Raw genomic sequence first — 114981 nt, 5'->3', positions numbered from 1 at the left:
AGGATTTGCAGTTACAGCCAATGCCTACAGAAAATTTATTGAGGAAACAAGCATATCCGAAAAAGTTTACAAAATAATTGAGGAGATTGTTAAAGATCCTAACGACGTTAAACAGTATGAAAAGGCCTCAAAAGAAATTCGCGCCCTAATTGAGTCTGCATCAATGCCAAAGGACATTGAGAATGCTATAAGAAGGGCGTATCGTGAACTTTGCAAAAGACTTAATGTAGACAAAGTTCCAGTAGCAGTTAGGTCAAGCGCCACTGCTGAGGATCTACCGGATGCATCTTTTGCTGGACAGCAAGAAACGTACTTGAACGTTATAGGCGAGGATGAGGTTGTTAAAAAAACTGTTAAATGTTGGTCAAGCCTTTTCACGCCCCGCGCCATATTTTACCGGACGCAAAAGGGTTTCGCCCACGAAAAGGTTCTCATAAGTGTTGGAATCCAAAAAATGGTTGACGCTAAAGCCGCTGGTGTAATGTTTTCCATAAATCCCGTAACCGGAGATCCAAACCAGATAGTCATTGAGGGCAACTTCGGCTTGGGTGAATCTGTAGTTTCAGGAGCTGTTATCCCAGACGAATTCATTGTTGATAAACAAACAATGAAGATTATTGAGAAACGGGTTGCCGCCAAAAAGGTTATGTATACCCGAGATTCAGCCACGGGCAAGACCATTCACATTGAGGTTCCAATCGAAAAACAGAACCAACCGTGCTTGACCGACGAAGAGGTTTTAAAGCTTGCAGAATTAGCCATAAAAATTGAACAGTACTATGGTAAGCCTCAAGATATAGAATGGGCTGTTGACAACCACCTGACTTTTCCAGAAAACATATTCATTCTGCAATCCAGACCCGAAACCGTCTGGAGCACTAAAGCAACCGAGCTTTCGGAGAAGAAGGTTGAAACTGGTATGGCTAAACTCGCTGAAGGGTTTAAGGTTGTTGTTAAGGGGATTCCCGCCGGCAAAAGAGCAGTAAGTGTGGGTGTGGCGAGAGTGGTCTTAAATCCGGAAGACGCTGAGAAAGTTATGCGAAAAGGCGACATCCTAGTGACTGACATGACAAATCCTGATTACGTGCCGTTTATGAGGCTTGCGGGTGCAATAGTAACAGACAAAGGCGGTATAACTTGTCATGCTGCTATTGTAAGTCGTGAACTTGGCATACCATGTGTAGTCGGAACTGAAAATGCAACAAAAATCATGGTTAACGGCAAAGAATACACCGTCGATGCCAGAACCGGCGTCGTTTATGAAGGTGTATTGCCGGCGTCAACGGAGCCAGCCTCTCCAACAGCCGCTGGCGGAGTTGCTGCAGGAACTGGGAGTGTTCTCTTTCAGTATATGCCGGTGACAGCTACAAAAATTTACATGAACTTAGGAGTTCCGGAGAAGATTGAGGAATATAAGCATCTGCCTTTTGAAGGCATAGGCCTTATGCGTGTGGAGTTCATAATTTCCAGTCACATCGGGGAGCATCCGCTTTATCTTATAGAAATTGGGCAGAGCCAAAAGTTTGTTGATAAACTTGCTGAGGGTATTGCCACCGTTGCAAGAGCCATACAGCCTCGTCCAGTTGTTGTGCGGTTCAGCGACTTCAAAACAAACGAATATCGTAAATTGAAGGGTGGGGAGAAATATGAAATCATCGAGGCCAATCCCATGTTGGGTTGGCGAGGTTGCAGTCGCTACATAAGCCCATGGTATGAGAAAGCTTTCCGTCTAGAATGTCAGGCAATAAGGAAATGTCGAGAAGAATGGGGATTAAAGAATGTCTGGGTTATGCTTCCAATGGTGCGCACGGTGTGGGAAGCAAAAAAGGTCTTAGAAATTATGCGTGAAGAAGGTTTAGAACGGTCAAAAGACTTCAAAGTTTGGTTCATGGCTGAAACACCTTCTATTGCCCTGTTGGCTGACGAGTTTTCAAAGCTTTGCGATGGTTTCTCTATAGGCTCAAACGACATGACCCAAAGCGTATTAATGGTTGACAGAGACTCTGAGCGTCTTGGACAGATGGGATACTTTGATGAACGGGACCCTGCTGTTAAACGCATTATTGCTCACCTTATACGCGTGGCGCATGAAAATGGCTGCACGGTCTCCATATGTGGTGAAGGCCCCTCAAACCTTCCAGACTTTACAGAGTTTCTCGTTAGAGTTGGCATAGACAGCATTTCGGTGAATCCCGAAGTCATTGTAGCGACGAAACAGCTCGTGGCAAGCATAGAACAGAAATTAATCCTTGAAAAACTCTCTGAAAGACATGAGAAGGTTTCTGGCGATTTATCTAAACGACCTAAAAGTGACTGGGAATGGGCGCCGAAATGGAGTGAAACTTAAATCAAGTTGTATGTTAAGTTCCACTTATCTTTTGTTAGGCTTGTTGGAGGTTTTTGTTTTGAAATTTTTTGATTTTGAAGAGGAAAGGCTGAAACAAGAAATTGCAAGATACGAGGCAAAACGTGTATTAATACAGCTTCCAGATGGCTTAAAAAGTGAAGGCCCGAGACTGGCAAAAATCGTGGAAAAAGCTGGAGCTTTACCCATTGTTTCTGCAGATCCTTGTTATGGGGCATGTGATTTGGCAACTGCGGAAGCTGAAAGTTTGGGCGTAGACTTAATAGTTCATTATGGGCATGCGAAGCTTTTGAGATATGAGAAGGTTCCTACTGTTTATTTTGAGGCACGAGCAACTCTAAGTGTAACTGAAGCTGTTGAGAAAGCGTTGCCCTTCATTGAAACTTGGCGCAAAGTCGGGTTAGCCACAACGGTTCAGCATGTGCAAACACTAGAAGAGGTTAAAGAGATCCTTGTGCGTGTCGGAAAAATCGTCATGGTCGGTGATGCTGGACGCTTAAACTATCCAGGACAAGTTATCGGATGCGACTATAGTAACGCTAAGTCCATCATGGAGGACGTGGAGGGCTTTCTGTTTATAGGTGGTGGCCGCTTCCATGCTTTGGGCTTGACGCTTTCCACATCCAAGCCAACAGTGATCGCTGACCCCTTTGAAAAAAGAGCGTACTCCATTAGTGGAGAGGCTGAACAGCTTCAGAAGCAGAGATGGGCTTGTATTCAAGAAGCTCAAAAGGCAAAAACTTTCGCTGTGCTGGTTGGACTTAAACCTGGACAAAAAAGGCTTGAAGAGGCCTTGGCTATCAAGGAAAAGCTTGAAAAAAGCGGAAAAGACGCTTATCTATTTGCAGTTAAAGACGTAACGCCGGAAACGGTCATGAATTTTCCCACCGTGGATGCCTACGTGAACACTGCTTGCCCCCGAATTTCGCTTGATGCACCTTCCAAATTCAAAAAGCCAATGCTCACAGTGAATGAGGCTCTCGTGGCCGTAGGAGAACTTTCATGGAAGGACTTATGCCACAAAGGCTTCCTTTGAAACCTTTTATACAACAACACTTGGAAAGGTTTATTGACTTGTTTGGCTAATGCATACCCCTTGCAGCGGGATGACATAGAATGACTTCACAATTCCAGAAGCGCGACAGCGGCCAAATAGTGTTGCCAGGTGAGCCATTAGGCGTAATTGAAGAGTTTATTCCAGACGCTGGCACCTATGTCAAAGACGGTGTCATTTATTCGAAGGTTGTTGGGAGAGCACTCATAGACTATCTTAACAAGCGAGTTTCTGTTTTCCCCCTCGTTCATAGTGCAGTGCCAAAAGTTGGAAGTATCGTGATTGGGCAAGTATCAAACGTTCAAATGCAGATGGCCGCTGTTCGAATTTTCAAGATTGGCAAGCATTTTCTCTCCGGATTCTTCACAGGATTACTTCATGTTGCGGATGTGCATCTACGGTTTGTGGATTCCATGTTTGACGTCTGTAAGCCCGGGGACATGGTTAGGGCTAAGGTTATAAGCGAAAAAAATAGAATGTACCATCTTACCACTAAAGATAAGAGTTTAGGTGTGGTTTACGCTTTCTGTTCAAAATGCGGAGACGTACTACAGCAAAAAGGGCGTGGTGGCTTGCAGTGTCCACGATGTGGAAATGTTGAAAAGCGTAAAACTGCAATAGATTATGGCAAGGGAATAATTTGAAAAGGTGGGCGATGTAAAAATTGAATATTAAAGTATTGAAAAAAACTGAAACCGAACTTAAACTTGAAGTCGAAGGCGCGGGGCACACGCTCTGCAACCTCTTACAAAAAAAGCTTTTAGAAGACGAAGATGTTGACTTGGCTGGCTATGACATACCCCACCCGCTGGCTTCAAGCCCCATCATATACGTGCGGACTAAAGGTGGAAAAACCCCTGAAGAAGCCTTACTAAAAGCTGTGGATAATCTTCTCGAGATAAATGAGAAGTTTGGCAAAGAGTTAGAGAAAGCCCTTAAAACGTGAGTCTACTTTTTATCATTGAAAGTAATTCGGCAAAACCTTCCACAGAATTTTCAGCCTTGCAGAGAGTTAAGATGCATTCTTCCAACGTTATGTATTTTTGAAGCCAAGCGTAGACTATTAGAGCCTCTGCTGCGTCAGCCATCATGTGGCTTGAAATTCTAGATGGCATGTGTTCTCTCAAACCAGCCTTTCGAATGGCCTTTGCAAGTATTGAGCCTTTAACTTTTACTCCGGAAGGCTGGCCCTTTTTGGCTGAGAGTGCCAATGAATAAGTTAAGTTTATGAAGGCGTCGCCTAGCGCAGCTAGCCCTTGATCCGTCAAGACTTCTTTAAGCTTGCCATAAGTCTTCAAGAAGGGGAATATGGTTGTCCAGTCCTCCAACATGTGTTGTTCCCGGTTTTATGGCTGTTAACGCTTTAATTTATATTTTGGTTGTTAGCTTTCTTACGCGTGTTGGGTGTGTGTTTGAAAGTGATGGACAATTCAAAAGGACTTGAGGGTTTGAGTTTTTCCGAGGAAGCTTTAAGGCGATACCTTTCCAGCCTATATGGTGGCGAAGTAGAGATTTGCGGTGTGTGGAGGCTCGGATGTGAGAAGGCTGAGGGCACTAAGGACTTAAAGGGCTTCGGTTATGGTGTTCCCTATGTTATTGAGTTTAGGTTTATGGGCGAAGTTAAAAAGGTTGTTTTAGAGTCCATGCGACCTGGAGGTTTCGGTCATGATTTTGTTTCCGACCGCGCACAAGTTTTACTTTGGCAACATTCCGCTTTCAACAAGCTTCCCAAGCATGTGCGCTCCATTGATATAGGAGCCTTCACAAGCGATGGCAAAAACCTTAAATCTCTTGGGGATTGTGGAGAATTTTTCATTTTAACCGAGTATGTGGAAGGAACGCTTTATCACGTTGACTTAGACCGAATTAAGGCGACTGGCGAGATGACTAGTTTAGACGAGAAACGTTGCCTGGCGCTCTCGGATTATCTCGTTAAAATCCACAGCGTGAAAAAGGAAGCACAGTGGCTTTACATGCGAAGAGCTAGAGAACTAGTAGGGCACGGCGAATGCATAATGGGCTTATTGGACAGCTATCCGCCAAATTTAGATTTCATTCGCGAATGCGACCTAATCGATATTGAGAAGGAATGTGTTGCTTGGCGGTGGCGGCTTAAACGCAAAACCCATAGGCTTAGCCAAGTTCACGGTGACTTTCACCCGTGGAACGTCATGTTCCGAGAAGACATAGACTTCACGGTCTTGGATAGAAGTAGAGGCGAATGGGGTGAACCTGCCGATGACGTGACAGCCATGACAATAAATTACATTTTCTATTCGTTACAGAAGTATGGCGAGCTAGCCGGGGTTTTTGAAAGATTGTTTAGGCTTTTCTGGGAAAACTACCTGATAAAAACTAACGATTGGGAAATCTTGGAAGTTGTGCAACCATTCTATGCTTGGCGTGGTCTAGTGGTGGCATCACCAGTCTGGTATCCAAACCTGAGCTTTGATGTTCGAGTGAAATTGTTGAATTTTGTGCATAATGTGTTACGCCACGAAAAATTCGACTTGGACGCTGTAAACACCTATATACAATCCGGATAGGCTAAAACATCTTAATGCAAGGTGTTTGAATGGGCAGAAAACCTAATGGAAATCTGCAGAAAATTCTTATCTCCTTGGGTTATTCTGAAAAAGCTGTCAAGGAAATTTTGAAATGGTATGTCAATGGCGACTTTAAAAGGGATTTACATCCTAGCCGTATTAGTAAGCCGAGACGAAACCGTTAAAGTAGGTTCGCTGGGAACTGTAACTTTTGCAAAAGGTTTATACGCCTATGTAGGCTCTGCCCAAAATGGATTGGAAAAACGTTTAAGGAGGCATTTGAGAAAAGCGCTGAAAAGAAAGTTTTGGCACATCGACTACTTTTTGGCTGTCAACTCCGTGAATGTTGTTAAAGTCTTCTTTAAGGAGGCAGAAAAACCAGAAGAATGTGCAACTGCGCATGTTTTGGCCCAGTTTGGCCTTCCTGTTATGGGTTTTGGATGTTCAGACTGTAACTGTAAAAGTCATCTCTTTCATTTCAGCAGCATCGACTTACTGGAAACAACTTGTCTAAAGCTTGGTTTTGCGCCCGTATATTTATCTTGCCAGTGAGTCGCTGTAGTTGGAAACATCTGAAGACTGGAGGATTTCACGTCTTTTGACCACTTCTTCAAAGCTTATGTAGTCTCCGCCTACAATTTTCAACTTAGCCTCAACTTTCTTGTTTTTCACTTCTATCACGTTGTATGAGTTGAGAAAGAAACCTCGCAGTTTTTCACATGAAACGCTTCCTGCGTGTATTACTTGTATGTCTTCTACTCGCCATCTCCACGGTCTGTGGCGGTGTCCGCATAAAACCAAATCTGCTTTGGCTTTTACAAGACTTCTGAGGACGTCACCTGCATCTACAATGGTAATTTGATCCGCACCGGTGTCCGGAACTGGGATTATGTGATGGTGTATTGCCACAATTTTCACGCGATCTTTGTATTTTTCTAAGATATTTTCCAGCCAAAGGTTTTGTCTGTGCCCGACTTCCCCATCGTCTCTATCCGGGCGGGCGCTGCTCAAAACAATTATTATAGCGTCATCGATCTCAGTGACTTGGTTGAATGGGAAAAACTGTTTGAAAAGCAAATATCCAGTGGACCGGTAATCATGATTTCCACTAATATAGATGACGTTTTTAGCCTTCAATCTTTTAAACTCGTCCGCAGCCATTTTAAACTCTGAAAGTATTCCATTCTCTGTTATGTCGCCAGTCACCACCACGGCGTCTGGCGACAAAGCGTTTATTTCATCTAAGGCTGTGCGAAAACTTCCATAATTAAACATGGGCCCGCAATGAAGGTCTGAAATTTGAACAATAAGCATGTCAAATCACCGATCTGAAATCTGGACAATAAGCGTTGCGCAACGATTATTAAAAGTTATGCTTTATGTTCTAAACAGCGGTTGAAAAATGCTGGAAGCGGCTAGAGTTGCGTAGCGGTTGGTGTATCTGGATTACCGGACTTCCGGGAAGCGGCAAATCAACAGTGGCGAACCTACTGGTCAAGTTCCTGCTTCAAAAAGGTATACGCGCGCAACTTCTATCTTCAGATGTCTTACGTAAATATTTAACACCTAAACCTACTTATTCATTGGAAGAGCGGGACATTGTTTATTCGACACTTGTTTATATTGCTTGGCTCCTAACTCAAAATGGCGTAAACGTAGTGATAGACGCTACTGGCAATTTACGGCGTTATAGGGATAATGCTAGAAAGCAAATCCGTAAATTTATGGAAGTTTACCTGGAATGTCCACTTGAAATTTGCATTGAACGTGAATCAAAAAGGGTTGAAACCCGTTACGCGCCGAGGCAAATTTATTTAAGGGCTCTGGAAGGTAAAGCGCCAACAGTCCCAGGTATAGGACAACCATACGAGCCACCCGTAAGCCCCGAAATAACAGTAAACACTGCTCAACACACGCCAGAACAAGCAGTGCAAAAAATCCTCCAAGTAGTACTGGATAGATGGTGCACAAAAATCTAGAGAGGGCTATCGCTTTTGTGGATGACTTCTCAGCGTAAATTTGACGTAGTGGATAACGGTAATGTTTATAACCTTAATGTTTATTCCTAGAAGACGCGAAGCTGAGAGCAATGGGCCATCGGAAGCATCATGCTCCAAAACATGGTTCACTTGCTTATTTGCCTAGGAAACGCGCTAAAAGTATATTGGCCAGAATACGATACTGGCCTGAAATACAGGCTGACACTCCTAAACTTTTAGGCTTTATCGGTTATAAGGCTGGTATGACCTACGCTGTTGTAGTGGAAGACCGAAAACGCTCCCCAAATTTTGGAAAGGAAGTTGTCCGCCCCGTTACGGTTGTTGAAACTCCCCCGCTTCTAATTTGCGGGGTGAGAGCCTACACCAAAACACCTTACGGACTGCGAACCTTCGCAGAAGCTTGGATGGAAGATCCACCAGACGATCTTGAGAGAGTTTTAACCATCCCTGAAAAATTCAACACCGCGGAGAACCTCAAAAAGATAGAAGAGAACCTCGACAAAATCTCAAAAATACGCGTCATAGCAATAACTCAGCCGAGACAGACTGGACTACCGAAGAAAAAGCCAGACATATCTGAAATAGAAATTGGCGGAGGTTCAATCCAGCAAAGATTTGAATATGCTAAAAGCATTCTGGGAAAAACTGTCAGCCCAGCCGAAGTGTTTCGTGAAGGGCAACACGTGGATGTCATAGCAGTAACAACAGGAAAAGGTTTTCAAGGGCCGGTAAAACGCTGGGGTGTAAAAATTCTTCAACACAAGGGCAGAAAAACAAAACGCGGAGTAGCCACCCTTGGACCATGGAATCCTCACCACGTGCTGTATACGGTTCCGCGTGCAGGGCAAATGGGCTTCCATCAAAGAACCGAATACAACAAGCGTATATTAAAGATAGGCAAAGACGGCAAAGAAATCACACCAAAAGGGGGTTTCATCAGATACGGAATAGTTCGCGGCCCATATATTCTCATAGAGGGAAGCATACCCGGACCTGAAAAACGTCCAATAAAACTGCGTTATCCAGCAAGACCGCCGAAAGAAATTCCTGAGGGACCACCGCAAATTATGTATATATCCCTTGAATCTCCACAAGGCAAATAGGGAGGAAACGGTGAAAATCCATGGCTAAAACAGTGAAAGTCTTTGACCTCGAAGGAAAACCCGTTGAAAAAATTAAACTTCCTCCAATTTTTGAAACACCCATAAGACCAGACGTGATTAAACGGGGCGTCTTAGCTATACAATCCACAATGTTCCAACCTCAAGGCAGAGATCCCATGGCCGGGAAACGAACAACAGCCGAATCAAGAGGAGTGGGCCTTGGTATAGCCAGAATTCCACGCATTAAGGGACCAACGGGAAGGGGAGCGTTCGCCCCTGGAACTGTTGGCGGTAGACTGGCGCATCCACCGACACCCGAAAAAAAGATTGTGAAGAAAATTCCAAAGAAAGAAAAGCGTTTAGCTCTTTTCTCAGCCATAGCTGCAACTGCTTCCAAAGAGATAATTGTTTCCCGTGGGCACGCTGTCGAAGGTGTCCCCCAAATACCATTAGTGGTTGTGGATGAACTTGAAAGTTTGAAAAAAACCAAAGATGTAGAAGAAACTCTTATAAAACTCGGCCTTTTAGCCGACCTTTATCGAGTTAAAGAAAGCACAAAAGTTAGAGCTGGAAAAGGAAAACTTCGCGGCAGAAGAATAAAACAGGCCGTTGGGCCATTGATTGTTGTATCTGAGGATAAAGGGATAGGTGAGGCTGCCAGAAACATACCGGGAGTAGAAGTGGTTCCCGTTAAAGAACTGAACGCTGAAATTCTGGCGCCTGGCACGCATCCGGGTAGACTTACCATATGGACGAAGGGCGCCATTGAAACTTTGGATAAAATTTACTGCAGGAGTGAAGTAGCCTAATGGATCCTTACGAGGTTATTTTGTATCCTTTAATGACGGAATCTGCAAGTCTTATGGTTGAGAAAGAAAACAAATTAGTTTTCATTGTAAACCTTAAAGCCACAAAAACCGATGTGAAAAAGGCTGTTGAAGAACTTTACGATGTTAAAGTTGAAAAAGTAAACATCGTAATAACCCCTGACGGTCGTAAGAAAGCCTTTGTAAGACTATATCCAGAATATAAGGCTTCGGACGTAGCTATCAAACTGGGCATACTATAACCATTGAATAATTGGTGATTGATATGGGAAAGAGGATACGTGTTCAAAGAAGAGGGCGTGGCGGCCCGACTTTCCGAGCCGCGACTCATAAACGGGTGGCTCCAGCATGTTATCCACCCCCTCTAAAGGACATGTACGGGAGTGTAATGAAAGGTATTGTAGAGGAAATTCTACACGATCCAGGTCGAGGCGCTCCGCTGGCTCTTATACGGTTTGAAAATGGGGAAGAATGTTACATTGTTGCGCCGGAAGGCATGTACGTTGGTCAACAGATGGAAATGGGTGGAGAAGCTCATATTGACATTGGAAATATTCTGCCGGTCGGCAAAATTCCAGAGGGCACTCTGGTATGCAACATAGAGCTTAAACCAGGAGATGGCGGTAAAATTGCGAAGTCTTCTGGTGCATATGCCACAGTTGTGGCGCACACCCCTCAAGGCACCATGATAAAGTTGCCCTCTGGAAAAACTAAATACATCAGTGACCATTGCCGCGCTACAATAGGTGTTGTTTCAGGAGGAGGTAGAACAGAAAAGCCTTTCCTAAAGGCCGGGGCGAAATTCCATTTAATGAGAGCTAGAGGTCGCAAATATCCGCGAACCAGGGGAAGGGCGATGGTTGCCGCGGTTCACCCCTATGGAAGCAGTAAAAGAAGCGCGAGGAAGGTTACAACAGTTTCAAGGAACGCTCCACCAGGACAAAAGGTCGGTCTAATTGCAGCTAGAGGCACTGGGCGACGGAAGAAACGCGTGAAGGAAGGCGAGTAATCTCCCGGAAAGTTTATAGGATCTCTATAGAATTTAACGATGGGATAAAACATGCCAAGGGAATTCACATACCGCGGTTTCACGCTTGAACAATTACAAGGCATGTCTATGGACGAATTCATATTGTTATTGCCTGCTAGGCAAAGGAGAAGCCTGCAAAGGGGACTATCCACAGAACAGAGAATTCTTCTTGAAAAAGTTAGAAAGGCTAGAGAAGCGATGTGCAAGGGGGGAAGCATAACAATAAAGACTCATGCCCGTGACATGGTGATACTGCCGGAGATGGTGGGTTTAACAATTCATGTCCATAACGGCAAAGAATTTGTTCCGGTGGAGATAAAACCAGACATGATTGGGCATTATCTAGGTGAGTTCGCCGTAACCAATAAACCCGTCAAACATGGGACACCTGGAATAGGCGCATCCCGCTCATCAATGTATGTTCCTCTAAAATAGGTTCCCTTTCGTCCTGTTCTAAAACCTAGACTAAATCAAACTTTTCGTAACACATTTTAGGGCTAATGGTGTATTGGTCACGACTTTCACTTTTATCTATTACGTTATCAGTTATTGTAGCTACGATGGTATTGCATTCATTTGGATTTACAAATATTGGAATACGTTTGGGGTTCCAAACTGTAGATCAAGGTGTATGGTCTAGACATGTAACTCATGCATACTATGTAATTCAAAATATTGTGGATTGGCCCTGCATTTGGAGAGAACATAAACAAATTTTTATTCCTCAGACAAAACAGTTATTGCAGTTTTCATGGGAGAGTGCCGCACAACAGGCTACAACATAAAATCGAAGAGATAATCGATACTGGGTTAACCGTAGTTGTTAAAGTGGGAAAGTATACACGGGCAAAAATTGCGTAGTCGGACAAGCTTTGATAAACCCTTACCTATTATTAAAACATGCAAAAAGCAAGCAAATTATCTTTCAAACCTCCGTAAAGACAGTGGATTGCGGCTAAATGTTTAGGCGGTGTAATCTGCCCCCGAAGGCTTCTTCTCCGGGGTCTCTTTGACTGGCGGAATCTGCGGTAATGGAATCGGAGGCGGAATATTCAAGGTCCTTGAAATTATAATGCTTTCCACAAAAACAACATTCGAAATAGACTGGATTAGCATGGGTGGTGGAGGCCTTTTATCCTTATAATCCTTGTAAATTTTCCCTATTTCATCTTTTGCGCCTGCTACGTATGCTCTTCCTTTCAAGCTTATTTGGGCCACTGAAGGATTATAATTAACGGTTAAGACGAAAGGCACTTCCAGCATTTCATCCGACTTTTTTTCAACATCTAAAAGGTTAAGGTTGGTGTTGATTTGAATCGGTGGAACAGGTTTATGAATGTCCCAGAAGCGTTCTCCAGAAACATGGGTTATTAAAACATTAACTCTGATCATTTACACCATCACAATCTAAGTGTAAGCTGCAATTTAAGCGTGTTTATATCGTGTAAACCCGCAGTGTCCGCATGTATATCTGTCTCCATGGTCCGCCATGAAGTATCCTGGACCGCAACGCTCGCATGTGGGACGCTGCCTAACAATCTTATCCTTTTCAACTTTGTAAAGTGTGTAAACCCCTTTCTCTTTCTTCTTTTTCTCGGTTTTCCCCTTTTTTTGTGCGGTCTCTACGTTTTCTGTCATGTTACCCTTTCCCTTCCTCCTTTGGTTTTTCCGGCGGGATATTCCTATTTATGATGTGTTCCGGTTCAACTAGTTTTGCTTGTTCAATGGAGTCATAAACGTTGGCCACACCGATGGCTGTGTGTGTTCCGGTTTTCGTTTCCAATTTTTGAATAAAGATTAGGTTGGCGTCTTTTTTAAGAATTCTAGCAAGCGCGTTTTTTACTTCGAGTCTAGACGGTGTGCTTCCGGTTTGGTTGTGTTCAACTCGGAAGACCACTTCCTTACGTTTTAGCAGAAGGTTATTGTTCTCTTTCAATATTTTGATTTCCATTTGGTTTTCCCTGTTGATGTCTGTTCTGATACAATTTTCCCTTTATTTAGTCTTTCGCAGCAAGTTGCATTGCTTTCAATATTTCGCTAACTTCAGCTTTTTTCTGCTGTGTAGCTTTAACGGCTACCAGGCCTTCATGTGGCTGTCCGTAAACAATTATGGAGTTTTCGGGCGCATACTGAATGGCTATCAAAGCCAAAAGATCCTCTTCCCCATCTACAACTATTTTCACAGTGTTGGTTGTTTTAAAAGCATCCCGTATAGCATTTATCGCCTCGGACGTTATGGTTCCAGGTGGGTTTTTGACATGTTTTTCCTCCTCTGCCTCAAGTTTAGCAGGTTCTATGGCAAACCGCATAACCTTGTTATCTATGACAAACAGTTTTGGTTGAATTTGCTTTTCTATAAGGTTTTTTGAAACTACATCGCCTACAGAAACCACGCAAGGTGGTTTTTCTTTTTCAATTAACTCCCTTAGCTCATTGATCGTTTCCTCATATGAGCCAGAGAACAATTCACCCAGCGGTTTTTTAAGTTTCCCCCGCAGTTCCATAGGTAAACGATATACTATACTCATTTACCTTACCTTTAACGCATAACGTCCTTTCTCTTTGATTTTCATCGCTTGCGCAATAGTTGACCCTTCTGGGTCAAATATTATCACGAGTCCGCTATAATCATCACTGAGGCTGGGGGACTTGCATTTTGGGCAGATGTTGCCACTCGTTATCAGGTGGCATGAAGTGCAAGCCTTTTCGCTCATTTATTATCCTCTTTTCCCCTTTCTTCTTTTTTCTCTTTTTTACCCGGCTGCTCCTTCAACTTCTTAACATCTTCTTCTATCCATTCAAGCTTGCCTAGGAATGGTTGTCTAGCTGTTACACCTATTTTCGCTGAACCACCAGTCCTCGCTAAAGAAACTGCAGTTACCCTAACACGGACTCTGTCACCAGTTGTAAGTTTCCTATTTGTTTCCTTACCTAAAAGAACACCTTGTTTCTCATCATAGGAAATGAAATCATCCATCAACTGTGAAACATGAAGCAAGGCGTCGACAGGGCCTATGCGCACGAAAGCGCCAAAATCGGCAATCTCGACAACTTCTCCTTCAATTACCTCTTGAAGAACTGGATAAAAAGTCAGAAGCGAAAAAGTCACCTTGTGATACGTAGCCCCGTCCCCAGGGATTATTTTCCCAATAGGGCTTACTTTTACATTTATTGCGGCTATAACATAGCCTAATGTTTCATCAACGATTCCCTCATATTTTGCTTTAACTTGTTGATGTCCCACGGTATCTAGCGGTTTTCCAAATGTTTCCGGGGGTATGCGAATTGTATCCTCCATATTTATTAGTTTAAACAAGTTTACACTCTCCCATCGATTTCAAGCCGCGATTTTTGTCTCACATAAATGACTGGCACATTTATATCTCTTAACCTTCTCCGGAGCCTCCTGTCGTTGGTGAACACTGGACATTTCCATTCACCAGCAACTTTTACGATTACATCGTCGGGAGAGCTTTTCAATTCGTCGCTAAACTTGACTAGTGTACATTTTTCAGCCAGTTTTAGGGCGTAAGCCGCCGCTTTTCGCATTTTAGGCGTTCCTTCAACGGCAATTTTCTCTATCTCTGCCTTAATAGGCTGCAGCAACACTGGTTCGAAACTGCGGTTTAATAAAGTTTTCAACTCTTCGAAGATGTCAATTTTAAACTGTAAAGGTACAAATAAAGCATTTGAATCAAGTATAATTTTCAACTTCTCCCTGCTGGAGTTTATTTTTGTAGGCATCTATTTTATCATTCCGTATCCTATTAATCTCCATCTTCCAGCAATTTTTCTGCTAATAGCGACCCTTGAACCAGTCAAAGCACAAACAGGTCTTGTAAGCTTAAGCGTGGTCACCTCGTTTTTTACTGAAATAACTTTGCCGACGGTTACCGCGGCACCCACATGAAGTAGCAACGTCTCATCTTTGCTTATATTTTCAACTTTTGTTAACTCTTTCGTTCCCACAACTCTTTCAAGAATATATGTTTCTAGGTTCAATTCCTCTAAAACAGGGGGTAATTGCCCAAGTTTTCCAACAATATTCCCAGTTAACCCGTCTGCCTTTGAAAGTGAAGGATCCAAAAGTGTACCCACTCCAACTAATCCGCCGCAACGGGCCTCTTTTACATCTTTTCCCCCTGCATGTAAACTAACAATCTGAGTGTTAAGCGGTTTATAGATGGTTTTTCCTCCTTCTTCGACGCTTATCCCCGGTCGCAACTCAATCTCGTCGCCAACTGAAAATTTTCCCTGTAATATGGTGCCGCCGAGAACACCGCCCTCCAGTTGTTCAATGGGAGTACCGGGTTTATTAACGTCAAAGGATCGGACAACGTACATTAGTGGCGGTTTTGTTTCATCTCGTTTCGGGGTTGGAATAAATTCTTCCATTGCCTGTATAAGGGCGTCAATGTTTACAGAGTGTTGTGCTGAGACTGGAATTATCGGCGCATTTTCGGCTACTGTGCCCTTAACAAAATTTTTAATTTCCTCATAACTTTTTCGCGCCCTTTCTTCGTCAACAATATCGATCTTGTTCTGGGCGATTATGATGTTTCTTATTCCAATTATTTCTGCTGCGGCGAGGTGTTCTCTTGTCTGCGGTTGAGGACATGGCTCGTCTGCGGCTATCACAAGTACTGCTCCGTCCATTATTGCGGCGCCGGATAGCATGGTTGCCATCAAGGCTTCATGTCCAGGTGCGTCTACAAAGCTTACAGCCCTAACGAAAGTTGTTTGCGTGCCACAATGAGGGCAAACTGGCTCTTTTGAATAATTTTTTGGCGGTTCACATTTTGGGCATTTGTAGACTGGCATATCAGCGTAGCCAAGCTTTATTGTTATGCCTCGCTTTAGTTCTTCGCTGTGTCTTGCCGCCCAAACTCCAGTAAGCGCTTGCACTAAAGTTGTCTTGCCGTGATCTACATGACCAATTGTTCCGATATTTATTTCCGGCTGCTTTGGCAGAGCTACCGTTTTCTCGCCATTCATCCTTCTGATTCCTCTATAAAGTTGTTATTGAAGGTTGTCTCTGAGCAAGTTAATAAACCTTGAGCGTACTTGTTCCAAAGTCTTAAATGGGCTTTCAGCAAAATCTTAAACGATGAATGTTAATGGGGTATATTTATCTCTACACTGGAACTGGTGGCGGAAAAACAACTAACGCCTTAGGTTTAGCCTTGCGCTCTGTGGGGCACAAACGCAGAGTTGTGATAATACAATTTCTGAAATGGTGGAAGAATACTGGCGAATACAAAATCCGCAAACTATTAGCACCCTATTATGAAATCTACCAGTTTGGCAGGAAAGGATGGCATGGCCTCAGCAATCTAAGCGAGGAAGACAAAAAATTGGCAAAAAAAGCCCTGAAATTCGCAGAAAAGATAGTTAAAGAGAAAAAGCCCCACTTACTGATACTAGACGAGATCAATCTGGCACTGCATTGCAAACTTTTAGATATACAGGAAGTCCTAGACTTTTTAGGCAAAGTCCCCGAAAAAACAGACGTGGTCTTAACTGGCAGATTTGCTCCAAAAGAACTGATTGACAGGGCAGATTTTGTAAATGAAATAGTTGATGTTAAACATCCGGAGAAAACTGTTACGACAAAAGGCATACAATATTAACTTTCAGAAACCTCAGTTTTTTTGGCTTTTGGTTTTTCAACAATTTTCATGTTAATTTGGGCGATTTCATCCGTTATTACATTTCCTCGGACCTTCTTGCGGCGTCGCTCCCCCTCTTTCTCTGGATTAAACCCTACGCCACCACTTAAAACAACGTTTCTTCGAACTCCGCCATGAACATTGGGTCTCATTGGAAAACCATCTTTATCAGAACCACCGGTTATCTGCACCTTATAACCTGCTAAACCTAAAATGGCTCCATCAACTATGTCGCCTATCTTTTTTCCGATGAGCGGTGCTGCACGGGCATCCTCCAACTCTACAGTCTTTGAAGTTCCATCTTCGGGGTCTGAAACTATCACTTTGAATTTTGCCATGTACTGGTACTCTCCTAGGGTGAATATGAAAGTTTAATAACTAACTATTAAGGGTTATGAGGCCCTTTCTATAGATAGTGAAAAGAGAAGAAAGAGTTTATTCTACATGTACCCTGTAAACGTCTATGTCCTCCCGCATCTCCGGTGTTAATTCTAGGAATTCTCTCACGGATCTCTCAATATCCTTGGACTGTGTAACGTAGCGTCCTACCACTATTATATCTGCGCCTTTTTCCAGCGCCTCTTTTGCCGTTTCCGGAATTATGCCTCCTGCTACAGCCACTAGAAACTTTTTGTCCTTAAAGGCTTCCTTCAGCTCTTGGATTAGCTCTAGACCTATAGTTCTTCCAGTTTCCTGATCTATTCCGCGGTGGATTATAACAATGTCTGGGAAATCTTTAAGCGCTTTAAGCTTTTTTACGGGATCCTCCACATTTAGCATGTCTATGGCAGCGTAAATTCCAAGTCTTTTAGCCTCGTATATAAAAGCGTCGAGGGTTTCTATTGGAGCTAAGCCAGCTGCTATTACCCCGTCAGCTGTTTCCTCATAGGCGATGTCTACCTCGACTTTTCCAACGTCGAGAGTTTTAAGGTCTGCGATAATGAATATGTCCTTGGCTACTTCACGTAGATCGCTTATAACTTTTGCCCCATAACGCTTTATAAGCGGTGTGCCTGCTTCCAATATTATTCTGTCGCTTCTTGGGATCTGCGATATAATCTTCTTTGTCCTTTCTAAGTCAGGTATGTCAAGGGAAATCTGCAAGTATGGTGGTCTCCAAAGACGTGGCACTCTGTAACCTAACATTGGATGTTTAGCTCGATCCTTATCGTAAAATAATTTTTCAAGCGAAGGATACTTTGCAATGGCTCTTTTCAAGGCCAATTTTGTCGCGCTGTAATTGTAGTGATATATTTTCCTATAGTCGCTTGCTTTAGGGTGGACAAAAACGCTGCAAACCACAACCCAGTCATCTACCTTGTCTTTTGGAATTATCCCCTCCTCTACCGCATCTGCGATGGCCTTAGCCACAGCAGCTTGCGCTGGACCAAAGATTTTATTTGCGTCCTCTAAATTGCTCACAGTAACCTTTGGCACTAGCAAAGTGTGAGGTTTAGGCGGAAGGTTTGGCCTAATGACCGCCAAAAGAGGCGTGTGCCCCATGGAAAGGTGGGCTAAACCATTCGCAAAGGCCTCTCCCACAGGCCCATCTTTATCGCCTATTAGCAAGTCTATGTGTGCCACCTCATTGCCCTCTCCGACAAAAGCCTCGCCGATGAGATATGTATATCCCTTAGAGGGTTGTCGGGTTTCCGGTGCGATAATCACGGAAATGTTCTCCGTTACCTTCTCGAAATCGACATTAAACTCTTTGAGCCAAGAATAAAGGGTATCTCTGTGAATTCCAAGCATTTTGGCTGTGCCTGAAATGGTTGGCTTAGCAGGTTTTCCCGACAAAAAACTGCGGGTTTCTACTTCTTTTTTTGCGGCCTCCGTCAATATTTTGAGGAATTCTTCTTTAGACTCGGGTTTTTTAATATCTTTATCCGACATTTCAATCGCACGCAGAAGTATCCTCTATCCGAGGAATTATTTAAATTTGTCGGATGATCTTTTGGTGAAAATGATGGCGCCGATTTGAATTTATGAAGTTTATCGTTGACGTCGAGAAATCATTCCTTAAAGCGCGTTTAATATTCTCCTTCAGCGATTCTTGGATGCACTAGTTGTCGACAGTGTGGACAGTGTATCAGCGCCTTGTCTCCGACAGCTTTCCACCTCTTTTTGCAGAATGGGCACTGATACCACACAGTTTTTCCAGGCACAATTAGCCATTGGCGACTTAGCAACCATAGAATAAAACCAAAAACAAGTGCGATATCTCCGAAAATGACGAGGTATACAAGTTTTAACTCAATTAAGTTGCCAACGTTTATGTTTTCTGTCCAGAGAAGCGATAAAAATGTTGATAGGAGATTTTGGCTTGTAGAGAATTTGGGGCATATTTTCCACAACGCTACTATGAGTGCAGTTATACCGAGCAGGCAGAGAAATATGCCGACAATATATGTCGACTTCTGCTTTCGAAGAATTCTCTTCATTTCATAGCCGAGCCTTTATTAAGGCGTTATGATAGCTTCTAATTCGGAATATCGCCTTCGCGCCTCGTTCTTAACCGCGTCAATTTCTATGCGGAGCCTACTCTTAGATTCTGGAGCCAAATCCTTTGACTTTGATATTTCCTCCTCTATTTTCGATATTTCACGCTCTGCGTCATGCTTCATTTCCTTGACCTTTTTTAGCAGGTCAACCTTCGCCTTTTCTATTTTCTCAACTTGACTCTTTACATCCTTTACTTTTTTTTCTAGTTTCTGTTTTATCCTATCCAATTTTTCTCGATATTCTCGTTCTGAGGGTCCCCCCATTTTTGTCACCTTAGGTGTCTTTAATCGTGACACTTAATAAATTTTGTTTACTCAAAATAATTAACAACCAGAAACTCTTTTTAGTATGATGGAGTTAGAGGCCTACGCTGCCCAAAATGGTGTTCTCCTTCGCATAATGTTGACATACTCGTTTAATGCTTCCTGTTCATCTGGTGTTAATCTTTCCATGAACTCTTTTAACAGAACTTTGGCGTGAGATTCCGGTATTTTAACATACAGTAGGTCTTTTTCGAAGATGTGTCTTCCAACTATCGGTTTGTCTAGGCTTATTGCTACTTGCATACCTTGTTTGGCTTCTGATAGCGCTTTGCCTTTTTCTTGAATTTGTTGTATTTCACCCACGTCCTCTCCGTTTTCAGCCCTTATTAGGCTGTATTTGGGCCTAATTCTCCCAGCCAAAATCTCAACACCTACAATAGCTGGTTTTGCTTTTCTGAAAACATACCCTTCCAAAATACGGATTTTCCCAGGTTTAACTAGTTTTTCAAATTCAGCAGTAAGTTTGGCTTCTTGTTGGGCTTTAAGCCAAGAAATATAATTATCTATCAAGTGATAAATTATTTTCTCCTTAAAAATTTGTACACCAGTATTTCTTGCTTCTTCTTCAGCATCCGGCAAAATTTTAACGTTAAAAGCTAAAATTGCACCGTATAATGGCTCTTGCTCTTTTACAATGGCGGCTTCTGTGACATCCCTCTTAGAGACGTCGCCAATGTCTGCCAAGCGAATCGGCACGCCGTTGCGTCTCAAGTTTTCGGCTATGGCCTCCAAAGAGCCCAGTGTGTCAGCTTTAAGAATAATGCCGTTTACGTCGGTTGTAATCCTAATTTTTTCGATTTCTTCGAAAATTAGCTTCACGTATTTCTCGGGTTTTTCTCCCTCAGGAACGGCGTATAATGGTGCACCAGCCACAGCGCCTTCCAAGTCCGATGCGACGATTTTAACTCCAGCTGCTGCTGAAACAGACTCAACTGATGAAAACTTGTCTCTGGGGTCTCTAATCTCATCAAGCGGTTTAGGAACCAAAATGGCTCTAACCCGTGTTGTTATAGGTTTTTCCTTTCCACCCACAACAATTAGATCGTCTTTTTTTAATGTTCCATCATAAATGATTGTGTTAAGGGTTAATCCAAGTCCAGGTTCTTCTTTAACCTCTAAAACGGTGCCTTTAGCTGGACCTGCTGTGGTCTGTAAACGTTTCTTAAGATATTGTTGTGTTAAACCCACCAGAACTGCCAGAAGCTCAACGATTCCCTCACCTGTTTTGGCGCTTGTCGGCACAATTGCCACGGTTCTTGTAAAGTCTTTTATGCGGTCGAAACGGTCAGCCCTAAAACCTAAACGTGAGAATGTTCCAATTATTTCGTATAGGCGGTTGTCCAAATCCTCTTGTACGTACTTGTCTTGCAGCTGATAACTTTTAAGGAACGGTGTGTCCGGATAAGAATTCCAGCCGGGTATTCGGTCGATCTTATTGGCTGCTACAAGAAAAGGCGTTTTACGCGCCTTTAAAATTTCGATGCACTCGTAGGTTTGCGCTTCAAAGCCGCGGAGCACGTCGATTACGAGGATGGCAATATCTGCTACGCTGCCGCCTCGTTTCCGCAGGTTAGTGAAAGCTTCATGTCCCGGTGTGTCAATCACAAGCAAACCTGGAATTTCAATTTCACCCTTAATTGTCGATAAAAGCGGGCCAATCATCTGCTTTAAAGTCTCAACAGGAAAAAAGCTGGCACCGATGTGCTGCGTCATGCCGCCAGCCTCACGGGCTTGAACGCTTGTTTTGCGAATCTTATCCAAAAGTAAAGTCTTACCAGTATCCACATGCCCAAGGACGCACACAATCGGCTGCCTAATGGACATGGTTGCCTCCTCTAAACAAACAGCAACAAGCCATCTTTCAAATTAATAAACCTACTCTTAAAAATACTGTTTTGTGGAAGAATAGAAGGTGCTAATCAGCCTTTGTGATTAGAAGGAAGAACCCTACTGCAAGTATTATGAAGCTTAGGAAGCCAAATAATCCAGCGTAAATGCTCAGAGCTTGGGCACTTGTCAGTGTGAAGTAAAGGGTCAATGCACCTACTATTATAAGGATTAGTCCAAAGAATTTTTCAGCCGCTGTTATTCCAAATACGCCCTCTTCGCTCATGCGTTTTCCGCCTTAACACGCTGGCGTTGCTATAATAACATGAAAATGGAATTATTTTAAATTTCCCTATCTATTTTGTTTCTTCAAGTTTTGCTGGCAGATACTCGTCTACAATGTAGGTTAGTCCATAGCGGCTAAAAGCTTCCTGTTCGGCTTTACGCTTAATCTTCATGAAGGTTTTTATTTCCCTTTGCCATAGGGGGTCCTCCTTGTAGCGGGGATCTTTTTGCAGTTCATAAAGCCTCTTCATGTCAATCTCGTCCAGCGGGTCTGTGGGCAGCTTGTATTTGACAATGTCCGTTGCCCACACACCGCTCCATTTGGCATCAGGCGTTGTTAAGTCCCTTAGGTGGGCAGCGTTGGCCGAACCGGAGATTATCACCATAGCTATGTGCATTCCCCAAGGATCACCGTCAGTGAAAATGTAGACTGGCAAACCAAGTTCACGGTTCAGCCTCCTGATAAAGTGGCGTGTTGCCCTAGGCGCTTGCCCCGCCGTAAGCACAAGAATAGCATTGAACTTTTTATGCACGTTCTCCTCTATAAACCGCGTGAACAAGCCGCCTTTCTCGATGGCTATAACCTTATCAGCTGACGTTTCCACAAACTCTGCTGAAGTTAACGCTGGTCCAATCATGACACCGTCTGGGTGCGACGTTAGGTTCAACGTCTTACCTTCGTAACCCGGCACTGTATAGCGTATTGTTAGATCGCCGAAAACTGCTGAGCGTTCCTCCGGAAAAATGTTGAAGTCTTCCCGTGAAAAGCCGAGGACTGTTTCTAGATCAGTTATAATGTTGTTTGATTCCTGCTGGTCTTTGAATGTCATTTCGTAGGCTTGCGCCGAATAGTAAACATCTCTAAGTGTGGAAGTTTTCCGTTGTGACGTGAGCTCATAAGAGAAAAGGGCTGTCCAAACAAGCTGGGCAAAAGGCTTCAAATGGCGGATATTGCGTGTGCTTCGCCTAACCTTCTTGTCACCTAAAATGAACTGTCGGAACTTTGGATCGTAGTAAATGTTTTCAGTTGAGCGGCTTGGCATTTCTATGGATGGGAAAAATCCACTTTCCATTTGATTGTATATTCGGAGTCCAAGGTTTTCAAGACTGGCTAAAACCTCTTTCCGCCTCTCGGTTATACTTTTAAACTCCTTCGGCTCCAAATCTTCTCACACTCCTTAAAAGCCTCTCAATATCTGGAGGTTTCTCCTTTCCAGCTAGTCGCGTTGAAAACTCGGCGATTCTGGGCAAGTATTTACTGAAGATCCCGAGACGTTTGCGTTCTCTGTCAACATGTTCCCTCCGTGTTAAAAAGCGTTGAAGTTGCCGCGCAACTTCTCGCAATCCATTAGCTATTTCCCGTCTGACTTCCGGTCTGTCGGCAATGAACTCTTTTCCAACGGTTTTGTAAGGCACTTTTGTGCTGCAAATGTGCACTACTATGGCTATTGGCATGTCTGGCGAAACCTTATAGCGACGCCAGTTCATGGCGTTTATAACTTTCACAGATACGTCGCTTGCCTCATCATAAAGCAGTGGTATCCGGTTGGCAAAACGGTATATCACGAACCCGTTCCGTTGAGGAATTTCTCCACCATAGGCTATTGCCACTTCGACGATAAATGGATGTCCAGCATAGGTGGCTGGTTTCCTTTGGTGAACCGCCACAAACTCTGGCTTCAACTCTTTAAGAACACCAGTTTTAAGTAGTTCCTCTCCAAGTGGTGAAAGACAACTTGCATCTGGTGGCAGAAACTCCTTAAACTTTTTTAACATTTGCATTAATCTGACAACTTCTTCATGGGAAAGCTTCTTCGGGTTTTTGGTTGGGCTTATTCCACTGAATTCAAGAAACTTTTTAGCTGTCACTTCGCCAACACGGTGGAAATGGTTCTTCAAAAACTCCAGCATGTTGTTGTATGGCGTAACCTGTATAAGACGCTGAAGAAGCTCCACATCAACACCGTAGGGGTGAGGTAGCGTCTCTTTAGGCGGATCTGGCATAAGAGTGGTTGCCCTTATAAACTTGTATAATCTACCTTTAGGATCCACAAAGGTTATGTTAGCATAGGGGTTCACCATGGCTGTTTGCTTGAAATACTCCAAAATTTTCGGCATGGCCCTTAAGTAGTCGCCTTCGAGGCTGAATTCGACGACGGTTCCTCGCCACCCTTCCTTGTTCAAGAAAACCTTGCGGTCAAGAATTATCGGACGGTTCCGCTGAATATCAATCATGAGTTTATACATGTAAATTTTGGAAGACGGGCTAGTGCTTGAAATTATGGTGGCAGGTTGGTGGGTTGTTATCTGCCCGTATAAGATGGCCATTTTGCCACCTAGGCCGAAGGTGCCTCTCTGCTGTTTTAACTTATATTTTGAACCGTAAAGCACTTGTCCAAAAGCTGAGGGAATATGTCGCGGTGGGATGCCGCAACCGTTGTCTTCAACCCTCAACTTGTAGATCTGGGTTTCTTGGCTGGCTTCCCCTTCAAAAGAGAGCCTTACATATATGTCTGGCGGTATCTTGAGACTTTCAGCAGCATCCAAAGAGTTTTCAACAAGCTCCCTTATGGCGGCGAAAATCGCTCTTGTTGGGTTTGTGAACCCGGCTATGTCTCGGTTCCGGTAGAAAAAATCTGAAGCGCTTATCTCTTCAAACGTTACTTGTGCCACCTAAGCCTCCACCAGCACCTCTCGTGAGTTTCACCTTTACGTATACACGGCACACACATTAATTTAACTATACAGTTCCGGTTGGAATTCTTCATTTCTTAAAAAGCTCTGGCAGAGTTTTCCTTGGCTAATTTACCCTAACAATTTCAAAGATTATTTTGAAGTCTTTAACTTTTGCCGTGAGTATTTTAACTTTGGACGCTTTCGGAAAAGCCAAATAGTTTAGGACATGCGTTCCACAAGTTTTCCAATTTCTTTCTTCTCGCTATTCTTCTTCTGTTATAGTTGTGGTTCGCACATAATAGTATTCTCCTATCTCCTTCTGGTACTTGTCTAGCTTTGAGCCTTCCTTGTTTACGCGAGGCCTTTTCGTTATAGGGTCCCTTCTAAAGGTCACGTTCATCTCTTTTAGGAATGTGTTCATCCCTTCTCTGAGGCTTGTAGGCGGATTTGCAAAACCTTTCACACCTGGTTCTCCTATGAAAACCATGAGACGGTCTGCGATGAAGTCTTGGGCAACCACATCATGTTCAACCACAAAGGCCGTGGCACCGCGGGCTTCCACAACTCTCCGTACAGTGCGCGCCATATTGAGCCTCTCCTCCACGTCTAGGTAGGCGCTGGGCTCGTCTAAAAGGTAGAGGTCCGCTTTTCTTGAGAGACATGCAGCTATGGCGGTTTTCTGCAGTTCACCACCACTTAGCTCAGTAACATTTCTATCTAGAAACTTTTCTAGCCCAAGCGGTTGAAGGATTTCAACCTTGTACCAACTTGAGCCAAATTCCTCTTTAGCTATGCTCATTAATAGCTCTTGCACCGTGCCCTGATATTCCGCTGAGATATACTGAGGTTTGTAGCTTACCTCCAACTCTTTAAACTCTTTTCCATCATCAGTTTTCTCTAATCCCGCCAATATTTTTATGAAAGTTGTTTTTCCAATACCATTAGGTCCAAGAATTCCTATGATTTCACCTTTCTTAATCTCACCAGGGTAAGCTACAAGCTTGAATCCTTCATAGGTTTTCTCTATGCTGTTCCATCTTAGCAGTGTTTCTCCGCCACCGAAACTGATTGTTGGTGGTTTTTCATGGAAGATTATGGCTTCTTTTCTAAAGCGGACATTTTCGTCAGGGATATAACCTTGAAGGTAAATGTTTATGCCTGTTCGAACGCCGTGTACATGGGAAACTATGCCATAAACACCTGCCTCGCCGTAGAATATGCATATTTGATCTGAAAGGTAATCTATTATGGCAAGGTCATGTTCTGCCACAATTACGGTTTTATTCTCTTTTTTCAATGTTCTTATGGCTTTTGCAACCTCAAGCCGCTGTTTTACGTCCAAATAACTTGAGGGCTCATCGAAAAGATACACATCGGCTTCGCGGCATATGGCAACCGCTATAGCAACCCGTTGAAGCTCGCCACCACTTAGAGCCTCTAACGGTCTATTCCAAATTTTCTTTAACTCTAACCGCTCCGCAATGGCGTTTAGCATGGCGCCTCGTTCATTTGCTTTTTCTATAAGTTCGCCAACTTTGCCGGACACAACTCTTGGGATTTTATCTACGTATTGAGGTTTATGCACAACTTTGAGTTTGCCTTCACTCATTCTTTGAAAATACTCTTGTAATGTTGAGCCTCTGAAATATCGTATTATCTCGTCCCAGCTGGGCGGGTTTTCAAATTTTCCAAGGTTGAGCTTAATTTCGCCAGAGAGAATTTTCAAGGCCGTTGTCTTTCCAATACCGTTTTTGCCAAGCAAGCCTAACACTGTGCCTGGTGACGGTGTTGGAAGTCTATAAAGCTTAAATGTGTTTGGGCCGAAGCGGTGGCTACAGTCCTTTTCCAGCTCGTCAGGTAAATTTACTATAGATATAGCGTTGAATGGACATTTTTTAACGCAGATCCCACATCCCGAGCATAAAGCTTCTACAATTACTAGTTTTGTATTTTCAAAGCGGATTGCTTCCACGCGACTCCTAACCATAGGACAGAAACGATGACACTGTTTACCACAGCGTTTTGGCTTACATTTGTCCGAATCTAGCACAGCTATCCGCGTCATGGTTCAACCAGCAACTAAACGAATTTTGCCGATGATAATTATTGGGCCCTAAAATCAAAATGAATATGCTACTAAAAACTTTTCGGATAATAAAGAAACTGGGAAAGCGGTAAAAAGCTTGATTTTACCATTCCTCTTCTTCCCACTCTTCCTCTTCTTCCCAATCTTCTTCTTCCCATTCTTCTTCCTCTTCGAACAAGCTTTTCACCTCCGGGAGATAGAGTTAGCATATTGAGAGCCGCGCAAGATGTTTTAAACATTTTTATTCGACAATAGTCGAGAATGTAACCTTAAAAAGGGCAGACATTTTTAAAGTTTTACCTTAAAATCTTTGCCGTTAAGGCAGCTTCAGGCCCCTGCATTTTAGGTGTAAAATATGCCCAGCACAAGTGTTTAGAGTTGTGAGCTGCTCCGATTTCGCCTTTTGTGTTTACCGCTATTAAGCCCATAGAATTGTAGGTTCCAGCCATTCGCTCATTAACAAGTCTTATAGCGTCTTCAACAGCCTCTTGTGGGGTTTTTCCGCTTTCCATATAATTGCACACAGTTTTCGCCAAACAAAGCCTTATGGCAATTTCGCCGACACCAGTAGCTGAGCATGCCCCACTGCGGTTGTCAGCATATGTGCCGCAGCCAATTAACGGTGAATCACCGATTCTTCCAGGCAGCTTCAGTGGGAAACCTCCAGTCGATGTGGCGGCTGCCACGTTTCCATCTTTATCAAGGGCTACAGCGCCGACGGTTTCAAGGTCAAAGAGCTCCGGGTGTTCCCTAACAAGTTTTGCGAGTTTAGGCAGTTCATGTTTCCCTTCAAGCAAGGCTTGCTTCTGCTGTTCATAATATTTAAGGCGGAGCTCAGTGATGGGGTTTCTCCTTTCAAGATTGAACAGTCTGGCTAGTTTTTCAGCCCCTTCGCCAACGACAAAAACGTGGTCCGTGTGTTCCATAACAATTCTCGCAAGGCGAACGGGGTTTCGAACATCTCTCAAAAGCCCGGCAGCTCCAGCTTTCAACGTTTTCCCCTCCATAACGGAAGCCTCCATCTCAACAGTTTTTTCTATTGTTAAGCTCGAGCCATAACCAGCGTTAAAAACGCCTACATCTTCTAAAACTGCAACGGCTTCAACAACAGCATCAAGGGCGCTTCCGCCCTTTAGCATTATTTCAAAACCCATTTTAGCTGCTTTTTTAACACCTTCTATTCCCGGGTTAATCCGCTCTATATTCCAGTTCCCAGCACCACCATGAACGACGATGACAGGCTTTAGTATTTCCACATGCTTTCTCCTCTTTTAAACTTGGAGGCAAGTAATCTGTTGCATGAATTTAAGCATAATGCCTTTTTAAAGATAATTCTTAAATTGTTTTAAGTAGCCAGTTTATTATGGGATGATGTGAGGCGACGGCTAGGAGCCATTTAAGCTGTGAAAAGCCAACTAACCTGCACTGACCATCTGTTTGTCTCATGATGGAGGGCTACTGCGAAAATGATTAGGGATTTTAACATTTTAGCCACGACTTCTAGAGGCAACGAAGACGAGACGTGTTCCGAGCTTTGGTATTTACTGAACGAAATTGGTGATTCTGCGCCTGTTGTGGACAAAACTGGAGTTGCTGGTTTAATTGTTGCTAAAACAATCTTTAACCCTTTCGAGGTTATTGAAAAGTTTAGACGAATCCTGCGAGAAAGACCTTATGAGTTCCGTTACACACTGCGGGTAATTCCCATTGAAAAAGTAGTCCGTACAGACATTGGGGAAATCCAGCGGGCTGCCGCTGAGCTAAGCGCGAAAATAGCGCCAAACGAAAGTTTCCGTATTACTGTTGAAAAACGGTTTACTGAAACTTCTACAAGGGACATTATTGAAGCTGCGGCTGCAAACATTAAAAGGAAAGTTGACTTAAGTAATCCTGACAAAATTCTCTTAATTGAAGTAATAGGTGGTTTAACAGGACTTGCAGTGATAAGACCAAACGATATTTTGTCAGTAGTAAAAGAGAAGACGCTCTAGATGAGAGTCGATTTCTTAGCGTTCGGTAGCTAGAAGCGCTATTCGTTCAATTACGAGGTCTATTAGGGCTCTCTCCAAAGTTTTACCATCTGTCATTGCTTCAATTTCAGCGTTTGAAATTCTGAAAACTTTTCGTATGCCTACAATTTTATCTTGGGAAAGTTCTAGGACTACGTCGTCGCGTTTTCCTTTTACAATTTTTGAAATTGCCTCTAACGCCTTTTCTACTTGATCAGCGCTTTCCCCTATGGCCAGCACGGCTATTTCTTTTGTATTTTCCCTTATTCCAAGGAATTCTGTTGCCTTTCGAATTTGCCGTTGCGCCGAAGCATAAAGTAGCACTTCTAAGACCAAACTTTTCGAAATGTTTTTTTTGTTTTCGAAGGCTTTTAATGCGTTTAAAGCTGCAAAATACAGGTGCTGCCATGAAGCTACATGTTTCGCATTAAAAAATTGGACTTCAACATTTTCGCCTATCAGTCCTCTAGCTTCCTTTAGAAAGAGGTTGGCATCAACTATTTGCACGTCTTTAAAGCCTGCGATAGCTATGTATTTTCCGAATTCTTCAAGATGCTTTATCAAGGTTCTTCCTCTGCAATTTCCTTCAAAAACTTTTCAACAAGCCTTCTGGATAAACCGGCTTTTACAAGCTCTTCTATTACTTTTTCAGGTTTTCTATTTTCTTCTTTATGTTTCTGGATTATTCTCCTCAAAGTTTCCTTTATTTCCCATGGGAAGACTATCCAGCGGCTGGTTTCTCTTGCATAATAGTCTGGCTTTATCACACTCCATGGTTTGAGGTAAACGGCAGCAATCCTCACCTCAGCAGCCCCCTCCTTTTGCAGATACTCTTTTATAAGTTGGAGGCTCTTGCCAGTATCTGCAACTTCATCTACCACGAGCACTCGTTTGCCAGCTACCTTCACGGAAACCGGCTGTGTTAGGGTTGGCTCTTCTTTAGTTTCAGCTATGTTGACATAGAATTCGACTTTAACATTGGCAAGGTTTGGGTTTTCCAAGAGATCTGAAAGAACCCTTGCTGGGGGCCATCCGCCGCGGGAAACCCCGACAATTATGTCTGGCTTGAAAGAGTCCTGACGGATTTTGTCGGCTATGTGCATCAACATCCGATATATTTGGCTCCATGTTGGGACTTCAAATTCGATGTTTTTATGCAAACTCTACATCAACTCTTGGCGTGTTTATTTCTCTAGAATAATTTTGGTGATTAAATAACTTTAAGTTTGATTGTCGTTAAAAGTCAAGTCAAGTTCACGATAGTATAAGAAAGAGCTTTTGATAATCATGCCAATGCGGGTTATGTAAAACTCGAAAAATATAAGAGAAAAATTTTTGGGTTTTTATTCAAATTCTGATGGTTCTTTAGGTTTCTCTTTCTCTTTTTCCTTTTCTTTTTCGATGCCCTTTGCCGCGATGACATCATCAATTTTTAGTATCATGTTGGCTGCTTCGGTAGCGGACTTTACTACTTGAAGCTTGACTCGAAGCGGCTCTATAATGTTTAGCTCCAACATGTCTCTGATTTTGCCTGTGAAAACGTCTACCCCCATGCGGTAGCCGTCTGCTTTCTCGTGAGCGGCTCTTAGGGCCACCATTATATCCACTGGGTCTAGACCGGCATTTTCAGCAAGTGTCAATGGTATGGCTTCAACAGCGTCTGCAAAAGCCTCTATTGCTAATTGTTCCCGTCCGCCAACTTTTACAGCGTAGTCCCTAAGTTGTTTGGCTACTTCAGCCTCTGGTGCACCGCCACCTGGCACGATCTTTCCATCTTCAATAGCATTTCTTACCACGCAGAGCGCATCATGCAGTGAACGTTCAGCTTCATCAACTACATGTTCTGTTCCACCTCTGACCACTATTGTGACAGCCTTCGGGTTCTTGCACTCGCGGACGTAAACAAGCTTATCATCACCTATCTTGACCTCCTCGACAAGTTTAGCTTCGCCAAGCACGTCGTGTGTCAGGTCCTTCACGCTTGCTACTATCTTGCCACCGGTTGCCCTTGCCAACTTCTCCATGTCACCGCTGCTAACGTTTTTAACTGCTAGTATGCCTCTTTTGGCCAGGAAGTGCAGTGCCACGTCGTCTATACCCTTCTCGCAAAATACTACATTGGCACCAGCTTCAGCGATTTTGTCCACCATTTCCTTGAGCATTCGCTCCTCCTCATCTAGAAACATTTTCATTTGTTCTGGGCTTTCAATGTTGATTTTTGCGTCAAACTCCGTCTTTTCAATCTCTAACTTAGCATTTATTAGTGCAATTTTAGCGTTATGAATTATTTTCGGCATTTGCGGATGGGCGACTTCCTTGTCGATAACCATGCCTTTGACAAGTTCTGTTTCTTCTAGGCTTCTGCCATGTTTCTTCAAAATCTTGATTAAGTCGATGTCTGCCCTAATTTTGCCGTCCTTTTCTTCAGCCACCTGTTTTACGGCTTCCACAGCCAGTTTTGCAAAGTGTTCTTTTGCACCTGCAATGCCCTTACTTCCCATAGAAGTCATGGCGACGTCTAAAAGCTTCTTGTCATCGTTGATATTTACTGGCATGGCCATTTTCTCCAAGATCTCTCGGGCTTTTTCACCGGCTTTCTTAAAGCCTTCAATTATTATTGTTGGATGAATATTCTGATCTAAAAGCTCCTCGGCCTTCGCCAAGAGTTCTCCAGCCAGCACCGCAGCAGTTGTTGTTCCGTCTCCAACTTCATTGTCCTGAGCTTTTGCAACTTCTACAAGCATTTTTGCAGCTGGGTGTTGCACATCGATCTCCTTAAGAATCGTCGCGCCGTCATTAGTTATCGTTACGTCGCCGAAGCTGCTTACCAGCATTTTATCCATACCCTTCGGGCCGAGGGTTGTCTTTACAAGTTCAGAGATTATCTTTGCTGCCGTGATGTTGTTCCTTTGAGCCTCTCTTCCTGTTGTCCTTCCAGTTCCTTCCTTTAACACTAGAACGGGTACCGTTCCAGAGGGTATGGCTGCCACCCACCATCACCCCCTTCATTCGTTTGAAAGTTGGTTTAAAAGCAAAATCACACGGAAAAATTACTTCTATATAAAGTTTTCTAAATTTTTGCCTTAACAATTCTATAACCAGAAGCCTTCCTAAGCCTATTCATAACCGCCAACCCCAACCCCTCGGTGGGCACACCTTCAGCAATAATAATGTCAACTCCTTCAACGTCAAACTCTCTAAGAAGTCTAAACAAGTTTCTCGCAGCGTCTTCAAGGCGACCGCGACTTCCAAGAAACTTTACAACATCTGCCCTATACGCGGCTGCAGTTTCGTTGGTGGCTAAGACGCCGACTTTCAATTTTCTCTGTCTATAATAGTCTACTAATTCTGCGATTTTTTTCATGACAGCTTCCAAGTCGCCTTCAACAACAACCACTTTTGCTTTGGGTGCGTAATGCTTATGTTTCATTCCTGGAGAACGTGCTTCGTCAATATGCACCTTTCCATCCGCAGTTGCTACTGGGTGAAGCTCTATGTTTCCAAGAAATTCCTTTAGCACCTCATAAGGCGTTCCACCCGGGCGGAGGATCTGCGGGGGGTTAACGGTTAAGTCTAAAACCGTGGATTCTACACCGATGTTCGTTGGTCCGGCATCCAGCACGGCATCTATTCGGCCGTCAAGGTCCTCCAGTACGTGTTCAGCCATCGTTGGACTTGGGCGTCCTGCAAGGTTTGCGCTCGGAGCAGCAATAGGGCAATCACTTTCTCTTATAAGGGCTAATGCTACGTTATGTTTTGGAATTCTAATTGCAATAGTGTCCAAACCTGAAACAGTAACATCCGGAACGATTTCTGATCGTTTAAGAATTAGAGTTAATGGACCGGGCCAAAACTTTTCCATAAGTTTCTCAGCTTTTTCCGGAACTTCCCTTACCAGCCTGTATACATCCTTTACGTCTCCCACATGTATTATTGGTGGATTGTCAGGTGGTCTCTTTTTAGCTTTAAAAAGGTTTTTAACGGCCTTTGGGTTAAGCGCGTCAGCTCCAAGTCCATAAACAGTTTCTGTGGGAAAAGCCACTAATCCACCCTTTTTTATAATGTTTGCTGCGATGCGTATTGCTTCAATTTCTGGAGTGTCCGAGTTAACTTTTATTACCGTAGTTTTCATTTCAGCAAGCCTAGTTTGTTAAGACGTTTTGTGGATTTAAAGATTCTAACTCAAACGATGTAGTAGTCTATGACTTTTTTCATACTTTTCGGTGCGGTCTGCTTTAGGGCAAGTTGTTTCAATATTTTTATCATTTGAGGTTGAAAACGGGCTATGTCTGTTAAACTTACTAAACCTACTAGACGTTTCCCCTCTACTACCGGCAATTTCTTAATCTTCATTTGGAACATAAGTTTCACAGCCTCCTCTAACTCTAAGCTTGGTTCTACAACCACCAGCGGGCTTGACATCACATCTTTAACCCTTGTTCTGTGTACATCTTTTGCCTCGGCCACAACTCTCTTTAGCATATCTCTTTCAGTGATTATTCCAACGGCTTTCCCTTTTCTAACGGCAATCAAGCATCCAATTTCAAACTTGTTCATGACTTCTGCAGCTTCTTTCACTGTTGCATTCTCATCTATAGTTATAACCTCTCGCACCATGACATCTTCTACTTTCAAAGAAATTCGGCTTTCGCTTTCACCTTCTTCTTCAGTGTTTTCAGTTGACAACAAGGACCCCACTTGTATTTCAACATCGCCAATATATAACTATGTGCGAAATTTTAGACGCTCAGATCTCTTCGAAGTTTTTGTAAAAGCTCCTCAACACGTTTGCTTGTCGGGATCCTCGCTTTTTCAAATTTCTCTTTAGGCTTTGACAGGGGTCTAGTCGCGTCTATGCCCATTTTGCTTGTCAACCCGGTTTCTTGGTTGGCAGAGGCATCTAAAGTTGAACCCCGCGCATTCTGAATCACCAGCAAGTCTTCACAAGCTTGGAATCTTGTCGCTATAGCCCACTCTACTTCCGTTAAGTCGAAAACGTTGATGTCTGAGTCCACTACAACAGCGTGCTTAAGACTTGGATGAGCTGCGAAAGCCGCCAACAAAGCATTTTTTGCGTCTCCTTCCATTTGTTTTTCGATGGATATTATCGCATGAAGCCACCCGTTTCCGCCTATTGACAAGTTTACAGCATTAACTTTCGGCACAACCTTTGAAACAGCCTCATAAATTGCAGCTTCAAAAGGCATCCCCATCAAAAGCTTATGTTCGCTTCCAGATGGCAAAAGTGCTTGGTAAATATAGTCCTTGCGATGCATGACGTTCACAACCTCTACAACTGGCTGTTTTCTTTGGATATCATATGTTCCAGTAATATCCACGAATGGGCCTTCTATAACTTCTTTACTTGCGGAAATTCTGCCTTCCAACACGAGTTCAGCGTCTGCTGGAGCACAGGCGTTCACATATTTACATTCCACTAGGTGCAGTTGGTCGTTCAAAAGGGCATTTGCCACGTCAAACTCGCAAACTCCAAATGGGAGAGGCGAAGCGGCAGCTAACATTACTGCTGGGTGAACACCTATAGCAATAGCTATGTCCAAATCTGTCTCAGCTTCCTTTGCCATGTTCCAGAGCTTATAAAGGTGTCTTGGAACAAGCCGTATCGCCAAATGTCTTTCATCCAAAACTTGCAGTCTATGAACGGAAACGTTCTCAATGTTTCCGTCCAAGCTTTTAGCATGGACAACGGCTGCCGTTATGTAAGGGCCAGCATCTCGTTCAAAATGTGTTAAAACCGGAATTCGGAGCAAGTCTGGTTCTTCAATAACCTCTTTAACTGGTCCGTCGTCCACGATTCTGGGTTTTCTAGGAGACTGCCAAGCTTCTAAAAGCCTCTTGTAAAGCCGGTCCTGGTCAACATTAAGCGCTTCACAGATACGCTTTCTTGTTCCACAAACATTGGCCACAATGCGCGCCTTAGCGTCTTCCACATTCTCAAATAAAAGTACTGGACCATTTCCGTCGAAGCTTTTCATGATATAGGCAATCTCAAAGTTTGTGGACACGGAATCCTTAATGTGGATCATCTCCTTTTTCTCTTCCATCTGCTCCAAGAAGGCTCTGAGGCTCATAGTAAGCTTCCTCCCGTTTCTGGCTCCGTTGCTGTTGGCATCACTCTTTCAAGCAGTCTCTTGAAAATCGATTGTGCTTGTAACTCGTTAACGTTCTCCAAGTATATGGAGACAAGGGCAATTTTCCTTTTTTTGGAGGCTAAATACTCCGCGAACATACGAGCTGAAATCACGTTTCTGTCACCTAATAAAACCGTTGAGGACGGCAGTCCAGGGGAACCGGCAGGCTTTGGAATGGCTACGGCTAGTGTTCCAAGCCTATCCTCGTTTTCACTTAAAAGCACAAGACACGCGTTTTTTGTTTCAAGATAAACGGCCAAAAAACGAATATTTTGTTCAATTTCCTCATCCTTAATAACCCTAGCCCGCTCCATCGACAAGCTCTCCATTCCTTCTTATCTCATTATAGCCTTAATACACTCTTCAGTATTTATCACTTTAAAAGGCGAACTCAAAATGACTGGAAACGGCGAAAAAGAAAGAGCCCAAAAAATTCTGGAACGGCTTAAAGAAAATTTCACGTTTCCAAAGTGGGTGTCTCTAAAACAGGACCCTTTCGAAACCCTAATTATAACTATAATCTCGCAGAACACGTCGGACAGAAACGCTGAAAAAGCCTTTCAGAATCTTTCCAAAAAGTTTCAAATAGCTCCAAGAATATTGGCGGAAGCTGAAGCTGTAGAAATAGAGAAATGTTTGAAGGTTGCTGGGTTGTACCGAAACAAGGCTAAAACAATAAAAAAAGTATCAAAGATAATATTTGAAAAATTCGGAGGCAGTCTTCAGCCTATTTTGGCTATGCCCTTCGAGGATGCGAGGAAAACGCTGTTGCAGCTGCCGGGTGTTGGGCCCAAAACCGCTGATGTACTTCTACTCTTCTCAGCGAACCAGCCGACGGTGCCAGTGGACACCCATGTTAATCGTGTCTCAAAAAGGCTCGGGCTTGCACCTGCGGACGGTGATTATGAGGAAGTTCGCAATTCTCTTCAGCGTTTATACAAGCCCGACGACTATCTAGCGGTTCACATATTATTAATTCTGCTAGGAAGAAAATACTGCAAGGCTTTAAAACCCATGTGTGGTCAATGCCCAGTAAACATGCTTTGTCCCTTCGAGAAAAAGCCAATTTATCCTACAAAACTTTAGCTTCATCTTGTATGCTTGATATTTCTCTCAAATTCTTGTCAAGTCTAACTTTTCCAATAACGACCGTTGAAATGCTCCCTGAGACAGGCGTGAAAATTTTCAAGACTTTTCTTATATAGTCAATTTTTCGTAACACACCTATACCCAAGAATTTTCCTTCAGCGTTGTATAAGGCTGTCAGTGATCCTTCCTCATCCCCATTACATGCGACTGTAACTTTTTTGCCTAATACTTCCTCTAGGCTTCTGATTTTTTCTGGACTAATCCATCGGCCTTTTCCGATAATCACGTGGATTTTGTCCTTTAACTCTGCGATGTGAAGCGGTTTCATTCCCAAGAGGCTGTATATTTCTTTCTCTCTTTTCGCCATCCCAAAGGTTCTATTTGAACCTATAATCTCATCGTTTTCGACCTTGACCCAACTCATGGGTATGGACTGTATTTTTGCGCCTTTCAAGTATTTAATGTAGCCTAACTCTCTTAGGCTTCTGCGTTTATCGCGGCTTCTCTGCTTTATCGTTTGTGGAGAATCCACAGCTAATGTCTTGAAGTTTTTGAGCGCCGTTAAAATAGGCGTCAACCTTTCACTTTGTTGAATACCAAAAACCATGTCAGGCGCTATTTTTTCAACTATTTGAAGTTTATAGCTTACGGCCTCTTCTCCTTCTACCCAACCGTCTGTGTTCACAATTATATAGTCTGGGTTATGCTTCAAAAGTTCTTCCCTCAGCGAGATTATTCCGCGGATAACTCTTTCAAGGGCTCTGCTTGGTGAGGTCACTCCTACAAAATAGGCGTTTGTAGCTTCAAGGTTGAACAGGTCTGTTACCGGTTTTGAAACCAGAGCGTAGGCAACTGTGCAAGGCGGCCCAATATCCGACTGGCCTATGTCTCCATCTAAGATGGCGACTTTACATCCGTCTTTTACTAGCTTGTTTGCGAGGTACGTGCAAAAACTTGTTTTTCCAGAGTCTACGTTTCCAAGAACCAGCAACGTTAAAGGCCTTTTTTGTATGGCAACGACTTCCTTATAAGCTTCTTCCCAGGACATTGGCACAGTGTCTCCATCCACTTCCTCTATGCTTGCGTTTTCTCCAAGCAAGATGTCAAAAGTCGCCTTTTCCTTAACAATGAAGGGCATGCGTTTGCCATCTCTTATTACAACCTTGCCAGTTTGCCTCAAAGAGTGGCCGAAAACCTCTGTTTCACCGGAGACAAGCGTAACCGAGGCTGGGCCGTCCACTAGTAGAGTTTTTCCAGCATCAACGGTTATCCTCATTCGCTTTTCCTCTGGCATACTTTTGTCCATTCCTTTTTGCAATTCTTATTGCTGAAACTATGTCTCTTACACCTCTCCTATGTTTGGCCTCGCTTATATAACGGTCTGTTCCCGCTTCGCTTACGCTTTCTAATTCCACGTTTGGAGGCAGTCGCTTATCCAACGCCCTTAAAAGCTTTTCTTTATACTCAGGCACACCATCTCCGACTTTGACGGAGATCACCGATGCCTTAACATCTTTTAAACTTTCTATGATTGTTCCTATTTCATTAACAGTCTCTTTTATGCTAAAACAGTTTCCAGTTTTTATAACTTTTCCATCCGCCAAAACAGCTAATCCCAAAACTTCGCCGGGGTCTACTCCTATCACTATTTTTTCGTACGAACTTTTTCCTTCTAACTGTTGGAGTGCTTGATTAATTAAGACTTGTGGGTCCTCCCCCTCTTTGAATGTTAAAACATTTTCGTGATTTATCAGCGCACGTTCTTTCTCGGTAGTTATAACGATTTTTATCTCCACTGGCACCGGGTCGTAAGGTGTTAAGCTTATGAAAGGTACATTTTGCTTTTTAAGTTCATTGACTATTAAATAATAGGCCTTTCCCGAAACCGTTGCCACCGCCATCTTTGCCTTCATGTGTCAACCGATCATTTTAGTCTTCTTTACAACAAACAATTATTATTTTTGCTGTTTATATCTATTAACGTGCGTTAAGTTGCTGCAGAAAATTCCAACAGGCTGCAATGGATTTGACGCCCTCTTAGATGGCGGCCTAGATGTTGGCAGTATTAGCCTGATTTATGGGGAGGCTGAAACTGCTAAAACAACGTTGGCTATGCAATGCGCCGTAAACTGTGCGAGGAGAGAATGGAAAGTTTTGTTCGTGGACTGCGACGGTACGTTCTCTCCTAGACGACTGTTTCAAATAGCTTCAAAAGACGCTGAAAAAATAGCTGAACACATAATTCTTGCTAGGCCTAAAGACTTCAAGGAACAAACGGTCATAATAGACCGGTTAACTAACTATTTGACGAGAGGCTTTGGCCTAGTTATTTTTGACACCATTACACATTTATACCGTTTGGAAATTGCAGAAAAACCGGAAAAAACATTCGAGTTAAACCGTGAACTGAACAGGCAGATGGCGTGGCTAGCGCAGGTTGCCAAAACCCATAGAATAGCTGTCCTTGTACTCAGTCAAGTTCGAGGGGTTTTTGAAGACGCGCATGTGAGCATTGAACCTGTAGCCACAAGGGTGCTGAAGTTTTGGGCAGATGTAATAATTGCAATGAAGTCAACAGAAAATGCGAAAGTTATAAAGGCAATTGTAGAAAAGAAACAGGGAACAACTCAGCAACCCGCTTTCCATTTCAAAATATGCGAAAAAGGATTAACCGAACACTTTACCTCAGCGTAAAGGTGTGAAAATGGGTACACTTGCAGATTTAGTCTTAAACGCGCTAAAATTCATCCTTCCGGCATACTGTGCAAACGCTGCACCCGTGCTTTTCGGCGGAGGCTTCCCGTTGGATTTTGGGAAAAAATTCTATGACGGGCGACCAATTTTTGGAAAAAACAAAACCTTTAGAGGTTTTCTATCAGGACTAGTTGTTGGAACAATTGTTGGGATCGTCGAGTCTATATTGTTTAAGTATCCTCTCTATTTTGGTTTTCTTTTATCTATTGGTGCCTTGATAGGTGATTTAGCAGGGGCTTTCTTAAAAAGGCGCATGGGACTATCTCCTGGAGAAATTTTGCCAGTGATTGATCAAATCGACTTCATAATTGGAGCCTTTGTTTTTTCTCTTCCTTTGAACATGCTTTTTCTAGAACTTGCCGTAACCGTGTTGGCGCTCACCCCACCGCTGCATGTACTCACTAATTTCGCAGCCTATAAGATGGGTTTGAAAGAAACTCCATGGTGAAAAGCAAATTTGTTATACGCCTTTCAAATAATACAGTATAGCTTCCACAGATATGTAAGCGATTATGAAAAGTGCCATGCCCACTATAAACATGAGATAGGCTTGTCTCGGTTTGTAGGCATATTTTGTGCTTTGGTACATTAAAAGCGCACCAATTACACCGAAAGAGAATATTATCATTGCCATTAGGCTGTCTGAAACCCATTGCTCGGATAGTTGCGGGTAAACAAAGAGGAAACGTCCACCGTAATAAACGGCAGGATAAGGCTTAACAATAATAAGGTATAATCCCCCTCCAAAGAGAAAGACCGCAACAACCGCCGCTATAGTGGCTAGAGCGATACTTGAAGGCTTAATTGTTGATATTCGTCTAAAGAGTTTCTGGAACGAATATGACATTGATGAAAGTGTCCTTTTCATTTTACGTGCCACTTTGGCTCCTCTCCAGTTTTGAGTAGATGCTCTGCCACTTCTTTAGCCCATTCACCAGTAAACGGATTTTTAATGATCTCACTTAAATATTCTTTCCAGGAAATGTCTAAAGCTTTCTTCCAAACTTCGTATTTCTTTAAAATGCTTATGTAGGCCCTTGCATGCAACTCACAAAACCCATTTTTATAGGCTTCTCTGCTGCATATTGCGCATTTCAAGGTCTTCCCTTCTCCTCTCTTAATTGGCATTTCGGATTAAAACATAGGTTCCAAGGCCGTCTTCCTTTAATCTTAACCTGCACTATTGGCCAACCACACCCGCGGCAATTTCTACCAGTGGGACGAGCGTTCCCTTTCTGTGGAAGTGGAAAAGCTGCGTTACACTGTTTTTTAAAGTAATTTGTGCATCCAATGAACCGCTTTCCAGTTTTTCTTGAATAAAGAATCATAAGACTCCCAGTTCCACATAAAGGGCATTGTCCAACAATCCGCTCCTCAAGCCTTGCCTTTTTAATGGCATGGCTTAACTGTTCACCTATGGCTTTTTCCTTTTTTTTCAATTCTTCCATGACAGGCTTTAAGATTTCAATGGTGTCTAAAAGGACATTTTCCCTATTCTCCATATTAGCTTGAATTTTGTCCATACGTTCTTCCAAGCTTCTTGTAAGTTCTATTGAGACGATAGATGGGCAATGCCTCTTTAAAACCTCGAGGACCTCAAAACCTAGGTCTGTTACAACAATTCGTTCGTCGCGGACATACTTCCTATCATACAAGGTTTGGATTATGTCTGCCCGCGTGGCCTTTGTTCCTATACCAGCCTCTTCCATTTTCTTAAGGAGACTGCCTGGATTGTACCTCGGTGGAGGTTTCGTGAACTTTTCTTCTGAAATAACTCTTACAACTTTAAGTTTTTGCCCTTCATTTATTTGAGGTAAGAGTACTTCTTCGGCTCTTACATAGGGTTCATAGAACCGAAGCCATCCATCTTTGAGTGTTTGTCTACCTCTCAAAATGAACTCTTGCTTGTTGATGCTAATGCATACCTTTACACTTTGTCTTATGGCTGGCTCGCAGAAAACCGCCATAAACCTTCTCACAACCAAGTCCCATATGCGCCTTTCAGGTTCTTCTAAAACTCTTTCCGGAAGCTTTCCAGTTGGGTAAATGGCTGGATGCGCGGGGTCTTCCTTTTTGCCTTCGTTTGGTTTTAATTCCTTTTTGGCTAAAAGTTCTGCGGCTAAATTCTTATACTCTGGGACCGCACTTAGGCTTTTGAGGATTCCTTCATAATTTATCGCCGGCGGAAGTTTTTGACTGCTTGTTCGTGGGTAAGAAATCAAGGCGTCCAAGTATAAGCGTTGGGCTATATCAAGGGTTCTTCTAGGCGTGTATCCGAAAAGGCTATAAGCCTCACTTTGCAAGGCACCAATATCAAAGGGTGTTGGCGGCATTTGTTGGAACTGTTTAACTTCTATGCTTTCAACGACACCATCTTTACCCTTGCAAGCAGTTAGAACTTCTTCCGCTTCTCGTTTTGTTTCAATGATGTCCTTTTCATATTCAGCCTCGAAAACCTGTCCCTCTATCTCGATTTCAGCCTTGATTTCCCAGTAAGGCGTTGGCACAAAACTTCTTATGGCTTTTTCTCTTGCAACAAGAAATCTAAGCGTGGGCCCTTGTACTCTTCCAGTACTTAGAGTCGCATATTTTCCGCTCCAGTCTTTTGCTGCCAGCGTTAACGCTCTTGTTAGGTTAACACCGTATAACCAGTCAACTTCATGTCTTGTTTTTCCAGCTTCTATTAGAGCGAAATCCAGTTTTGGCAGCAATTCTTCGTATGCTTTTTCTAACTCCTCCTTTGTTAGAGTAGAATACTTCATTCTTTTTGCTACGTTTTCTTTGCCACCGCACGCATATTTTAGTATACAATATCCGATAATGCTCCCTTCAATGTCATAGTCGCATGCATCGATGTACGTATCTGCCCCTTCTGCAAGCTTTGAAATAGTTTCAAGCCAAACTCGAATCTGCTTGACACCTCTTTCAGCTATATATCTGGGAACCCATCTAAAATTAAAAACTGGGTAATAGTTTCTTCCGCTTCTTTCCTCCGCCACCGTATATAAGTGCCCGACGGCTGGGACCACAATTATAGGCTTGTCTCTTTCAGCCACGTAATAGGGCACACCGTTATCTTCAACTTTTTTAGCTTTTCCTTTCAAATCTAGAGCTGAGGCTATCCGCTGCGCAGCGTCTGGTTTCTCCGTAATTATAAGCGTGTACTTTTCCATGCAGACACAGACCATTAACCAATGAAATTTCTCAAAGGATAAGCATACAGCCAAAATTAAAAGTTTCTGTGTGAGGCTCAGTCTGTGTTTAAAGTGAAAATGCCAAAGAGCGACCAGCAACCGATAAATACGTGTTGTGCTTTCTCCTTTCAACAGTGAGAGGGTTATATATGCCTCAAAAAGTTGTTTGCCACCAATGCGGCTACGTTTTGTATGAAGGTGCCGAACTGAAACCTCCGGATGAAATTTTACACAAATATGACGGCAAATGTCCGAACTGCGGCAGAAAACTAGCTTTCATTCCATTAAACGTTGAAGTTAAACCATTAAAGTAGTTTCGAAGAAAACTTTTGAAGAATGAAGAATAAAGAGGCTTTAATGCGCCGACAAAACTTTATTAGGTCCATGACCATAATTGCTTTCTCTTACAACTAGGAAAAGATACAAGCACAGCGAAAAATACTTGCTTGAATTCGGAATAAACCGTAAGGGAAATAAACACCACGAATCAATCATATTCAAAGAGCTGAAGTTCGAATGAACCTCAAGAACGCCTTTACCAAGGAAAACTTTCTTAACGTCCTCCGAAATATCGGAAAACTTCGCCCAAAAGTGCGCCACACATCAGTTTTGACATTTGCGGCGTTGGTGCTAATTCTTTTGATAGCTTTCGTTGCAAGGTTGTTCCCCATGCGATGGGAAATAGATCCAGCTACTGGAAAATCAACTCTTTTGCTGTCGGAATTCGACCCATATTTTCAGTATCGCTTTACGGAATATATATTCAAAAACGGTTTTATTGCATGGGCGTGGCCAAACCCGTGGATAGACTATCAACGTTGGTATCCCCAGGGATATAACGTTGCAAGAGGCGCCTATCCTGGTCTTCCTCTTACAGCTGCCTTTCTGTATAAGATAGTCTCAATGCTCGGCGTAGGTATAGATCTCATGAGCTTCTGTTCACTTTTCCCAGCCATAATGGGAATGCTGGCCTGCCTCGCCATATACTTCTTGGGTAAGGATATAGGCGGCAAGCCTGTAGGCCTTTTAGCAGCGCTTTTCTTGGCTTTGCATCCATCCTATATTCAACGCACTTCCCTAGGTTTTTTTGATGATGAAACCGTCGGGATACCGGCCCTCATAGTTTTTGTTTTTCTATTTTTAAGGGCGATTGAAGAAGATCGTCCAATAAATTCAACTTTAAAATATGCTGTTGCATCCGGAGCGATTTTAGGGTATTTCTGTGCTAGCTGGGGTGCTGCCTACTACCCCATAGGCCTTACTGCACTTTTTGCCTTTGTATTGTTGGTCATGAAGAGATATACACAGCGGCTTCTCTTAGCTTACAGCATAACCTTTGGCCTAGGATTGTTTATTGCCATAAACGTTCCATATCTTTCACCAAATTATCTCTTGTCCACGGTTATAGTTGCGGTTGCTGGAGTTTTCAGTTTACTTTTTCTTGCTGAAATTGTAAACGCGTTGCCAACGCAAAAATGGAAAATTTTAGCCTTAATAGTTTTTCTAGCTTTGATTGTTGTGGGTTTCGTTATCCTATGGCGGCTTGGCCACGTACAAGCTATAACTGGTAAGTTTCTTTCAGTGGTTAATCCTTTTACTCGGACAGAATCTCCGCTTTACGAGTCTGTGGCTGAACATCGTATCTCCGCTTGGGGCTCCATTTATTACGATCTTGGGGTTGGAATATTTTTCTTTGTGGTAAGTTTGTTCTTTGTTTTCGGAAACTTGAACAATAAAAACTTGTTTCTCTTGCTTTTCGGCTTAACGTCACTTTATTTTGCTTGTTCTATGGTGCGGTTGCTTGTGCTCATGGCTCCGGCGTTCAGCCTTTTGGCAAGTGTTGGGGTTAATGGACTATTGAAGCCTTTTGTGGCGTTGTGGAAAGAGCCTCCCAAAATAAGTATAAAGAAAAAGTATGGGCTCGAACGTGTTGGAAAAGAGTTCAGCGGCGCAGCTATATTCATGATATTCATAATCCTAATGTCTAATGTTGCCTTTCCTTTGTCGATGCGGAGGATTTACAGGCAAGTTGACACTCCAACAACAATATCATCTGGAAGCCTTTCATTGATTCCAAGTGAACCGGTGCAGGAGTGGATAAACCTGCTCTATTGGACTAGAACGCGGTTAAATTCTGCGACTGTTGTGTGTAGCTGGTGGGACTATGGGTATTGGCTGACAATACTGGGAAATGTTACAACACTTGCAGACAATGCAACAGTAAACGGAACTCAAATACAAAATATCGGCTTCATATTCATGAGTAATGAAACGCAAGCAGTTAAGGTATTAAAATGGTACAAAGCTGAGTACATCTTGGTTTATGTGACCATCTATTACGATACTCAGACAAGAAACGTCGTGTTCGCCAATGCAGGCGGCGATGAAGGAAAATGGGTTTGGATGGCCGCCATATCTGGAAAAGCTCGTGACCGCTTCATAAATCAAGGTTTGATCTCTGAAAATGAAATGTGGACCGGCGATCTCGAAGAAATCCGGCAGATGTTTGGAAACTACACCTTGGGGGCTCATTGGCATGACTCAAATAATAATGGATACTACGACAGTGGGGACTCTACGAGTCCAGCGTCTATGGGACAAAATGCCACAATCTATAAATTGATGCGTTATGCCATGGAGCGTTGGATGCAAGTGCAGAAAGGCGGTTCCTCCCCGACGATTCAACTTCAATACTTTAGCGAGGCATACATTGCTGGACTTGATAACGATGGAACAAAATACGGTGGCGTGGTTCCTCTCGTCTGCCTCTATAAGATTAACTATCCTTCAGAACAGTAGAGAGGGCTAGAAACTTGTTTCCAAAGGTTCCGGATTATCATAAGCCGAATAGGCCGCTTGTTCCGACTGGTTTAGGCGTCTTTTATGTGATAGCAAGCTCCCTCTACCTCTTTCTGCTACACTTATTCATCGAAGGTAATGTGTCCGGCAACATTAATAAGGCTTTAACGTTAGCCGTTTGCATTTTGTTCGGCGGCTTCATGGGTTTGCTTGACGATTGGATGGATCTACGTTGGCGCTATAAAGCTTTTTTCCCTTTGATAGCAGCAATCCCCCTTGTGGCTTTGGCCTATCGTTTGCCCTATGTGCGCACCGCTATAACTCTCCCAATAGTTGGAACCGTAAACTTCGGGATTTACTACTACATTATACTGATTCCGTTAATTGTGACTGTAACGACTAACACCGTTAACCAGCTAGGTGGTTTAAACGGGTTAGAAACCATTTGTCCCGCCATCGTTTTGATAGGGCTTATGGTTCTGTCGGGTCAGAACGCTATCCTATTAACAGTTCCCTTAGCTGTTTGGCTGTCACTTGCGTTTTTCAATTTTCGAGGCAAAATTTTTGTTGGCAATACCGGCTCCTTCACCATTGGAATGACACTGGCAGCCTTTGCAATAATCTCCGACCTAAAATGGTGTTTACTTATTTCGATTCTGCCATATATTTTCAACTCTTCGCTGATTATGGTGAATTACTTCTTTTTCCGGACGAAGGCTAGTGTTTCTTTTGATGGTGTGAAGCTTGTTTCTAATCATAGGCGAAGTTTGATAACGCTTATCACGTACAATCGTCCCATGACCGAGCGGCAAGTAGTCACAGCAATATCATCTCTGGTCGCAGCTTCAACATTCATTGCCGTCATCATCCAGTTGTTCTTGTTTTAGCTTCAAGCAATTGTGTGTAGCAGCATGTTACACACAAAAGTCAAAAATTTGTGGCGGGCGAGGCTTTATTCACGAGGCTGTTAGACCGCCGTTTAATGAATATGCGAGGAATCAGCTATTTGCCCAACACTCTACGTTCCAAACGTTTCAGTTAAAGTGGAGATCACCAGTATTGTAGGGGCTAAGCTTGACGCTAAAGGCGTGGCCGGAACCGTTAACTTTGATGTTAAGGCGAAGCTTGAGGAGAAAGAGCGCAAAAGTCAAATGGTTGTCGTGAGTTTTAGTCTTCAACTGAGCACTAAACCTGGCATAGTTAAGTTTGAGGTCGAAGGCACAGCCACTTTAACTGGCAATGATTCCGAAATAAACAGAATGCTAGAAATAGACCCGGAAACAAAGCTGCCCTATGTTTTCCAAAAAGTCTACCAACATACCTTCATGACTATGTACCTATTATCATCGATTTTGAATGCGCCACCACCACCGGTAGACCTCCTGCTTTTCGGACGAGAAACCGTGCCAACAGAAAATGCGGCGTTGATACCTGAAAAAACCGAAGCTGTAGCAAAATCTAAATCTGTAACCTAGCTTAATGGAGCGCGATCTTAGAATAGTTTTTATGATCCCTACAGTTTTTGCTGTTTATTGGCGGGTGAGTGGGCCCTCCCACCCGTTCCGCCATAAAAACCCCGGTGTAGGGAGGTGAAAAATTGAAGTTTGAAAGTAAAGATGTGGTTTTAACAGCAGTTTTTGCGGCACTTTACGCAGCTGCAGTGGTTTTCTTAGCACCCATAAGCTTTGAAGTTTTTCAGGTGAGAGTAGCCGATGCACTTTTACCCTTTGCTGCCGTTTTAGGCTTGCCAGTGGCCTTTGGGACAAGTCTCGGCTGTTTTATTGCAAATTTTTATAGTAGTTTGGGCATCGTTGATGTTGCAGGCGGAGCCATCGCAAACTTTATTGCATGCATCTTGGCATGGCACATCGGTGGAAAAAGCGTTTTCCGTAGATTTTCGTCTTGTCTGGCAGAGACAGTCATTGTCACGCTGATTGTTGGAAGTTACTTAGCTGTGCTTCTCAGCATGCCAATAGAGGTTGGATTACTTGGCGTTTTCATCGGCTCTGTTATAGCAATCGATATTCTGGGTTTCAGCTTGCTTGAAGCTTTGTATAGAAGCGGTGTAGCCCAAAAAATTGTGAAACGTTAAGGGTCTTCGCCCTTTCACATGAAGCGTTCCAGCTTAGTTAACCCAATTATTTCTTCAAAGTCTAAGCCTAACGCGTCCAAGACCTGATCAAAGGTGGAGTGGAGGTAGGCTATATACTTGTCAACGTCTATCTCGTTTTTTGTCGCCAATTCTACCGGCTTTACATGCGGTTCATTCACAACTTTAACAAAACTTATCAAGTCACCCGCTTTCAGCTCTATTCCACTTTCTTTTAAGATTCTTGCAGCCTTAACGTGTTGAGGTGTCGTTTTTGTGTAGCGTTCCAACTCCTCGCCTAAAACAACGTTAAAGGCAAGTTCATTTAGGCTTTCCCATTCACGTCTTTTTAGGCGGGTGTAGCAGTCTCTAATGGTTTGGATAATGTCCTTTTTCGCTTTCTCGAAGTCTGCTGGAGTTTTCACCATGGCTAGATGCTCTTTCATTTTATCAAAAGCCTTCTTTATGAATATGGGGATGTGGCGCTTCTTGCCAGTTAAACCTTTCACGTCCACGCTTCCGTCTTCTAAAACGCCTAGATAATTCTTTTTGCGGGAGCTGAAAACTGCGTAGCGATAAACTTTGTCCACGTCTAAGCCCATTTTGAGTGTTTTTTCAGTCCAATCTTCGAGGGCTTGTATTTGCTCTTTTGTCGGGTTTTTCAGGAAAACGCTGTCTGTATCGCCGTAAAGTACCTGAATGTGCAGTTCTTCCGCTTTCTTAATTATTTGGGTTATTGCGTGTCTTCCAATGGCGGCAGTAGCTTCAGCTACGGGTGGACAGTAGAGGTCGAATGTTTCAGCGCCAAAAACTCCGTAGCTGGCATTTAAAATAACTTTTAATGCTCCTTGAATAATGTTATACCAGCTTCTAAGCTCCGGTGGCAAAGTCTTGTCCTTTGATTTGGGCTTATACCAGTAAACTCGCAGATCTCGCAGTGAGCCGATAAGGAGACTTTCTAGGGCGCGTTTTTTGCGGCAGACCCAGTGAGGCGTGTCTGGCACGAGGTTTAACTGGCATTCTGGATGTCCACATAAAATTGACTGATAGCCCAAATTCCAAACCTTTATTATGGATGGATATAGGCTTGGGAAATCCATTACAGCAACGTTAAAGTGGACCCCTGGCACAGGCTCGACTACTATGGCGCCTTTGTACTTTTTGCCTTTGATTATTGCTTTTGTGGCAGTTTTGCCCTTTAAGGCTAGAATATCCTCTGCGTTTGGAATCAGCATGCCCCTTCTGCGGTGCTCGCGGTGCATGAAATTTCTTATCCAGCGTGAAACGCCTTGGCGACTCACATCCTCCATTGGCATACTGCTTATCCTAGCTAACACGAGTATTAGCTTCAAAACAAGCTCGTCATCAAAGCTTGCAAGTTTGTAAGTGATCTCTGCGTCTCTGAAACAGTATTTGGCAAGTTCCGAATAGGTTAATTCGCCTATACTTTTTTCCAAGGGTATTTTGTCTAACCCTATTAGGGCTTTTCCGACGTCGCCCAATGTAACGTCTCGATAGCGGTTGCTGAAGGCGTATATTTGAATGGAGCGGTTGAAGAAAAACTTGTAGAGGTCTATATGCACTCCATACTTCAAAAGGCATATACGCTTACCCGGCTCTATGGGGATTTCTTCCCTCTTGAAGCCAAATTTTTCCGCTCTATGTGCTAAATACCGCAGGTCAAAGTCGTCGCCGTTGAAGGTGACAATGAGTGGGTAATCCAACAAAACGTCAAAAACAGACTTTATAAGATTCTCTTCAGAGTCAAAAAACTCCACTTTTACATCAACTGGCAAATGCTCTGCACCTTCCTGTACGCCCACGCGCTTTAACAGAAGCACTCGCTTTTGGCCATCTGAGCCATAAACTGAAACGCAAACTATTGGATATTCTGCAACGCGGGGATCTGGCATGCGTGTTGGAATAGGCGACTGCACTTCAATGTCTATAGCGGCGTAGCGAAATTTTGGAGCCGGGTACTCCAATAACCTAGCCCATTGCTCGATATACTCAAGCTCTTCGGTGGTTGCATCCTTAAAAGCACCGACTATCTGCTTAACCATTTTTTCCGCTTCATTCAAGGAGGTTTGGACGAGGTTGCCGTTTTTAACTTCATAAACCATGCCGGGCAAAAGTTTGCGGTCATAGATGTAGGACTGGTAATACTTTATTTTTGCTTCCCAAACCTTGATAGATTCCGTAGAAACTGGTGTGTCTGAAACTTTTTGGAAATCTTCTGGAATAATGTCCCTAATGCATCCTTTTGGGCGTCCGCCAATCGCCAATGGATCTTTAGCTACAACCTTTGTAACTGTGACCATCCTGTCCAAAAGGGGATTATATTTTTCCTCAATTTCGAGGTGGTCAAAGCCTGGATGCTTTACTAGACGGTCAATCTTTTCCAGTTCAAGAGGCGAAAGGTTGGTGTAGCAGTAGGGCTTATGTCCGGTGTTATCATACCAAAAGTAGATCCGCCCGGAAATCGGTTCGTACAGTTTTATAACAGCCTTACCAACTTTTCCGTCGTAGGTGGCTGAAACAAAATATGAAGGGGGCAAATTTTCGGGCGCTTCAAAACTTTTTTGTCTTCGCTCTTTTTCTAAAACTTCCTTAAAGGGTAAAGACTCTACTTTGTTTTCTTGCGGTTTCGGAAGAGGTATCGAAAATTCGTCTAGCCGTTTCTGCTCCATGCTTCTTCTTAACCTAACTCTTAATACGTATAAGGTGGACTAAAATCTTACTAAGCCAAAACTAGGCTGGTGGAACTTGCTTAGAGAAGCCTGGACATTAGCAATTGAAGCCTTAAGCTGGATGGAAAAGATGAAGATAAGCGAGCGGCTGGCCTTAACTCGAACCGCCAAACAGTTGGAGATAAACGATGTAGATGCTTTACGGTTGGCTTACGGTCTTGTATGCGAAACAGTTCGGCACCGCAACTTGATAGATCGCTTCATAAACGAGGTTTTGAAGCCTAAATTTCTAAGCGACTTCACTTTTGGCGTCCAGTCATTCTTGAGGCTTTATGTTTACCAGACTAGAGTAGCCAAAAACTGGAATAAACTCGACTTGGAAGAAGCAAAAAACGTGGCAAGGCTGGCCCGTTCAATATTAGGATGGAGAACTCTTCAAGTCGTCGAACCCTATCTCGGACTTTTGTTAACAGAGAGCCCGGCGATTGTGCTGAAAGGTATCGGTGACGAGGAGCGTGTGGGCCTTTTAACTCACCACCCCACATGGTTTGTGCGGTACTGTTTCCGCTTGTTGGGAAGAAGAGAAGCCCTGGCTTTTTTGGAGGCGAATTCCAAAACACCGCCCACATACATACGGTTGAATACTCTCAAAGGAAGCGAAGAAGAGACCCTTAAAAGGCTTGAGGAAGAAAAGGTTAAAGTAGAAAAGGTTGAGGGGCTACGCCACACCTACAAAGTTTTAGGTGCAAAACAGCCATTAACAAGAACAAAAAGCTTCCGTGAAGGCTTGTTTTATATACAGGACAAGGCAAGTTGTTACGCTGCAGAGGTAGCAAACCCCAAGCCTGGTATTGTGCTTTTAGATGTTTGCGCGGCACCCGGTGCCAAAACTACTTACTTGGCTCAACTCATGCAGAATAATGGTATAATTTATTCCATAGATTATTCGAGACGTAGAATGGACGTCTGGAGAAGCGAAATCACCAGAATGGATGTTAAAATTGCTGAACCAATAATTGCGGATGCTTGTAACTCCTTGCCCGTCGCTGCGGAAGCTGACATGGTAGTTTTAGATCCACCGTGCACAAGCACCGGGGCATTTGCAAAAATCCCGTCCGCCAAATGGAGGCTTACAGCTCGTTCAGCAGAGAAAATGGCTGAAATCCAGTGGCAAATGCTGGAGAACAGCTCTGAAAAACTAAGGCCCGGAGGCACATTGATATACTCTACGTGCAGCATAACCGTTGAAGAAAACGAAATGTTGATTGAGCGCTTCCTGAAACGGCATCCAGAATTCCAGCTAGCCGAAATAAACCAGAAGATCGGGCTGCCGGGACTAAGGGGCTTAACAAAATGTCAGAGGCTTTACCCGCATATCCATGAATGCAACGGCTTCTTCATAGCGAAACTGGTGAAATGTGAAAGCTAGAAGCTCCCTTCAGCGCGGTTTATTTTTCTCAATACTGCATAAGACCTCAAAAATTACTTTTGCAGCTTGTATGGCGGTAATCCCTTGATCGAAGGTTGGTGTCACTTCTACAACGTCAAAACCTACGATGCGTCTGTCGCAGATATTACCTAAAATGTCTAAAAGCATGGATACATCTAAACCGTCTGGTTCGGGGTTCTGCACCGCGGGAGCATAAGCTGGATCAAGAACATCCATGTCTATGGTCAGATAAACATTTTTGCACTTTTCAATCTTTCTAAACAGTTGATTTATTTTTTCATCACTAATTCTTCTTATTTGTTGCGCTGTAAGGAACTCTACTCCAGCATTTTTAGCATATTCCAGTTCTTCTTTACAGACCGCTCTGGTTCCAGCCTCTACAATTCTGGCTGGTTTTAGCTGCTCGTTTACCCTTCGCATGAAAGTGGTGTGCGAAAGCCTCAATCCCATAAACTCGTCGCGGAGGTCGAGATGCGCATCAAAACTTACGATCGCTGTTTGTGAAAGGTCACTGCTCAAACCCTTCAAAACACCAAAGGTTATAGTGTGTTCGCCTCCAACCACAACTGGCATTTTTCCTGCTTCTTTAATCTCTTTGACAACAACTGCAAGTCTTTCCAATGTTTGCTCAGTATTTGTGGAAACGTGCAAGTCGCCTAAATCATGGATCCGCAGATCCTCCACATCTACACCGCTGCGAAAGCTATAGGTTTCAATGTTTATGGAAGCTGCTCTAATGGCGTTTGGTCCAAACCGCGCCCCAGTTCTGTAGGTGCTTGTAACATCGAAGGGCACACCCAAAACTACGTAATCAGCCTCTTCAAAAGACCTTTGAAAACCGCTGAAAACGTTTGGCTGGGAAACAAAAAGCTCTCGGTAACCCATTTGAACATCCTTCCATTTGCTTGTAAACATTTCAGCATTAAGTTCTAAACTCTTTCGATTCAGAAGGTTATGCAAATAGAAATTTTATGGACTCAAGGACAAAAAAGTAGAGGCTGCACCACGTTTTTTCTTCATCAGATAATAGGCTGTTGAAGCTAAAACTGCAAAAATGGCTAGCACTGCCACAGCAAGCCAATGCAATGGAATGCCCATGAACCCCTCGGTTATAACTGCTTTAACCACGTAATAATTTTCCGCCGACCGTGCAATGTTGCCTGCCTTGTCGACGCATTCCACATAGAAAGTCACAGTTACATCTTCTTTAAATTCAGGGATTATGGCGGTCCAATTGCCATTTTTCAAAGTCATTGGCCTTTTTTGCCATTCTTCGCCTATACACCTAAACCATAATGAGACATCCCTTAATCCACTGCCATTTTCTCTTATTTTTGCAGAAACAGTAACTGTTTCGTTAGTTGAAGGCGTTCTCGGCGTCCATGCAACACTATCTATTATTGGAGCCGTGTTGTCTACTGTGACTGCTATTTGTTTTTCAGCTTTGTTCCCAGCCTTATCAACCGCTGTCAACGTGATTTTGTGTTCGCCATCACCGACCTTCAAGGTGTTCCATGCGTAAATGTAATGATTCGTTTCAAATATATAACTCACACCGTCTATTTTCAGTTCTGCATGTTCAAAGTTATCGTCATAGACGCTGATTTCAACTAGTACTAGCCCGTTAACAAAGCTTTTGTCCAAAGGCCGTCGGATTTCAATCGTAGGTGCTGTGTTGTCGACGGTTATATATACAGTGTTCTCTACCCTGTTTCTGGCCTTGTCTAAGGCTTCCAGTGTCAGCGCATGTAAGCCGCTACTAAGTGTTGCAGTGTCCAGCGCATAAGTGTAAGTGCCGGTTTGATTCCATGAGGCTTGAAGTATGCTGTCAAGCGTAAGATTTGCCTCGTAAAAGTTGTCATCGTATGCATAGAATGTGATATTCAAAACTTTTGATACAAAACTTCCGTTTTTAGGAGTGAGTAAAACTGCGACTGGCATGTATCGGTCTTCAACTTCATAAGCGTACACGTCCAACTCTGCTATGTTTCCAGCCCTGTCAACAACGGAAACCCTGTACTGGACTGTTGTTCCATACGGGAATTCTGGGATTGCCGCGGTATACAATGCTCCATCTAGCTCCATAATTACCGTTGTCCAGTTAAGGCCGTTCCAGTAGGATAGGCGAAACTCTTTGACACCGCTGGCGTTTGCCGGTTCTGTAGCGTTAGCGATTATTGTAACGGTTTCATTATAGTTTGGCTTGGATGGAATTTGCTGAATAAACGTTATAGCCGGAGGGTGAAAGTCGTCTACTACATAAGTATACCTCTGAGAGCACGCCTTGTTTCCAGCTTTGTCGTAAGCATACACAACGTAGGCTATTGTTAAATTGTAGGGCAAGGCCGGGATCTCTGCATAGAATAAGCCGTCTTTTCCATTCATTTTTATTTCAGTTGTTTGTTGTCCGTTGATTGTCCAGTATAAAGTTGCGTTGGCGACGCCGCTTCCAGAATCCGTGATATACGCCAAAACCAAAACGTTGTCTTCATACTCTGGAGTTTCCGGATATTGCATCACCCAATGAATCTTCGGGGGCTTGATGTCCCAGCAACCGCAACTAATGGCTGCCGACGTCTGAATAAAAACAAGACTCAATGCTGTCAAAACAGTAATTGATAACATCAGATACTTATCCGCAGGCTTTTTCATTCTCCTTTCTCCAATAGGCAAAGCCGGCATCTCCTATAAAAGGGGTATTTCAAAACCTGGAATATCCACTATTGTGTAAAAATTTATTAAACAACATTGCCTCAATTAATTCGTCAACTTGGAAGGCATCGTTCATGGGCTTAAAATCAAAGATAAAGATTGAAGAACGCGGATTTTTCGCTGCTTCCATTTTCCATGTGGCAGTCGGCATTGCATGTTTTGTTGTTCTTGCCGTTGTAGATCTCAGATTGATTCACATGGGATTACTTGGCATAATCAGTTTGGCAACAGCCTATGGATTGTTGAGGCGAAGGTTTTGGGCTCTATGGAGCATTTTTGTCGTAACTTTTATGGCTACGGTTTTAGCTTTTTCCATGCTTTATTACACTATGGGAAGCTATATCCTAGTAGACGTGGTTGTGACTGCATACTTGATTTTAACTTGGGTATTCACAGTATACGTGGCGTCTAGACGGAGAAAGCTGGAGTTTTAGTCCTAGTTTTTCGCATACTTTTTGAAAAGGTACACCGTAACCTCTTCGTTTTCCTCTATAAACTGTTGGTTTTCGGGAATTTCAATAAAGCCATCCGCTCTTAGAAGGGTTGTTATGGCGCCCGAGAGCCCTGTGGGAACGGGCTCTGCAACTAAGCGGTCAGCATCTTTTCTAAGCTTAACAGTTACAAAGGTTTTCCTTCCTTTAACTGGAAACATCCGCGTCGAAGCTGAAGCCTTAACAGTGGCGAATTGTGTAGGTTTTCTTCCAGCCATTTGTTCGATCATTGGACGTGCTAGCAGGTGGAAAATCAGCATCGCAGAAGTTGGGTGTCCAGGCAAGGCGAATACAAGCTTTCCATCTACCACTGCTACTGTTGCAGGTTTTCCAGGTTTCGTTGCTATTCCGCAGACAATGACGCCGGGCTTTCCAAGACGGTTTAATGTTGTGGGCGTTATATCTTTTGGACCGACTGAAACACCGCCAGAAGTTACAACCAAGTCGGCTGAAGCCAACGCTGTTTTCAATGCTTTTTCAAGTTCGGTCGCGTCGTCTGGAAAAACACCCAGGTAAACTGGTTTTCCGCCGCTTTCTAAAACTGCGGCGCTTAAGCTATAAGCGTTTATGTCATAAATTTTTCCCGGCGCCAGAGGCTTGCCCGGTTCTGTTATTTCTGCACCAGTGGAAAGAATCGCCACCCGTGGAGCTTTGTAAACTTTAACTTTGGCACGCCCAACAGCTGCTATGGCTCCTATTTCCAGCGGTGTCAAAATTTGCCCCTTCCATGCCACAGTTTCGCCTTTCTTCACGTCTGCTCCAGCTTTCATGACATTTTCATCTTTTGCTACAGCTGTGTAAACATAGACTTGATCATTTTTTCGCTCCGTGTTTTCAAACATTACAACAGCGTCTGCGCCTTCAGGTATGGGAGCACCGGTCATTATTTCCGCCGCAGTTCCATGGTTGACTATAATTTTGGGTTTTTCCCCAACATTCACTGTTCCGCAAAGTCTCAACTTTATCGGTTTACTTTCATCCGCCTCAAAAGTGTCTTCAGCTTTCACGGCGTAGCCATCTACTGTTGAACGGTTAAAAGGCGGAATATCAATTTCAGCCACTACATCTTCGGCTAGTACACGGTTAAAAGCTTCCAGTAGTGGAACCTCTTCCACACCTAACGGTTTAACTTCAAAATGCTTTTGGATTGTTTGCTTTGCCTCTTCAAGAGTTAACAGTCTCCTAAACACTTTCGTTTGCCTCCTCCACATTATCAAAAAGGTGCACTAGCACCGTTTCGCCTTCCTCTAGGCCTTCACGGTTTTCTGGAACGATTACATACCCGTTAGCCTTGGTCATGGTTGAAATCACACCAGAGCCCTTGGCGCTTATGGGTTCAGCGTAAAATTCACCGTTCCGCTGGAAAACATATACCCGCACAAATGTTTTTCTGCCAAGAGCTGTTGAGGTTCTTCGGGTTAACTTCGCTTTTACAACAGGCCTTGACTCGTGTTCCACTCCCGACATTTTGAGAATCAGAGGTCGTGCAAAAACCTCAAAACCAAATATGGCGGCGACGGGATTGCCTGAAAGAACTATTATGGGCTTGTTTTGGACGACCGCAAGAGCTGTGGGCATGGCTGGGCGCATAGCTACTCCATGAACTATCACGCCGGGTTCGCCCACACTATTTATGGCTGTGGGAACTAAATCTGGAGCGCCTACGCTTGTGCCGCCGGTTGTAATGACAACGTCTGATTTTTCCAGTCCCAGCCTAATCTTTTCTGAAATCATGTTCACATCATCTTTTGCTATTCCCAAATCTAATGCTTCAGCGCCAAGTTCACGGCACATGGAAGCGATAACCAACCTATTAACCTCAAAAATTTGGTCCTCTCTCGGCTTTTGCCCTAATTCTACAAGCTCGTTTCCCGTGGCTAAAACTGCCACTTTTGGCTTTTCAAAGACCTGCACTTGGCTTATGCCTAAAGCCCCTATAAGCCCTAAATGATGAGGTTTCAAACGAGTTCCAGACTTTATAGCAACAGCGCCTTTCGCTACGTCTTCGCCTTTCTTGGAAATATTTTCGCCAGGTGTCACAGCAGCCAAAACCTCTATTTCACCGTTGATGCGTCTAACATATTCCAACATCAAAACTGCATCTGCGCCTTTTGGAAGTGGGTTTCCAGTCCAAACTTGTTTTGCCTCTCCATTCTTCACTTCGTTGCCAGCTATGAGTTTCAATGTTTTTGGCTTAAACTGTGATGCACCAAAAGTATCTTCCGCTTTGACTGCATAACCGTCCACTGCAGATCTGTCAAACCTTGGTAAATCTTCCTTTGCTACAATGTTCTCGGCTAAGACGCGGTTGAGCGCCTCATATAGCGGAACAGTTACAACTTTCCTCTCAATTCTTAAGCTTTCAAACAGTCTCTTTTTTGCCTCTTCTACCGTTGTGAGTTTTTGAAAGCCTTTAAGTCTAACCAGCTCAAGACACCAAAAAACAGCATGCACGCTTTACAGAAAAAGGTATCGCCTCGTCAATCAACTCAAGACACAATCATGTATACAACTCTTTTCTGAGTATGTCTCGCATTTTTATTGCATCCACGTCTAGCACTGGGCTTTCACTTATTATAACCGGGTTAAGCCTAAACTCTGCGATAACCTTTGCAAGTAAGGAAAAGTCCGGTCCATATCCCCCCTCATCCATGGTGTGATGGCATTTTTCGCCTTTTTCTGTGAACTCCACCTTGGTGAAGTGGCAGTGCATATTCTTCACAGCGTCTGTTCCTAAACGTTTTTCAACGGCTTCCACAATCCTGCGGAAGTCGTCAACTGTTTTAAACAAGCCTTGTTCTCGCGCGTGTAAATGCGCCCAATCTATAACTGGCTGAGTTTGCTCAACACTTTCGCATAGTGCTAAAACCTCTTCTAGGCTTCCAAACTGGGAGGGCTTCCCCATAGTCTCTGGGCCAAGTTTAACGTCTCTCACTCCAATCGACCTTAGTTTTTCTGCGACGTCTTTCAAGGCCTCCAAACAGCTTGCGAAAACCTCTCTTGGCGTTTTCCTGCCGTAAAACCCTGGATGAAAAACAACTATTTTGGCTTGCATCCACTGGGCGGCGGTGGCGCATGCAACTAGGCGAGCTTTGCTGGCTTCGATGGTTTCTTTGTCGCCGCAAAAGTTTATGAAATAGGATCCGTGGAGGCTCAACAGTACATCGTTTTCCTTGGCTTTTGAACCGAATTTTTCCGCGTCTTCCCTCCTTATTTGAGGTTTTGCACCCCAACGAACCGCTTGATACTCAAAAGCGTCCAGTCCCTCTTCCCGTAAAAGCCTAGGGACATCCGTCAAAGCGGCCTTCATGGCTTTAAAGCTTGGAGGAACCCCGGCTGGGCCGAATCTCGGACGGTCAGCCATCCCTAAGCCCTAAACTTTCTTTACCTTTCTATAGCGATAACTTTTACGCATATAAGCTCCATAAGCTAGAACAGCCAAAGCGGAGACCCAAGATGCAATGTTCTGGAAAACTAAGTACTTGCTGGCCGGAGGCAAATCCGCCAGAGGCTTTGCCAGCGCTTCCAAAGTTGAAGCGAAACCCCTAATGCTAGGCGCAGCGGCTTTAATGACGTTGTCTACTGCGAAGCATATCCATCCAATCGGTGTAACTCTTTCAGCGAATCCCTGCAAAGCGATGTTAGTTGCCTTTACAAGCTCAAGCAATTGTTGGTTGCCTTGGTAGAGTTTCACAAAGGTTCCGTAAACAAGCCAGGGATTCATTAAAGCCGAAACTAGCAGAATTAATGCAAGAAAAGCCAACAATATTACCGTAGCGCTCTTCACAGCAGCTTTTGCAAAACTTAACTTATCCCATATATAAGCAATGCTTTTCACTTTCAGCAATCCAGACTTTATTTTGCCTAAAATCCTGCTTATCCCTTCTTTCAGCCCAATTCTTTTTCCCTTTGGAACTTTTTCCTTTTTTGCAGTTAGTTTAGTTTTTTCTGTCGCCTTCATGGCGATGTATTTTACCATGCAAGTCCAGCTTGCAGCAAGTACAATGACCGTTACAATCGGAACTAAATGGAATAATGGGCTAATCGTGAAGCCTAGCCATGGAATCTGGAAACAAGTTTCGTCTTTCACTCCTAGACTTTCGGCATAAGCGACGACTAAATATTCAACTATGGCGGCTGAGACAATAAACAATAGTAGTGCCGCAAAACCTTTTAATGTCGACAAACGAAACACTAACCCCAAGCGAGGCTTTTGCGTCGCAACCACCACCATCATAAATTAAACATTTTTAGATCAGCACTGTCCGACTTTATTGGATGTTCAAATTAAAAAATATGTCTATTTCCTAATCTCCTTTCTTAGCTATTGTAGGGGGAACTCATGTCCACATTTTGGGCATTTGGCATACCCACACTGCACTGTGGATGGGCATCCTGAACAAGCGAAGGCTCTCCCATAGGATATATCAAAAGTGAAGCCGCATTTCGTACAGCGTACCAGCCGCTTTGTTTTTGCGCTCATTCTAGACACACTTTTTATGAAAGCAGAAAGTAACAACAAAACTTTAAACTTTTCTGGAGCATGTTTCCCGTAGAAAGTTTAACAATAATGAATAATCTTATTAAATAAGTGTTAGCACCTTAAAATAGGCTTGCCCAATAGCTAGCATGGGAACCTTAATGCTAAAAGCTGGAAAATCTGAGCGGCTTGAACTGTACAAGGAACGAGCTGTTCAAGTTTTTTTAAGCAAATTTCTAAGCGGGGAAATAATTGAGCTTAAACCATTCTTCGATCCAAAGTTGGGTTACAGGTATCCAGAAATAGAAGCGATTTTGGGTGAAACCTCCGGAGCTGAAGATTTCCTTAACAAGCTATATGAGGTTGGCGTCCTTGAAAGAAGACTCTACGATAAAATCATATACTGTCCAAGTTGCGGTTCGCAAAACGTTTCCACTCGCTACTGTTGCCCATACTGCAAATCCTTCAATATTCAAAAAGGTTCCCTAATAGAACATGTTAAATGTGGGTATATGGGTCTGGAGGAAAACTTCCGGAGAGACGGAAAACTTGTATGCCCTAAATGTCACGAGGAACTGAAAAAGCCGGACGTTGATCATCGGAAAGCTGGGATATGGTGCACATGCAAAGAATGCGGCAAAAGCTTTGACATACCCGTTACAAGACATTTTTGCAGGAACTGCCAATCCGACCTTACATTTGAAGATGTTGAAATACGAGATGTCTACGCTTACACTTTAAATGAAAATGTAAAAGGCGAAATAACCGCTGGATGGATTTTCGTTGCCCCAATAAGGGAGTTTCTAGTCGAAAGCGGGTTTGAAGTGGAGGCTCCAGCCTTTATCAAGGGTAAGTCCGGCGCAAATCACATGTTCGACATAGCCGCCCACAGAGGGGGCAAAACGGGAAAAGTAGTCGTCATGGACGTGGCCATAGCCACAGAAAACGCTGTGATAGAACAGCCGGTCATAGCGCTTTTCGCTAAAATGTATGATGTTTCACCAGAACACGCCTTTCTAGTGGCTATTCCAAAATTAAGCGAAAACGCGAAAAAAATGGCTGAACTCTACAACATCAAAGTGATAGAGGCTAAAGACGCCAAAGAAGTGATAAAAGCCCTAAAAGATAAATTAGGCAAGAGTTAACGCGCAAGTTAAAAAGCGTCTATGTTACCCCTTTCAGTGACAATCTTAACTGTTAAGTCACCAGTCGGTGGGGTTATGGTAACTATCCTGAGAGTTGCGCTTTCTCCGGGATTTATGAAAAAGTCTAAGTCGAAACGCATGTGGTGAGTCGTGTTCATAACCCATATGGCTACTACATGGGCTGTTGTAGCCCCACTGTTTTTCAGTTCTAAGAATATGCCATTGAGGATAACACGGACGCCTATGAAATCGATGTCGACAAAAATCTGATCTTCACTTAAGTCTGCGTCACAGAACATTATTTGGACTGTGCCGTTGCTCTGTATGTATCTAGTCCAATTTTCGGTTATGCTTACGGCGTAATTGTTCCATTCATGGCTTGTAGGCTTACTCCCTTCTGTAATGTTAAAGCCTTCATCACTAAAGTTTCCAGAAGACCAGTCATAAGCTTTTATAAGCCAGCGTTCATTAGTTTCTGAAACCTTATATCTTACCACTATTTCAACGCCGTAAATGCGATCTAGTGGATAAATTGACAAGTCTATTGTAAAGGAGTTAAACAATTCGAGGCGGTAGCTTCTCCTCAAGCTTGTTTCCCACGTGTGTAGTAATGCACAGTCTATTTGCCAGCTGCTCTGTGTTTTGTCCTCTAATGTTTCTGTGTCTCTGAATCTTATTGTGAATGTGCTTGATGTTAAGTAGTCTGAGACTGAAACGTTGTTCCATCCAGTGGTTAGAGCGTTTATAATTGTAACCCATGAAGAACCAGTCCAAACGTCAACTTGTAGGCTTTCAGAGTTTAATGTGCCGGCGTATATGCATAGGTATTCGTTGGGTCTGGTGTAATTGGCGTTTACCCACTGCACTTCCAAGTCAAGTTGATATGTTAAGGTTAGAGGTCCAAAATTCATGAATGCTATTTCAAAGCATTCGTATGTTGAAACCGTGGTGTCGGTTGTTATCACACCTTCAGTTATGGTGAACGTTGTGCCGTCCCATGTTATTGAGCCAATGTCAAAGTTGCTGTTTAGGTCTGCACCTATAACGTATTTGTCTCCGCTGACGTAACGTGGGTTTGTTCGCAACTGAACCCATGGATGCGTTCCAGCAGCGGTTGCCGTGGTTGCGGCGCTCCACGTGTTCGGCGGTGTGAACGTTTTGCGGGATATGCTGTTAGCTGCGGTGCCCCAGACGAGTAAGCCAGTGCTTCCAACAGGGTCCCAAGCGAAATCTGCGCATCTTGCAGCATGCGTGTCAACAGCAGCGTCGTGTTCCGTGTGAACCGTCCATGAATTCCCGTTCCAATATGCAGTGTTTAAGTCGCTACCTGCATCCACCACCAAATAAAGCAAACCGTTAGAGTTAGGTTGAGATTTTAATGTAACCCAGTTTGTTAATCCACCTTGAGCAGCTATGTCTAGAAGCGTGGCTGCCGTAAGGGTTGTGCCGTCCCATATTCTGTAATAGTTGTCTGTTGCTGTGGCGTCTCCCCAAATGAACATGGCTCTTCCGCTTAGCTGTTCGTAGGCGACTGCTATGCATTCTTCTGTGGCTATGGCTGCTGTAGCATCCCAAACAGCCGTTTGTCCCATTGCACTCCAACTTGAGCCAGTCCAAATGTAGCCGAAAACATCTGCGTTGGAGTCGATGAAAATCATGGCGATTTCGTTGTCGTCTGCTGTTCCGGCTCGTGTTCCGGGACATGAAGCTAAGTTAATCCAATATACTATGCCAGTGGTGTATGGTGAGCCAAGCAAATATTCTTGTGATAATGTGGTTCCATCCCATATTCTGTAGCCGATTTCTTGTCCTTCGGTTGCGGTTCCACGTGAATACACTATTAAGGCTCTTCCAGAGGCATGTTCGTAGGCTATGTCGAAGCCTCTGTAGAATGTTGTGCCCGCAAAGTAGCCTATGTTATTGAATACGAGCCATTGAGAGCCGTTCCAAATGTAAAGGTCATAGTGACGGTCATCCGAAATTGTCATAACGATTACTTCGTAGCCTCTGGACTTTACCGGACAGTATTCGCTTCTAACCCAGCGGACTGGGCTTCCGGCAGTTGGCATTTCAACCTCGCTACCCCATAAGGCGGAATTGCCAGTCCATATTCTGTTTTTAGGCGAGCTAAGCGTGTATGTTCCAGTGTTGCTCCTGTAAGCAATTATGGCGTTTGTTTTGGAAGCTGGGTCTTCAATGGTGACTATTTGTTCAGTTAGAGTGTCGTAAACCGCGTCTGGTCCAGCTTTCATGGCGTTGAAATTACTGTGAGTCCCAATATCGTTCAAGCTGTCGACGTTGCTCTGTTGATCAACGAATGTCTCATCGTTGGCGGTGAAACTGTAGATTGTTTGGAGTCCCTCTATGAAACTTTCATGTTGATCATCCATGGTTTTTGTATCAACGTAGGAACCACCCGTTCTATTCCCCCCACTCCATGAGAACTCGTTTTGAGCTGTAAACCATTCTGAATGTGTTAGGTGACCAGCATTTGTTATGCTTACTGATTCATGCATTCTTTCAATGTCCAATTGATTCATCTGTTGGCTCCATATAACCACGTTTGCAACTATGACGGTTATTAGGATTAGGCTTAGCATTACAACTAGGACGTTGCTTACACCGTCTCTGTTGCTTTTTATTTTTTTAAGGTGCCTTGTAATAGCCCTCAATGTGATTCCCCCTTGAGGTTACGACGTTTATGTAATATACGTGACCTTTTTCCCAAGGATATGTTATGTTAAGCCATCCATGGTCGCCCAACCCTAAATCAAGTTTTGCAAATCCATATGCAGGAGTGTTGTTTACGTAAACTGCTGAAATGGTGATGGCGCTTTTTCCGGTGTTACGTATGTAAATGCTTATGCAGCTGACACCGGTCGCATTGTTGAACCAAACGTCCTCTACTACAAAGCGTTCGCCCATAGTTTCCCTAAGGTTTGTTGTAACAACATACGTGGCCGTGGCTGCTATTGACATGGCGGCTACAGCCACAACCATAAGCAAAAGATTGCTGAGAACCGGGCTCACAGCCCTTTTATTTATGGAAAATCTCCAAAACAAGCGCATATTCCACTGCCACCTTCTACATAAAGAGTTTCAGGGCTATGTAGCCGCATATCATAAGCGCTAGACTGTGCTTTAGACCAGCGCTTAGCGTTCCTTCGCCCATTTTGCCCGCTACTAAGCCTCCGAAAAAGGCCTGGATAACCGTCATGTGAAAGAATAAACGCTTAACTTCTTCAGGCGCCATTATAGTAGCGCCAAGTAACGGCAAGCCTTGTATGTCTATAAAGAAAGATTTGAACAATAGTACGATAGTGAATATGAAGACAAAGAAAGCTACATAAATTATTGCGATGTATGGGCGTGTTCTGTTACGGCGCTCTTTGTTAAGCAGTAGTGTTGATTGTACAAATTTACCCATAGGGTCAAAAATCTTCTCTATATATCCGCCAGAACGGCTGGCCTCAATTATTAGGGGAACAGTTCTCTGTACAAGAACCGTATCAACTCGCTTTGCAAAGGACACTAATGCTTCTTCAAGGGTCATGCCCCAAGAAATCTGTGCAGTCATTTTGCGCAGTTCAGCCGTTAAAGGTCCATAATCTCTTTTTGCAGCTTCTTCCAAAGCGCGGGGTAAGGTCATGCCGGTTTCTTGAGCTTGCACTATGCTTCTGAAAAGGTCTGGTAAATGTTCGTCCACAGCTTTCTTCCACTGGTATTCAATGTAACTTAAGACTGTAGGCGGAGTGAAAGCGGCCAAGATGGCAAAGAACAAAAATTCGTCGAAAACTGGGGTTCCCCAAGCGGACAAAAAACCAAGAACTACAATAGTCGCTGCTAAGACGGCTGATGCAATCTGCAGGATCCGCTTTAAGGTTTTTCCCATCTTTGACATAGCTTACCACTTTGGCGAAACCGAATCCAATATTATAAGAAACATTGTTGAACCTACGGGTATTCCAATGTATGTGATGATTCTAAGCAGCAAATCTGGACCCAGAAAGCCTAGGCTTCCACCACCCATCATAGCCATAACCGCAAGCATGATTATCAGCAGTAATGGACCTGTTACCAGCAAAGCCACATAGAACTCTGAGAGAATGGACAACGTGTCTGAAAACTTTCGGAGGCTTATCCTCTTCAATTTCATATGTTGCTTAGACCTTTCCCTTAAGTATGCGGCGAGGTTGCTTCCAGAATGTATTGTCGATATGAGGCCTTCCAGCATTTCGCTGAACAGTTTGGAAGGCGACTTTCTCGAGGCGTTTTCTAATGCTGATATTATGTCAAGGCCGAAAAGGTTTACGTCGCGGATTATGTTTTTAGCTTCAACTGAAACTGCCAACTGTATTGGAAGATTTGACAATGAATGAAAAATTTTCTCAGGTGGAACACCCGCGCTTGCAAGGATTGCCATATACCCCGTTGCAAAGGCCAATTCGTCTTCTAAATCTCGCTTAATTTTGTCGGCGCGATAGACTGGATAAACGTAGAATCCGATGATTGAAAAAGCAACCGCGAATAGACTGCCGCCAAAACCGAATAGCAATGCATGAAGAACTGGCACTCGAAAGGCGTAGACAAGCAGGTACGGTATACAAACAAGCACCAAAAGTGAGACTAAAATTGTTGAAAAAACTGTTAAACTAACGTAAACTCTAAAATTAGTTTTAATCCCAGCTTTTTGCAAATGTATATCCAAATCTGAGAAAAGCGGCAGAACTCTTCCAACTTTTTCGCCCATAAATTTATATGCAAGGGACGCTAGGCTGGGGGTTCTAGATTCTAAGCGGAAGCTTTCACTTTTATCAGCGCTTATTTTTCCATTGATTTTTGAAAGTAAACATTTCAGTTGCGAAAGCAAGCTCGCGTAGAGCTTCTTGTATTTTTCAGAGATTTTTTCCTTTTTCATTCTAGTTCCATCCTTGCTTTTTGGAAAACTCTTGCTGGATTAGCGTAGTATTCGCGGATTATGTTGGCTACTTCTGTGTGTCTGCGGATGCCCTTTCTAACCATCCATTCAAGAACGGTTTTTCTGCGTTGGAGTTCCTGTCTAACGTCTTCCCCGCTTAGTTCAAGCTTTTTGATGTGCTCTTCTATGAGGCTGCTGTGACCTAGAAACTCAAACCTGTCTTCTTTAGGTTTCCAACGAAAAACTTCCTCTGTCATTATTTTGCCTGTTTTAGCGTCAAGTCCTACAACTTCTGTTGCTGTTAGGGTTCTTCTGACTGGTTTCCCTTCAATTTCTGTTCTCGTCATAACCATTATCAAATCAGTCATGGCTATGAGCGGCTTTGGAATATTCATAGGCTCGGATTCTAAACGGTTTATTACGGCTTCAACGGACTCGGCATGGATGGTGCACATTCCAAGATGTCCCGTTGCCATAGCTTGAAACAGCGTGTAGGCTTCTTCTCCTCGGATTTCACCCACGATTATGTAGTCAGGTCTTTGTCTTACAGCTGCCTTCAAAAGGTCAAAAAGTGTTATGGCACTTTTATTTTCGTATCCGAAGCCTTCCCTTACGACGGATGGTATCCAGTTTTCATGAGGCAAGTTCAACTCCTGAGTGTCCTCTACGCTTACAATTTTCATTTCAGGCTTTATGAACATGGACAAGCAATTCAGCATGGTGGTTTTTCCACATGCTATTCCTCCGGCTACAAGCACTGATGCACGGTTTTCTATAACGTACCATAGATAGGCGGCCATCTCCGAGGAAAGCGTGTTAAAGGCTATGAGATCTGAAATTGTTAAAGGATCCACTCTGAAACGGCGGATAGTGAAGGTTGAGCCTCTTCTGGTCACCTCGCTTCCGTAAGTAAGTTGTATGCGGCTTCCGTCAGGTAGCGAAGCGTCCAGAATTGGAGATGCTATTGAAATGTTTTTGCCAGCTAAATATGCCAAGCGGATTATGAACGAATTGAGTTCCACCTCATCCTTAAATATTATGTTTGTTGGAAGCGACTCGTATGTTCTATGCCAAACATATATTGGTATGTTTACTCCATCAGCTGAGATATCTTCTATAAGATGGTCTTTCATTAATGGGTCTATTTTGCCGTAGCCAATGAAATCCCTTGTAAGGTAATATAAGAGCTTATCAACGGATTCCGGTGGGATTTTTATGTGGTATTTTTTGATTACTTGTTTTGCTTTCTCTTTGAGGTATTGTTCGGCTTTTTCCTTCGTCTCTATTTCTTTTAGGTTTACATCTATTTCTTCCATTAGGATAATTTTGACTTCTTTTAGGTGTTCTTCCTCCTCTTTTGTGAGGGTTGGTTCTATGACTTCATAGCGGGTTTTCTGAGTCTCCGGATCTTTCACAATTGCCGCGTAGACATACGGCTCCTGTATTGGATATACTTCTCTGAAGACTGCTGGCTTTCTTTCTTTTACTTCTATTATTGCCCCGAATTCTGTTTCTTCTTTTGTTTTTGTGTTTTTTGGTGTTTTGGGCATTTTTCCCCCTTTTTGTATGGTTTAGCATTTAGGCTGCTCTTTTCGATATCATACTCTATCGTTAGTCTTAATAAGCTATATGTATGTCTAATCTTTAACACACTTAAAAACGCAGACTTTAAAAAGACGAAAATCCGTTAAACGTGCTACTTATACCTAGCTTTTCTTTTCTGTCTTTTCTTCTTTTGTCTGCGCATTCTTTTCTTTTTCCATTTTGCTCTAATCTTGTCCACACCCCGGGGAATGCTTATTCTATGGTTGCGTGCCTACGCCTTAAGTCTTCTTCTGTTGTTCCCATTCGGTGCATTAGCTCTACTATTAGTCCGTCCAAGAAAACCATGCAGTTGTTCTCGAAAATGCTTCCAAGGGGTGTTAAAGGCTCTTTTTCGCCCATGAGTTGTCTGGCCAAATAATCTTCTTCACGGGGCCATCCGGCTTTTGTTCGGCCTTTAATTGTAACAACAAGGTCTGCTATCTGCCCCAAAGGCGATTCTGGGAAAGAAGTTATCGCCACGACGGTTGCACCTATTTCCTTTGCAGCTGCGCTTGCGGTTAAAACCATTTTCGTCGATCCCGTTCCAGATATGGCTATTAAGAGGTCCCCTTTCACCGCTGCTGGTGTGATGGTTTCTCCTAGAAAGTAAACGTTGAAGCCTAAGTTCATTAAGCGCAACGCGAAGGCTCGACCTACAAAACCGCTTCTTCCCATGCCTACAACGAATATTTTCTTGTCTTTTGCTGTTAATAGTAGCTGGATGAAACGCTCCACTTCGTTTGGGTTAAGCTCTTCAATGGCGCTTTTTATTCCTGTAATGATTTCTTCCGCCGCAGCTTTTAACCATCTCAAGTTTTTCAAACTCCGAGAAACCTTTTTACAAGCCAGTCTATATTAAAAGTCTTGCGGTTAAACTCTTCCGGTTAAAAGTTCTTCTAGGTAGGGTATATGAAAGTATAAGCGAATGAAGATTGCTATAGCTAGTATACCAACTGTTATGACTGCGAAAATGTAATCCTCCCGGTGCATTTTCAAAACATATAGGTTTGTTCGTTTTTTGGTTGCTCCCCAAGCGCGGGATTCCATGGCTTCAGCTAGCTCGAGGCTTCTGCGTATGGCGCTTACAATTAACGGTATGAGAATTGGAATGTAATTTCTAACTCTTTTCAGAAAGTTTCCCTTTTCAAGCTCTAGACCTCTTGCTTTTTGAGCGTCTATTATTGTTTGGGCTTCTTCAGCTAAAACTGGAACGAAGCGCACCGCCGTTGTAAAGGCGAAGCAAAATTCGTACGGTACCCGTGACTGTTCTAGGGCTAGCCCCAAATGATCCGGCGAAGTAGTTAGGAAGAATATGGAGAAAGAGCTTACCAGCACTAAAAACCGCAGTGTCATTGCTAGGGCATGTTCTAAAGAGGCAAACGTAACTGCATAGCCGGAGGCGATGAAAGAGTATATGAAGTTTGTGAGGAAAATTATTGAGGCTAGGAAAGCTGCGCCTCTCATAGAGCGAATCCACTCACGCTTAACACCAGCAATAAGCACTAAAGGAACTTGCATAACAAAAAGCACGGTGAGAGGAAGCAACTGCCAAAAAATTATTGCCACCGCGAAAATTACACATGCATAAATGAATTTTATTCTAGGATCAAGGTTGTGGATCGGTGAGCTGACTCTTCTAAACCGTAGTCCGTCGAAGAAACTCATGGTTTTCGACTCCTATAAGCTTTTAGAATGATCTCTCTTGCCTCGTAAAGGTCTATCACTTCTCTCGGAAATCCTATGTCTGAAAGGTTTAGAAAAATTTGGGCTATTTGCGGCGGCACTAAAGATGCTTGCTCCAGCGCCTCTGGATTTGTGAGCACTTTTCGTGCTTCCCCGTCTGCAACAATTTTTCCAGCGCGCATAAGTAACACTCGTGGGTTGCATTCAGCGACAAACTCCACGTCATGCGTTACAACTACCACGGTTTTTTCTTGAGCATTCATCTGCAAAATGAATTGGCGGAGCTTTTCCTTTTGGCCGTGATCCTGTCCAATAGTTGGTTCATCTAGGATTAATATTTTTGGGTCCCAAGCTAGCACTGAAGCTAAGGCGACACGCTTTCTCTCGCCACCACTAAGCATGAAAGGCGACGTTTTCCTATACTGTGATAACCCCAATAAGTTAAGCGCCCATGTGACACGTTTTTCTATTATGTCTTCGCTGAAGCCAAAATTTTTTAAGGCGAAGGCGATTTCATCCTCTACGGTTTCGCAGAAAAGCTGATGGTCTGGATTTTGGAATACAAAGCCCACCTTACGTGCCAAAGCGGCAACACTGACCTTTGTGGTTTCCGTCCCATCTACAAGCACCCTTCCCTTTGTTGGTTTTAGAAGTCCATTAAAATGTTTCACGAGGGTTGTTTTTCCAGCGCCGTTTTCTCCCATTATGGCCACAAATTCACCGTCTCGAATTGTTAGAGAAACACCTCTTAATGCCTCAACACCACTTGGATAAGTAAAATAAACGTTTTGAGCTTCAATCACGGCTTTTAAGCGCCTCCCTAATTTTTTCAGCCATCTCCTCTGATGATAGTGGTAGTTTTTCACAGAGTTTCATTCCATCCGCCTTCAACATTTGGTAAAGGCGTGTAGCCTTTGGAATGCCAACTCCAATTAAGCGGGCTTCTTCTAGGCTCAAAACTTCACGGGGTTCCCCGTCTAAAACAACGCGTCCTCCATCCATTATTATGATGTGATCAGCGTACTTTGCCGTCAAATCCAACCTATGCTCAACAAGCACTATGGTTATGCCAAGCTTCTTGTTTAGTTCGTAAATGATTTCAAATATTTTTTTGGCTCCAAGGGGATCAAGAAAAGATGTAGGTTCATCTAGAACCATCACTTCGGGCTGCATGGCTAAAACAGAGGCTATGGCTACACGTTGCTGCTGTCCTCCTGAAAGTTCTGTGGGTGTACGCTCCCGCAACTCATATATTCCAGTTAATTTAAGTGCCCAGTCCACTCGCTTGCGGATTTCTTCCCTTGACACTCCAAGATTTTCTAGTCCAAAAGCCACGTCCTTTTCTACAGTTAATGCGAAAAGCTGGTTTTCAGGATTCTGAAAAACCATGCCTACATGAGTTGCCAATTCGTAGACAGGATGTTCCCGCACTTTTAATCCGGCAACCGTTATTTCGCCCTTCAATTCGCCTTGATAGAAATGGGGAATAAGCCCGTTAAAACATCGACAGAGTGTTGTCTTTCCGCATCCGCTTGGGCCGGTAATTAACACGAATTCGCCCTTTTCAATTTTTATGGAGACTTCTTTAATTGCCGGCCATCCGGCGCCTGAGTAAGTGTATGTTAGGTTTTTTGTTTCGATAATAGCCATGATTGGTTTTCCACAGCATCCTAAACTTTTTCTCATTTAAGAGTAGCTACTTAAATTTAAGTTTGAGCTATCCGCTCCTTCAAAAGCCTCCAACACTTTTTAAGCCCAGCTTCAAGCTCGCCGAAACCGTTGACACCTGCGGCTGTCGCGTGGCCTCCGCCCATACCTCGGAGATATTCGCCTAAAGGTTTAGCTATGTCTCTGCCCAAGTGAATGCCGGTTTTTTCATGGAATTCCCTTGTGCATCGAAGACTTATTTCGAGGCTGTCATTTTTCTGTCCCGCCACTACCGCCACGTGAGCACCTAAATCTATTATTGCACGGGCCGCCGAAGCCTGATAAGCACTTACGTGTGATAGGGCTATTATCCACTCACCTATCTTGAAGAGTTTAGCTCTCCTACATGCTTTTAGTCGGGCCACCCTTTCAGAGAAATCCATGGGAAGCGAAAGCATAGCTAACGCTTCTTGGGCGTTTACCCCCATGTCTATAAGCTCTGCAATGGTTTTTAGCGTTGAGGAATTAGCTAAGACAAAGTGACGGGTGTCAAAGGCGATGCCCAAGAAAAGGGCTTTAGCCTCGGTTTCTCCAACCTTCGCACCTAACTGCCTATAGAAATTGTAGACTATCTCGCACGTTGATGAAGCGTTCTCATCCGTTATACATAGCTTAGCTATTTTTTCCGTCTCCGGGTGAACTGCGTGATGGTCAACTACTATTATTGGGGCTTTTGAAGCCTTCACTTTCTCGGCTAAGTTGTCCAGCTGCTGTATTGTGTTTGTGTCCATAAACATTATCACATCCGCCTTTTCAATGTTTGGTTCTGTTTCAACGGTTATCGGTAAGCTTTTCAAAATGTGCTTTGAAAGGCGGCTAATGCCTTGAGCTGCACCAATCTCTACGGTTGCTTGGGGCTTATGCTGTTTTATTAGGATTGATAGAGCGTAGGCTGAACATATGGCGTCTGGATCCGCGTTATGGTGACATAACAGGGTGACATGTTTGACATTCTGTTCATCCAATATTTTGGCTATTTCCGCAAACGACACTTCAGTTCCCTCAAGTATTTTTCAGCCGTGGCAAATGCTTCTTTCACAGCCTCGTCTGCAAGTTTCTGGGCGTCAAAGTCTCGCACAAGGGGTGAAAGTGTCAACTCAACCTCCACATTTAATGTTAAAGGTTTCCCGCTTTCCGTTTCTACATCTGCGCTTATGTTTAAGGTTTCCACCCGTTTGGATGGGGCTCTTGACAGGATGTAGCCTCGTGCAGCCTCCTCAACTATCAAACATAACTCTTCAATCTGCTCTGGCGTAAGCTCTGGCAAGCCAAGCTCTTCCAAGCTTCCACCCAAAGATTTACGCCATTACTGCTGTGTTCCCGAAGTTGGAGCCAAATCTTGTTGAAGCTTAGCCTGCAGCTCCTTCATCTGGCTGCGCAAGCGTTCCTCTTGCTTACCTAAAACAGAAGCCCGCATGTTTAGCAATTCTTTCCTCTCGTTCAAGTCTGCAGTGACCTTCGCCTTGTCAGTTTTAACTAGCAAAGAACCTATAGACTTGTATATGATGGTGTCATCTGCAACCTTCTGCAGTTCGCTTAGCGCTTGTTCAATCTCCGTTAACTCCAATTCCACCTGCTGTTTTTGAGCTAAAACAGACTGTAAAGTCTGCTGGAGCTGCTGAAGCCTCAAGAGACGCTCCTGAACTTGTGGGGGGAGTTTTGCCAACTCTTCACCCAAACCTATCCTTCCATCTGCACAGCTTTACATCAAACCAATTAATTAAACGTTTTCCAAGACAATACAGCCGCAAGCATGAAACGCAAGCTTTTCAAACAAAACTATAGTAAGGGGCTATCAATTTTGCAGTTCGTCGACAACAACGAAATTGATGGAGGACAGTAAATTTTGACAGTTAAATTTTAAATGCTTTAAAGATATTAGATTATCAACTACATGCGAGGTGGAATGTCGTGGTTAAAGTTGACGGATACGAAGTTCCAGAGGGTCTCTATTATTCAAAGGATTTTGCGTGGGTAAAAGTCGAAGGCGACAAGGTTCGTGTTGGCATAACAGACTATGCCCAAAAACAGCTTAGAGAAATCGTCTATGCGGAACTTCCAAGCTCTGGAACCACTACAAAGCAAAACGAGCCCTACGGTACTGTTGAATCCGTGAAAGCAGTATCCGATCTAGTAGCACCTATAAGTGGAACAATAGAAGAGGTGAACGAGGAAGTACAGTCAAAACCAGAACTCTTAAACGAGGACCCCTACGGAAAGGGTTGGCTGCTCGTCATAAAGCCCTCAAACTTGCAAACTGAACTCAAAAACCTTATGGACTTCAATGCGGCTGTTGAATGGCATAAAAGCCTAATTAAAGAAGGGAAATAGCCCTTGCCCAGACGCATAGTAGTAATTGGGGCGCATGCAGCTGGTGTTGATGCGGCTTCAGCTGCTAGAAAAACGGACCGAACAGCCGAAATAACCCTAATAACCGACGAAAAACATGCCGGTTATTCCCGCTGTGGCTTACCCTTCGTCATCGGTGGACACATACAAAGCTTCAGCGACCTAATAGTCTTTCCGCCAAGCTACTTCAAAATGATGAAACTAAACCTAAAAACAGAAACAAAAGTAACGAAAATCGACACTGGCAAAAAAGCGGTTCTAACGGTCGACAAAAACGGAAACACCGAAGAAATTCCTTACGATAGCCTAATAATCGCTACTGGTGCAAGCGCCTTCACACCACCCATAAAAGGGAAAGAAAAACAAGGTATACTCCCCCTCAGAACGATTGAGGATGGACAGCGGATAGACCAAGCCATTCGAGAAGGCGCCAAAACAGCGGTTGTCATGGGAGCTGGCCTTATAGGCTTAGAAACAGCCGTGGCGTTACAAGAACGGGGCTTAAAAGTAACCGTTGTAGAAATGTTGCCTCAAGTACTACCAGCCATGCTTGATGCAGACATAGCCAAAATGGTTCAAGAAGCACTGGAACAAAAGGGCATAAGAATCTTGACAAGCAAGCCTGTTGAAGAATTCCTCGGAACAGACAAAGTCACCGGCATAGTGGCCGGTGGAGAGCAAATAAACGCTGATCTTTTCGTCAGCGCTTTTGGCGTGAGAGCTAACACTCAACTTGCCGTGGATGCTGGTGTAGCCCTCGGCGAGACAAGATTAATCAAGACAACCGCCAGAATGGAGACAAACATTAAGGACGTTTACGCAATAGGTGACTGTGCAGAATCCATCCATATAGTAACACAAAAACCAGTTGTCCAACAGCTTGGAACAGTGGCTGTACGGCAAGGCAAAGTAGCGGGTATAAATGCTGCTGGAGGTTACGCGTTATTCACCGGTGTTATAGGGTCATCGGTCACGCAGCTATACAACATACAAGTAGGTGCAACGGGCTTAACAGAGGCTGCTGCTAAACGGGCCGGAATAGAAACGATCACTGGCATGGTGACCTCAAAGACACGGGCAGACTACTATCCAGGTGCTTCAACGATAAGAGTTAAGCTTGTGATTGAAAAAGAATCACAACGTATAATAGGCGCCCAAATAATCGGCGGTGAAGAAGTAACTCAACGTATAAATGCTGTCTCTTTCGCTATACAGAAGCAGATGACTGTGCGAGAGTTAGCCAAGGCAGACACCGCATACGCACCACCGCTAAACGAGACTTGGGAACCTCTTGTTTTAGCCGCAGAAACAGTGTTGATGAAACTCCGTTAATTCTCCATCCCTTCTTTTTATTTTTCGTCGGAAAATTAATTAAGAGAACACGCTCCATTAATATCCGAAATCTAACGAAAATGGTGATTCAAATGGCAATAAGAGTAGCTATAAATGGTTTTGGAAGAATTGGGCGTCTTTTATTCAGAGCAGCCGTTGAGAGAAAAGCAAAAATAGACTTTGTAGCCGTGAACGATGTTGCAGACGCCAAAACCTTAGCCCATCTCCTAAAATACGACTCAGTCCACGGGCCGTTTCCAGGTGAGGTTCAAGTCAAGGATAACAACATAATAGTGAATGGCAAAGAACTGAAAGTGCTTTCACAGAAGGATCCCGCCCAGCTGCCTTGGAAGGACTTAAACGTTTACTTGGCTGTAGAGTCAACAGGACTTTTCACAAAACGTGAGGATGCGGCAAAGCACCTTCAAGCTGGAGCTAAAAAAGTTTTGATTTCCGCTCCGGCTGAAAACCCTGACATAACGATCGTGCTAGGTGTAAACCACGACAAATATGATCACAACAGCCATAATATACTGTCAAATGCTTCATGCACAACCAACTGTGTAGCCCCGGTAGCAAAAGTATTGCATGAAAACTTTGGCGTAAAAGCTGGGCTCATGACAACAGCCCACGCTTACACAAATGATCAGCGCGTCCACGACCTAGTGCACAGAGACCTCCGCAGGGCAAGAGCTGCAGCTTTAAACATAATCCCAACAACCACAGGAGCAGCCCGTGCAGCTGGCCTCGTTTTAACAGAGCTCAAGGGAAAACTTGATGGCCTAGCCCTCAGAGTCCCCGTTCCAAACGTTTCAATAACCGACCTAACCGTGGTTTTGGAGAAAAACGTTACAAAAGAAGAGGTTAACGCAGCTTTCAAGAAGGCTGCTGAAGGCCCATTAAATGGCATATTAGCTTATACCGAAGAGCCAATAGTCTCAAGTGACGTAAACCACACAACGTATTCAGCCATAGTTGATGGCTTATCTACAATGGTTGTGGGTGGAAACCTCGTCAAAGTGCTGGCATGGTACGACAACGAGTGGGGCTTCTCCTGCAGAATGGTTGAACTAATCGAACTCATTGGAGAGAAAGCTGGTTTCTAGCTGAAGCTAATATAAAGCTTAAAAACAAACAACCCCTTATTTTTTTCAAAAAGAAAGAGGGAGATGTTGTGGTTAAATTCTTAACTCTAGATGATGTCGATGTAAAAAACAAAGTAGTCCTTGTGAGAGTTGACTTCAACTCTCCAGTGGATCCAGAAACGAAGAAAGTTTTGGATGATACAAGAATTAGGGCCCACGGTGAGACAACTATCAAAGAATTGGCTGAAAAAGGCGCAAAAGTTGTTGTGATGGCCCATCAAGGTCGAAAAGGTGATCCGGACTTTATACCGCTAAAGCAGCATGCGGAAATCCTTGGCAAAGTCCTTAACAAACCGGTCAAATTTGTAGACGACGTTTTCGGAGAAAAAGCCAAAAAAGCCATCAAAGAACTGAAAAGCGGCGAAATCCTCGTTCTAGAAAACGTCAGAAACTTCGCAGGAGAAACAAAAGAAGGAACACCAGAAGAACATGCGAAATCAGAACTTGTCCAGACGCTGGCCCCCTTGGCTGACATATTTGTTAACGACGCCTTCGCTGCAGCCCACAGAGCCCACGTTTCCATGGTTGGTTTTACAGCGGTGCTGCCAAGCGTTGCTGGCCGTATAATGGAACGCGAACTGAAATCCTTAAGCCGTGTGCTGGAAAACCCTGAAAAACCATGCGTTTACGTTCTCGGCGGCGCCAAAGCAGATGACTCCCTTGAAATCTCAAAATACGTGTTGGACAATGCAATAGCAGATTACGTGTTGACAGGCGGTGTTGTTGGCCACGTTTTCATGGTTGCAAAGGGATATGACCTAGGCAAACCTAACATGAAGTTTCTGGAAGAAAAGAAGCTGATGGGCCTTGTTCCAGGTATAAAAGAGCTCATAAAGAAATATCCCGACAAAATCAAGGTTCCGGCAGACGTTGCCGTGGAGGTTGAAAAGAAGCGCAAAGAGGTTCCGGTTGAAAAGCTGCCAGTAGACTACCCAATATTTGACATTGGTGCAAAAACCGTTGAAATCTATGCGAAAATACTTCGCGATGCAAAATCAATCGTTGTAAGCGGACCAATGGGCGTTTTCGAAAACAGCGAATTTATATTTGGAACAAAGAGAATCTTCGAGGAAATTGCAAATTCAAAGGCTTTCTCACTTGCAGGAGGAGGCCATACAATTGCAGCATTACAAGAACTAGGCCTATCCAACAAAATATCCTACGTAAGCACGGCGGGCGGTGCCCTAATCGAATTCTTAATGGGCAAGAAGCTTCCAGGCGTAGTGGCTCTTGAAAAGGCTGCTTCTCGTAAGCCTTAAGCATCTTCCCATTTACTTTTTGTGTAACTTCTTCGGCAGACTAATAACATTCTGTACTGTAAGTTTCTATGTGGCTTTTAGTGTAGTATAAATACTGAAAGTTCTGTGGATTAGAAGAGCTTTAACTTTCTTTTGGGTTCCTCCCTTTGTTTTTCTGGGGGCATTTTTGGAGTTGGTGGAGTAGACGTCGGAATAGTTTTTTCTTCTTTTGGAGATTCCGGTTTTAACTCTTGTTGTTCAAGCTTTAAGGTTTCTTTCTCTTCTGGAGCTGGTTGGGGCCGTGCTTCCTCTTTTGGTTCCTCCTTTTTCTTTGGTGCTTTTGGTTCCTGCCTTTTTTCCTGTAATTTTTCCTCTTTCTCCTTTGTTTTTTCGACGTGTTTCCATGCAAAAATGGGTTGGAGGCGGAGACCTTTATGGTCTCCAAGCTTGAGGTATTCCCATTCGTAGAGGTCTATGCGTATCCCTTTCATGCTTTCTACAGCTCTTTTTACAGCATCTGAAAAGCTTGGCGCAATCAGTATTAGCCGCGGTTTTTCTTTGTCATCAATCTTATGCTTGTTGTATGTAGCTTTTAGGAAAGCCTTAAACTTATCAACAAAGTCGAAGCTTTGCAACCCCCGGAGCAGCATGACGTCATCTTCTTGAACACTCAACTGTACAATGACGAGCTGTCCGTTGCTGTCGTGGCATAAAATATCCAATGTGGTTTTTTCCCCGACTGGGACGTCGCTACAAATTACCGTTAAATCTTTTTCAATGAGATTTATTTCGTTTGCAATCATTTGTTCCAACTCATGATGACTTCCTATGGTGAGTTTTTCAATTGACACAGTGTGTCCACCTTTGTTTTAAAGAAAATGAAGCTGTCGTAAGGATAAATAAATTATGAATTCGGAATCCGAATCCTATCTAAAAATAGCAAACCACAAATAAAACCGTCAACAAAACATAAAGCTCAGATGGCTTCCAGAGAGGTTAAGTTTGACAGACATAGTTTTCGTGTTTGAAGTACATCAGCCATATCGCCTAAGAAAAAATTTCTTTTGGAGCGGTGAAACCTTTAAACGAATGAGTAAAAAAGAACTTTTTGACTACTATTTCGATCATGCCCTCAACAGAGAAATCTTCGAAAGAGCCTGCAAAAAATGCTATTTTCCATCAAACCAGATAATCTTAAACCTCATCGACGAATATAAAAGGGAGAAAAAACAAGTTAAATTTTCTTTTAGCATTTCCGGCATTTTCCTAGAACAATGCGAGATGTTCAACAAAGATCTTCTTGAATCCTTCAAACAGCTTGCAGAAACCGGTAACATAGAATTCCTAAACCAAACATATTATCATTCTTTGGCAAGCGTATATCCAGAAAAGGATGAATTTATTGAACAAGTGAAAATGCACCAGCAAGCAACAAGAGACTTGTTGGGCTACACCCCCAAAGTCTTTGAGAACACGGAGCTAATCTACAATAACACAATAGCCAAAATAGCAGAGGAGCTAGGCTTTACTGGAATCTTCACAGAAGGCACAGAGCGAATACTTCATGGAAAGTCACCCAACCACTTATACAAGCCTAAAGGCTGCAAAAAAATCAAAACACTCCTTAGAAACTATAGACTGACTGACGATATTGGCTTCAGATTTTCAGCCAGATGGTGGAGCGAATGGCCTCTCACAGCAGACAAATACGCAAGCTGGCTAGCGGCAACTCAGGGACATTGCATAAACATTTTCCCAGACTATGAAACCTTCGGCGAACATCACTGGCCAGAAACAGGCATTCACGAATTTCTGAAACATTTACCAAAAGAGATTCTGAAATGGGAGCATCTCCAAATGGCGACACCATCCGAAGTTATTGAAAAGTATGAGCCTGTCGATGAAATCGATATTCCTGAAGCCAGCAGAACAGTTTCTTGGGCTGATTTAGAACGGGACACAAGCTGCTGGCTTGGAAACACTATGCAGTGGGCCTATTACACTTCTGTCAGGCGACTTGAACCAGTTGTTAAAGAAACGGAGGACAAGTATCTGTTAAGGATATGGCGGTACTTCCAAACAAGCGATCATCTCTACTACATGTTTACCGGGGGTGGGGCGCCAGGCGAGGTTCACTCTTACTTTAGTCCCTTTAACACTCCGGTAGACGCCTATATAACAGCTCAAGCAGCCATTCTTGATTTCGAAAGTCGCGTCCGTTTAGTTGCGGTAGTTGCCAACGAACCATTCCTATTTTATAAGAGTGTCGGAGAGGAAAACTATACGGGGGTTATGGCTTGGAGTCTCAAAGGCATGCTGAAGGCCTTGAGGAAAGTTGATGTTGAATCATTAAAGTTTCACTGTAGCCGTGGGGACTTTGAGAGTTGGGCAAGATATTCGCTGCGTGATGAAGTATTAGCTGAAGAGTTAAAGAAAATAAGACTTGCAGACCTGGAAGGACAGGAATTACGTAAAGTCTTGAGTAAAGTTTTCCGAGCAAGACTTGTAAAAGTGCTTGGCTTACTTGAAGAGGCAACAGAATACTTTTAAGCGAAGGTCAACCCTTAGTATGAAACATGTTGTTCGCGTTCCATTGAGGTGAAACAATGATTGAGGATCTCCCTCTCGCTGAAAAAATTTTGCAGACGCTGCATAACTTATGTGCTACCGCTCCAGATTTAGCCAGAAAAAGCGAGGAACTTGCTCATTTTCTGCGGTTAGATGTGGGGGACATTGAAAGAATCTTAGACGGATACCGCTGCGAGGGCTATGTTGAAAGCTTTGCAGATAACCAGGGGAAAAAATGGTATTACTTAACTGGGAGAGGAATAATCAAAGTCTGCGCGCTCTTCACGTAGTTGGCGGCACAGATGCGTGTTATAATATTCTCGTGGGAGTACCCTCCAAGAATTGTTGGAAAACTTGCGAGTTATGTTAGAGAATTGGCGCGGCAGCTTGCTAAAAGCGAGATAGAAACGTTTCTTGTAACATATCATGACTATTTGACCGGTGAGTTTGAAGAAGAAGGAGTGAAAGTTCACAGAGTTACAAATCCCGTCAAAACACATATTAGTGTTCTTACATGGGTCTTAACCCTAAATCAAGAAGTTGAGCGAGCAGCCGCCAACATATATTATAAGTGTGGAAAACAGATAGACCTCATAGACGTGCAGGATTGGCATTTTATACCCGCAGCTGTTACTTTAAAAAAGGCGCTTAATGTTCCTTTCATCTATTCTGTTGAAAGCTTGGAGGATCATCGTTCCCGTGGGGCTAATTCTCCATTTAACATGGCCATAAAAAGCATAGAATGGCTTGGCACTTACGAGGCAGAAGCTGTTGTTGTAAAGTCTGAATGGATGGCAAGCGAAGTCATCCGAATATACAAAGTTTCGGAAGCCAAAGTGAAGATCGTAAACCCTGAAACTGAACATTGGCCTAAAGCTATTTTAAAAATTTACCGAAACTTAAGGGCGTCGAGGAGTGGCCTATGACTAACCAGTTAAAGGTTATGATGCTTACTTGGGAGTTTCCGCCAAGAATTATTGGTGGAATTTCGCCTCACGTTTACTATCTATCAAGAAATATCGCAAAGGAAGGCATGAAAGTTTATGTTGTTACTTGTGATTTTCCAGGTGCACCGGAGCATGAGGTTGTGGATGGCGTCGAAGTTTTTCGAATAGACTCTTACAAGAATCCTTCGCCGGATTTTGCAAGCTGGGTTTACTTAATGAACATGAACATGCAAAAAGAGGCAGCAGCTATTGTCAAAAATCTAGGCGGGGTGGACATTTTCCATGCTCACGACTGGCTTGTGGCAAACGCTGGGATAGGCTTAAAACATGTTTTCAGAAGGCCCCTTCTGGCAACTATTCATTCCACAGAGATAGGCCGGCGGAACGGCCTTCACTCCGATTATGAAAGGATGATTCATGAAACTGAGGCTTGGCTTACATATGAGGCTTGGAGAGTTATATGCTGCAGCAACTACATGGTGTCTCATGTTAAATGGGCTTTCGGCCTTCCAGAAGATAAGCTTGTTATGATTCCAAACGGTGTTGATGCAATAGAATATGAAAAAGACATGGGGAACTTAAGCCAATTCAGGCGACGGTTTGCGTTGCCCGAAGAGAAGATAGTGCTTTTCGTTGGAAGACTTGTCTATGAAAAGGGTATTCAAGTCTTGATAAACGCTGTTCCAAAGATTTTGGAGAAAGTTAACGCGAAATTTGTAATTGTTGGAAGCGGCTACATGAAAGAACCTCTTTGGGAACACGTTAAACGCATGGGTTTAGCCCACAAAGTCTTGTTTACAGATTTCGTGGACGATGAAACTTTGCGAAGTCTGCAAAAATGTGCAGACGTTTCTGTCGTGCCTTCGCTTTTCGAGCCCTTCGGTATAGTGGCCCTTGAAGCCATGGCCGCAAAAAGTCCAGTTGTAGTTTCAGACACGGGTGGGTTATCCGAAATAGTTGAGCATGACGTGACCGGTGTGAAAGTTTATGCAAACAATCCCGACTCTTTAGCATGGGGTGTTGTGCGAGTTCTGCTTGATGAGGATTATGCTAACAAGCTTCGGGAAAACGCATATCGCATGGTCGTGGAAAAATTTAACTGGCGGAAAATAAGCAGACAAACAAAGGATGTCTACGAGCGTGTCTTAAACGAGTACTCACGAACTTTTTGGGCATGATTTTATGGATACTTAAGTCCAATTGCATTGTTTGTACACGCATCAACACATTTTAGGCAATATATGCATTCCGGGTCACCAAATTTTTCCCATGAGTGTTCCAAAATACGCACTTGCATGGGGCAAGCCTTAACACATTCTCGACATTCACCTTTAACACATTTCACTGGGTCCCGCTTTAAGCCGATGAAACTGAACCTATTTAAAACTGCCATTATCGCTCCATGGGGGCATAAGTACCTACACCAGCCTCTTGGAATGTGTGCGGCTAAAATTAACACACCTATTAAAATGAACAGTTGAACCCAGAATAGAGGAGGCAAATCCAATATTCCAGCCAAAACATCGTAAACTGGTTTTTCCGTTAAGGCGCTCGCAAAGTTTCTAACCATTTTCGGCAACATTGCAAATAATGTTTCAGCAGGACTCACAGCTGTAAAGGGAGCATAAGCAAAAACCCCCATTGCTTTTTCATAATTCTCATGGGTTTTCAAGAGTTTGGCTAACGAGAATGTTATGGTAATAAAAAGTATAATGCCTAGAATAAAATACTTTATAAGCTTCATGTTGTCATTGGTTTTTGGCGAAACTTCAACCTTTTTTGTTTTGATGAAGCCTATTAAGTCTTGGACGAAGCCGAAGGGGCAGATCCAGCCGCAAAGTGACTTTCCAATTAAAACACCAGCTATTAGGAAGGAGGCTATTGCAAGCCATGGAAAAGTTTGAATGGGCTGTTGCCAACCTGTGGGCATAAACTGTATCGCTGTGAAAGCGTCGCCTACAATGTTATATTGCAGCCCCCAAGTCCACATTATTGGCAACAGAACTGGAAGTGGGCTTAAATTGAAGACTGTAGCGCTGAAGAATATGAAGGATAGGAATTGCACTACGATACGCAGCGTGTTAACTTTCAATAAATGCTGCTTTAGATTGATTTTCGCCATCTGAAGCCACTTCTTTGTATAGTTGGAAGTTTTTTACTTGCCAATAACTTTAACGTTTTCCACAAGCACCCACGGCGCAACCAACTGGCCGATTTTTCTTTCATTGTTTGCTAACGCTGAAATGTTCTTAATGACGTTGAAGATATTTCCGGCAAGCATGGCGCCCTTGATGGCATAGACGATTTTGCCTTTCTCGATTTTCCATGCTGGTGTTGCCACAACCGAGAATTCACCGCTCGCAGGGTTGCTGCTATGAGCACCTTGCACAGAATAAACTAGGAGCCCCTCGTTAATTTCGCCTATAAGGTCTTCTGGCGACTTTTTCCCGGGTGCAAAGTGGAAGTTTGTAGGTTCGATGCGTGGCGTTGATAGATATCCCGCTCTAAATGCGTTTCCCGTGCTTTCTCTTCCTTCTTTCTTTGCCGTGTAATTATCATAGAGATATCCCCGTAATATGCCATTTTCTATTACCACAGTTTTTTGCTGGGGAACACCCTCTCCGTCGAATTTCCATGTTCGAAGCCCTCCCTTCATAAGCCCATCGTCATAAATTGTCAACGTTTCAGAGGCTACTTTCTCGCCTATTTTGCCTTGAAGGGCTGATTGTCCCCTTTGCACATAATCTGCCTTAACAGCATCCATCAAGGTATAGTGAAGAAGCTGCTGTAACGCAAAATGTGCGAATATAACTTTCATGTTTTTTGTTTCCGCCCGTTTAGCTTTTAAAGCTGAAGCAGCTTGCCGTGCAGCCTCAGCACCAACCCACTCTGGGTTTATTTTATAAAGCCTTTCAACGTTAAATTCAAAGCATACAGGTGTCACTTCGCCACTTTCTTGGGCTATTGTGGCTAGGCTGCATTCAACTATTGTTCCTTGGTCGGAACTAGCAATGCCATTAGAATTCGCAATGGCCTTTAATAAATACGAGGCGCCAACACCACCTTCAATTGGAAAAACCCTTTTGTCGGTTTTTTCGCAAGCCTCCAACATAAGTAAGGCGTTTTTTACTAAGTCTTCCGGAGACAACTCACAGAGTGTCTCATCAAAAATATCCTCGATTTTGGTGAAGGACTTTTTGGTTGGAAAGCCTTGCCAATTCTTGTCCGGCTTACTTGCCCTTGCAGCTTTTAGCGCCTTTACCACGGCTTCTTCAATGGCTGCCTTGTCCATTAGAATGTTTGTGTAGGAAAAGCCTATAGTCTTGTTTACCACTGTTCTTATGCCTAATCCATTGTCAATGATTCTTGAGCTCTTAGCGATTTGTCCCCTTTCTATGGCTACGGTTGTCGTTAAACCTTCATAGGCAAAGGCTTCTGCTTCATCTGCGCCTTCTTTTAGCGCGAGTTTTACGGCAAACTCTGCCAGACTTATTATTTCTTCCTCTTTAAGCACTGCCACCGACCAGCACCTCGCGAACTCTTATGTGCGGTCCACCATCACAGACAAAAGCAGTCTGTCCTTTGCCGCATCTTCCAGGCCAAAGTTCAAAATCTTTTCCAACAGCGTCTACTTTATGCAATGTTTCAAGAGTGTTCCCGCTTATCGAGGCGTTGCGTATAGGCTCACCTATCTCGCCTTTTACTATTTCGTATCCTTCTTGGATGCCTACTTGAAATGTGCCATCTAAGTTGGCTTGTCCCCCTCTGAAGCTTTTGAAGTAATATCCAAACTTTATGTCTTCGATTAATTCTCCCAAAGAGTAGTCCCGGGGAGCCATGAAAGTGTTGCGCATACGTATTATCGGCTCCACGCGAAAGTCTTCCGCTCTAGCGTTACCGGTGGGTTGTGTATTAAACTTCTTGGCTGTTTCCCTATTGTGCATTAAGCCTACAACTACTCCATCTTTGATCAGAAGCGTTTTTTGTGCTGGAATACCTTCATCATCATACTTGAAGGAGCCAAAAGCTCCTTCAATTGTTCCGTCATCGTAGACTGTGACAACTTCTGAAGCTACTTTTTTGCCAAGCTTATCCATGAGAACCGAGCCTGAAAGTGTTAAATCTGCTTCAGCTAAATGTCCGAATGCTTCATGGACGAAAACTCCAACCACGTTTGGCCCTAAAACAGCCGGAAAGGTTCCACCTTTCGGGGTCTTTGCTCTTAGTTGATCTATGGCTCTTTTTGCAGCTCTTTCGCCTATGATTTCTGGTGCTTCGATGTCAAATATCTCGTAGCCTGCTGTTGAGCCGACCTCTTCACGGCTAAATGTGAAGACCTCTTTTTCTTTTGCAGTGACTAGAACTCTTGACCAAACATAAAGCTTGTCTTGCTCTATATATGTGCCTTCGTTATTCATGAAATAGTTGACTCCGACGAGATCTAAATAATCTACTGTGCAGCTTTTAATGCGGCTGTCACTTTTTAGAACGTTTTTTGCAATGGCCAAAACGGTTCCAATTTTATTTTCAACAGATATCTCTGAGGGTTTCTTTTTAGGCTTAATTGAGATGCTATCTTCGATGGCCTTGTTTTCAGCGAGTTTTACTGGACTCTTGATTTGCAAACTGGCTGCTTTTGCCATTTTACATGCCTTATGAACAGCATCTGCCAATATGTCCCTGTCAAAGGAGCCTACAGAAGCAAAACCCCATGCTCCGTCGACAAGAACCCTTAAAGCAATGCCGCTTTCGATCCCCTCCTTTGCAGATTCAACATTCTCTTCCTTGACTGTCAACATTGTTTTGAAAATCTTTTGCGCCCTGGCCTCCGCGTATTCCGCACTGAACTTTTGGACAGCCAATTCTATAATCTTAGTCAATAAATCTTTCAATGTGCTTTCTTCCTAAACGCTAAATTCTGTTGAGAAGTTTATTTGCAGAAGGGTGCTAATAAGTCTACTCAATAAAATCTAGGAGAAGCACTATCTATGCCTTTTATGTTTAAGCTCGTCTCATTAACATTTTTATTTGATTTGCAAAATCATCGTTTTGGCTTCTTTCTAGCTCTAATCTGCGGAGTAGACCATAATTTGAATAAATGTCTTCCAGAATCTTTCGTTCAATTACATACGCGCCTGTCCTCAAAAATTCCTCAAGTCCCTTAGCAAATATGTCGATTTTATCGGCAATTTCACTGCGTTTTACACCATAATGATTTTCCAAGTATCTGTAAATTAACTTGGTTGCTTCGCTTCCAAAAATCTGCTTTAATACTCGGTCAATTATTTTAACGATTTTCTCGTTTTCTTTGAATGTTTGTTGGCTTATGGGTAACATTGCTATCAAGCTATCGTACATATTGCGACTTAATAAGCTTTGTTGTGCGAATGTGCAACATAAATACAGATAAAGAATGTAAAAATAGGCTTTACATGAAGTCTGTAAGGTTTAACTGTTGAACTTTTTCTCTTAAGCGTTTTATATTTGAGGTTTTTTCCTCATCGAAAATTATGGGATGTCCATAAACGCCATCATAGCCTGGTATCACCTTTATTTTTCCTTCTCTAACCCTTATTATTGCCTCGGCGATCTTTTGATCTGCTGCTTCTTTTAGGGCTTGTTTCGGCGCATCGATCAGCACCCTGTATTCGTCGCCGAATTTTTCAATCAGCTTGTTGTAAATGCTCCAAACCTGCTGCGTTGAGGGTGAGTCAACACCAATAGCTGTTGCAATAATTTCGGAGAGGGGAAGCAAATGCATATAACCTATAGCGTTATCTGGAATGAAGCCTTCTGGGCGGTCTGCTAACTCTTCAACTCGTTGTTCAACACCTTTTGTCAGTTTTTTGCGGCATACTGGGCATATGTTGCCGAGTTTTATGGCTTCTTTTGGCGGCAGCGAGACACGGCAGTTTCTGTGGCCTGTCCAATGGTATTTTCCATAGGCTGGATCTGTTTCGATGGTGAATTTGAACCGTGTTTTGTCCTTTTTCCTAATGGCGTCTATTATCTCTTGGTAGCTAGGTTTTTCCACCTCGAAGACGTTGGCCTCTCTTCCCATGCGCCATGGCCAGTAGCTGTGGCTGTCGCTGTTTGAAACCAATGTGAACCTGTCCAGTTTACTCAGCCGCCAATTCATGGGCGGATCTGAGGAGAGGCCTGTTTCGAGGGCGTAGATGTGTTTTGTCATGTCCTGGTAGCAGTCTTCAACGCTGTTGAAGCCGCTGAAGGCGCCGAAAATGCTGAACCATGGTGTCCAAGCATGGGCTGGGAAAACCATGTTATCGCTGGAGACTTTCATAACCTCCTCAACAAGCTCTGGGGCACTTATGTCTAGAGTTGGGCGTCCGTCGGCTGCTAGATCTCCGTACTTTGCTAGGCGTTCGTTGATCTGGGTGGCTGTTTCTATGCTTGGCGTTAGAATTACATGGTGAATTTTTTTAACTTCGCCTTCAAACGTGAATATTGTGCTGACTTCTGTTGTTATCATGAAGTAAACTGGAAAGTCTGGGTTGCCGGCAATCTTATAGAGTCCAGAGTTCCCATCTTGTATAAGAGTCTCCTGCAGTTCCTTTAACCATTTGGGGTGAGTGAAGTCTCCTGTGCCAACAAGGTTTAAGCCTTTAATTTTGGCGAAACGGGCGATCTCCTCCACGCGCATGCTTTGGCTTGTCGCCCGACTGTAGCGTCCATGAATATGTAGGTCGGCTATGACCCTCAAGTTCTCCGCCAACTCGCAAATTTGTGTTTATCTTCCTATTACGTTTGTGGAAAATGGTTTTGCGTAAACTTTTATTTTCGCTAGCCCCCTCCCTTTAGGTTTTCTGCGTTTTTCAAGGGTTTTCTCCCAGTCCACTTTAAACATTAGGATGAAGACTATTACAAGTAGGATTAAGGCGGTGACTGTGCCGATGATGGCTGAAACCCAGTCGCTCTCTATTCCGAAGATTTCGCGGATTACCCCAACCGTGAAGCGGGCGCTGTAGACTATTATTAGGCTCATGCAAAGCTTACCTAGAAAGGCTGGGATAAACGCCCGCAAAAAACTGTAGTGCATCACCCCAAGCGGAATGAACAGCAAATCATCCGGCAGTGGCGTCAATGCGAAAATGAATATTGCTAGGACACTATATCTCCCGAAAATTTTCAGGAAGAACTCAACGTTACGCTTGCCTTTTTCACTTATTATTTTCCTTCCACCAAGTCCAAGCAAGTAACCTGAAAACTCTCCCACAGCTGAGCCTAAACCAGATACAAATGCTGTTAATATCGGATTAAATGTCTCGATGGAGCCTAGTGTAAAAATCACCACCGTGTATGGAACTGGGAAAAAAATTGACATGGAGCCAAACAGGCTTATTAGGAAAACGCCAAAGTATCCATGTTGCATGGAAAAGTTTTGCAACCAATCAGTGATTTGTCTTAGAAGGTCTTCCGCTGCCAAAGTCCCGCCTCCCTTATCTTTAGGTTTATCAGTCTTAAAGAGCTTACCGTAAACCAGAGACCGTGGCAGGTCAAATTTTAAATTAAAGTTTTTCATCATCAAAATCCTAGGCTTCCGGAGGTTTTATTGTTGGCTGAGGCTGAAAAACGTGAAACTATGTGGATTGCCAGAGAACTTTCAAAGTGCAGCGGCTGTAGAAGATGCGAAATAGCCTGTTCACTTTTTCATGAAAAGCGCATATGGCCTGAAGCTTCCCGAATAAGAATTTTCATGCTTGCGCCGGGCGTCGAATTTCCCCATTTTTGCGCCCAATGCGAAGATTATCCATGCATTGAGGCTTGCCCAACCAAAGCCCTATCCGTGAGTAAAGAAACTGGCGCCGTGCTTGTGGACGCAAATACCTGCGTTGGCTGTGGAAAATGCATCGAGGCATGTCCCGGAAGAATTCCTCATATGCATCCGACGGAAAATAGGATTTTAATTTGCGATTTGTGCGGCGGAAATCCCCAATGCGTTAAAGTTTGCCAAGAAGGATTGTGGGGCGTTCTCCGAGCAGTGCCTCGGAGGACACATCCTTACAAGCTTTACGCTCGAATTCCAGAAGAAATAGCTCGGGACCTAGCTGCCAAAATCCTTGGGGAGGAGGGAGAACATCTATTATGATTTGTGGTTATGCTGGAAAGTTTCTCGAAATTGACCTTTCAACCAAAAACGTCAAAGAAATGCGTTTCAACGAGGAAGTTCTAAGAGACTATGTGGGCGGTCGAGGGTTAGCTGCAAAAATTCTCTGGGATAGGCTTGGCAACCGATGGGAAACCGTAGATCCGCTTGGACCAGAAAACACACTCTTATTTTTGACAGGACCGCTTACTGGATTTTTTCCAGGTGGAAGGATCTGTGTTTCAGGTAAGTCTCCGCAGAGCAACGGGGTGGTCGGCTCAACGGTTGGCGGCGAATTCGGCATTGAACTGAAATGCGCTGGCTACGACGGCATCATCGTTTCTGGAGAGTCTGAAAAACCCATATATCTCTTCATAAAAGACGGCGACATCGAAATTAGGGATGCTTCTCATGTCTGGGGCATGGACGCCAAACGGACAGTTGCCACATTAACTAGGGAGTGCAGAACCATTTTGAAACAGCGTTACCCGCTGAAAGGCGAATGGAAAGAGCCAGCCATCCTCTATATTGGCCCAGCTGGAGAAAACAAAGTGCGAACAGCTGTGGTGGCAGCTAAGTGGTCGCATGCTGCTGGTTATGGTGGATACGGCGCCGTAATGGGCGCTAAAAAACTTAAGGCTATAGCTGTCAAGGGAACAGGGCCTTTGCCTGAAGTCGCCGACATAGAGGCTGTCCAGCGGCTTATGCAGGAGGTTTGCAATAACGCTTATGAAAATGAGTCTTGGAGGCGTTGGGGGACAGGTTCAGGCGGTTATGAGTTTGGGGCTATGACGAGTTCTGAGCCTGTGCGGAACTGGCAGGAGGAGTGGCATAACGAGAAAAGTTTCGGCGTTGACAAGTTTGAAAACCGTGTATGGATAAAACAGTATTGGGGTGACTTCGGCTGTCCAACTACATGCCTTAAACTGGCTGTTGTACGGTTTGGACAGTTCAAAGGCGCCATAACCGACAACCCGGACTATGAGCTGCAAGCCTATTTGGGCACAAACTTAGGCATTTTCACTCCTGAAGCAAACGTTTACATGGCTTCAGTCATTGATGATCTGGGGCTTTGCGGTATTCAAACAGGCAACGTGTTGGGTTTTGTAGCAGAACTCTTCCAGAGAGGGATATTAACGAAAGAAGATTTAGACAGCATCGAGCCTAAATGGGGGGATGCCGAAGCCTTCGCTGTTTTAGCTAAGAAAATTGCCTATAGAGAAGGCGTAGGCAATATTTTAGCCGAGGGAACCTATCGAGCTGCTTTGAAAATAGGTGGGCTAAAGGGTGTGGATGTTATGCCATATGCCGTGCAAGTTAAGGGTATTGGAGTTGGTGCCCACGGCATTCGGAGCGGAAAGGACTATCCGCATATATGCTCTTACGTTTGCTCAGTGCAGTGTGGAGATCACACTTCAGTTGCCTATATGCCGCTAGATGAACCTAATAGTGAGCACATAAGAATTTTCGATGATTCCGGAGTAATTTGTTTCTTTAACACCTTCGGCTTACCCAGCAACCTAGTCTTTGACTTTTACAAGGCGGTTACCGGCATAGAATTGACGAAAGACGAGTGGGTTAGCACAAAGGCCATGAAAATAATACAGCTGCAAAGAGCCATGTTATTGCTGGGCGGCCCAGACTTAAAATGGAATCCAGAAATCCACGATGATAACCCACCACGGTTCTATGAACCCTTGCCATCCGGACCGTTTAAGGGTAAGACCCTTGAGAAAGCTCGTGTAGACGAGGAGAAACGCAAATACTATGCGCTTGTAGGTTGGGATGAGCGGGGTATTCCAAAATCTGATATTCTAAAAAAGCTTGGATTACATGATGTTGACAAAGCCCTTGAAAAGCTTCGCTGAAAACCAGCATAGTTTGGCTTTCGGCAAAGCAAAACGCTAGTTCCTCCTCTAGTTTTTCTGTTGCGCGGCTACACGAATAATTCTTGTCGGCGTAACTATTATGGAAACTTTCTTGTCTTTCGCTTCAAAAGGAACTTTTTCCACCACTTGTATGTCGTGGACTGTTGTGGCAACTGGGATTTCCCCAAACTTTTTTCTTAATATTTCTATTTCTATGTCACCGTAACCGTGTCCCTTCCCAAGCCTATGCCCCTCAATATCAACAGCTACTGATCCTTCAACGATTAAGTCTGGTTTTGGGGATTCTTGCGCTGTAACTCCATATTTAAATGCACCTTTTATTGTTGAGGCTAAATGCTCCTTTCCTCGCACTTTCGCTGGATCTATTAGAATAAAGCCCTTCTGAAGCCTTGGAGACGCCATTATAAGGATTTTTCCATCTTTTAGGGCGTTTTCCCGAACCTTCCGCTGAGGTGAATCCGGGTTAGCAAAGATGACCTTCGCCCTTCTCCATTCTTCAATCTGGCGAAGATTCTCAGCTGCTTTTTCAGCTCCGACAAAATTTGGTATTCTACCCCAGCATGGAAGCGGAAAAGTTACCACTCCAGACCTTTCCATCTCCCGCCAAATTTTTTCTCGAAGTCGCTGTTTTTCTCTAGCAATTTTCAACATTCAAGATCAATATAAACAGAAGTTTAAATTAAAAACAGTGCCCCAATGACTTTGTAAGAAGCGAAAAAAGAACCAAAGGGTCACGCAATATTTACGTTAATTAAAGATAACTTGAACAAGATTGTCCAACAAGCTCATCTAGGCTTCAGTGTTCTGTTATGAGAATTGCTTATGTTTTCAAGTCTATGGTGTGCACTTTCTAAATTGGTTCATGAGCTCTTGAATAGGGTTTGAACTTTCATCAACTCTTAAATCAAGCAGTACTTTGGCTTTGTCTATGACCTTTATAGCCGCAGATTTTTCGCCTCGCTTGTCTCCACCGCTTTCACTTCCAGCTTTCAAAGCTTCCAGAAGTCTTAGCGCAAAATTTCCATGCGTCTTGACAAAACGTTCTGCCATATTTTCAAGAACATTGACGCTCTTTAGAAGGTTGCCAATGACAACGTAATATTCGCCAACGATTTCTCCCCGTTCTTCTGGGGCCTCAGCACCGGTGAACGTGGCTTTTTTGCCTGTAAAATCCATTATGGCAACCTGCCTTATTTCCCTTTGAGGGTCCTGTGCTAGAAGTTTCTTTAAAGCTTGCTCTGGTGATAGGCCACTGGCCAACAACTTTAAACCGTCAATTCCATATGCCATATTAGTGTAGGCTTGTGTTGCAATTACTCCAACGTTTGGCATTGCGTGAGGTACTCTGAAGCCTACGCCTGTTGAGCCTGAAGCCACTGCAACACCCATAAGTTTATAATCTTTAGAGACTGCCAGAATCGAAAAAGTTCCCATAACCATCAACCTTGTTTATGCAATTAAATTCTTTATAACTCACGCTGCAGCTGTTCCATTGGATATGCAAAATAATAATAAAGGTAATCGCGGAGTTAGCGGAAAGGTAATTTTGTAAACGTGGGTCCAATTGCAAAGTGCTTAATAGCCGTTCAGTAACTCTGTTAAGCTCCAAACTTTTTTACCCTATCGAGAAAGTTCATGAGAATTGGCGTCAAGTCTTTGCCCCTTATTCTTCCCAGTCCTCCCAGTGCGCATGCTCTTTCACTAAACTTGTCTACGTTGTCATTGCGCACGTACGGCCCCATTATTGTTAGTGGTACAGGGTCGCCTTCATGTTTTCTTGTTGCGCATGAGGTTGTGTGGTCAGCCGTCAAAGCCACATGAATTTCGCCTAAATTCACGTTGTCAAGTACGTAAGCCAGCATCTCATCGATTCTCTCTATAATTTCAACTTTCTGTTTGAAATTTCCGTCGTGGCTGGCGACGTCTGGAGCCTTTACATGCAGCAAAACAAAATCGCTGTTTTCTAGAGCTTGAACTGCGGCTTTTGCCTTTGCTATGTAGTCAGTTTGCGGTGTCCCAGTTGCACCTTTAACGTCAAGCAACTGCATGCCAGCGGCTCTGCAAACACCGCGGATCAATGAAGTGGCAGCTACACAAGTTGCTCTAACACCGTAAACTTCCCCTAAAGATTTAATTTTTGGTGATGTACCGGCTCCTCTGAATAAAACGTAGTTTGCCGGAGGCTGCCCCCGGGCAGTTCTTTCCCTATTTACCGGATGTGTTCTCAAGACTTCATGGAATTTTTGTGCTAACTCATTGAGAACTTCAGCTGTAAACTTGGCTTCTGAGCTGTTATCTAATGGCTTAACTTCGCGAACTTTTTCTCCAGTGTTTTCTGGATCTGAATCGCTGACAGATGGCGACAGTTTTGAACCGCGTAAAACAAGCACCGCCCGATGCTGAACAGTGTTTGCGAAAGAAAACTTCACATTCTTTGAAAGTCTAACTTTACTTAGGCTTTCTGCCAGTTTGGACGCGTCTGCGTCAGATATTCTGCCAGCCCTTCTATCTAAGACTATAAGGTTTTCGTTGACTGTTGCGAAGTTGCATCTAAAACAGACGTCACCCTCTTTAACCTCGAGTCCCCATCCTAAAGCCTCGAAAGCCCCTCTTCCGGAATAAACCTTCCAAGCATTATAACCTAATATTGCAAGTGTTGCCGTGTCGCTGCCCGGCGGTATTCCCGGCGCAATAGGATCCATTATACCGCAGACACCCATGTTTGCCATGCGATCCATTGAAGGCTTGTGGGCAGCTTCAAGTGGAGTCTTCCCGTTCAGTTCTTTTATTGGCCTGTCAGCCATTCCATCCCCAATTATAAGAAGGGCCTTCAACCCCAACTCAACCCTTTAACATTTAACAGCCACCTTTTAACTAGCGAAGAGGGTTAAAACGCTTACCCTTGCTTTCACGAAGAAAGTTTAAATAATCATTGTTTATGTTTCTATCTACAAGTGGTTAACAATGGGCGATTGCATTCCAGATTGTTATATTCTCTAGAGGCCTGCCCATTAGAGATCACAATCCTGCATTAGGATTATATTGTGCATGTGATCAAAAACTGGAGAGTGACACCAATGTCAGATTTAGGCGTGACGGTTAAAAAATCCGAAGACTTTTCAGAATGGTACACGCAAGTAATTTTAAAATCAGGTCTCGCTGATTACGCCCAAGTAAAGGGCTGCATGGTTTTCAGAGAACTTTCATATGCCATATGGGAAAAAATCCAGCAAATCTTTAACGAAAAAATCAAGCGAACAGGACATAAAAACGTCTATTTCCCCCTCTTAATACCTGAAAGCTTCCTGAAAAAGGAAGCTGAACACTTCGCTGGCTTTGTCCCGGAAGTTGCGTGGGTCACAATAGGCGGGGACACACCGCTGGAAGAACGCTTAGCCATAAGACCGACTTCTGAAACAATCATTTATGCAACTTTTGCCAAGTGGATCAGAAGTTGGCGAGATTTGCCCATCAAAGTGAACCAGTGGTGCAGCGTCGTAAGATGGGAAACCAAAGCCACAAAACTGTTTCTGCGGACAAGGGAATTCTTATGGCAGGAAGGTCACACAGTCCATGCCACAAAAGAGGAAGCCGATCAAGAAGTAATGTTGATTCTAAGCGAGTACCGGGACATAATGGAAAACTATTTGGCTATTCCGGTGCTTGTTGGGCGAAAATCCGAAAGCGAAAAGTTCGCCGGGGCCCTTTACACCACTACCTTGGAGGCTGTAATGCCGGATGGCAAAGCCTTGCAAATGGGTACTTCCCACAACCTTGGACAGAACTTCTCAAAAGTTTTCGACATAAAATTCATAGGCGAAGATGAGAAGGAGCATTATGTCTGGCAAACATCTTGGGGCATATCCACTCGCATCATCGGCGCCATGGTCATGGTACACGGCGACGACAAAGGCCTCATCATACCGCCTAAAATAGCCCCAATACAAGCTGTAATCGTGCCAATACCATACAAAACCGCCGATTCAAGTGCTATCTTCGCTAAGGCACTGGAGATCCGCGAGAAACTTAACAAAGCCGGAATATCCACAGTTCTTGACGATAGAAAGGAGTATACGCCTGGCTGGAAGTTCAATGACTGGGAGCTCAGAGGCGTGCCTATAAGAATTGAAATAGGCCCCAGAGACGTGGCGCATGGTCAGATAACTTTGGCAAGAAGAGACACTTTTGAGAAGTTGACTGTTAAAGACGAAGAAGCCGTCGACGCCGTGAGAAAGCTTTTGGATGACATACAACGTAACTTATTCAACAAGGCTAAAAAATTCCTCGAAGACCACATCACCACAGTTAAGAGTTACAATGAATTTAAAGAGGTACTGCAGACAAAAGGAGGTTTCATTAAAGCATCATGGTGTGGCAGTCAAGAATGCGAGCAAAAAATAAAGGAAGAAACTGGAGCAACCATTAGGCTGGTTCCCCTCGAAAAAGAAGAACCTGTCTCCAACTGTGTTTACTGTGGCGGTAAAGCGAAAGAGCTGGTTTATTTTGCAAGGTCATACTAGTATGCTAGTCCGACAGTTTCACATGTTTCTTCAATTGTTTGGCAACGTCTTTCAATCCTAGTTTTTCAAGAGTTGCCTTTTTTGGAATGCCTCTATCGTCCCATCCCCTTTTCTGGTAATATGTGTTAAGCATAACCTCGTACTTTACTCTGTCAAGCTTTGCGCCTTTCAGTGCGCCTTTGTTTAACGGTTCGTCAAACCACCTTGCAGGAGGATAATCTATTTCCACACTCCATTTTTCGCCAAACTCCCGGATCCAAAATGCCCGTATCAAAGTGTACACTCTATCTGCAATAGTATTAAGTTCATTCCAATTCATCTCTACTCCAGTTGCCGCATGCAAGAATTTTGGATACCATTCAAGCTCAAAGCCAAGCTCAACCCATGGAAGCCTACAAACAGTAGCACATTCAAAAAAGCCTCCCCTGAGCCGCTGGAGCTCTATAAGTTTGTCAACCTTCTCCTCATTGTATGTTTCTCTTCCAGCTTTAACCTCCCATGAAATTATCCAAGCGTCTTTGTGATGAGCGCCTATAGGGCTTGTTGCGTAGGCCAGAGCCATCGCCGGGGCAGCGTGGCAATCATAGGCTGAAATCTCTAAGCCTTTCACGTGCATAGCCCATTTATGCGAGTCACCGCCGACTTTTTCAGCTGCGAAACGGACACCCTCCGCCAGAACGGCACCCAATCCACGCTTGTATGCAATGTCCTCTGTAAGGGCTTTAGCCGCTTTATAATCTCCCCATGAGATTTTTTCTTTTAAAAGTCCTTTTTCTGAGGCTTCCATAGCGAAGCCTATAACATTTCCCAGTGAAATGGTGTCCAAGCCCAGTTCATCCGCAAGTCTGCTTAGGGCTGCAACTTTTTTCAAATTGCCAATGCCTATGTTTGAGCCGAGCATAGCGACATTTTCATAATCTAATTCTGACTCTTTTTTGTCCGCATCTTGCACAGCGTTTCCACATGTCATGTTACAGTTGGGGCATCCTCGTTGGGAAGACTTGATTTTCTCCATTGAAAACCCGCCTATGGCATCCGCGTCTTCAAATGTTCCCTCCCTGAAATTGTAGGTGGGTAATACACCGTTTTCCTGGCTCCACTCAATCGTCATCATGGTGCCTTGCCGTTTCCAGAAAGCATAGTTTGGTTTGGTCAAAACTTCCCTGTAGGCTTCAGCGCCTAACTCCTTTAACTCCTTCGGATTAGCGGCAGGCAACTCACCGGATCCCCTTATCACGACAGCTTTCAAGTTTTTAGATCCCATGACAGCACCTATTCCTATCCTTCCGCCCCCTCTTCCTTTTTGGCAGATTACATTGGCGAATTTTACAAGGTTTTCTCCAGCTGGTCCGATTTCAAGAATGCCTGCAGTTGGCCCATAAACGCTTCGAAGTCTTTCATCAACTTCAAAAGTGTTTAAACCCCAAAGCTCTTTTGCATCAAGAAACTCTGCTAAGCCGTTGTCTATAAGGAGAACAGTCGGCGTTTCAGCTTTTCCCTCGATAACCACCGCGTCATAGCCTGCTCTTCGCAGCTGTACAGCCGCGTAACTTCCGATGTTTCCGTCACCATAGCCGCCGGTTATGGGGCTTTTGGATGCAACGACAAGTTTGCCGCTACTTGGAAGAGCAAACCCAGTTAATGGACCCGTTGCCAAAACAAGTTTATTCTCCGGCGATAACGGGTCGATGCCGGGTTTAAGCTCGTCCCAGAGGATTTTAATGGCGAAACCCCTGCCACCGAGAAACTTTTCGGCTATTTCAGCGTCGTATTCCTGCGCTATAGCTTTCTGTTTGGTTAGGTTCACTCTTAATAATTTGCCGTTCCAGCCAAACATTAACTACACCATCTTAGACGACAAACTTCGCATTGTATGCTATAGCCTAGATAAAACTTCAGTATTTAAATGCTTTTAAATCTTGGAGCACTTGATGCTTTAAAACAAATTTACCGCTGTGAGATTCACCGTAGAACATGTTGAAAAGGGGGAATATTTATCTATTCCTAGAAACTTATGAAAATAGACTTCTCATTATGCGGGTGACGTTATGAGTTTAAGCGCCAACATCAAAGGATTATCCAAAATAGCGCTCATACTTCTAATAATCGTGTCAGCAGTAATAGGTGGAATAATCTCGTATGCTTTTACAATAGCTCACTACATCAGAATTCCCGAGAAGACCACCCTGGCAATAACTAACATCTACATCAACCCGGAAAACGTTGAATCATTCAACATAAGCGTTCTAAACCCATCCTACTCGCCCACCGACGCAACCATATCCAAAATTGCGATAAGCCTGAAGGACGGCGTCCAACTATACGATGTGGTGGAAACATATCCCTCAATTAAAAATGGCCTAAAAATACAAAAAGGAGAATCTATAAACATAACCTGCATAAAAATTAAGGAAAACAATAATACTTCAATAACATTTGGGGAGTTCGTCAGCCTATTTCCAGGCGAAAAAATCCTTGTACATGTTTTTGCCGCAGATTCAGCAGCCGCCAACATGGAGGCGCTCCTTCCAAACGTCCGACTAGAAATTGCTGCTGAATTTAATTCGAGAATTTCATTCAAAAAATTCAATATCACCTTGACCAATAGTCCTCAATCAGAAGTCAACTTAACAATTACTGACATTGTTCCGGGGTCAATAACGTTTGATAATGTACATCCAGACTTTAGATCAAATCCCGTTATGATTTCAAGAAACAGTTCCCGTTGCTTCCAGTTTAATGGAAGCTGGCACGGTTACCGCCAAATAAAACTTGACGTCCACACAAAGCAGGGGTACATATTCCACAAGGAAGTTGAAATGGGAATTGTTCGGGCGGTAATTAAAGACGTCTGCTTTAACGAGAACCAGACGAATCAGTTTAACGTGACAGTTTATAATTATGCGGAATCCTCAAGTGCCGTGAATGTAAAGAAAATTGGATGCATACTGGAAAATGGTACTGAGCTCATGTTTGACTGTGGCTCCGTTGAGCTGTCGCCAAACACCACTAAAGAGTTCACGTTTTCTTGGAACTGGCGGGAATACCGTGGAAAAAATGTAACCGTTGTAGCCTACTTTACGCAAGATTTTGAAACTTCAGGGAATGTAACGGTGACCCCACCACCAATAATAGTTAAGGTTTTAGACGCTGCGAACACTTTCAGCTTAAAAGATAAAGAACACTTTAACATAACATTGCTTAACCACGCCTCCTCTCTTGAAGCTGTTAACATAACCAAAATTGCGGTGGAAAAAACTGAAGATACATTTCCAGTAGCCGATGGAGTTATCAGCCCCGGAGAAAAGAAGACATTTAAATGCGCCTTCAATTGGACTCTTTTCCTCAATAGTTATGGCAGAAACTTGACGCTGGTAGTATACGCGACCGCTAATCAAACTCTTCAAGAGTATACATTTAATTTTTCATTTATCCTTCCGGTGGCGGAGCTAAATGTAACCGTTGTGAACTGCATTACGATAGGTGGAACTAAGTATCTAAATCTAACCGTTAAGAACTCAGGGTATTCCATGTGGAATCTTACATTGTCAAAAATAGTTATAGTAGTCCAAGATTTGGCAGCTCCACTCGAGTATGTTCTTCCACAAAAACATGTAACCGTAAGCGTTGGCGGCGAAACCGTTCTGCTTTGTCCGTTTGATTGGCAAAAATACTTGGGAAAAAGCATAACTGTGACTGCGATTACCGATGAGTTCATGGAAGTTTCAATAACCTTTACGATTACCTAAAGGTTTCCGCAAGTCTCTACTTTGACAAAAGTCCACCAGCCCATAATTTCGTTGGGTCGATTAAGCGTAATTTCCATTCCGATCGATTTTATACCCTTTCTTATAAGAAAGAGAATTTTTGTGAATCTGAATTTTAGACTTTCAGTAACGTCAAAAATTTACTGATAGATTGGAATGCCATGTTTTGGGTCTTGAACAAGCTTTGAAAATTCTTCTATAAGCCTTCGTGTTATAGGACCCGGTTTTCCGGCACCTATTTGTCTACTGTTTATTTCTCGGACAGGAACTATTTCCGCCGCGGTTCCAGTCAAGAAAACTTCGTCTGCCGTAAAAGCCTCGTAGGGTGTAATGTTCTTCTCTATTACTTCATATCCTAGGCTTTTTGCCAACTCTCTCACGGTTTCAGCGGTTACTCCTCGAAGCGCTCCGGTGGAGCTTGGCGGCGTGTAGATTCGCCCATCTTTAACTATGAAAATATTTTCCCCAGTGCCCTCGCATATGTAGCCGTTTTTGTCTAGACATATGGCTTCATCTGCACCGTTTATGTTTGCTTCTATTTTAGCTAGTATGCTGTTCAAGTAGTTTAGTGACTTTACCTCGTGGGTTGTTGCGTCTACCGGGTCTCTTCTAACCCATGTAAGTACCGCTGATATGCCCTTTTCTTTTGCTTCGCTTTTATGAAGTGCAATTGTGTCAGTGATCACGATTACCGTGGGTTTTTTGCATTTCCTGGGATCCAACCCTAAGTCTCCAACGCCTCTTGTCACTATTAGGCGTATGTACGCATCTTTCAACTGATTTTTGCGCAAAGTTTCTAATACGATCTTTATCATTTCTTCCTTTGTCACTGGGATTTGGAGCATTATGGCGTGGGCTGATCGGTAAAGCCTGTCAATGTGTTCTTTCAGTTTGAATACAACACCGTTATAAGCGCGAATTCCCTCAAAGACTCCATCACCATATAAGAATCCGTGGTCATAAACGGATATTTTTGCTTGTGACTTCGGGTAGTATCCGCCATCTATATAGACAAGTAATTCTTTCTCCAAGACTTATTTCTCCTTTTCTGAGAAGAAATGCTTCTTAGAATTGATATGTGTTTTGGCAGTTTCGTTCTTAACCGTAGAACTGGGGCCTTTTCGAGACATGTTTGGGCAGTGGCAGCGGCCTAAATGGTTTGTCGTGCACTTGGCTTTTAATTTCTTTTATTAGGTTTTCCAGAGTCATTTTGCGGATTCCTCTGGCTTTTCTGTCTCTGACTGGAAGAGTTTCTGATTCTATCTCTTTCTGTCCGATTACTAGTATGTAGGGGGTCCATTCCATTTCAGCTTCTCTTATCCGTTTTTGCAGTGTTAATGGTCTGTCATCTATGTCCACGCGGATTTGGTTGGCTTCAAGTTTCTCCGCTATTTTCTCGCAGTGTTCGAGGAACTTGTCTGACATGGGGATTAACCGCACCTGTGTTGGCGAAAGCCAAACCGGAAGCATCGGCAATTCGCCTTTCTGTTGTTGTTTGTAGGCTTTTTCTAAAAGCGCGTATATGCACCGCTCCACTGCACCGCTCGGTGAACAGTGTAATATAAGTGGATGGCGTCTTTCACCTTTCTCGTCCACGTAAGTTATGTCATATCTTTTGGCGTTTTCAACATCTATTTGGTCTGTTGATAGGGCTGCTGCCTTGTCCTGATTGTCGACGAAATTGAAGTCCCATTTCAGTCTAAAATAGAAGAAGGGTTCTTTCCACATTTCAACCAAGACTGGTTTACCAAAGATTTCCGCCAAACTGTTAATGAATTCCTTATTTTCTTCGTAAAAGTCTTTTGTGAAGCGGAACGCCGCCTCATAGTCCTCTCTAGTTAATCCTATGCCCTCCAAGACTTGTATGCACAGCTTAAACCTTGTTATAAACTCCTTTTTAGCTTGTTCTAAGTCTGTGCAGAAGGCGTGACAGTCTGGCATAGTGAAAGCCCTAAGTCTTCTTAAACCAACCACTTCGCCGCTTTTCTCCCGTCTGAAGCTGTATCGGGTTAACTCGTAAACTTTTAGAGGCATGTGCCTATACGAGAATTGCACATCATGAACCATTAAAAATTGTCCAAAACAAGCAGCGAATCGTAGGAAAAGCTCCTTATCCTCAGATTTCAAGACGTATTGCCTCGCTGGGAAACGGTTTAGGTAATCCGCCAAGCTTGGGTGACTAAAATCGTACATAACTGGGGTTTCAACTTCCATTGCACCATATTCAACAGCCTTTGCGGTTACATACTGTTCAATAAGCGACTTTATCAGCCTGCCCTTTGGATACCATCGAATGTTCCCAGGATCACTTCCAGCCTCATAATCAGCTATTTCAAGACGCTTCATTAACGGCACGTGAGGCGGCATTTGTTGACTTGCTCTAACTTTGGATATTTCGTACTTTGCAAATTTCTCCAAGTTTTCATGTCCTTTAAAGTTGAATTCCTCTACTGGGATCATCTTTCCATCAGGCTGCAAGATATACCAGTAGGAAACGAGCTTCTCTTCGGCTTTCAGAGCTTCCGAAACTTTTTCAGCTTCCTCTCTTTCCGCTTTTGTTGGCAGTATTATACGGGACTGCTCTGCCAAAGGGTGTCCTTTTATGGAAATTGTGAACTGTTTGTTCCAACCGAAGGGCGCGCGGTATGTTTCTATGCCTTCAGCCCTTGCGTATTCTTCAATGACCTTTAGAATTTTTAATGCTTCAGACGGCTTCGCGAGATTGCTGCTCAAATGAGCATATGGATATATCAAAATGCGGTTTACTTTTAACTTTTCAAGAAAGGCTTTAACCTCGTCTACAGCCTTGCGGGCTACGATCTCATCGTCCCCCTCTTCCACAGCCGTAAATAGAACAACAGCTTCCTCTATGCGACGCGTCTCTTTGTTCGTTTCTTCAGCCATGGCTATTTCTTTTTGGATTGGCTTGTATTCGATATAATTAGAGTGAAGTTGCAGTATCCGCATTTTATTTACCCTCTAGTTTTTATACTCCCTTAAATCGCCACTGTTCAATTTTACGTTCCTTTTTGGTTCGCTTCTTAAACTCCTTATAATGGTTTTCGCACAAATAGGCACGTTTTTCACCGCTGCTTACGCTTAATCCAGTCATCCTAACTTTTTCCGCGGAGAGGGAGCGGGCAGCCTCTTTGCCGCATCCTGAAACGCTGCATTTTACGCCTTTTCCAACCTTCCCCAAAGTTGTCCCTTCTTCTTAGATTCCGCGTTTAAAGGCTTCAACCCGGAATATGATGTATCTAGTGCTTAATTCTTTTTTCGTAAAGCAACTCTGCTCTCTGGCGAATCTGGCTTCCACTGCCGATAAGAGTTGGGCCTACCCCTTCAACAACCGCGGAGGCTGCAGCAGAACCTACGCATGCACACCATAACACTTCTTTGCCTTGAACATATTCAGCCAAAAAACCGCCTATAAAGGCGTCTCCAGCCCCAGTTGGATCTACAATTTTGTCAGGAGTGTAGACTGGGATTTCATAAACTGTGCCGTCGATAGATATTGCGGCACCCTTAATCCCCATAGTTACTATAACTGTTTCAACGCCAAAATCATGGATAGATCTTATGGCTGCGCGTAAATCCGCCATTCCCGTAATAGCTTCAATCTCTTCCTTTGAAGACTTGTAAATGTTCACAAGTTCTAATACACGTTTATCTTCTAATGGCTTACTTACAACAGTTCCGTTTTCATCGAAGGCGCGGACAAGACCTTGGGGGTCAATTGATAATACTTCAGTTGACTTTTTCATTTTTTCGGTCACGTCGTATGGAATTTCATCAGCTATGGGTGCTATGTGAGCAACCTTTGTATCCAAAAGGTTTGGCAAATCTTCAACTTTGATTACCGGAGCTTTGCTTAATAGCCTCAAAGTGCGGTTAGACATGCTGCTGTCATATTTTAATTCAAACCTTGTTGTTTTCTCTCCTTCAATTCTGAGAACACCTGTAAGGTCGATGCCTTCTTGGCTTAACCACCATAAATAGGCCTTCGGGAAGTCGCCGCCAACCTTGGAAATTATGGAAACGTTTGCTCCTAGACGTTTGGCTGAAAGAGACGTGTAAGCTGCGGAGCCGCCTAAAATCGTGTAAGGCGATTGCTTGTTTGGCAGGCTTATGGAATCTATGCATAAATGTCCAACTATGGTTATGTCAAAGTTCATTAAACATTCGCGCCAAATCTAGATTTTAGACTGAAGCAATAGTATGGCTTTAGCTAAGTCTCCTTCACATTCTTCTAGGGCTTTTCTTGCCTCTTCCAGACTTTTCCCGGTTTGGTCAGCCACTAATCGTACGTCTTCTTCCGGTATCGTCAGTTTTCGTTCAACAGTTTTCTCTGTTATTTTTCCTCCAGCTACTTGAAACATTTTTTGTCCCTGAATGTCAACCACGGCGACTTCCGGGTTTTCAATGATTATCTCTTTGTTAGTTGTTTTTATAATGACATGCTCTACGTCTGGAAGGGCGTCCATGCTTAAGCCCATTCGTTGCATCATGCGTTTGGCTTCACGTGGACTTATCCGTCTACGCATCAACAGCCTTCATCCCCACGCTACTAAACTATTTCAAGCTTCTTATACTTAACTTTCTTCCGAAGAGCCGTGTCTAACCTTAACCGCAACACCAATTTTGAAGGCAGTCATCTCCCAACCGGATAAGACAGCTCTTCCAACCGCTAAAACATCACCCTTTTCGCTAACAACAATAACTTCATCCTTTGGGCGGATCTCACTATCAGCCTTTACGACATGCACAGCGAAAACGTCGTCGCCGTCGGCTATAACCTTTGAAACATCATTTTTAACTGTGACTATACATTTGGCTGGAATATTGTTTTCTACTATTCTTTTTGCCCCTTCAATGCTTAATGAGAAAAGTCCATCCATTGGACGAAGGGTGGCAAGCCTTTTCCCGTTCAAGTAAATGTAGCGTACCCTGCCAGTACGTTTTGAGTATTTAACTTCAACGTTTTCTGGAAACAGTTTTTCGCCTACACCTTTACCAAACTGGTAGTCTGCCACGCTTCTGATGCGTCTGAGCGGATTCTCCAAGCCTTGACACCGTTGACCTACAAAGCGTGATTCGACAACTATAAACATAACCGACTGTCAAATATTAAAAGGGTTCACAAAGGGAGCGCTTTCACCTTGCGTTGCGAGGTTTGTGGAAGAAAAATTCACAGTAAACCAGTCAAAGCCCTAATCGAAGGGGCAAAACTAACCGTGTGCAACGAGTGTGCAAAACATGGAACGATCCTGATGGAAGAACCGAAACAGCCGCAAGCACTCCAGACAAAGCCGAAAATAAAGGTCACGCCAGCACCTCACAAGCCAAGGACTTCAACAGCGGTTACTGTTGAACCCTCTTTGGAACTCATAGACGACTATGATGTGAGGATTAGGCAGGCAAGGGAAAAAATGGGGTTAACCCATGAGGAGCTTGGCAAAAGGATAAACGAGAAAGTCTCTGTTCTTAAAAAAGTTGAAACCCGTAAAATTAAACCAGACGATAAGCTGGCAGCCAAACTTGAACACGCTTTGAGGATAAAACTCCTTGTCCCAGTTTCAGAAGAGAAAATTCAAACCGTAGCCGCGCCTAAACAGTCAAGCCCCTCACTAACTATCGGCGATTTAATACGTTTCAACAAGGAAAAGACGGAGGAAAAAGCCTAACGAAAGCTGTTATAGTGCAACGCCGCAAACCCGATGAACCCTCAACTCTGGACGAGCTTAAAAGCTTAGCTGAATCCGCCGGCTACACTGTTGTAGGCAAAATTGAACAAGTGAGGATCCCAGATCCGCGATACCAAGTTGGTTATGGGAAAATTAGGGAAATCGCTGAACTCGTGAAAGCTACAGGCGCCCAAAAAATAATCTTTGACAACATTTTAAGGCCGGTTCAAGCCTACAACATAGCTAAAGAGACCGGTGTGGAGGCAATAGACCGTTTTCAACTCATCTTAGAAATTTTTGCAAGAAGAGCCTCAACAACTGAGGCGAAGCTGCAAATTCAACTGGCTAGACTAAAATACGAATTAACTCGTGCAAAGGAAAAGGTTAGATTGGCAAAGATGGGCGAGCAGCCTGGCTTCATGGGACTTGGCGCTTACGAGGTAGACGTCTACTATGAGACTGTTAAGAGGCAGATCCAAACTATAATGGAAAAGCTTAAGAGAATCCGGAGAAAACGTTTGCTTCACCGTGAGAGAAGAACTGAACTTGGTTTTCCCTCAATCTCTCTAGCCGGATATACCAATGCAGGGAAAAGCTCGTTGTTTACAGTGTTAACTGAAGAGGAAGTTCCTGTGGATGACGCTCTTTTCACAACTCTCTCCACAACCACAAGGCTTGTCAAGTTTTCAAGGAAAAAGTTTCTATTAACAGACACTGTTGGTTTTATAGATCGTTTGCCCATAACCTTGATAGAGGCTTTCCACTCAACTCTGGAAGAAACAATTTATTCCGACTTAATACTGCTGGTTGTAGACGTCGGTGAGCCGCTGGCCACCATTGAGAAAAAACTCACAGTATGTCTTGAAACAATAGACCGTATAGGCGCTTCTGGCATCCCAATAATAACAGCCCTCAACAAGATCGATTTGATACCTGAAGAAGAACTTCAACAAAAGATGGAGATGCTCAAAGGTAAGGCGCCGAAACCAGTGCCGGTGTCCGCCCTTTACGGGTTTAACCTTGACCAGTTAAAAGAGGAGATAACTAAAATCTTACAAAATTATGCGCGGGTGTCATTTAAACTTCCAATAACTAACGAGGCTATGTCTTTCATCTCATGGCTTTTCAATAGCGCAGATGTTCAAAAAATAGAATATACAGGCAACGAAGCCTATGTTATTTTTGAGGCTGTTCCATGGTTTGCCGAGAAGGTGATAAGTCGTGTCAAAGAACTTGGAGGGAAAATCGAAAGCTTCCAACATTGAAATACAGCCGAAAATTTACGTTTTAAGGTGGGGGCATCGTCCCAAAAGAGATATTCGCCTAACAACCCACGTAGCCCTAACAGCCAGAGCCTTGGGTGCCTCAGGTTTCATATTGTCCGACATAGAAGACGAAAGGATAAAAGCAACCATAGAAAAAGTTGTGAAAAACTGGGGAGGCCCCTTCCATTTTGAAATGGGTATTCCATGGCGAAAGGTTGTCAATGAATGGAAAGCTAGGGGAGGAATAGTGGTTCATCTTACGGCTTATGGAGAAAACATCGAAACAAGCGACGTAATGCAAAGAATCAAAGCACATGGTAGAGACATTCTAGTTATTGTTGGAAGCCAAAAGGTTCCGGGAGAGTTTTTTTCACCAGCTGTATCCGACTTTAATGTGGCCATAAGCAACCAACCTCATTCCGAATGCGCCAGCTTGGCCGTTTTCTTGGACAGGTTTTTTGAGGGGAAAGAGCTTGCAAGATCTTTCAAAAATGCTAAGCTTGTAATAATCCCCCAGCAGAGAGGCAAAAAAGTGATTAAGATAGTTAACTTTGAATCTGAAGCCGGAAAAGAGATTTAAATTAAGATTTGCAAATATATACCGAAAATAGGTTTAATGTTTAGATGGATAAAAAGGGTCATTATGTTATCAGCATTGGACGATGCGACTTTGATGAAGATTGCTGAAGCTCTAGGCGAAGAAGAAGCTGTAAAAATAATCGAAATACTGAAAAATTCAGGTGAAATCACAGACGACGAAATAGCCAACAAAACAGGAATTAAACTCAACAACGTGCGCAAAATCCTTTACAAGCTTTACGACCATTCGCTTGTAAGTCTCAGAAGGACGCGGGATCCAAAAACAGGATGGTTCATATTCCACTGGAAGCTTCAACCAGACCAGCTTGAAGGCTTTATATTGAGCCAAAAACGAAGAGTCTTCGAGAAACTCAACATTCGACTGGAATACGAGAAAAACCACGACTTCTACTATTGCTACACTCCTGGATGCAAGCGAATACCCTTCGAAGAAGCTGTTGAATTAGTCTTCAAATGTCCAACATGTGGAAAACCGCTAATGCATTACGACAACGAGAAAATAATCAAAGTCTTAACACAAAAAGTTGAACAGCTAAGGAAGGAGCTAGGTGAGTGAAAAGTTCCCATCAAAAGAACAAGCCATCAACTTTTTGCGAGAAAGCGGTTGTCCAGAAAATGTCATAAAACACTGTGAAGCCGTAGCAGACTTGGCCGTTGAAATAGCCAAGAAATGCCTTGAAAAAGGAGTAAACGTTAACCTGGAACTTGTGGAAATGGGTGCCCTTCTCCACGATATTGGACGAGCCAAAACCCACAGTGTCCATCACGCCGTTATCGGAGCGCAAATCGCCAAAACGTTAGGCCTGCCTGAACCAATAATTACCATAATAAAGAGACATGTGGGCGGCGGGATAACCGCTCAAGAAGCCAAAAAACTCGGATGGCCAAGAGACGTTTACACTCCACAAACCCTTGAGGAAAAAATAGTTGCGTATGCAGACAAGCTCATAGAAGGTTCTAAAAGAGTTCCAATAGAAGAAACCATCCAAAAGTTTTCAAGAGAGCTGCCGCCGCCAGCAATAGCACGGATAAAAAGACTTCACAAGGAAATGTCCGCCTTAATTGGAGACTGTAAATGACCGTGGTTTTGCTTGCCTCAAAAATATACAACGAAAAACAGATGACTCAAGTTGAAGAGTATTTAAAGACCCTGCTTAAAGGTCTAAGGGTTAAAATAGATAGTGTTGAGGTTACAGCAAATAGCCGAATCCGGGCAAGTTTTTCAGGCGAAGATGAAAAAGCCGCCTTAAGCCTTATAGAGAGAGAAATCGGCCTAGGCCCAGCCGATATCAAAGATCTTAAAAAATTCTCAACGGTAAGAGGCTACATAACCAATTTAAGCAAGAGTAGAGACGAAATCCACGTAGACATCGGTGTGGTTTTTCCCAAAACATTGAACGCAACCATTTCACTTCAACGTTTGCAAGCCCAACTTGCAGATGGGAGAAAAATCACCCTCCAGAAAATAGCTGAACTATACGGCCTTTCAGAAAACATGCCAATAACAGTTAAAATAACAGGTCTAAGCGAAAACCACATAGAAGCCGAATTAGCTGAAGCCCAGCTGGCAACATACAGGCAATGGATTAAATCTCTTCTAGACAGGCTTATAGTCTTAGGGGCCTCTCAACTAGAAATCCAAAAAGCCTTAAGAAACACCAAATGCCAAAACGATATCATAGCAATGGAACCCTTAGGCTTGTTCGAGCACACAGCAATATGCAAGTTTGGAACAGACGCTGTAGGACTAATCCCAAAAATCGGCAAGTACCTGCAAGGCGCAAAGCTGGAGGCATTCAAGCCAAAAACACTGCTAGAATTCTTTAAAAACATCAATGTAATTAAATGAAGATCTCAAGTCGAAGATAAAACATCGCCCTCGCATCAATGTAAAGCGCTCTCAATTGAAACTAATGCTAAATTGTGTAGGCAATTTTAAGATTGGTTTCATAGCTTCTTAAGATAACGTTTAAAAATTAGCCGAGATTATTCATAAAAAGCAAAGCGTGCTAGGAGAAACCTGTATGAATAACATAGGCGTTATTGGCGTAGGTAATATCGGTAAAATTTTATTGAAAAGGTTAGTTGAGGCAGGATATACAGTTTCAGTTTATCGGCGCCGGCGAGACCAAGACGCCATAGATGAAATTATTAAGATGGGTGCTTCACCAACTTCTTCTGCTAAAGAAGTGGGCATGAAATCCGATATCATTTTTCTTTGTTTGCCAGCACCAATACAAGTAGAGGAAGTTGTTTTCGGAGAAGATGGTGTTTTGGAAGAAATTAAAAAGGATTGTGTAATCATAAATTTAAGCACGATAGGTCCTAAAGCTGCGATTAAAATTGCTAAAGAGGTTGAGAAGAAAAACGCTAAGTACGTTGATGGGGCTGTAAGTCGTGGCCCTTCTGAGGATCAAGTGGCTGCCTTAACTTTGATAGTTAGTGGTGACCGTGAAACCCTGAAGAATGTTCAACAGGTTCTGAGTGTTGTTAGCAATAATAATGTTCTTTATGCAGGACCCATAGGCATGGCACAAGTGGTGAAGCTTGCAAATAATATGATGGCTGCTGTTAATCTTTTCGGTGTTATTGAGGCCTTTACTTGGGCAATGCGGCAAGGAGCATCGCCTGAAGTACTATTTAAACTTGCATCTAACAGCCCTGGGGATTCATGGGTTTTGAGGAATCTTTTGCCAAGGATATTGAAAAGGGACTTTAAAGTAAGATTCGCCTTAATGGGTAAGGACGTAAACCTATTCCTAGATGTGGCCAAAGATTACCAATTATTTACACCTTTTGTCGCTCTTGCCCACCAGTTTTTGCAAGCTGCAAAGGGAAGAGGTTTTGAAGATATAGCTTCCACCGTTAGAATCTACGAACAAATAACGGGAGTTAAACTTGAAAAACTAGATTTTCATGGATAGGGATTTTGGAGCTAATTGAATAGCTACTAAGAATGGGAAGGTATACGTGAGTTTGAATTAAACCTTGTCGCATTGTGGAAAAAGTTATATATGGAAAGGTTCAAACCTAGAAACCTACCAAGGTGAATGGCTATGAATCGTAGGGCTATAGCGAGAATATGGGCGATAGTGATTGGTATTATAATTGTTGTAGCTGTAGTGGCAGGAGTAGCAGTGTGGTACTTAATACTTGCCGGCCCCTCAATTCCATCAGCCATTAAAATAGGGTACATACACCAATTCGTTGGTATAGCAGCAACGGAAGGGTTACATGAATATCCGATCGTGAAAGCGTTTGTAGACAAAATCAACGATGAAGGAGGAGTATACTTAAAGGATTACGGCCGTAAACTGCCCATTCAATTAGTTGTCTACGATGGTGAAAGTGATGTTACCAAGAATATCGAGCTTGTTACGAAGGCAATAACTGAGGATGGAGTCTGCTTTGTGCACTCTGGTGGTCAACCTGATCAGAACATACCCCACCACACGGTCTGCGAGAAGTACGGGATTCCTAACATATGTGAATACCCGATTGAAATATTTACAGGCGAAGGGAAGAGCAGGACTGAGTATTGGAAATACAGCTGGGTTGGCTCCTTCTTCTCCATACCAGATATGATGAAGGGATACGGTGAGGTGTTCGACAAGTTCGTCGAGCAGGGTGTAAGCAAAAAAGTAGGCTATCTCCTTGAGGATAACCCTGATGGCCAATGGTGGTATCAAAACTCTAAACCAGCTTATGAAGCTATGGGCTACGAAATTGTATTCCCTGGCTTCTTCCCCACGGGAACAAAGGACTTTACGGGTATAATAACAACATTAAAGGAGAACCAAGTAGAGATACTCCATATAAACACAGCTCCCACAGACTTTGGTACTTTCTGGCGTCAGGCAATATCTATGGGCTATAAGCCTAAAGTAGCTATTGGGGGAAGATTCATGGGTAGCTTAGATGATGCACTTGCAATAGGTCCAGGTGATACACCTCTGGGCTTGATGACAGAGCTTTGGAGTTGGCCTATACCAGGATTTCCGGGCACCGACTGGATATGGGAGACATATCCAAAAGTCACCACGCTGCATATGGGATTCGGTGTAGCATGCCAGATATCCACCTGGCAGTTTCTAATAAAGGTGCTTGAAGATGCGGGCTCGGTGAATCCTGAGAAAATTAACGAATCGATTGGAAAGGTTACTGCTATGACTTGTGTTGGAAAAGTTGATTACGACCCAGTGACCCATACTTCACCTGGTCCTGCACTAATAGGCCAAATACAGAAAACGTCAACTGGTGAACTCACGCTGGTGATAGTGTGGTCTTCTGAACCGTCCGTGCCCACCGTAGAGCCTATAGTAATTCCTCCACCTTAGCATTTGAGGGAATACAGTGAAGCTGAAGGACAGGGTGATAGTGATTACAGGTGATGCAATAAGTATCGGAAAGGTGACAGCGCTCAAATGCACCCGAGAAGGAGTTAAAGTAGCTATTTGTGATATCTTAGTCGACGCGGGCTTGGAAGTTGTTGGAACTATTAGAGGAGAAGGGCTTACGGCAAACTACGATCATACCCCTTTTTTCTACATGTCTTGTATCATATTTCCACATTTATAAATTGAAAGTTAAATGGAGGGAGGACTTACATGATTGAGCTTATATTAATGGGGATATTCTTAGGTAGTATATACGCCCTTATGGGCTTAGGTTTTTCATTAATTTTTGCAGGTGTAAGAGGGACGATGAATATAGCGCATGGAGCATTAGCCATATTAGGGGCTTATCTCTGTCTCCTTTTCGCAGAGAGAGGGCTTGACCCACTAATAGGTATGATACCTGTAATTCCGATCGTATTTATCATAGGATATGCAATACAGCGAGTGTTAGTAAACAAAGTGATATATGGAGATCCTAATGTTGTTTCATTACTACTCATAGGCGTATCAGTCATTGTAGAGAACTTGGCAATATTAATATGGAGTGCAAATCCCAAGTCTTTGACGGTGTTTGCTCCATATGCTATACAAGGCATAACGATATTGGGTCGTACAGTACCGATAAATTACGTGATAAACTTCTTCATTAGCATAGTCACAATCATTATCTATTACCTTTTCTTAAAGAAAACGTTCACCGGAATGGCTATTAGGGCTACTTCTGTAGGCCACGTATATGCTCAACTCCTAGGAGTTAACCCTAAGAAGACCTACGCTTATACTTACGCTCTAGGGACAATCGCTACTGGGTTAGCGGGAGTCCTCATGGGCTTAACCTTTACTTTTGTTCCATCGAATAGCCTTGACTGGTTAACTATAGCCTTTGGTGTTGTAGTGCTTGGAGGCTTGGGCAGTATGAGAGGTGTATTGGCTGGAGGATTAATCATAGGGTTATCTCACGTGTTATCAGCCTATTACTTGGGGGTTCAATACCAACTCCTCTTAGGATACATCGTGATTTTAATTGTGCTCGCATTAAGGCCTGAAGGAATATTTGGGTACAAGGTGTAGAACTATGGTTAACAAGATTAGTATAGGCTGCTTAATCGCTGTTATAGCACTGCTAGTAGCTATACCACAAGCGTTCCCTCCGGTTTGGACATCGTTTCTCTTCTTTTGCTTTATCTATGCATCTCTTGCTGAAATCTGGAATTTGCAGGGAGGTTTTACAGGCATAATCAATCTTGGTACACATGGCTTCATAGGCTTTGCAGCCTATATTATGGCAATAGCAATCACATTTTGGGGTCTACCCGTTTGGGCTAGTTTACTCATCGCTGGAGCTGCAACAACCCTCTTAGCTTTAGTAGTCTCACCGTTAATCTTCAAAATGAGAGGTTTATACTTGGGAATGGGGACGCTTGTACTTGCACTGGCTGTCTACTCATGGTTTGTCCAGTGGAGCTATACCTATGCAGGAAGAGGCTTTTACATAGCTGCTAATGTCTTGCCTGTATCACTATATTACATGGCGTTAATTCTCTTGATCGCGTCGGTCACCATTGTATGGCTCATCAAAAGAAGCAGAATTGGACTTATGCTCATAGCAGTAAGAGATAATGAGCGTGCTGCACAAGACTGTGGTGTGGACGTATTCCAAGTTAAGCTTTACTGTTATCTAATATCGGCTTTCATGACAGCACTTATCGGAGGAACATTTTATCTATTTGGTTCCTACCTTAGGCCTATAACAGCCTTTACTTTCACGTGGGTTTTGTTGCCAATTGCTGCAACTGTTATTGGTGGCATGGGAACTATCGGCGGCCCATTGATTGGAGGCTTCTTAACAGCGACGTTAAATCAGTACGTGCTTGCTCGCTTTCCAGGGTTAAGCCAAATAGTTTACGGCGCTCTGATAATAATTATACTTTTACTCGTCCCCGGTGGGATAATTTCAAAAATAAAGTTAAGGTTGCCGACACCTAAAACTGCATCTAAAAAGGTTGAAACTGTAAAGTAGAAGACCATATAACTTAGCAGGTAAGCTAGCCCTCAACCCCAAAGTAAACTTTTTCAAATTCTTTATTCTCGAGAAGCTCAGTCGGCTTCCCACTTAAAACAATACGTCCTGACTCAATTACATAAGCCCTATCGCAAATTGAAAGAGCTCGCCTAGCGTTTTCATCCACTATTAGCGTTGTTATGCCCAAGTTTTTGATCTCCTTAATTTTCCTGTAAACCTCTTTTATGGCAAGTGGAGATAGGCCTAAAGAAACTTCATCAATAATCAAAAGTTTTGGGTTCGCCATCAACCCTCTGGCTATTGCAAGCATTTGTCTCTCTCCTCCACTAAGAGACTCAGCAACTTGGTTTTCTCTATCCTTAAGCCATGGAAAAATGCTGTAGACCTCCTTAAGCTTCTGTGCCGCCCTCTTTCTTTTTTCCTTCAAGTAGCAACCCATGAGAAGGTTTTCCTTAACTGTTAACTTTGAAAAAAGACCACCCCCTTCCGGCACTTGAATCAGGCCTAAGCTTGCTATGGCGTGAGGTTCAAGGTTATCTATTCTCTTGCCTTCAAAGGTTATGGTGCCTTTGTGAGGGTGAATGATGCCACATATAGTATTGATAAGCGTAGTCTTACCAGCTCCGTTAACCCCTACAAGGGCTATGCACTCCCCGTCATTAATTTCTAGGGATACATCCCATAATACTTGTGAACCTTTGTGATAAGAGACGCTGATATTATTAACTTCTAAAAGCTTACTCATGTTCAGCCTCACCGCCTAAGTAAGCTTCGACCACCGCCTTAGACTTCAATATTTCCTGCGGCGTTCCCTCGGCCAGTTTTTCACCTTTATGCATAACTATCAATCTTTCAATCATTTTAGCTACAACTCCAACTCTATGTTCAATGAGCATTATTGTAACTCCCATTTTGCGGATTTCATCTATAATGCGGATGAGTTCTTCAGCTTCTTTCTCTCTAGTTCCTGCAAAGGGCTCATCCAACAGGAGAACCTTAGGTTTAGTAGCTAAAGCTCTAGCTACTTCAAGCCTTCTAAGTTCTGTTGGGAGGAGGGCGTTTGCAGGCACATTTTTACGGTAATCTAAGCCTACGAGCTTAAGAATTTTTGAGCATTCCTCCTCAGCGTCTCTATGCTTAACGTTTCGGCTTGAGAGCAATGGTACCATTAGATTTTCTCGCACTGTAAGAGTCCAAAAATGTTGAGGAGTCTGATGAGTCTTCACCAACCCCAGGCGACATATCTTGTGAGGGGGTAAACCAACTATATTAATTCCCTCAAACTCTATCTTTCCAGCGTCTGGACGATATGCTCCTGTTAATAGGTTGAATAACGTTGTCTTTCCAGCTCCGTTGGGGCCTATCAGACCCAGTTTCTCTCCCCTTATAAGTTCAAAAGAGAAGTTTGATACAGCAGTTACCCCGCCGAACCTTTTGGTTAAACTTGAAACTTTAATTATAGGATTCATGTGACCATGTTTCTTCGTTTTCTGAAATATAAATGTTACGCGCATGAATGTTTATAGCTCTTTTCAGCCTTTGAAAGAGACTTTTCGGCTTATTTAGATCTTAATAGAGCTTAAGGATTAAATTAGAAAAATGTTAAGGTTACGTTGATTTAACTTCTAAGCGTATTAGGTCCGCTCTATCTTTTTAGGCTTAAAGCTATAACAACTTTCCAAGCTCGAGATATGACAGAAATACAATATAAGTAGCTGGCTCGAAATGATGCTTATAAGGTGTTACTGCTTTTCTTAACCTACAGCCTGATAGCACTATCAATCTAATTATGATGATAAAACGCGTTTGTCCACTTTCGCTTCACGCTTGAAAAGCAACTCTGACTTAGTTAAGCTAACTAGATTATAGGTGTAAGTGTAACGCTATATTCTATTAAAAAGTGGGCCGGGCCGTATGCAATTAAAAAATTAAGTGAGTCCTTTTTTCACAGCTTTCTTATTTTTCCTGGTTGTGGCTGGTATATTTGGCCTTGTTGTGTTAGGCGCCATATGGCTGTTTCTACAGCCGCCTTTTCCAGTCCTTCCTCTTCATAAGCCCGTTTAACGACTTCTTCTATTGGGATTGTTTGGTTTGGTAGGTTTTCCATTAGCCATTTCATGGCTTGGCTTAGGCCTTTCGTCTGTATTGTTTTTGGTCTCCAGAGCTCTTTTTTGGGCATAGCCACCTCTGCTTGTGCTTGAAGTGTTTGGGTGTTTATTGGGGCTTGCCGTGTTTGGGGCTGGTAGTCCATTAGGGTTATGGTTGGCGTGGCTTTCTCCTTTAGCAGTTCTGGCAGCTTCCTGTTTAGTTGGCTTATTATCCGCTTCATTTTTCTGGCTCTTGAAATGCTTGACCAGTAGAAGGCCTCGTCAACTGTGTCCTCTGCGATAAGTATTGTTACTTTTCCTGCTACTCGTCTTCCCGTTCTGCCCCTGCGCTGTATGTAGCGTATCTCGCTTGGAACAGGCTCATAGAAAACAACGTGGTCCACTTCCGGAATATCTAGGCCTTCCTCAGCTATGCTTGTGGCCACCAAAACGTTTGTTTCTCCGCTTCTAAGCTTTTCAAGGACTTCACGCTGCTGTTCTTGGCTCATTCCTGGGTCGCCCTCCCGTTCGCCTTGACCGACGAAACGTTCAACCCTGAGCCTAGAATTGTTGTTTAGGGCCTTGATTAGAGCGTTGACCGTATCGCGGTACTGCGTAAAAACGATAAGCCTAGAATCAGGCTTTGCTTGAAGCTGAGCCTCCAAAACCTTGACAAGCTCCTTCACCTTTGGGTTTTCCGTTGCTGTGCAGCTTCTAAGCGATTTCCTAGCTTCTATGAAGAGTGGATCGTTTAGGATTGATTTGTGGCCCCTGCTTCCTTCCATGGCCATGCGTTTTAGGCTTTTCTCAATGAAAGCTTCAAGGGTTTCTGGGCCTTGCGATTCTATGAGTTCTATCATGTGGGCTATGCTTAGGGCTGCTGTCGCCTCCACTTTAAGCTGGTATAGGTATCCGCCTTCGCCTCCTCCAAGCCTACGTTGCAGTTCATCGTTAAACTCAATTAAATCGCGCCTTGTTATGAAGGCTGGTTGCTTGTCGGTTAAAACGCCTAAGGCTTGTAGGCCCTTAACGCGTTCAACAAGCATCTGCCTAAGCTTGTCTCTAACGGCTAAATACTGTTCTGGAGGCTTTACACGTCGCCATTCAACCTCTATGGGCTGTATGTAGGGCTTAACGTCCTTATCCTCGTCTGTTCGATGCTCTATGGCTGTTATGCCAAGATTCCTGCAGACTTCAGCTATTTTTTCTTCGCTTCCTCCTGGAGAGGCCGTTAAACCCAGAACTAGGGGTTTGCGGCACTGCCTAAAGTAGTATGTGGCTATGCCCACATAGGCGTAGTTCCCCCTAGCCCTATGAGCCTCGTCAAAAACTATAAGCGAAACATCATCAAGCCTCAAAAGACCGCTTTTCAAATCGTTCCAAACACACTGTGGGGTTGCAAAAACAACCTTCGCCTTACTGTATAGGGCGGATCTATGGTTTGGCGGATAACGCCCTGTAACAAGGACAAGCTCATTCTCGTCAAACCATGTTTTGTCCAGAAAGGTTTGGTGGTGCTGCTGAACCAGAGGCCTTGTAGGCGCTAAAAAGAATATTTTACCTTCTTCAGCCTTCTCAATTGCCAACAATAGGGCTATGACGGTTTTTCCAAGGGCTGTTGGCAAGACAACAAGCGTATTGTATTGGCGGGCTTTCTCTAGAATCCTGTTTTGGTATAGCCTATCCTCTACTGCCTTTTCTTTCAAGAGGTTGTGCCAGACATAGCGTTTCTCAGCCAGCATACCCTTAAAGCTCCGCTGCTAGGCTTTCAATGGCCTTTTTGGCTTTCTCCCACTCTTCCTTAGACCGGAAGACGAATTTCTGCCG

Annotated in this window: 119 protein-coding genes (1 of these 119 only partly in view); 47 read left to right on the top strand and 72 right to left on the bottom strand. The window is 43.4% G+C overall.

Annotation, left to right across the window (positions count from 1 at the left end):
- The 4 genes from ppsA to KEJ24_07055 all read left to right on the top strand — a co-directional run.
- Window positions 1-2347, top strand: partial view of a phosphoenolpyruvate synthase gene (gene ppsA, locus KEJ24_07070; protein MBS7647581.1) — the 3' portion only. The gene continues 125 nt to the left of window position 1, outside the view; the window shows 2347 of its 2472 coding nt (coding positions 126-2472); the start codon falls outside the window, past its left edge; its stop codon occupies window positions 2345-2347.
- A 58-nt stretch (window positions 2348-2405) separates the two neighbouring features.
- Window positions 2406-3401: a diphthamide biosynthesis enzyme Dph2 gene (gene dph2 / locus KEJ24_07065; GenBank protein ID MBS7647580.1), complete on the top strand. Its 996-nt coding sequence runs from the start codon at window positions 2406-2408 to the stop codon at window positions 3399-3401.
- 80 nt (window positions 3402-3481) lie between these two features.
- Window positions 3482-4063 carry an exosome complex RNA-binding protein Csl4 gene (locus tag KEJ24_07060; protein ID MBS7647579.1) on the top strand — a complete coding sequence of 194 codons (582 nt, stop codon included), beginning with the start codon at window positions 3482-3484 and terminating at the stop codon, window positions 4061-4063.
- 20 nt (window positions 4064-4083) lie between these two features.
- Window positions 4084-4365 carry a DNA-directed RNA polymerase subunit L gene (locus KEJ24_07055; protein MBS7647578.1) on the top strand — a complete coding sequence of 94 codons (282 nt, stop codon included), beginning with the start codon at window positions 4084-4086 and terminating at the stop codon, window positions 4363-4365.
- On the opposite strand, the gene KEJ24_07050 is transcribed toward KEJ24_07055, so the two are convergent.
- Window positions 4355-4750 (bottom strand): hypothetical protein, encoded by a 396-nt coding sequence (locus KEJ24_07050; protein ID MBS7647577.1) that lies wholly within the window; start codon window positions 4748-4750, stop codon window positions 4355-4357. The genes KEJ24_07055 and KEJ24_07050 overlap by 11 nt on opposite strands.
- Before the next feature lie 90 nt (window positions 4751-4840).
- On the opposite strand from KEJ24_07050, the gene KEJ24_07045 reads away from it, so the two are divergent.
- Both KEJ24_07045 and KEJ24_07040 read left to right on the top strand, forming a co-directional pair.
- Window positions 4841-5965, top strand: coding sequence for an aminoglycoside phosphotransferase family protein (locus tag KEJ24_07045; GenBank protein ID MBS7647576.1), 1125 nt, complete (start codon window positions 4841-4843; stop codon window positions 5963-5965).
- 123 nt (window positions 5966-6088) lie between these two features.
- The gene (locus tag KEJ24_07040) at window positions 6089-6517 is read left to right on the top strand and encodes a GIY-YIG nuclease family protein (protein MBS7647575.1); all 429 of its coding nucleotides are present in this window, start codon (window positions 6089-6091) and stop codon (window positions 6515-6517) included.
- Here KEJ24_07040 and KEJ24_07035 read toward each other — a convergent pair.
- Window positions 6503-7279 (bottom strand): metallophosphoesterase, encoded by a 777-nt coding sequence (locus KEJ24_07035; protein MBS7647574.1) that lies wholly within the window; start codon window positions 7277-7279, stop codon window positions 6503-6505. The genes KEJ24_07040 and KEJ24_07035 overlap by 15 nt on opposite strands.
- A 107-nt stretch (window positions 7280-7386) precedes the next feature.
- Between KEJ24_07035 and KEJ24_07030 the strand changes: the two genes are divergently transcribed.
- The 6 genes from KEJ24_07030 to KEJ24_07005 all read left to right on the top strand — a co-directional run bounded on the left by KEJ24_07030 (window position 7387) and on the right by KEJ24_07005 (window position 11360).
- Complete coding sequence (locus KEJ24_07030) at window positions 7387-7944, top strand: adenylyl-sulfate kinase (GenBank protein ID MBS7647573.1); 558 nt, start codon at window positions 7387-7389, stop codon at window positions 7942-7944.
- Window positions 7945-8054: 110 nt separating this feature from the next.
- The gene (locus tag KEJ24_07025) at window positions 8055-9068 is read left to right on the top strand and encodes a 50S ribosomal protein L3 (protein MBS7647572.1); all 1014 of its coding nucleotides are present in this window, start codon (window positions 8055-8057) and stop codon (window positions 9066-9068) included.
- A 20-nt stretch (window positions 9069-9088) separates the two neighbouring features.
- On the top strand, window positions 9089-9877 hold the full coding sequence (gene rpl4p / locus KEJ24_07020; GenBank protein MBS7647571.1) for a 50S ribosomal protein L4: 789 nt from the start codon (window positions 9089-9091) through the stop codon (window positions 9875-9877).
- The gene (locus KEJ24_07015; protein ID MBS7647570.1) at window positions 9877-10137 is read left to right on the top strand and encodes a 50S ribosomal protein L23; all 261 of its coding nucleotides are present in this window, start codon (window positions 9877-9879) and stop codon (window positions 10135-10137) included. Before rpl4p ends, KEJ24_07015 begins: the two co-directional genes overlap by 1 nt.
- Before the next feature lie 23 nt (window positions 10138-10160).
- On the top strand, window positions 10161-10904 hold the full coding sequence (locus tag KEJ24_07010) for a 50S ribosomal protein L2 (GenBank protein MBS7647569.1): 744 nt from the start codon (window positions 10161-10163) through the stop codon (window positions 10902-10904).
- A 51-nt stretch (window positions 10905-10955) separates the two neighbouring features.
- Window positions 10956-11360: a 30S ribosomal protein S19 gene (locus KEJ24_07005; protein MBS7647568.1), complete on the top strand. Its 405-nt coding sequence runs from the start codon at window positions 10956-10958 to the stop codon at window positions 11358-11360.
- Window positions 11361-11888: 528 nt separating this feature from the next.
- Here KEJ24_07005 and KEJ24_07000 read toward each other — a convergent pair.
- Genes KEJ24_07000 through KEJ24_06965 form a run of 8 tightly spaced genes read right to left on the bottom strand, consistent with a single transcriptional unit; the run spans window position 11889 to window position 15920 of the window.
- Entirely contained in the window at window positions 11889-12317 is a 429-nt protein-coding gene (locus tag KEJ24_07000; protein MBS7647567.1) for a hypothetical protein, read from the bottom strand.
- Window positions 12318-12350: 33 nt separating this feature from the next.
- Window positions 12351-12563 (bottom strand): 30S ribosomal protein S27ae, encoded by a 213-nt coding sequence (locus KEJ24_06995; GenBank protein ID MBS7647566.1) that lies wholly within the window; start codon window positions 12561-12563, stop codon window positions 12351-12353.
- A 1-nt stretch (window position 12564) separates the two neighbouring features.
- Window positions 12565-12876, bottom strand: a complete 312-nt coding sequence (rps24e, locus tag KEJ24_06990) for a 30S ribosomal protein S24e (GenBank protein MBS7647565.1) — start codon at window positions 12874-12876, stop codon at window positions 12565-12567.
- A gap of 46 nt (window positions 12877-12922) precedes the next feature.
- Window positions 12923-13453, bottom strand: coding sequence for a DUF359 domain-containing protein (locus KEJ24_06985; GenBank protein MBS7647564.1), 531 nt, complete (start codon window positions 13451-13453; stop codon window positions 12923-12925).
- Window positions 13454-13639, bottom strand: a complete 186-nt coding sequence (locus tag KEJ24_06980; protein ID MBS7647563.1) for a DNA-directed RNA polymerase, subunit E'' — start codon at window positions 13637-13639, stop codon at window positions 13454-13456. It lies immediately after the preceding gene.
- A complete protein-coding gene (locus KEJ24_06975) occupies window positions 13636-14241 on the bottom strand; it encodes a DNA-directed RNA polymerase (GenBank protein MBS7647562.1) in 606 nt (201 codons plus the stop codon). The genes KEJ24_06980 and KEJ24_06975 overlap by 4 nt, the downstream gene beginning before the upstream one ends.
- 2 nt (window positions 14242-14243) lie before the next feature.
- Complete coding sequence (locus tag KEJ24_06970; protein MBS7647561.1) at window positions 14244-14669, bottom strand: hypothetical protein; 426 nt, start codon at window positions 14667-14669, stop codon at window positions 14244-14246.
- On the bottom strand, window positions 14670-15920 hold the full coding sequence (locus KEJ24_06965; GenBank protein MBS7647560.1) for a translation initiation factor IF-2 subunit gamma: 1251 nt from the start codon (window positions 15918-15920) through the stop codon (window positions 14670-14672).
- Window positions 15921-16036: 116 nt separating this feature from the next.
- Between KEJ24_06965 and KEJ24_06960 the strand changes: the two genes are divergently transcribed.
- Complete coding sequence (locus KEJ24_06960; protein ID MBS7647559.1) at window positions 16037-16555, top strand: cob(I)yrinic acid a,c-diamide adenosyltransferase; 519 nt, start codon at window positions 16037-16039, stop codon at window positions 16553-16555.
- Here KEJ24_06960 and KEJ24_06955 read toward each other — a convergent pair.
- The 10 genes from KEJ24_06955 to KEJ24_06910 form a co-directional block, all read right to left on the bottom strand.
- The gene (locus tag KEJ24_06955; GenBank protein ID MBS7647558.1) at window positions 16552-16932 is read right to left on the bottom strand and encodes a 30S ribosomal protein S6e; all 381 of its coding nucleotides are present in this window, start codon (window positions 16930-16932) and stop codon (window positions 16552-16554) included. The genes KEJ24_06960 and KEJ24_06955 overlap by 4 nt on opposite strands.
- 97 nt (window positions 16933-17029) lie before the next feature.
- Window positions 17030-18346 carry a bifunctional 5,6,7,8-tetrahydromethanopterin hydro-lyase/3-hexulose-6-phosphate synthase gene (locus KEJ24_06950; GenBank protein MBS7647557.1) on the bottom strand — a complete coding sequence of 439 codons (1317 nt, stop codon included), beginning with the start codon at window positions 18344-18346 and terminating at the stop codon, window positions 17030-17032.
- Between the two features lie 278 nt (window positions 18347-18624).
- The gene (locus KEJ24_06945; GenBank protein ID MBS7647556.1) at window positions 18625-19035 is read right to left on the bottom strand and encodes a hypothetical protein; all 411 of its coding nucleotides are present in this window, start codon (window positions 19033-19035) and stop codon (window positions 18625-18627) included.
- Between the two features lie 18 nt (window positions 19036-19053).
- The gene (locus tag KEJ24_06940; GenBank protein MBS7647555.1) at window positions 19054-19359 is read right to left on the bottom strand and encodes a hypothetical protein; all 306 of its coding nucleotides are present in this window, start codon (window positions 19357-19359) and stop codon (window positions 19054-19056) included.
- A gap of 102 nt (window positions 19360-19461) precedes the next feature.
- The gene (infB, locus tag KEJ24_06935; protein MBS7647554.1) at window positions 19462-21243 is read right to left on the bottom strand and encodes a translation initiation factor IF-2; all 1782 of its coding nucleotides are present in this window, start codon (window positions 21241-21243) and stop codon (window positions 19462-19464) included.
- A 91-nt stretch (window positions 21244-21334) separates the two neighbouring features.
- Window positions 21335-21532: a hypothetical protein gene (locus KEJ24_06930; protein ID MBS7647553.1), complete on the bottom strand. Its 198-nt coding sequence runs from the start codon at window positions 21530-21532 to the stop codon at window positions 21335-21337.
- Window positions 21533-21602: 70 nt separating this feature from the next.
- On the bottom strand, window positions 21603-22604 hold the full coding sequence (locus tag KEJ24_06925) for a DNA topoisomerase IV subunit A (protein ID MBS7647552.1): 1002 nt from the start codon (window positions 22602-22604) through the stop codon (window positions 21603-21605).
- A 70-nt stretch (window positions 22605-22674) separates the two neighbouring features.
- Window positions 22675-24204, bottom strand: coding sequence for a DNA topoisomerase VI subunit B (locus tag KEJ24_06920; protein ID MBS7647551.1), 1530 nt, complete (start codon window positions 24202-24204; stop codon window positions 22675-22677).
- Between the two features lie 265 nt (window positions 24205-24469).
- A complete protein-coding gene (locus KEJ24_06915; protein MBS7647550.1) occupies window positions 24470-26272 on the bottom strand; it encodes a ribosome biogenesis/translation initiation ATPase RLI in 1803 nt (600 codons plus the stop codon).
- A 317-nt stretch (window positions 26273-26589) separates the two neighbouring features.
- Complete coding sequence (locus KEJ24_06910) at window positions 26590-27528, bottom strand: isoaspartyl peptidase/L-asparaginase (GenBank protein MBS7647549.1); 939 nt, start codon at window positions 27526-27528, stop codon at window positions 26590-26592.
- Window positions 27529-27759: 231 nt separating this feature from the next.
- Here KEJ24_06910 and KEJ24_06905 point away from each other — a divergent pair, with 231 nt between their 5' ends.
- Complete coding sequence (locus tag KEJ24_06905) at window positions 27760-28284, top strand: THUMP domain-containing protein (GenBank protein MBS7647548.1); 525 nt, start codon at window positions 27760-27762, stop codon at window positions 28282-28284.
- Window positions 28285-28299: 15 nt separating this feature from the next.
- Here KEJ24_06905 and KEJ24_06900 read toward each other — a convergent pair whose 3' ends face one another.
- The 7 genes from KEJ24_06900 to KEJ24_06870 all read right to left on the bottom strand — a co-directional run bounded on the left by KEJ24_06900 (window position 28300) and on the right by KEJ24_06870 (window position 34774).
- Window positions 28300-28866: a hypothetical protein gene (locus KEJ24_06900; protein ID MBS7647547.1), complete on the bottom strand. Its 567-nt coding sequence runs from the start codon at window positions 28864-28866 to the stop codon at window positions 28300-28302.
- Window positions 28863-29462: a phosphoribosyltransferase gene (locus KEJ24_06895; protein ID MBS7647546.1), complete on the bottom strand. Its 600-nt coding sequence runs from the start codon at window positions 29460-29462 to the stop codon at window positions 28863-28865. The genes KEJ24_06900 and KEJ24_06895 overlap by 4 nt, the downstream gene beginning before the upstream one ends.
- Before the next feature lie 183 nt (window positions 29463-29645).
- Window positions 29646-31283, bottom strand: coding sequence for a TCP-1/cpn60 chaperonin family protein (locus KEJ24_06890; GenBank protein MBS7647545.1), 1638 nt, complete (start codon window positions 31281-31283; stop codon window positions 29646-29648).
- An 89-nt stretch (window positions 31284-31372) separates the two neighbouring features.
- Window positions 31373-32434: a threonylcarbamoyl-AMP synthase gene (locus tag KEJ24_06885; protein ID MBS7647544.1), complete on the bottom strand. Its 1062-nt coding sequence runs from the start codon at window positions 32432-32434 to the stop codon at window positions 31373-31375.
- A gap of 50 nt (window positions 32435-32484) precedes the next feature.
- A complete protein-coding gene (locus KEJ24_06880; GenBank protein MBS7647543.1) occupies window positions 32485-32988 on the bottom strand; it encodes a CBS domain-containing protein in 504 nt (167 codons plus the stop codon).
- 53 nt (window positions 32989-33041) lie between these two features.
- The gene (locus KEJ24_06875) at window positions 33042-34394 is read right to left on the bottom strand and encodes a UbiD family decarboxylase (protein ID MBS7647542.1); all 1353 of its coding nucleotides are present in this window, start codon (window positions 34392-34394) and stop codon (window positions 33042-33044) included.
- Window positions 34391-34774, bottom strand: coding sequence for a hypothetical protein (locus tag KEJ24_06870; protein MBS7647541.1), 384 nt, complete (start codon window positions 34772-34774; stop codon window positions 34391-34393). The genes KEJ24_06875 and KEJ24_06870 overlap by 4 nt, the downstream gene beginning before the upstream one ends.
- A gap of 76 nt (window positions 34775-34850) precedes the next feature.
- Between KEJ24_06870 and KEJ24_06865 the strand changes: the two genes are divergently transcribed.
- On the top strand, window positions 34851-35540 hold the full coding sequence (locus tag KEJ24_06865; GenBank protein ID MBS7647540.1) for an endonuclease III: 690 nt from the start codon (window positions 34851-34853) through the stop codon (window positions 35538-35540).
- Here the strand turns inward: KEJ24_06865 and KEJ24_06860 are convergent.
- Window positions 35527-36837 (bottom strand): hypothetical protein, encoded by a 1311-nt coding sequence (locus KEJ24_06860; GenBank protein MBS7647539.1) that lies wholly within the window; start codon window positions 36835-36837, stop codon window positions 35527-35529. The genes KEJ24_06865 and KEJ24_06860 overlap by 14 nt on opposite strands.
- Window positions 36803-37456 (bottom strand): hypothetical protein, encoded by a 654-nt coding sequence (locus KEJ24_06855; GenBank protein ID MBS7647538.1) that lies wholly within the window; start codon window positions 37454-37456, stop codon window positions 36803-36805. Before KEJ24_06855 ends, KEJ24_06860 begins: the two co-directional genes overlap by 35 nt.
- Window positions 37457-37535: 79 nt before the next feature.
- On the opposite strand from KEJ24_06855, the gene KEJ24_06850 reads away from it, so the two are divergent.
- Both KEJ24_06850 and KEJ24_06845 read left to right on the top strand, forming a co-directional pair.
- A complete protein-coding gene (locus KEJ24_06850; GenBank protein ID MBS7647537.1) occupies window positions 37536-38237 on the top strand; it encodes an AAA family ATPase in 702 nt (233 codons plus the stop codon).
- Between the two features lie 10 nt (window positions 38238-38247).
- Entirely contained in the window at window positions 38248-38745 is a 498-nt protein-coding gene (locus tag KEJ24_06845; GenBank protein ID MBS7647536.1) for a CDP-2,3-bis-(O-geranylgeranyl)-sn-glycerol synthase, read from the top strand.
- A gap of 12 nt (window positions 38746-38757) precedes the next feature.
- On the opposite strand, the gene KEJ24_06840 is transcribed toward KEJ24_06845, so the two are convergent.
- The 3 genes from KEJ24_06840 to topA are packed head-to-tail and all read right to left on the bottom strand — an operon-like array spanning window position 38758 to window position 41470.
- A complete protein-coding gene (locus KEJ24_06840) occupies window positions 38758-39165 on the bottom strand; it encodes a hypothetical protein (GenBank protein ID MBS7647535.1) in 408 nt (135 codons plus the stop codon).
- Window positions 39162-39395 carry a hypothetical protein gene (locus KEJ24_06835; GenBank protein MBS7647534.1) on the bottom strand — a complete coding sequence of 78 codons (234 nt, stop codon included), beginning with the start codon at window positions 39393-39395 and terminating at the stop codon, window positions 39162-39164. The genes KEJ24_06840 and KEJ24_06835 overlap by 4 nt, the downstream gene beginning before the upstream one ends.
- Entirely contained in the window at window positions 39392-41470 is a 2079-nt protein-coding gene (topA, locus tag KEJ24_06830; GenBank protein MBS7647533.1) for a DNA topoisomerase I, read from the bottom strand. The genes KEJ24_06835 and topA overlap by 4 nt, the downstream gene beginning before the upstream one ends.
- 170 nt (window positions 41471-41640) lie before the next feature.
- Between topA and KEJ24_06825 the strand changes: the two genes are divergently transcribed.
- The 5 genes from KEJ24_06825 to KEJ24_06805 all read left to right on the top strand — a co-directional run bounded on the left by KEJ24_06825 (window position 41641) and on the right by KEJ24_06805 (window position 46382).
- On the top strand, window positions 41641-41805 hold the full coding sequence (locus tag KEJ24_06825) for a hypothetical protein (GenBank protein ID MBS7647532.1): 165 nt from the start codon (window positions 41641-41643) through the stop codon (window positions 41803-41805).
- A 202-nt stretch (window positions 41806-42007) separates the two neighbouring features.
- Window positions 42008-44290: a glycosyltransferase family 39 protein gene (locus tag KEJ24_06820; GenBank protein MBS7647531.1), complete on the top strand. Its 2283-nt coding sequence runs from the start codon at window positions 42008-42010 to the stop codon at window positions 44288-44290.
- A gap of 14 nt (window positions 44291-44304) precedes the next feature.
- Complete coding sequence (locus KEJ24_06815; protein ID MBS7647530.1) at window positions 44305-45177, top strand: hypothetical protein; 873 nt, start codon at window positions 44305-44307, stop codon at window positions 45175-45177.
- 156 nt (window positions 45178-45333) lie between these two features.
- Window positions 45334-45765 (top strand): hypothetical protein, encoded by a 432-nt coding sequence (locus tag KEJ24_06810; GenBank protein MBS7647529.1) that lies wholly within the window; start codon window positions 45334-45336, stop codon window positions 45763-45765.
- A gap of 122 nt (window positions 45766-45887) precedes the next feature.
- Window positions 45888-46382 (top strand): QueT transporter family protein, encoded by a 495-nt coding sequence (locus KEJ24_06805; GenBank protein ID MBS7647528.1) that lies wholly within the window; start codon window positions 45888-45890, stop codon window positions 46380-46382.
- Window positions 46383-46396: 14 nt separating this feature from the next.
- Here the strand turns inward: KEJ24_06805 and KEJ24_06800 are convergent, their stop codons facing one another.
- Window positions 46397-49069: a DNA-directed DNA polymerase I gene (locus KEJ24_06800; protein MBS7647527.1), complete on the bottom strand. Its 2673-nt coding sequence runs from the start codon at window positions 49067-49069 to the stop codon at window positions 46397-46399.
- Between the two features lie 76 nt (window positions 49070-49145).
- Here KEJ24_06800 and KEJ24_06795 point away from each other — a divergent pair, with 76 nt between their 5' ends.
- Window positions 49146-50498 (top strand): RsmB/NOP family class I SAM-dependent RNA methyltransferase, encoded by a 1353-nt coding sequence (locus tag KEJ24_06795; protein ID MBS7647526.1) that lies wholly within the window; start codon window positions 49146-49148, stop codon window positions 50496-50498.
- A 9-nt stretch (window positions 50499-50507) separates the two neighbouring features.
- Here the strand turns inward: KEJ24_06795 and speB are convergent, their stop codons facing one another.
- Both speB and KEJ24_06785 read right to left on the bottom strand, forming a co-directional pair.
- The gene (gene speB / locus KEJ24_06790; protein MBS7647525.1) at window positions 50508-51404 is read right to left on the bottom strand and encodes an agmatinase; all 897 of its coding nucleotides are present in this window, start codon (window positions 51402-51404) and stop codon (window positions 50508-50510) included.
- A gap of 84 nt (window positions 51405-51488) precedes the next feature.
- Complete coding sequence (locus KEJ24_06785; protein MBS7647524.1) at window positions 51489-53192, bottom strand: Ig-like domain repeat protein; 1704 nt, start codon at window positions 53190-53192, stop codon at window positions 51489-51491.
- 113 nt (window positions 53193-53305) lie between these two features.
- On the opposite strand from KEJ24_06785, the gene KEJ24_06780 reads away from it, so the two are divergent.
- Window positions 53306-53665 (top strand): hypothetical protein, encoded by a 360-nt coding sequence (locus tag KEJ24_06780; GenBank protein ID MBS7647523.1) that lies wholly within the window; start codon window positions 53306-53308, stop codon window positions 53663-53665.
- 2 nt (window positions 53666-53667) lie between these two features.
- On the opposite strand, the gene KEJ24_06775 is transcribed toward KEJ24_06780, so the two are convergent.
- The 5 genes from KEJ24_06775 to KEJ24_06755 all read right to left on the bottom strand — a co-directional run bounded on the left by KEJ24_06775 (window position 53668) and on the right by KEJ24_06755 (window position 58205).
- Entirely contained in the window at window positions 53668-54912 is a 1245-nt protein-coding gene (locus KEJ24_06775) for a hypothetical protein (protein MBS7647522.1), read from the bottom strand.
- Window positions 54905-56176 carry a molybdopterin molybdotransferase MoeA gene (locus KEJ24_06770; protein MBS7647521.1) on the bottom strand — a complete coding sequence of 424 codons (1272 nt, stop codon included), beginning with the start codon at window positions 56174-56176 and terminating at the stop codon, window positions 54905-54907. Before KEJ24_06770 ends, KEJ24_06775 begins: the two co-directional genes overlap by 8 nt.
- Window positions 56177-56222: 46 nt before the next feature.
- Window positions 56223-57086, bottom strand: a complete 864-nt coding sequence (locus tag KEJ24_06765) for a TIM barrel protein (protein MBS7647520.1) — start codon at window positions 57084-57086, stop codon at window positions 56223-56225.
- Between the two features lie 9 nt (window positions 57087-57095).
- Window positions 57096-57908 carry a hypothetical protein gene (locus tag KEJ24_06760; GenBank protein MBS7647519.1) on the bottom strand — a complete coding sequence of 271 codons (813 nt, stop codon included), beginning with the start codon at window positions 57906-57908 and terminating at the stop codon, window positions 57096-57098.
- A gap of 138 nt (window positions 57909-58046) precedes the next feature.
- A complete protein-coding gene (locus KEJ24_06755) occupies window positions 58047-58205 on the bottom strand; it encodes a hypothetical protein (GenBank protein MBS7647518.1) in 159 nt (52 codons plus the stop codon).
- A gap of 158 nt (window positions 58206-58363) precedes the next feature.
- Between KEJ24_06755 and KEJ24_06750 the strand changes: the two genes are divergently transcribed.
- On the top strand, window positions 58364-59347 hold the full coding sequence (locus KEJ24_06750) for a hypothetical protein (GenBank protein ID MBS7647517.1): 984 nt from the start codon (window positions 58364-58366) through the stop codon (window positions 59345-59347).
- 8 nt (window positions 59348-59355) lie between these two features.
- Here KEJ24_06750 and KEJ24_06745 read toward each other — a convergent pair whose 3' ends face one another.
- The 12 genes from KEJ24_06745 to KEJ24_06690 all read right to left on the bottom strand — a co-directional run bounded on the left by KEJ24_06745 (window position 59356) and on the right by KEJ24_06690 (window position 70905).
- Window positions 59356-62019, bottom strand: coding sequence for a hypothetical protein (locus tag KEJ24_06745; protein MBS7647516.1), 2664 nt, complete (start codon window positions 62017-62019; stop codon window positions 59356-59358).
- Complete coding sequence (locus KEJ24_06740) at window positions 61994-62416, bottom strand: hypothetical protein (protein MBS7647515.1); 423 nt, start codon at window positions 62414-62416, stop codon at window positions 61994-61996. The genes KEJ24_06745 and KEJ24_06740 overlap by 26 nt, the downstream gene beginning before the upstream one ends.
- A gap of 16 nt (window positions 62417-62432) precedes the next feature.
- Window positions 62433-63248: a type II secretion system F family protein gene (locus KEJ24_06735; protein ID MBS7647514.1), complete on the bottom strand. Its 816-nt coding sequence runs from the start codon at window positions 63246-63248 to the stop codon at window positions 62433-62435.
- A gap of 3 nt (window positions 63249-63251) precedes the next feature.
- Window positions 63252-64265 carry a type II secretion system F family protein gene (locus KEJ24_06730; GenBank protein MBS7647513.1) on the bottom strand — a complete coding sequence of 338 codons (1014 nt, stop codon included), beginning with the start codon at window positions 64263-64265 and terminating at the stop codon, window positions 63252-63254.
- Window positions 64262-65815 carry a type II/IV secretion system ATPase subunit gene (locus tag KEJ24_06725; GenBank protein ID MBS7647512.1) on the bottom strand — a complete coding sequence of 518 codons (1554 nt, stop codon included), beginning with the start codon at window positions 65813-65815 and terminating at the stop codon, window positions 64262-64264. The genes KEJ24_06730 and KEJ24_06725 overlap by 4 nt, the downstream gene beginning before the upstream one ends.
- Window positions 65816-66062: 247 nt before the next feature.
- On the bottom strand, window positions 66063-66671 hold the full coding sequence (gene hxlB, locus KEJ24_06720; GenBank protein MBS7647511.1) for a 6-phospho-3-hexuloisomerase: 609 nt from the start codon (window positions 66669-66671) through the stop codon (window positions 66063-66065).
- Between the two features lie 48 nt (window positions 66672-66719).
- Window positions 66720-67514 carry an energy-coupling factor transporter transmembrane protein EcfT gene (locus KEJ24_06715; GenBank protein MBS7647510.1) on the bottom strand — a complete coding sequence of 265 codons (795 nt, stop codon included), beginning with the start codon at window positions 67512-67514 and terminating at the stop codon, window positions 66720-66722.
- Window positions 67511-68365: an ATP-binding cassette domain-containing protein gene (locus tag KEJ24_06710; protein ID MBS7647509.1), complete on the bottom strand. Its 855-nt coding sequence runs from the start codon at window positions 68363-68365 to the stop codon at window positions 67511-67513. The genes KEJ24_06715 and KEJ24_06710 overlap by 4 nt, the downstream gene beginning before the upstream one ends.
- Window positions 68328-69176, bottom strand: a complete 849-nt coding sequence (locus KEJ24_06705) for an ATP-binding cassette domain-containing protein (GenBank protein ID MBS7647508.1) — start codon at window positions 69174-69176, stop codon at window positions 68328-68330. The genes KEJ24_06710 and KEJ24_06705 overlap by 38 nt, the downstream gene beginning before the upstream one ends.
- Window positions 69177-69238: 62 nt before the next feature.
- Complete coding sequence (locus KEJ24_06700; GenBank protein MBS7647507.1) at window positions 69239-70231, bottom strand: DHH family phosphoesterase; 993 nt, start codon at window positions 70229-70231, stop codon at window positions 69239-69241.
- Complete coding sequence (locus KEJ24_06695; GenBank protein ID MBS7647506.1) at window positions 70213-70533, bottom strand: DUF3194 domain-containing protein; 321 nt, start codon at window positions 70531-70533, stop codon at window positions 70213-70215. Before KEJ24_06695 ends, KEJ24_06700 begins: the two co-directional genes overlap by 19 nt.
- Before the next feature lie 12 nt (window positions 70534-70545).
- Window positions 70546-70905, bottom strand: a complete 360-nt coding sequence (locus tag KEJ24_06690) for a prefoldin subunit beta (GenBank protein ID MBS7647505.1) — start codon at window positions 70903-70905, stop codon at window positions 70546-70548.
- A 245-nt stretch (window positions 70906-71150) separates the two neighbouring features.
- On the opposite strand from KEJ24_06690, the gene gcvH reads away from it, so the two are divergent.
- From gcvH to KEJ24_06670, 4 genes are all read left to right on the top strand, one after another.
- On the top strand, window positions 71151-71570 hold the full coding sequence (gene gcvH / locus KEJ24_06685) for a glycine cleavage system protein GcvH (GenBank protein ID MBS7647504.1): 420 nt from the start codon (window positions 71151-71153) through the stop codon (window positions 71568-71570).
- 3 nt (window positions 71571-71573) lie between these two features.
- Window positions 71574-72920 (top strand): FAD-dependent oxidoreductase, encoded by a 1347-nt coding sequence (locus KEJ24_06680; protein ID MBS7647503.1) that lies wholly within the window; start codon window positions 71574-71576, stop codon window positions 72918-72920.
- Window positions 72921-73012: 92 nt separating this feature from the next.
- Window positions 73013-74026 carry a type I glyceraldehyde-3-phosphate dehydrogenase gene (gene gap / locus KEJ24_06675; GenBank protein ID MBS7647502.1) on the top strand — a complete coding sequence of 338 codons (1014 nt, stop codon included), beginning with the start codon at window positions 73013-73015 and terminating at the stop codon, window positions 74024-74026.
- 68 nt (window positions 74027-74094) lie between these two features.
- Window positions 74095-75324 (top strand): phosphoglycerate kinase, encoded by a 1230-nt coding sequence (locus tag KEJ24_06670; GenBank protein ID MBS7647501.1) that lies wholly within the window; start codon window positions 74095-74097, stop codon window positions 75322-75324.
- A gap of 110 nt (window positions 75325-75434) precedes the next feature.
- Here the strand turns inward: KEJ24_06670 and KEJ24_06665 are convergent, their stop codons facing one another.
- Window positions 75435-76154: a DUF91 domain-containing protein gene (locus KEJ24_06665; GenBank protein MBS7647500.1), complete on the bottom strand. Its 720-nt coding sequence runs from the start codon at window positions 76152-76154 to the stop codon at window positions 75435-75437.
- 151 nt (window positions 76155-76305) lie between these two features.
- On the opposite strand from KEJ24_06665, the gene KEJ24_06660 reads away from it, so the two are divergent.
- The 4 genes from KEJ24_06660 to KEJ24_06645 are packed head-to-tail and all read left to right on the top strand — an operon-like array spanning window position 76306 to window position 79996.
- Entirely contained in the window at window positions 76306-77853 is a 1548-nt protein-coding gene (locus KEJ24_06660) for a glycoside hydrolase family 57 protein (GenBank protein MBS7647499.1), read from the top strand.
- Between the two features lie 56 nt (window positions 77854-77909).
- Window positions 77910-78161, top strand: coding sequence for a hypothetical protein (locus KEJ24_06655; protein ID MBS7647498.1), 252 nt, complete (start codon window positions 77910-77912; stop codon window positions 78159-78161).
- Window positions 78162-78173: 12 nt separating this feature from the next.
- Window positions 78174-78797, top strand: coding sequence for a glycosyltransferase (locus KEJ24_06650; protein MBS7647497.1), 624 nt, complete (start codon window positions 78174-78176; stop codon window positions 78795-78797).
- Window positions 78794-79996 (top strand): glycosyltransferase family 4 protein, encoded by a 1203-nt coding sequence (locus KEJ24_06645; GenBank protein MBS7647496.1) that lies wholly within the window; start codon window positions 78794-78796, stop codon window positions 79994-79996. The genes KEJ24_06650 and KEJ24_06645 overlap by 4 nt, the downstream gene beginning before the upstream one ends.
- A 2-nt stretch (window positions 79997-79998) precedes the next feature.
- Here KEJ24_06645 and KEJ24_06640 read toward each other — a convergent pair whose 3' ends face one another.
- The 6 genes from KEJ24_06640 to KEJ24_06615 form a co-directional block, all read right to left on the bottom strand.
- A complete protein-coding gene (locus tag KEJ24_06640) occupies window positions 79999-80940 on the bottom strand; it encodes a 4Fe-4S binding protein (GenBank protein ID MBS7647495.1) in 942 nt (313 codons plus the stop codon).
- A gap of 33 nt (window positions 80941-80973) precedes the next feature.
- A complete protein-coding gene (locus tag KEJ24_06635) occupies window positions 80974-82338 on the bottom strand; it encodes a TldD/PmbA family protein (GenBank protein MBS7647494.1) in 1365 nt (454 codons plus the stop codon).
- The gene (locus KEJ24_06630; GenBank protein MBS7647493.1) at window positions 82325-83710 is read right to left on the bottom strand and encodes a TldD/PmbA family protein; all 1386 of its coding nucleotides are present in this window, start codon (window positions 83708-83710) and stop codon (window positions 82325-82327) included. Before KEJ24_06630 ends, KEJ24_06635 begins: the two co-directional genes overlap by 14 nt.
- A gap of 109 nt (window positions 83711-83819) precedes the next feature.
- Complete coding sequence (locus KEJ24_06625) at window positions 83820-84155, bottom strand: hypothetical protein (GenBank protein ID MBS7647492.1); 336 nt, start codon at window positions 84153-84155, stop codon at window positions 83820-83822.
- A 91-nt stretch (window positions 84156-84246) separates the two neighbouring features.
- Window positions 84247-85539 (bottom strand): DNA helicase UvrD, encoded by a 1293-nt coding sequence (locus KEJ24_06620; protein MBS7647491.1) that lies wholly within the window; start codon window positions 85537-85539, stop codon window positions 84247-84249.
- 27 nt (window positions 85540-85566) lie between these two features.
- Window positions 85567-86262, bottom strand: a complete 696-nt coding sequence (locus tag KEJ24_06615; protein ID MBS7647490.1) for a VTT domain-containing protein — start codon at window positions 86260-86262, stop codon at window positions 85567-85569.
- 156 nt (window positions 86263-86418) lie between these two features.
- Between KEJ24_06615 and KEJ24_06610 the strand changes: the two genes are divergently transcribed.
- Complete coding sequence (locus KEJ24_06610; GenBank protein MBS7647489.1) at window positions 86419-86925, top strand: 4Fe-4S dicluster domain-containing protein; 507 nt, start codon at window positions 86419-86421, stop codon at window positions 86923-86925.
- Window positions 86925-88790 carry an aldehyde ferredoxin oxidoreductase gene (locus KEJ24_06605; protein ID MBS7647488.1) on the top strand — a complete coding sequence of 622 codons (1866 nt, stop codon included), beginning with the start codon at window positions 86925-86927 and terminating at the stop codon, window positions 88788-88790. Before KEJ24_06610 ends, KEJ24_06605 begins: the two co-directional genes overlap by 1 nt.
- A 48-nt stretch (window positions 88791-88838) precedes the next feature.
- Here the strand turns inward: KEJ24_06605 and KEJ24_06600 are convergent, their stop codons facing one another.
- From KEJ24_06600 to KEJ24_06590, 3 genes are all read right to left on the bottom strand, one after another.
- Complete coding sequence (locus KEJ24_06600) at window positions 88839-89462, bottom strand: 5-formyltetrahydrofolate cyclo-ligase (protein MBS7647487.1); 624 nt, start codon at window positions 89460-89462, stop codon at window positions 88839-88841.
- 183 nt (window positions 89463-89645) lie between these two features.
- A complete protein-coding gene (locus KEJ24_06595) occupies window positions 89646-90245 on the bottom strand; it encodes a DUF1028 domain-containing protein (protein MBS7647486.1) in 600 nt (199 codons plus the stop codon).
- A gap of 164 nt (window positions 90246-90409) precedes the next feature.
- A complete protein-coding gene (locus KEJ24_06590) occupies window positions 90410-91615 on the bottom strand; it encodes a 2,3-bisphosphoglycerate-independent phosphoglycerate mutase (GenBank protein MBS7647485.1) in 1206 nt (401 codons plus the stop codon).
- A 273-nt stretch (window positions 91616-91888) separates the two neighbouring features.
- On the opposite strand from KEJ24_06590, the gene proS reads away from it, so the two are divergent.
- On the top strand, window positions 91889-93331 hold the full coding sequence (gene proS, locus KEJ24_06585) for a proline--tRNA ligase (GenBank protein MBS7647484.1): 1443 nt from the start codon (window positions 91889-91891) through the stop codon (window positions 93329-93331).
- Between the two features lie 4 nt (window positions 93332-93335).
- Here the strand turns inward: proS and KEJ24_06580 are convergent, their stop codons facing one another.
- Entirely contained in the window at window positions 93336-95168 is a 1833-nt protein-coding gene (locus KEJ24_06580; protein ID MBS7647483.1) for an aldehyde ferredoxin oxidoreductase family protein, read from the bottom strand.
- Between the two features lie 211 nt (window positions 95169-95379).
- Between KEJ24_06580 and KEJ24_06575 the strand changes: the two genes are divergently transcribed.
- Complete coding sequence (locus KEJ24_06575) at window positions 95380-97080, top strand: hypothetical protein (GenBank protein MBS7647482.1); 1701 nt, start codon at window positions 95380-95382, stop codon at window positions 97078-97080.
- Window positions 97081-97238: 158 nt separating this feature from the next.
- On the opposite strand, the gene ilvE is transcribed toward KEJ24_06575, so the two are convergent.
- From ilvE to KEJ24_06545, 6 genes are all read right to left on the bottom strand, one after another.
- The gene (gene ilvE, locus KEJ24_06570; GenBank protein ID MBS7647481.1) at window positions 97239-98129 is read right to left on the bottom strand and encodes a branched-chain-amino-acid transaminase; all 891 of its coding nucleotides are present in this window, start codon (window positions 98127-98129) and stop codon (window positions 97239-97241) included.
- A gap of 67 nt (window positions 98130-98196) precedes the next feature.
- Window positions 98197-100065, bottom strand: a complete 1869-nt coding sequence (locus KEJ24_06565; protein ID MBS7647480.1) for a threonine--tRNA ligase — start codon at window positions 100063-100065, stop codon at window positions 98197-98199.
- 19 nt (window positions 100066-100084) lie between these two features.
- Window positions 100085-100297: a hypothetical protein gene (locus KEJ24_06560; protein ID MBS7647479.1), complete on the bottom strand. Its 213-nt coding sequence runs from the start codon at window positions 100295-100297 to the stop codon at window positions 100085-100087.
- A gap of 58 nt (window positions 100298-100355) precedes the next feature.
- Window positions 100356-101273 carry a carbohydrate kinase family protein gene (locus tag KEJ24_06555; protein MBS7647478.1) on the bottom strand — a complete coding sequence of 306 codons (918 nt, stop codon included), beginning with the start codon at window positions 101271-101273 and terminating at the stop codon, window positions 100356-100358.
- Window positions 101274-101291: 18 nt separating this feature from the next.
- Entirely contained in the window at window positions 101292-101642 is a 351-nt protein-coding gene (locus tag KEJ24_06550; GenBank protein MBS7647477.1) for a nascent polypeptide-associated complex protein, read from the bottom strand.
- 48 nt (window positions 101643-101690) lie between these two features.
- Window positions 101691-102209 carry a pseudouridine synthase gene (locus KEJ24_06545; protein ID MBS7647476.1) on the bottom strand — a complete coding sequence of 173 codons (519 nt, stop codon included), beginning with the start codon at window positions 102207-102209 and terminating at the stop codon, window positions 101691-101693.
- Window positions 102210-102257: 48 nt separating this feature from the next.
- On the opposite strand from KEJ24_06545, the gene KEJ24_06540 reads away from it, so the two are divergent.
- The 10 genes from KEJ24_06540 (at window position 102258) to KEJ24_06495 (ending at window position 111064) form a co-directional block, all read left to right on the top strand.
- Complete coding sequence (locus KEJ24_06540) at window positions 102258-102782, top strand: TIGR00270 family protein (protein ID MBS7647475.1); 525 nt, start codon at window positions 102258-102260, stop codon at window positions 102780-102782.
- A gap of 14 nt (window positions 102783-102796) precedes the next feature.
- Window positions 102797-104047 carry a GTPase HflX gene (gene hflX / locus KEJ24_06535; GenBank protein MBS7647474.1) on the top strand — a complete coding sequence of 417 codons (1251 nt, stop codon included), beginning with the start codon at window positions 102797-102799 and terminating at the stop codon, window positions 104045-104047.
- Between the two features lies 1 nt (window position 104048).
- Entirely contained in the window at window positions 104049-104627 is a 579-nt protein-coding gene (locus KEJ24_06530; protein MBS7647473.1) for a tRNA (cytidine(56)-2'-O)-methyltransferase, read from the top strand.
- A 63-nt stretch (window positions 104628-104690) separates the two neighbouring features.
- Window positions 104691-105203, top strand: coding sequence for a transcription factor (locus KEJ24_06525; GenBank protein MBS7647472.1), 513 nt, complete (start codon window positions 104691-104693; stop codon window positions 105201-105203).
- Window positions 105196-105726 (top strand): TIGR00295 family protein, encoded by a 531-nt coding sequence (locus tag KEJ24_06520; GenBank protein ID MBS7647471.1) that lies wholly within the window; start codon window positions 105196-105198, stop codon window positions 105724-105726. Before KEJ24_06525 ends, KEJ24_06520 begins: the two co-directional genes overlap by 8 nt.
- The gene (locus KEJ24_06515; protein MBS7647470.1) at window positions 105723-106496 is read left to right on the top strand and encodes a DUF2110 family protein; all 774 of its coding nucleotides are present in this window, start codon (window positions 105723-105725) and stop codon (window positions 106494-106496) included. Before KEJ24_06520 ends, KEJ24_06515 begins: the two co-directional genes overlap by 4 nt.
- A 175-nt stretch (window positions 106497-106671) precedes the next feature.
- Complete coding sequence (locus KEJ24_06510) at window positions 106672-107571, top strand: NAD(P)-dependent oxidoreductase (GenBank protein ID MBS7647469.1); 900 nt, start codon at window positions 106672-106674, stop codon at window positions 107569-107571.
- 132 nt (window positions 107572-107703) lie between these two features.
- Window positions 107704-108984 carry an ABC transporter substrate-binding protein gene (locus tag KEJ24_06505; GenBank protein ID MBS7647468.1) on the top strand — a complete coding sequence of 427 codons (1281 nt, stop codon included), beginning with the start codon at window positions 107704-107706 and terminating at the stop codon, window positions 108982-108984.
- A gap of 270 nt (window positions 108985-109254) precedes the next feature.
- Complete coding sequence (locus tag KEJ24_06500; GenBank protein ID MBS7647467.1) at window positions 109255-110115, top strand: branched-chain amino acid ABC transporter permease; 861 nt, start codon at window positions 109255-109257, stop codon at window positions 110113-110115.
- 4 nt (window positions 110116-110119) lie between these two features.
- Window positions 110120-111064 (top strand): branched-chain amino acid ABC transporter permease, encoded by a 945-nt coding sequence (locus KEJ24_06495; GenBank protein MBS7647466.1) that lies wholly within the window; start codon window positions 110120-110122, stop codon window positions 111062-111064.
- A 25-nt stretch (window positions 111065-111089) separates the two neighbouring features.
- On the opposite strand, the gene KEJ24_06490 is transcribed toward KEJ24_06495, so the two are convergent.
- From KEJ24_06490 to KEJ24_06480, 3 genes are all read right to left on the bottom strand, one after another.
- The gene (locus KEJ24_06490) at window positions 111090-111812 is read right to left on the bottom strand and encodes an ABC transporter ATP-binding protein (protein ID MBS7647465.1); all 723 of its coding nucleotides are present in this window, start codon (window positions 111810-111812) and stop codon (window positions 111090-111092) included.
- A complete protein-coding gene (locus KEJ24_06485; GenBank protein ID MBS7647464.1) occupies window positions 111805-112536 on the bottom strand; it encodes an ABC transporter ATP-binding protein in 732 nt (243 codons plus the stop codon). Before KEJ24_06485 ends, KEJ24_06490 begins: the two co-directional genes overlap by 8 nt.
- Before the next feature lie 476 nt (window positions 112537-113012).
- Complete coding sequence (locus tag KEJ24_06480; GenBank protein MBS7647463.1) at window positions 113013-114896, bottom strand: DEAD/DEAH box helicase; 1884 nt, start codon at window positions 114894-114896, stop codon at window positions 113013-113015.
- Window positions 114897-114981: the final 85 nt, after the last annotated feature.

This window comes from Candidatus Bathyarchaeota archaeon, assembly GCA_018396705.1.
In the GTDB taxonomy this organism is placed as follows: domain Archaea; phylum Thermoproteota; class Bathyarchaeia; order Bathyarchaeales; family Bathycorpusculaceae; genus DRVP01.
The sequence above is the reverse complement of the archived record's forward strand: the minus strand, read 5'-3'. Positions and strand labels throughout refer to the sequence as shown.

Excerpts from the sequence above, each read along its gene's own strand:
- KEJ24_07060 (MBS7647579.1), top strand. The coding sequence starts at position 3,482 with ATGACTTCACAATTCCAGAAGCGCGACAGCGGCCAAATAGTGTTGCCA.
- KEJ24_07050 (MBS7647577.1), bottom strand. The coding sequence starts at position 4,750 with ATGTTGGAGGACTGGACAACCATATTCCCCTTCTTGAAGACTTATGGC.
- KEJ24_07045 (MBS7647576.1), top strand. The coding sequence starts at position 4,841 with ATGGACAATTCAAAAGGACTTGAGGGTTTGAGTTTTTCCGAGGAAGCT.
- KEJ24_07040 (MBS7647575.1), top strand. The coding sequence starts at position 6,089 with ATGGCGACTTTAAAAGGGATTTACATCCTAGCCGTATTAGTAAGCCGA.
- KEJ24_07035 (MBS7647574.1), bottom strand. The coding sequence starts at position 7,279 with ATGCTTATTGTTCAAATTTCAGACCTTCATTGCGGGCCCATGTTTAAT.
- KEJ24_07025 (MBS7647572.1), top strand. The coding sequence starts at position 8,055 with ATGGGCCATCGGAAGCATCATGCTCCAAAACATGGTTCACTTGCTTAT.
- rpl4p (MBS7647571.1), top strand. The coding sequence starts at position 9,089 with ATGGCTAAAACAGTGAAAGTCTTTGACCTCGAAGGAAAACCCGTTGAA.
- KEJ24_07015 (MBS7647570.1), top strand. The coding sequence starts at position 9,877 with ATGGATCCTTACGAGGTTATTTTGTATCCTTTAATGACGGAATCTGCA.
- KEJ24_07010 (MBS7647569.1), top strand. The coding sequence starts at position 10,161 with ATGGGAAAGAGGATACGTGTTCAAAGAAGAGGGCGTGGCGGCCCGACT.
- KEJ24_07005 (MBS7647568.1), top strand. The coding sequence starts at position 10,956 with ATGCCAAGGGAATTCACATACCGCGGTTTCACGCTTGAACAATTACAA.
- KEJ24_07000 (MBS7647567.1), bottom strand. The coding sequence starts at position 12,317 with ATGATCAGAGTTAATGTTTTAATAACCCATGTTTCTGGAGAACGCTTC.
- KEJ24_06995 (MBS7647566.1), bottom strand. The coding sequence starts at position 12,563 with ATGACAGAAAACGTAGAGACCGCACAAAAAAAGGGGAAAACCGAGAAA.
- rps24e (MBS7647565.1), bottom strand. The coding sequence starts at position 12,876 with ATGGAAATCAAAATATTGAAAGAGAACAATAACCTTCTGCTAAAACGT.
- KEJ24_06985 (MBS7647564.1), bottom strand. The coding sequence starts at position 13,453 with ATGAGTATAGTATATCGTTTACCTATGGAACTGCGGGGGAAACTTAAA.
- KEJ24_06980 (MBS7647563.1), bottom strand. The coding sequence starts at position 13,639 with ATGAGCGAAAAGGCTTGCACTTCATGCCACCTGATAACGAGTGGCAAC.
- KEJ24_06970 (MBS7647561.1), bottom strand. The coding sequence starts at position 14,669 with ATGCCTACAAAAATAAACTCCAGCAGGGAGAAGTTGAAAATTATACTT.
- KEJ24_06965 (MBS7647560.1), bottom strand. The coding sequence starts at position 15,920 with ATGAATGGCGAGAAAACGGTAGCTCTGCCAAAGCAGCCGGAAATAAAT.
- KEJ24_06960 (MBS7647559.1), top strand. The coding sequence starts at position 16,037 with ATGTTAATGGGGTATATTTATCTCTACACTGGAACTGGTGGCGGAAAA.
- KEJ24_06955 (MBS7647558.1), bottom strand. The coding sequence starts at position 16,932 with ATGGCAAAATTCAAAGTGATAGTTTCAGACCCCGAAGATGGAACTTCA.
- KEJ24_06950 (MBS7647557.1), bottom strand. The coding sequence starts at position 18,346 with ATGCTTGGAATTCACAGAGATACCCTTTATTCTTGGCTCAAAGAGTTT.
- KEJ24_06945 (MBS7647556.1), bottom strand. The coding sequence starts at position 19,035 with ATGAAGAGAATTCTTCGAAAGCAGAAGTCGACATATATTGTCGGCATA.
- KEJ24_06940 (MBS7647555.1), bottom strand. The coding sequence starts at position 19,359 with ATGGGGGGACCCTCAGAACGAGAATATCGAGAAAAATTGGATAGGATA.
- infB (MBS7647554.1), bottom strand. The coding sequence starts at position 21,243 with ATGTCCATTAGGCAGCCGATTGTGTGCGTCCTTGGGCATGTGGATACT.
- KEJ24_06930 (MBS7647553.1), bottom strand. The coding sequence starts at position 21,532 with ATGAGCGAAGAGGGCGTATTTGGAATAACAGCGGCTGAAAAATTCTTT.
- KEJ24_06925 (MBS7647552.1), bottom strand. The coding sequence starts at position 22,604 with ATGGAAAGTGGATTTTTCCCATCCATAGAAATGCCAAGCCGCTCAACT.
- KEJ24_06915 (MBS7647550.1), bottom strand. The coding sequence starts at position 26,272 with ATGACGCGGATAGCTGTGCTAGATTCGGACAAATGTAAGCCAAAACGC.
- KEJ24_06905 (MBS7647548.1), top strand. The coding sequence starts at position 27,760 with ATGATTAGGGATTTTAACATTTTAGCCACGACTTCTAGAGGCAACGAA.
- KEJ24_06885 (MBS7647544.1), bottom strand. The coding sequence starts at position 32,434 with ATGAAAACTACGGTAATAAAAGTTAACTCGGACACTCCAGAAATTGAA.
- KEJ24_06875 (MBS7647542.1), bottom strand. The coding sequence starts at position 34,394 with ATGAGCCTCAGAGCCTTCTTGGAGCAGATGGAAGAGAAAAAGGAGATG.
- KEJ24_06865 (MBS7647540.1), top strand. The coding sequence starts at position 34,851 with ATGACTGGAAACGGCGAAAAAGAAAGAGCCCAAAAAATTCTGGAACGG.
- KEJ24_06860 (MBS7647539.1), bottom strand. The coding sequence starts at position 36,837 with ATGCCAGAGGAAAAGCGAATGAGGATAACCGTTGATGCTGGAAAAACT.
- KEJ24_06855 (MBS7647538.1), bottom strand. The coding sequence starts at position 37,456 with ATGAAGGCAAAGATGGCGGTGGCAACGGTTTCGGGAAAGGCCTATTAT.
- KEJ24_06845 (MBS7647536.1), top strand. The coding sequence starts at position 38,248 with ATGGGTACACTTGCAGATTTAGTCTTAAACGCGCTAAAATTCATCCTT.
- KEJ24_06840 (MBS7647535.1), bottom strand. The coding sequence starts at position 39,165 with ATGAAAAGGACACTTTCATCAATGTCATATTCGTTCCAGAAACTCTTT.
- topA (MBS7647533.1), bottom strand. The coding sequence starts at position 41,470 with ATGGAAAAGTACACGCTTATAATTACGGAGAAACCAGACGCTGCGCAG.
- KEJ24_06825 (MBS7647532.1), top strand. The coding sequence starts at position 41,641 with ATGCCTCAAAAAGTTGTTTGCCACCAATGCGGCTACGTTTTGTATGAA.
- KEJ24_06820 (MBS7647531.1), top strand. The coding sequence starts at position 42,008 with ATGAACCTCAAGAACGCCTTTACCAAGGAAAACTTTCTTAACGTCCTC.
- KEJ24_06800 (MBS7647527.1), bottom strand. The coding sequence starts at position 49,069 with ATGGAGCAGAAACGGCTAGACGAATTTTCGATACCTCTTCCGAAACCG.
- speB (MBS7647525.1), bottom strand. The coding sequence starts at position 51,404 with ATGGGTTACCGAGAGCTTTTTGTTTCCCAGCCAAACGTTTTCAGCGGT.
- KEJ24_06780 (MBS7647523.1), top strand. The coding sequence starts at position 53,306 with ATGGGCTTAAAATCAAAGATAAAGATTGAAGAACGCGGATTTTTCGCT.
- KEJ24_06765 (MBS7647520.1), bottom strand. The coding sequence starts at position 57,086 with ATGGCTGACCGTCCGAGATTCGGCCCAGCCGGGGTTCCTCCAAGCTTT.
- KEJ24_06755 (MBS7647518.1), bottom strand. The coding sequence starts at position 58,205 with ATGAGCGCAAAAACAAAGCGGCTGGTACGCTGTACGAAATGCGGCTTC.
- KEJ24_06750 (MBS7647517.1), top strand. The coding sequence starts at position 58,364 with ATGCTAAAAGCTGGAAAATCTGAGCGGCTTGAACTGTACAAGGAACGA.
- KEJ24_06740 (MBS7647515.1), bottom strand. The coding sequence starts at position 62,416 with ATGCGCTTGTTTTGGAGATTTTCCATAAATAAAAGGGCTGTGAGCCCG.
- KEJ24_06735 (MBS7647514.1), bottom strand. The coding sequence starts at position 63,248 with ATGTCAAAGATGGGAAAAACCTTAAAGCGGATCCTGCAGATTGCATCA.
- KEJ24_06730 (MBS7647513.1), bottom strand. The coding sequence starts at position 64,265 with ATGAAAAAGGAAAAAATCTCTGAAAAATACAAGAAGCTCTACGCGAGC.
- KEJ24_06725 (MBS7647512.1), bottom strand. The coding sequence starts at position 65,815 with ATGCCCAAAACACCAAAAAACACAAAAACAAAAGAAGAAACAGAATTC.
- KEJ24_06715 (MBS7647510.1), bottom strand. The coding sequence starts at position 67,514 with ATGAGTTTCTTCGACGGACTACGGTTTAGAAGAGTCAGCTCACCGATC.
- gap (MBS7647502.1), top strand. The coding sequence starts at position 73,013 with ATGGCAATAAGAGTAGCTATAAATGGTTTTGGAAGAATTGGGCGTCTT.
- KEJ24_06655 (MBS7647498.1), top strand. The coding sequence starts at position 77,910 with ATGATTGAGGATCTCCCTCTCGCTGAAAAAATTTTGCAGACGCTGCAT.
- KEJ24_06650 (MBS7647497.1), top strand. The coding sequence starts at position 78,174 with ATGCGTGTTATAATATTCTCGTGGGAGTACCCTCCAAGAATTGTTGGA.
- KEJ24_06645 (MBS7647496.1), top strand. The coding sequence starts at position 78,794 with ATGACTAACCAGTTAAAGGTTATGATGCTTACTTGGGAGTTTCCGCCA.
- KEJ24_06640 (MBS7647495.1), bottom strand. The coding sequence starts at position 80,940 with ATGGCGAAAATCAATCTAAAGCAGCATTTATTGAAAGTTAACACGCTG.
- KEJ24_06625 (MBS7647492.1), bottom strand. The coding sequence starts at position 84,155 with ATGTTACCCATAAGCCAACAAACATTCAAAGAAAACGAGAAAATCGTT.
- KEJ24_06610 (MBS7647489.1), top strand. The coding sequence starts at position 86,419 with ATGTGGATTGCCAGAGAACTTTCAAAGTGCAGCGGCTGTAGAAGATGC.
- KEJ24_06600 (MBS7647487.1), bottom strand. The coding sequence starts at position 89,462 with ATGTTGAAAATTGCTAGAGAAAAACAGCGACTTCGAGAAAAAATTTGG.
- KEJ24_06595 (MBS7647486.1), bottom strand. The coding sequence starts at position 90,245 with ATGGGAACTTTTTCGATTCTGGCAGTCTCTAAAGATTATAAACTTATG.
- KEJ24_06590 (MBS7647485.1), bottom strand. The coding sequence starts at position 91,615 with ATGGCTGACAGGCCAATAAAAGAACTGAACGGGAAGACTCCACTTGAA.
- proS (MBS7647484.1), top strand. The coding sequence starts at position 91,889 with ATGTCAGATTTAGGCGTGACGGTTAAAAAATCCGAAGACTTTTCAGAA.
- KEJ24_06580 (MBS7647483.1), bottom strand. The coding sequence starts at position 95,168 with ATGTTTGGCTGGAACGGCAAATTATTAAGAGTGAACCTAACCAAACAG.
- KEJ24_06575 (MBS7647482.1), top strand. The coding sequence starts at position 95,380 with ATGAGTTTAAGCGCCAACATCAAAGGATTATCCAAAATAGCGCTCATA.
- KEJ24_06565 (MBS7647480.1), bottom strand. The coding sequence starts at position 100,065 with ATGCGGATACTGCAACTTCACTCTAATTATATCGAATACAAGCCAATC.
- KEJ24_06555 (MBS7647478.1), bottom strand. The coding sequence starts at position 101,273 with ATGAACTTTGACATAACCATAGTTGGACATTTATGCATAGATTCCATA.
- KEJ24_06550 (MBS7647477.1), bottom strand. The coding sequence starts at position 101,642 with ATGCGTAGACGGATAAGTCCACGTGAAGCCAAACGCATGATGCAACGA.
- KEJ24_06545 (MBS7647476.1), bottom strand. The coding sequence starts at position 102,209 with ATGTTTATAGTTGTCGAATCACGCTTTGTAGGTCAACGGTGTCAAGGC.
- KEJ24_06525 (MBS7647472.1), top strand. The coding sequence starts at position 104,691 with ATGTTATCAGCATTGGACGATGCGACTTTGATGAAGATTGCTGAAGCT.
- KEJ24_06515 (MBS7647470.1), top strand. The coding sequence starts at position 105,723 with ATGACCGTGGTTTTGCTTGCCTCAAAAATATACAACGAAAAACAGATG.
- KEJ24_06510 (MBS7647469.1), top strand. The coding sequence starts at position 106,672 with ATGAATAACATAGGCGTTATTGGCGTAGGTAATATCGGTAAAATTTTA.
- KEJ24_06505 (MBS7647468.1), top strand. The coding sequence starts at position 107,704 with ATGAATCGTAGGGCTATAGCGAGAATATGGGCGATAGTGATTGGTATT.
- KEJ24_06500 (MBS7647467.1), top strand. The coding sequence starts at position 109,255 with ATGATTGAGCTTATATTAATGGGGATATTCTTAGGTAGTATATACGCC.
- KEJ24_06495 (MBS7647466.1), top strand. The coding sequence starts at position 110,120 with ATGGTTAACAAGATTAGTATAGGCTGCTTAATCGCTGTTATAGCACTG.
- KEJ24_06490 (MBS7647465.1), bottom strand. The coding sequence starts at position 111,812 with ATGAGTAAGCTTTTAGAAGTTAATAATATCAGCGTCTCTTATCACAAA.
- KEJ24_06485 (MBS7647464.1), bottom strand. The coding sequence starts at position 112,536 with ATGAATCCTATAATTAAAGTTTCAAGTTTAACCAAAAGGTTCGGCGGG.
- KEJ24_06480 (MBS7647463.1), bottom strand. The coding sequence starts at position 114,896 with ATGCTGGCTGAGAAACGCTATGTCTGGCACAACCTCTTGAAAGAAAAG.